The organism is Rhodococcus sp. NPDC058639, assembly GCF_042717545.1.
In the GTDB taxonomy this organism is placed as follows: Bacteria; Actinomycetota; Actinomycetes; order Mycobacteriales; family Mycobacteriaceae; genus Rhodococcus.
In genome coordinates this window covers 446,359-560,468 of the sequence record NZ_JBHXRF010000002.1, presented here as the reverse complement: position 1 = coordinate 560,468, position 114,110 = coordinate 446,359, and the positions used below count along the sequence as shown (strand labels likewise).

Sequence of the window (114,110 nt, the reverse complement as noted above, 5' to 3'; positions counted from 1 at the left end):
CGACTTCCTGTCCCACCTGGATGTTGTCCGAGTTGCCCAGTTCGATCGGGGTGAGATCGTTGCGGCCCTCGGTCCGGATCACCGCGACATCGGACACGGCATCGGCCCCTTCGATCGTCGCGGGAGCCGAGGTGCCGTCGGCGAAGTACACCGTGAGCTGTCCCCCGCCGCCCGCGCCCTCGACGACGTGGTTGTTCGTAAGGATCAAACCGTCCGAGGAGAGAACGACGCCCGAGCCTTCGCCGCTGCTGGTGCGACCCATCACCTCGATCCGCACCACGCTCGGCACCACTTTCTGGGCGACCGCCTGCACACTGCCCTCGGGGGCCTCGACGACCGTGACGTTCTCGTCCGCGGGCGTATCGAGCGAGTTGACCACCGCGGTACCGCCGCCGGAATCCTTGACCGCCCACGCGCCTACTGCCCCACCGATGCCACCACTGACGATCGCGAGTGCGATCGCGCCGACCGCCAGCGCCGAACGGCCGGGCATACGCCCGGTGCCCCGGGTCTGCTGTGGGTACGGCCCCTGTGGATACGGACCGGTGGGCTGACCCGGGCCGTACGGCCCCGGCGACTGGCCCGGGCCGGTGGCGCCCGTCGGTTGCGCCGGTCCGTACGGACCGGTGGGCTGCCCTTGCCCATAGGGGTGCGGTTGCGGCGAACCTGCGCCGCGGGTGGGGTCATCGTTCATGGTCATCGCCTTCATCCGATTCGAGTACCAGGACGAGCGTCCGGTCGCCCGAAGCGCGGTGGCGCTTCGGCGTCCGCTTCCCAGGATGGACCGCTCATCTGAGAACCGGCTTAATATTCGGCTCCGAAATCCCTGTCAGTCCGCTCCGGCTGGTCCGCTACGTCCGGTCGCTCCCGGTGTCGTCACCGAGATCGGGGGTTCCCGGCAGCACGATGCGGATCAATGCCCCGCCTCGCTCCGAACGGTCGACGGCGATGGTGCCGCCGTGCTTCATGACGATTTGCCGGACGATGGCCAGGCCGAGGCCCGAGCCCGGCATCGAGCGAGCGCTCGTCGCGCGGTAGAAACGCTCGAAAACCAGTTCGCGTTCTTCTTCCGGGATGCCCGGGCCGGCGTCATCCACCGTGATTTCCATCAGGCCGGGACCGATCTGCCGCATCCGCACGAACACCTCTGCTCCGGCGGGGCTCCATTTCGCCGCGTTGTCGAGGACGTTGACCATCGCCCGGGTGAGCGCGGCGTGGTCGCTGAACACGTACCACGGCTCTGTGACCGCGACGAAGACCACGTCGGTCCGTCGTCGTCGTGCCCGCTCGAGACTCCGGTCGACCACCTCGGCGATGTCCACGGCCTCGAACACCGCCTCGGGAGCATCCTCGCGCGCGAGATCCACCAGGTCGCCGACCAGCGTGGACAGTTCTTCGATCTGCCCGACGACGTCCTCGCGAAGCTCCGCCATGTCCTCGGGGGGCAGACTCGGCGCACCGGGTCTACTGGCCGCGATGAGCAGTTCCATGTTGGTGCGCAGGGAGGTCAGCGGCGTTTTCAGCTCGTGCCCCGCATCCGCGACCAGCCTGCTCTGCCGTTCGCGCGACTCTGCGAGCGCCCGCAACATCATGTTGAAACTCTCGGTGAGCCTCGCCAGCTCGTCGTGTCCGCTCACCCGGATCGGTCTCAGGTCGTCGGTGCGCGCCACTCGCTCGGCGGCGGCCGTCAGCCGCGCGACCGGTCTCAGCCCCGTCCGGCCGACGGTCGCCCCCACGGCCGCGGCCAGCACGACGCCACACCCGCCGACGACGAAGAGCACGCTCGCCATCCGGTTCAGCACTTCCACGGTGGGCCGCAGCCGCTGTGCGATGACCACCGTGCTGCCGCCGGGCATGCGCTGCGCAAGGACGCGTTGCTGATCGACGGTCCGTAGCGACGACTCGCGCTCACCCTCCGCCACGGCCAGCTCCGGTTCGCCGATCGGTACCGACGATCCGGGCGGGACGTACCGGCTCAGGTCGCTGTAGATCAACGCGACACTGATGTCGGAACTGTAGAGCTGGGCACCCCCGATGTATCGGGGGTCGTAGGTGATGAGGGTGCTCGACTCGACCAGCGCCTCGGCGCGGGCACGAAGTTGCTGATCGACGTCGGAATACAGCGCACGGGCCACGACGGCATACGCGGCGATCGAGGTGACCGCCACGGCGAGGGCGACGGCGCCGGCCGCGAGCAGAGTGACGCGGGTGCGCAGCGGCACCGACCGCGTCAGCAGCATCGGCGGGCGCATCTTCGACTTCACGGTGCGGTCTCGCGCAACACGTACCCGACACCGCGCACGGTGTGGATCAGGCGGGGTTCACCCCCGGCCTCGGTCTTCCGGCGCAGGTAGCCGACGTAGACCTCGAGAGCATTACCCGAGGTGGGAAAGTCGTACCCCCACACCTCCTCGAGAATCCGGCTGCGCGACAACACTCGTCGCGGGTTCGCCATCAGCATTTCCATCAGGGCGAACTCCGTGCGGGTGAGACTGATCCGGCGGTCGCCCCGGGTGACCTCGCGGGTCGCAGCGTTGAGTGTGAGGTCCTCGAACCGCATCGTCTCCTCGGCGGACGCGTCGGGGTCCGGGGTGGCGCGGCGGAGCAGTGCCCGCAGGCGGGCGAGCAGTTCCTCGAGTGCGAACGGCTTGGGGAGGTAGTCGTCTGCTCCGGCGTCGAGTCCCGCCACCCGCTCGGAGACGGAATCGCGGGCGGTGAGGACGAGGATCGGCAGGTCGTCGCCGGTGCTGCGCAGGCGCCTGCACACCTCCAGGCCGTCGACGCGCGGCATCATCACGTCCAGCACCATGGCGTCGGGCCGTGACGCCACGACGTGTTCGAGCGCCTCCTGCCCGTCCGACGCGAGGTCGACGGTGTATCCGTTGAAGCTGAGAGAGCGGCGCAGCGATTCCCGCACTGCCCGGTCGTCGTCGACCACCAAGATGCGCATGGTTCTCAGTGTGGACCGAACCGCTGAGAATTGACTGAGGGGCGTGCCGTGCGGCCGGAATCGTACTGCGGTCTGCCCTGCTCGTTGCGTCCGGTAAGATTGCTCAATCGAGACGCTGCGGACGGCCGCCCGCGCGGCCACCTGCGGAAGTTCGGGCTCTCACGAGGGCGTACGTGAAGTCACCCACCGCGGGGAAATACCCGGCGTCCACAAAGTCGAGCTGGTGAGGAGCGAGATATGGCAGTCAAGCGAGGACCGTCCAAGAAGTCGCGTGCCGTAGAGGGACGCAAGCCCAAGAAGAATCCCCTCTTCGCGGCAAAGATCGATTATGTCGACTACAAGGATGTGAACCTGCTCCGCACGTTCATCTCCGACCGCGGCAAGATCCGCAGCCGTCGCGTGACCGGCCTGACCCCGCAGCAGCAGCGCCAGGTGGCCATCGCGGTGAAGAACGCGCGCGAGATGGCTCTGCTTCCCTACATCAGCAGCAAGTAGGCGCACGCCGCAGATTCCGACGACCGCCCCTTCCGTATTCACGGGAGGGGCGGTCGTCGTATGCGCGGATGTGTTCGGCTCACGGAAGGCATGTCCGACCTGCGAATCGGGCAAACTGGGCATTATCATCGCCGCACGAGTAAATCGCCTGCATTTCGCCCAAAATTCGGGAACTCCTGTTGGCACCTGCTCCGATTTCCGGATAGGTTTTTGTTCGCTGAAACGAATCGCACTGCCGGGGAGGACAGAGATCGTTTCAGCGGAGTGCCCCCTATAGCGCGACGGCTCACCAGTCCCCACCGACACCGAGCCTTTCCGCGCATGACGACCGGGGGCATTCACCCCGTCCGCTGCCCCACGGGGCAGGCTGTCGGGGACACCCCGCCGGGGGGGGGCTCGCGCCCGCCGCCGGCGGCATCACGTCACGCCCCCTACCCCTGGAGTCGTGGCCGCAGAACCGGACCGAACCGTTACCGGTGGTAACCTTTTTCGCCGGGCGTGACGCGCCCGGTGGAGAGCTTCGTACGAGTGGGTGAATCGGTGTCGGGCGTGGTCGCGGGGTTCACCGTCATCTTCGTCATCATCGCGATCGGATTCGTGCTGGGACGCCGGGGAACGCTCGGCGCCGAAGCGCAGACCGTACTCAGCCGGCTCGTGTTCTTCGTGGCGACTCCCGCACTGCTGTTCGACGCGCTCGCCACGTCCGACCTGGCGATCATCTTCTCCCCGAACCTGTACGTCGCCGCGGCCACCGCGTTCGTCGTCGCCATCGCGTACTTCGTCATCGCAGCCCTGTGGCTGAAACGTCCCGTGCCCGAACTCACCATCGGCGCACTCTGCGCCGGGTACGTCAATTCCGCGAACCTCGGAATCCCCATCGCGGTGTTCGTTCTCGGCGACGCCTCGTTCGTCGCGCCCCTGCTGCTCTTCCAGATCGTGGTGCTCTCCCCCATCGCACTGACGATGCTGGACCTGTCGACCATGCGTGCCGGGGCGTCCAGACTCGACACACTCACGGCCCCGTTCAAGAACCCCATCGTTCTCGCGGGTGCCGCCGGACTCGCCGTCGCAGTGAGCGGCTGGACGGTGCCCGCGGCGATCCTGCAACCGTTCCACCTGCTCGGAGGAGCCTCGGTGCCCGGCGCGCTGCTCGCGTTCGGACTGTCGCTGCAGGGCGTACGAGTGCTCGAGAAGGGTACGAGCCCGCGACGGGACATCGCACTGGCGTCGGTGCTCAAGATCGTCGTGCAACCGTTGCTCGCGTACGCGATGGGCCGCTACCTGCTCGGACTCGACGGGCACGCGCTGTTCGCCGTCGTCGTGGTCGCAGCCCTGCCCACCGCCCAGAACGTCTTCGTCTACGCGAGCGCGTACGGGCGCGGAATGGTCCTCTCGCGCGACGCCGCGCTCGTCACCACCCTCGCCTCGATACCCGCGATCGGCATCGTCGCGAGCCTGCTGACCTGAGTAGCGGCCGGGCATCGTGGAACTGTCCGAAAGCGGCGCAGTGCTTGCGGGTCTCCAGCCGTCCCTGGGGAATGTCCCCTTCGGTCTCGGGGCGTGCTCACGCTTCGTCGTAGGCAAGGCTGCACGAAAGCGACCGATGGGCGTGTGCTTGTGCGATAAGTCTCCACATGGGACCTCGTCCCAGAGGGGAGCTGACAACCGGTTTCCGCCGTCGCCGCAGGGCATCGCTCGCCTGCGAGTGCGGGCTTAGGGTGACCGCATGCGTTTGATCGTCTTGCTCGCTTGTAGCGTTCTCGCCGTCGCCTGCGGATCCGGCAACCATGACATCGAGCCACTGCCGGAAATTGCTGTGCCGCAAGGGGCGACGAAGTTCGCTGCGCGACCCGACATCGTCGACCCACATCCGGTGCAGGTCCAGGGGTGGTCACGTGCCGGAGACGACCGCATCGCGCTGCACTTCGAGACGGGAACGCCGGAATGCTACGGCGTGCACGCCGCGGTCACCGAGACCACCGATGCAGTGGGTGTCACCGTGCTCGGCGGCACCCTGCCCGAGGCTCAGGACCGCATGTGCATCATGATCGCCGTGACCGGGACGGTCGAGGTTGCGCTGCAGTCGCCGCTCGGGGATCGGGTCGTCACGGCAGGTGAGCCGCACTGACCACGTATCTTCACGGCGTAATGCACACTCCTCGAACACCTTCCGGACGGCAGTATCAACCGGGCCGAGCCGTATACGGGGCTCGGAGCCGGGCCGCATACGGTAGTGGCATGGCCTTGTCGCTCACTCCGTCTCCCGCCGCGGCAGGCATCTGACCGATGTCCCACGCTCCACAGATCGGCGTGCCTCGCCATTGGTTGCTGTACCTGTGCACCGCGACTGCGCTGCTGCACGCGGCCTTCCAATCGGTTCGTGTGCTGGTGTCGTATCGGATCCTCGCGCTCGGCGGCGACGCGACGACGATCGGCCTGGTCACCGCCCTGTACGCGATCGTGCCGTTGATCGCGGCGGTCCGGATGGGTCGTGCCGTCGACCGCGGTCACGCCACGATGATCCTGCGGATCGGGATCGTGGTGTCCACGCTCGGTGTCGGGCTCATCGCGGCCAGTTCGGGTCTGCTGGTGCTCGGTGCCGGCAACATCGTCCTCGGCCTGGGGCAGTTGCTCGTCACGGTATCCGGCCAGGCATTCGTCTCGATCCTGTCGCCTCCCGACCGCCTCGACCGAGGATTCGCGGGGATCACACTCGGAGTGTCGGTCGGCCAGGCCGTCGGTGTACCGGTCGCGGGAATCATCGCCGCCAACCACAGCGCGGACGACGGTTATGTGGAGACCACGGGCGCGCTGCTGGTGATGACGGTGATCTGCGCGGTGGCGCTGCCGTTCGTGCTGGGACTGCGGGAGCCACCCGGTTCCGGGCGCACGGCCGACGACGGCGCACCCCAGTCGGTGCGTTCGATGCTCTCCACTCCCGGCATGAAACCGGCGATGCTGTCGAGCCTGATCGTGCTCGCCGCCGTCGACCTCGTGGTGGTGTACCTGCCCCTCCTCGGAGAGCAATTCGGGTTCGGGGTGCTGCTCGTATCGGCGCTGCTCACCGCGCGGACGCTCACGTCGATCCTGTCCCGCGCGCTGTTGCCGTGGGCGTTGCGGCACGTCGGCCGGCGTCGGTTGCTCATTTCCGCCACTGCAGGCACCGTCGTGCCGGTCGCGCTCATTCCGTTCCTGCCGAACCCGTGGCTCATCGCCGCGATGCTCGCGGTCTGCGGCGCGTTCTGGGGAGTCGGTCAACCACTGACGATGACGTGGGTCGTCGAACTGGTCGCCCCGTCCGATCGAGCCTCGGCGCTGGCGGTCCGGCTCACCGGCAACCGCCTCGGCCAGGTGCTCGTCCCCGTCGCCGCCGGCGGGATAGCCGGAATCGCAGGTGTGGCCTCGGTGTTCTGGGTGACCGCAGCGCTGCTCTCCGCGGCGGCCACGTCGACGTGGCGGGCCCTGCGGACCTGATCCCGCCACACCACGTCAGCGGCGGCGCATCCGCACGTAGTCGCCCACCACCGCCGCGCCGAGGCCGTCGAGGTCGGGTGCCACGACCCGTCCCCCCACCCGGCGGGCCATCCGGTCGACGATCCGGGCCAGCCCGGGATCGTCGCCGAGCCGGAAGATCGTCACCTGGGCGCCGATCTTGCCGAGATGGTCGAGTTCGCGCACAGTCAGGCCGAGGGTCCTGGCACTCGGCGGATAATCGAACGCCGCATATCCCTCGGGTTCGAGGTGGGCGGTGGGCTCGCCGTCGGTCACGACCAGCACGACGGGCTGCGCGTTGGGATGACGACGCAGGTGCCGGCCCGCGAGCATCAGCGCGTGATGAAGGTTGGTCCCCTGCTCGTACACACCGTCGAGCCCCGCCAGTTCCGGTGCCGTGACCACTCGCGCGTGCCGCCCGAACGCGATCAACTGCAGCGCGTCGCCCCGGAACCGTGTGGACACCAGGTGGTTCAGTGCCAGCGCGGTGCGCTTCATCGGCACCCAGCGGCCGTCCATGACCATCGAGAACGACGTGTCCACGAGCAATGCGACCGCCGCCTGAGCCCGCTGCTCGGTATCGACCACCTCGACGTCGCTCACCGACATCCGGACCGGCACGCCGGGGCTGCGCAGCGTCGCGTTGGTGAGGGTGCGCACGACGTCCCACGGCTCGGTGTCACCGAACTCCCAGGCCTTCGTCGCCCCGGTGGGCTCCCCCATCGCCCCGGCGCGTCGCGATTCACGCTGACCCGTGCGGGACGATATCCGGTTCATCACGTCCCGCAGCGCGGTCTGCCCGAGCTGACGCATCGCCTTGGGCGAGAGCCGCCACTTGCCGTCCGCCCCGCGGTCGAAGAATCCCTGTTTTTGCAGTTCCTTCTCGAGATCGGCGAGTGTGCGCGCATCGGCAACGGCCTGCGGGCCGAGGTGGCGCTCGAGTTCGTCGAGGTCGATGTCGTCGAGAGAGGCCCCGGCGTACTGCTGGGACAACTGCTCGGCGAGCTGGTCGAGTTCCGCGATCTCCTGGAGGGCGGAGGTCGCCTCGCCCAGCCCCATGCCCTCGTCGCCCCGGGTACGTTCGGATCCGTCCCAGTCCTCACCGGGCCGCGCGGCACGGAGGTGGCCGTCGAGCCGGCCGAGCTGATTCGTCAGCGACGGCGATCCGAACGCCTGCTGCGCGAGTGCGTCGAGTTCCTCCCGCTGTTCCTGCGTCAGCGAGTTGCGTAGTCGCTGCGCGGCGGCCGCCCGCTGCGCGAGCGAATCGAGCAGTTCCTCCACGTTCTGCGGATCGTCGGGAAAGAGCTCCCCGTGCTCGGCCATGAACTGTTCGAAATCCTCGGGGATGTCCTCCCCGCGCGCATGCTTGTCGAGGAGGTTGTTGAGGTCTTCGAGCATCTCGGAAATGCGCTGCCGGTCTTCCTCGGTGGCACCTTCCAGTGCCTGCTTCATTCCGGCGAACCGCTGATCGAGCATTTCCCGGCCCAGCAGATCCCGGATCTTCTCGTAGTCCTGCCGCGCCCGCTCGCTGCGCCAGTCGTAGTCGGCGAGTTCCTGCACAGCCTGCGCTGTCGACGCCGGCAGTTCTTCGATCCGCATCTCGGCGAACCGCGCGTCGTCGTCGAGGGCGCGCGCGAGTTCCTTCCGTTCCTCGAGCACCGCCCGGTCGAGGAGTTCGCGCACCTCTCTCAAAGTGCCGTCGAGATCGGTGCGGTCGAGCAGTTCCCGCTTACGCCGGTTGGCCTGCGCGGCAAGCTTGTCGAGTCCGCGCATGCTGTTGCTGCCGCGGCGCAGCAGTTCGCGCAGCGCGCGTTGCGGCGACGCCCCACCGAGGACGTCGTCGCCGATCGCGGAGAGCGCGTCGCGCAGATCCACGGGCGGCGCGAGCGGGTCACCCCCGTGGTACGGGCCGTACCTCGCGGAACGGTCCATCAGGAGTACACCGCCGCACCGCGCGGGCCGGCGTCCTTCGCGATGCGCCGCGCCAGATACAGGCCTTCGAGTGCGAGTTCGATTGCGGCGGCGCGAGAGCCGCTGTCGGAAGCCCCGAGTCGTTCGGCGACCGTATCGAGAACCGGCAGTTCGGGCAGGGCGTCGAGCAACGATTTCGCAGTGACCCGCTCGCCGGTGATCACCGGCTCGCCCTGCTCGACCGCGGCGACGAGTGGTGCGAGATCGATCCCGGCCAGCCGCGTGCGCGCCGTGTCCGCCGTCGCACGACGCAACAGGTGGTCGAGGATTTCGAATTCCCTTCCTTCCTCGCCGGATTCGAACTCCACCTTCCCGCGCAGCACCTCGACCACGGTCCCCAGATCGACGGGCCGTGCGACGGGGTCGTCCTCTCCGAGCACCGCGCCGCGGTGCATGGCAGCGGCCGCGACTGTTTCGGTGCCCGCCACGGCGAATCGCGCGGAGACACCGGAACGCTGGTCGACCGACGTCGACTCGCGCAGCAACCGGGTGAAGCGCGCGAGGATCTCGACAAGGAAGTCGGGAACGCGGGCCTGCAGGTCGGCTTCCTGCTCGATCACCGCGACCTCGTCGTCCAGTTCCATGGGGTAATGGGTGCGGATCTCGGCACCGAACCGGTCCTTGAGCGGGGTGATGATCCGGCCGCGGTTGGTGTAGTCCTCCGGGTTCGCGCTCGCGACGAGCAGCACGTCGAGCGGGAGCCGGAGCGTGTAGCCACGCACCTGGATGTCGCGCTCCTCCATGACGTTGAGCAACGACACCTGGATGCGTTCGGCGAGGTCGGGAAGCTCGTTGATCGCGACGATGCCGCGGTGGGCGCGCGGGACCAGCCCGAAATGAATCGTCTCGGGATCGCCGAGGCTGCGTCCTTCCGCCACCTTCACCGGGTCCACGTCCCCGACGAGGTCGGCGACGGAGGTATCGGGAGTTGCCAGCTTCTCGGCGTAGCGCTCGCTGCGGTGCCGCCACGCCACCGGCAGATCGTCGCCGAGTTCGGCCGCGCGGCGGATCGAGACGGGCGTAATGGGTTCGTAGGGGTGCTCGCCGAGTTCGGATCCCGCGATCACGGGCGTCCACTCGTCGAGCAGTAACGCGAGGGTGCGCAGCAGGCGCGTCTTTCCCTGGCCTCGTTCGCCGAGAAGAACCACATCGTGGCCTGCGAGCAGTGCCCGCTCGAGTTGCGGGACCACGGTCTCGTCGAAACCGACGATGCCGGGCCAGGGATCGGTGCCGTCGCGTAGCGCGGCGACGAGATTCTGCCTCATCTCGTCCTTGACGGGACGATGCACATGGCCGGAGGCGCGCAGCTCTCCGAGGGTGGACGGGCGCGGTGTGGGAGACGTCACCTCATCCAAGGTACGACCGTGCGACGGTTTCGGCACCTGCAACCCGGGGAACCTCCCCCTCCTGCACAACCTCGGCCACCCTGATCCGGCGGATCGTCGAGGACCCTGCCCCGTGCATCGCCGACAGGCCGATTCCCCTAGGACGGTCGCGGTCTGCCAGGTGTGCGCCCATGAGGTGCCTGAATACGGAACGTCGGGGGCTCTTCTGATAGACACGGTGTATGTCGGACACCGAGATCACCTTTTCCAGCGGCGACGTGACCCTGCACGGCAGCGTCCGGGTACCCGTGTCGATGAGGAGGGGTGCGGTGCCCGGAGTGCTTCTGCTCGCCGGCAGCGGTCCTACCGACCGCAACGGTGACAGCGCCCTGCTTCCGGGGCCGATCGGTACGCTGCGCCACCTCGCCGACGTCCTCGAACGACACGGCTTCGCGAGCCTGCGCTACGACAAGCTCGGCAGCGGCGTCACGGGCCTCGGACCGTACGACGTCGAAGACGTCGCCGATCTCGGGTTCTCCACCTTCATCGACGCCGCGTCCGCGGGTCTCGATTTCCTCGCCGGTCAGCGCGGCGTCAACGCGGACCACCTCTACGTCGTCGGGCACAGCGAAGGCGCGCTCATCGCCCTGGCGCTCGCGCAGGACAACCCGCGGATCAGGGGCATCGGCCTGCTCGAGCCTCTCGCGGTGCGCCTGCTCGACCTGCTGACCGCCCAGATCGACGCCCAGCTCGACGCGGTGGTCATCGCCCAGAAGCTTCCCGTGCAGATCGCCGACGAACTCCGGCTCGCGCTGACCGGAGCGGTCGAATCCCTGCGCGCGGACGGCACTCTCAGTGACAACCTGCCCGAGCCGCTCCGCAACGCAGGTCTCGTCCCCGCGAACGCCAAGGCTCTCGCGGAGGAGGACGCGCTCGATCCGCGGATGCTCGCCGCCCAGGTCGACGGCGACCTGCCGGTGCTCTCGAGCGCATCGACGAAGGACATCCAGGTGCGCATCGAGGACGTCGACGCGCTCGACGATGCTCTCGTCCACACCCGGCTCACCTCGCTGCGGATGACGCACACGAACCATGTCCTCAAGGACATCGGCGACCAGCAGTCGACCGGCGCCGACTACATCGCCGACCTGCCCTTCTCGGAGGAGTTCACGTCCGGATTCGAGGCGTGGCTGAAGACCCTGTGACCGCGCCCGCGGAATAACAAATGTCGCTTTCGCGTCATTGGTGTATGGTTTTCCGTTAACCCGCTGGTACGCCCGAGAAAGGTACGGTTCGATGCGATTCAAGCACATGCATGTCATCGGCTGCCCCGTACCTTTTGCGCACCTTCATTCCCACTTCGCCGCAGGGCCACCCCGAGAATAGAAGTCACACGACGACTCCCTTCTCGGGCACCCGGGCACATCGCCCCGGGTGCCCTTTCTTATCCCCACAGCTTCATTTTTTCGACAGGAGAAACAACACCATGAAACTTCGCATCGAACCCGGCGGATCCGTCCCGTCGGACCTGCCCGGCGACCTGACCGGTCACGCCATCACGATCGATCTCAGTCGCGTCGGCGGAACCGAAAGCGGCGCCGCCGCAGCAGATCTGATCCGCGAACTGCTCGAACGGGGTGCTGCGCGCCTCGTCATCTCCGAGGGACGCAGGCCCCGCGGGAGCGAGTCCGCACACGACGACGCCGCCCACTCGCACGCTGCCTGACCTGCAGGCACGTGCGCCGTGGACGGCGCCGTCCGGTATCTGTCAGTGGGCGAAGTGGCGGGCACCCGTCAGGTACAGGGTGATCCCGGCTTCACGCGCTGCTTCGATGACCTCGTTGTCGCGCACCGATCCGCCGGGCTGAACGACGGCCTTCACTCCGGCCTCCGTGAGCACCTGCAAACCGTCTGCGAACGGGAAGAACGCGTCCGAGGCGGCGACGGAACCGACGACCCGGTCGCCCGCACGAGTCACGGCCAGACGCGACGAATCGACGCGGTTGACCTGCCCCATGCCGACTCCGACGGTCGCGCCACCCGAGACCAGCAGAATCGCGTTGGACTTGACGGCGCGCACCGTCCGCCATGCGAACTCGAGATCGCGCAGAGTGGCCGCGTCGGCGGCTTCGCCGCACGCGAGTTGCCAGTTGGCCGGTGCATCGCCCTCGGCATCGAGCGCGTCGCGTTCCTGAAGCAGGAGCCCGCCCGAAATCTGACGCATCTCGATCTGCGAGGACGACGGCGAGTCGGCCCGCAGGATGCGGATGTTCTTCTTGCGGGAGAGCACCTCTACCGCGCCGTCCGCATACGACGGCGCGATGACGACCTCGGTGAAGATCTCGGCGACCTGCTCGGCCATCTTCACGCTCACCTCACGGTTCGCGGCGATCACACCACCGAATGCCGACACCGGGTCGCATTCGTGGGCGTTGCGGTGAGCGGTCGCGATGTCATCGGCGATCGCGATCCCACAGGGGTTGGCGTGCTTGATGATCGCGACGCACGGCTCGCGGTGATCGTGCGCGGCACGCCATGCGGCGTCGGCGTCCTGATAGTTGTTGTAGGACATTTCCTTTCCGTGGAACTGCTCGGCCTGAGCGAGCCCCGGCTCACCCGACCCGTCCACGTAGAGGGCAGCCGCCTGGTGCGGGTTCTCCCCGTAGCGCAGCACATTCGCACGAGTCCACGTGGCGCCGGTCCAGGCGGGGAACTTCGCATCGTCGTCCGCGGACGCGTAGCCACTGTTCATCCAGGACGCCACCGCAACGTCGTAGGCCGCGGTGTGCTGGAACGCTTGCGCGGCAAGGCGCTTGCGCTGCTCGAGCGTAAAACCGCCGGCCGCGACGGACTCGAGGACATCGCCGTACGCGGCGGGATCCACGACCACAGCCACCGACGGGTGGTTCTTCGCAGCGGCACGCACCATGGACGGTCCACCGATGTCGATCTGCTCGACGCACTCGTCGGGGCCGGCGCCGGAAGCAACCGTCTCCGTGAACGGGTAGAGGTTGACCACGACCAGTTCGAACGCCTCGATGCCCAGATCGGCGATCTGGTCGAGGTGGTCCTGCTTGCGGGTGTCCGCGAGAATGCCGGCGTGGACACGCGGGTGCAGCGTCTTCACGCGACCTTCGAGGCACTCCGGGAAGCCGGTGAGTTCCTCCACCTTCGTCACGGGCAGGCCCGCTCCGGCGATCGTCGCCGCAGTGGAGCCGGTCGAGACCAACTCGACTCCCGCTTCGTGGAGTCCTGTCGCCAGTTCGACGAGTCCGCTCTTGTCGTACACGCTGACCAGCGCGCGGCGCACAGTCTTACGTTCGGTCACCGGGGATCACGGCCTTTCGTCCATCGGAAACAACTCCACGGGTCGCGACGGCGGCGACCACCTCTGCCAACAGCCGTCGCTCCACAACTTTGATTCGTTCGTGCAGGCTCGCGACGTCGTCGTCCTCGAGGACGGGCACCGCCTCCTGCGCGAGCACCGGGCCGGTGTCGACTCCGCCGTCGACGAGGTGCACGGTCGAACCGGTGACCTTCACGCCGTACGCGAGCGCATCGGGCACTGCGTGTGCGCCGGGGAACGACGGCAGCAATGCCGGATGGGTATTGATGATGCGTCCACCGAAACGGTCGAGGAACGCCGGACCCAGGATCTTCATGAATCCTGCGGTGACCACGAGATCGGGCTCGAATTCGGCGACGGCGTCGGTGAGTGCGCGATCCCAGGCGGCCCTGTCCGGGTGCTCGCGCAGGGACACCCGGAACACAGGGATTCCGGCTGCCGCCGAGTGCTCTTCGGCCGGGCACTCGCGGTCGACACCGACAGCGACGATGCTCGCGGGGTAGTTGTCGTTACGAGCCTGCTCGAGCAGTGACGTCAACAGGCTTCCCGTCCCGGATGCGAGGACGACGAGCCGCGCCGGTGCGGTGGGAGGAAGCTGGTCACGCGAGGCAGTCAGGGCACTACTCCTGGAACTCGAGGGGTCGGCCGACGAACCGGCCGTGTGAAAGCCTAGTCGGCGTCCTACTTGCCCTTGCCCTTGCCCTCGACCTCCGTGTCCGACTCCGGGTCCGACTCGGTGCCAACCCCGGCTTCCCGGGTCTCGTCCTCCCCAGACTCGTCCTCGGCAGAGTCGTCCTCGGCAGACTCGTCCTTCACGGCGTCGCCCTTCGCGGGGTCGTCCTCCGACGTCTCGTCGGTGCGGGGGTCGGAGCCCGGGTCCTCTTCGTGATCCGAATCCTCTGCCGTGTCGCTTTGGTCCGCTGCCTCGTGGTCGTCCGCCGGCTTGTCGCCTGTCGGCTCAGGATGGTCCTCGCGCAGGACTGCGGCAGCCAGGCGACCCTCGCGCCACATGAGCAGCTGGGCGACGATGAGCCCGAGCAGTCCGGCCCACGCGAACAGCAGCACGCCGGCGAGCCACCATGTGGCCCCGACGATTCCGAAGATTCCCAGTGGGCCACCTGCGGCCCAGGTGACGCCGGCGGTGACCAGTCCTGCGAACCCCGCCGCGGCCAGAACCGTCCGAGCAGCGTCGAGGCTTCCCACAGGTGCCCCGTCGGCCTGCGCCTGGAGCGTGCGTTGCGCGGCAAACCGGCCGAGCAGAGCACCGACTGTTGCCGGCACAGCGAGCAGTACCGGCCACAGTGCGTGCGCCGGCCCCGCCGGGATCGCCGCGAGGATCGGGAGAGCAGGCAGATCGCCGCCCGACGCCTCGAACAAACTCAACCGGACCTGTCCGAACTGTGCGGTGCTTCCGGCCAGCACCGCGGACGCACCGATCACCAGATTCGGCAGGTACAGGATCGACAGGACGGTGAGTCCGAGGACGCCTGCCCAGCTTTCACCGCGTGCCAGCAGGCCGCCCAGCGTGGTCCACGACCACAGCAGTCCCACGACGACGAGGACACCGCCCACCGCGAACATGCCGAGCACCGCCCTCGCCGCGGGGCGGACCGACAGCACGAGCCATTCCGGCACCGCGTACCGGAGGACGAGCGGCCGCCACAGACGTGAGCCGATTCCGAGCAACGCGGCGAGCAGGTACAGGCCCGTCACCCACGCCAGAGCCGCAGCGGGGTTCGGCGACGCGACAGGGAGGACACCCGCCGCGTCCTGCATCACGACGAGCGCGACGACCGTGACGGTCAGCGGGCCGGCCAGTGTTGCCGCGGTGATGCGTGCGGCATCGTGGCCTTCGAGTTGGTACCCGGTGTAGTCCATGACGGCGTCTGCCGCCGAGGCGGACCCTCGCGCCGACAACCACACCAGGACCGCCGTGGGCAGCAGGGGAAGTACACCGAGCGAGGTGCCGTCGATCGTGAGGGTCACCTGGTGCAGCGCGAGCCAGGTACCCGCGACGGCGGCGTAGATCCCCGTCAGGTCGCTGTTCGCGAGCACCATGGTGGTCACCACGACGGTGGCGACCACCGCGAGCGTCACCGAGGGAAGACGTGCCGCGGTACCGACCAGGATGCGGAACCGCTCCGGATCGAGGTGGCCGTCCTCGGGTGGAGTGTGCCGGGTCGACCGGCCGAGCGTCGAAGTCATCGAGTCGAGGGTGTCACCGACGTGTCGCGGAGGGTGTCAGGCGCGCCGATCACCGTTGGTCACCCGGTGAACGGAACACCTGGGTAGGGGCGGACTCGCCGGGAGCGGAACCCTCGTTCTCTTCGGCGAGGTTCTCTGCGGCGCGGTTCTCTGCGGCGCGCTCGGCATCGGACTCGGGTGTCGACGACGCACCCTCCTGCTCCGGGCGGCCCGGCGCCTGCTGCGCGTCGGCCGACGGCTGCGCGTCCGTGTGCTCCGACTCGGACCGGTCGTACTCGCCACCGGTGTTCGCCCCGGAATGCGACTGGGCGGCCTGGTCGGGCCGGCCGTACGGAGCGCCAGTGAACCGCTGGGTGCGTTCCTGGTCGGCGACCCCGTGTTCGCCCGAGTGCTGCTGGCCGAACTGCCCACCGTGCTGCTGCGCGCCCGCAAAAGGCTGGTCGCCCGCAAAAGGCTGGTCGCCCGGCTGCTGCCCCGCGGGGTACTGCGACTCCGGCGAGGGCGACGCGGAGGAAGACGACCCACCGGGGTACTGCTGAGCACCGGACTGCTCGGACTGTCGGCCGGAGGCGGGCTGGCCCGGGTACTGCTGCGCCCCGCCGTACTGCTGGGCACCATACTGCTGGGCACCGTACTGCTGACCCGGGAACTGCTGAGCGCCGAACTGCTGACCCGGATACTGCTGGGCTCCGGCGGCCTGCCCGCCGTACTGCTGGCCCCCGTACTGGCCGCCGTACTGCTGCTGACCGGTGTACTGCTGCCCGCCGTACTGCTGGGCACCGAATTGCTGTCCCGGGTACTGCTGGGCACCGAACTGTCCGAGACCCTGCTGCGGCGAACCCTGCTGTGCCGCACCCGGCTGTCCCGAACCCTGCGGATAGCCTTGTGCGCCACTGTTCTGCGGTGCCGAGCGTCCGGGCACCAGAATGCCGAGTCCGAACAGCAGAGTGACCACGGCGAGCGCGGCCTGCACGAAGCCGAAGACGAGGATCGTGACTCCGCCCCAGGCGATTCCCGTGTCTTCCGGCAGGTGGAACAACTGGAAGAGCGAGGTCACGAAGCCGACTCCCGACGCGACCACTGCCACTGCCCGCAGATCCTGGCCGGGCAGCAGCGAGAGCGCTGCGCTGACACCACCGAGCAGCAGGAAAGCGAGGGGCACGACGGCGAATCCGAAATCGAACGACGACAGTGCGACGCGGGAACCGAACGTGATGCTCACATACGGCGCGAGACCGAGTAGAAAGTTCACGACACCGAGCGCGGCGACCACAAGTGGCAGCAGCAGCGGCACCACCTTGCTCGGGGTGGATTGCCCTGCGGGGAAATTCATCGGTCCTCCTGCTGTCGGTTCGGCTGTCGTCCGTCTCTGCGTACCAGCCTAGGCACGACCCGCGAGAATGGGGCTATGCCGCACACTTTTGCCCCGGGCCCGGATGTCGTCGTGGAAACCGAGGTCAAACGTTCACGGTTTCTCGCCGCGCTCCGGCGCGTCGAATCGCCGGAGTCTGCGCTGGCCTTCGTCGAGGAACAACGGAGACTGTATCCCGATGCACGCCACCACTGCTGGGCGTTCGTCGTCGGCGACGAGCATGCGACGCGGGCCGAGCGGTCGAGCGACGACGGCGAACCGGGCGGAACCGCGGGCGTCCCCATGTTGCAGGTCCTGCATCACCGCGATCTCGTGAACGTCGCTGTGGTGGTGACGCGGTGGTTCGGTGGCATCAAGCTGGGTGCGGGCGGACTCGTGCGCGCCTACTCCGGAGCGGTCACGACCGCGCTCGACTCGGCGCGCGTGGTCACGCGGGTCCGCCGGGAGTTGTTCGAACTCGGGGTCGATCATGCCGACGCAGGTCGCGTGGAAGCCGAGCTACGGCAGCGCGGGGTCAGCGTGCTCGGCGTCGCGTACGGCGAGCGTGCGGTGCTGACCGTCGCGACGTCCGACCCGGCCGTTCTCACGGCGACGGTCGCATCGGTCACGTCCGGTTCGGGTGACCCGACGCCCGTGGGACACCAGTGGATCGACGAGTAGGCACCGAAAGCACACTGCCCGTGTGTGTTCCGTCAGGAACACACACGGGCAGAGGTCGGACGGTGCGAAATTACAGCGACTGCAGAATTTCGCGCGCGAGAGCGGCTGTCTCGGACGGCGTCTTGCCGACCTTCACGCCGGCAGCCTCGAGGGCGTCCTTCTTGGCCTGGGCGGTGCCCGAGGAACCGGAGACGATGGCGCCGGCGTGGCCCATGGTCTTGCCCTCGGGTGCGGTGAAGCCCGCGACGTAGCCGACGACCGGCTTGGTCACGTTGGCCTTGATGTAATCGGCTGCGCGCTCCTCGGCGTCGCCGCCGATCTCGCCGATCATCACGATGACCTTGGTCTCGGGATCCTTCTCGAACGCAGCGATCGCGTCGATGTGGGTGGTGCCGATGACCGGGTCGCCGCCGATGCCGATGGCGGTCGAGAAACCGTACTCACGGAGTTCGAACATCATCTGGTAGGTCAGGGTGCCCGACTTCGACACGAGACCGACCGGGCCCTTGCCTGCGATGTTCGCCGGGGTGATGCCGACCAGCGCCTCACCCGGGGTGATGATGCCGGGGCAGTTGGGGCCGATGATCCGGGTCTTCTCGCCCTTGTCGACGTTGTAGGCCCACGCGTACGCGGAGTCCTGCACCGGGATGCCCTCGGTGATGACGACCAGCAGCGGGATCTCCGCGTCGATGGCCTCGACGATGGCGTCCTTCGCGAAGGCCGGCGGAACGAACGCGATGGAGACGTCCGCGCCGGTCTCCTTCATGGCCTCGGCGACGGTGCCGTAGACCGGCAGTTCGACGGCGTTGCCGTCCTTGTCGGTGTGCGAGACCGTGGTGCCGGCCTTGCGGGCGTTGACGCCGCCGACAACCTGGGTGCCGGCCTTGAGCATGAGGGCGGTGTGCTTGGTGCCCTCGCCGCCGGTGATGCCCTGGACGATGACCTTGGAATCCTTGGTAAGGAAGATTGCCATTGTTCTGTGTGTCCCTTTACTTCGCTGCGAAGGCGAGCTCGGCAGCCTTGTCGGCAGCCTCGTCCATGGTGGCGACGACCGTGACCAGCGGGTGGTTGGCCTCGGAGAGGATGCGGCGACCCTCCTCGACGTTGTTGCCGTCGAGGCGGACGACCAGCGGCTTGTTGGCCTCGTCGCCCAGCGTCTCGAGCGCGCCGACGATGCCGTTTGCCACGGCGTCACATGCGGTGATGCCACCGAAGACGTTGACGAACACGCTCTTGACCTGCTCGTCGTTCAGGATCACGTCCAGACCGGCGGCCATGACGGCAGCCGAAGCGCCGCCACCGATATCGAGGAAGTTGGCGGGCTTGACTCCGCCGTGCTTCTCACCCGCGTAGGCGACGACGTCCAGGGTGGACATCACGAGTCCTGCGCCGTTACCGATGATGCCGACCTCGCCGTCGAGCTTGACGTAGTTGAGGTCGTTCTCCTTGGCCTTCAGCTCGAGCGGGTCGGTCGCGTCCCGATCCTCGAATGCCTCGTGGCCGGGCTGACGGAAGGCAGCGTTCTCGTCCAGCGTCACCTTGCCGTCGAGAGCCAGGATCTGGTCGTCCGGGGTGCGGACGAGGGGGTTCACCTCGACGAGGAGCGCGTCCTCCTTGATGAACACCTCCCACAGCTTCTGGATGGTGTTGGCGGCGGCATCGAGCACCTCTGCGGGCAGCTTGCCGGCCTCGGCGATTTCGCGTGCGAAGGCCAGGTCGACGCCCTTGACTGCGTCCACCGGGATCTTCGCGAGGGCGTCCGGGTTCTCCTCGGCGGTGACCTCGATCTCGACGCCACCCTCCACGGAGCACATCGCCAGGTAGGTGCGGTTGGTGCGGTCGAGCAGGAAGGAGATGTAGTACTCCTCGGCGATGTCACTCGCCTCTGCGACCAGCAGCTTCTTCACGACGTGGCCCTTGATGTCGAGACCCAGGATGGCCTCGGCGTTGGCTACGGCGGCATCGACGTCGGCGGAGTACTTCACGCCGCCGGCCTTGCCACGGCCGCCGACCTTGACCTGCGCCTTGACCATCACGGGCTTGCCGATTTCCTCGGCGATCTCGCGGGCTCCGGCGACCGTGTCGGTAACACGTCCAGCCGACGTCGGCACGTCATGCTTGGCGAAAAGTTCCTTCGCCTGGTATTCGAAGAGATCCATCTGCTCACCGTCTCGTCTGCGTTCACGCCCGCTCGGGGGTATTGAGCGGGCCGGTTCGGACTCTAGTTACATGGACGCCCTGCGAAACGTCCGCGCTCCGGGCATGTGGCGCATGTCACGGATCCTGGACGCTGAGGGTTAGCTCACGGGTTTCCTCCCGGAATGTGAGAACGCCGCAACCAAGAGGAGCACCATCCCCAGGATGACAGGCGCCGCTCACGGGGCCGCGACCGGCTCCCCTCGAGGCCGCCCGGCAATCGACCCCGATCGCTCCGAGACTCTTTCGCAATGCAAAAGTCATTGGATGTTTCGATGCGTGACCTTCGGCCCAATCCCCACTTTTCCCAGCACGTAACTGTGATGCCGCTCACATAAGGGCTTTGGTTTGCGTTATAGGTTGCCCTGCCTGCGATCATTTCGTTACCGTCCCTCTGGTCAAGTAACGATGAGGTCACGAAACGGAGGATGGCGATGCGCCCAGGCAGCCCGATTGCCGAAAGCCACGCCCGCCGGCCCGAAACGGCACCGGACGACTGGAACGCTTGGACCACAGCGACCATAGATTTTCGCACGACGGGCCTCGCCTCCGAGCCGACCTATTACGTCGAAGAGGCTCGCACCTCGCATTCCGCCGATTCTTCCGACACCGTCTCTCCCGCTCGTCGTAGCGGAGCGCACCGGGTGCCCACTCCCCCGACCGCGCTCAAGGGCCGTGCCGCCGTGTTCGCCGTTGCCGCCGGCGCAGTCGTCGCAGCGGGTCAGGCAGCGACCAACGGTTCACCCGGCCAGAACGCCGACCACAGCCAGGTCGCACTCGCCGCAGATACCAGCGACTCCTCGGTCATCACGGCCACCGCGGTGCCGCAGGCAGCGCAGTTCACCTCCGACAGCGCCGGCGCGGCACCCTCGCAAGCGCCCCAGGTGCTCAACATCGCCGACCCCAACGACCTGTCGCAGTTCTCCAACCTCCTCGCCAAGGGCGAACGCTTCAGCGAGGAGCGCGCGGCACGCGAGGCAGCGGCACGCCGGCCCCTGTTCGTTCTTCCCGCCGCAGGTTCGTTCACGTCGAACTTCGGTGCCCGTTGGGGCACTCTTCACGCCGGCATCGACATCGCCGGCCCGATCGGCACCCCGATCCTCGCGGTCGCCGACGGCGAAGTCATCGATTCCGGTCCCGCATCGGGCTTCGGCATGTGGATCCGGTTGCTGCACGCCGACGGCACGGTCACCGTGTACGGACACATCGATCAGTCGATGGTCACCGTGGGCCAGCAGGTCCTGGCCGGCGACCAGATCGCCACCATGGGCAACCGCGGCTTTTCCACCGGTCCGCACCTGCACTTCGAGGTGCACCTCAACGGCGTCGACAAGATCGACCCGGTGCCGTGGCTCGCCACCCGGGGCATCGCCCCCGGCAGCAACCGCGTCTGACGAAACCCCCCGCGTCTGACGAAGCCCCGGATCGCGCGCCCGTCCGCCGCGATACCGGTCGTTTCACGACAGCACGCGAGGGCAACCGCGGTGCGGCCGCCTAGAGCTTGATCATCGGCACGCCGCCGACCAGCATCAGCCGGACCTTACCGGCACTTCCGAAGTCGATGACGACGGTCGCGGTGGGTCCACTGCCCTTCGTCTCCAGAACCGTGCCCAGCCCGTACTTGTCGTGGCTGACACGGTCGCCGACGGCGAGCACGAGGTGATTGTTGCGCCCGCGCGGCGCCCCGAAACTCGGCGAGGACGAACGCTCCTCCCTGGCACCGAACCGCGATCCCGTGCCCGAGCCGATGGCATGTCCGCGACCCGGCCCCGGATCCGTCCGCTTCCATTCGACGAGGTGCTGCGGAATCTCTTGCAGGAAACGAGATTCCGGATTCGTGACGGGCTGTCCCCACGACGAGCGCAGCACAGCGCGGCTGACGTACAGACGACGGCGCGCACGCGTGATGCCGACGTAGGCCAGACGCCGCTCTTCGGACAACTCGGCAGGATCACCGAGCGCTCGCATGTGCGGGAACTGCCCGTCTTCCCAGCCCGTCACGAACACGACGGGGAACTCGAGTCCCTTGGCGGTGTGCAGCGTCATCAACGTGACGACACCGTCCTGGTTTTCGGGGATCTGGTCGGCGTCGGCGACGAGTGAGACCTTCTCCAGGAACGCCGCCAGCGAACCTGGATCCGGGTCGCCGTCCTCACGTCCCACATCTTCGATACCCGCCGCATTACGCACGTCTGCGCTGAATTCCCGTGCGACACTGACGAGTTCGTTGAGGTTGTCGAGCCGGGCGCCGTCCTGCGGATCGTCGCTGGCGGCGAGTTCGGAGCTGTAGCCGGTGCGGTCGAGTATCGCCTCGACCACGTCGCCGATGTCGACCGTGTCGTTGCCGTCGGCATCGGAGACCACCAGCATCGCCCGCAGTTCGTCGAGAATCTCCACGAAACCGGCGATCGCCTTCTGCGCACGGGTGTTCAGCAGGGCCACCTTGCCCTCGGCCGCATCCCGCAGCGCCTGACCGAACCCGATGCCGAGACGCTCGGCATGCACCGCCACGCAGGCCTCGGCCCGGTCGCCGATGCCGCGTCGGGGCGTGTTGAGGATCCGGCGCAGGCTCACGGTGTCCTCGGGATTCTCGAGGACCTTGAGGTACGCAACGATGTCGCGCACTTCCTTGCGCTCGTAGAACCGGACCCCGCCGACGACCTTGTACGGCACGCCGTGGCGGATGAACACATCCTCGAAGGGCCGGGACGCGTTGTTGGTGCGATAGAACACCGCGATATCGGAGAACTTGATTCCCTCGTCGACGAGACGGTCGATCTCCGCCGCGACGAACCGCGCCTCGTCGTGCTCGTTGTCGGCCACGTACCCGACGACGAGATCGCCCTCACCGGAATCGGTCCACAGCCGCTTATCGCGACGACCGGTGTTGCGGGAGATCACCGCGTTCGCCGCGGACAGGATGTTCTGGGTGGACCGGTAGTTCTGCTCGAGCAGGATCGTGCGCGCCTGGGGATAGTCGCGTTCGAATTCCTCGATGTTGCGGATGGTCGCGCCGCGGAATGCGTAGATCGACTGGTCGGCGTCGCCGACCACGCACAGTTCGCTCGGCTCGACGGTGGACTCGTCGTCGGGGTCGCCCACCAGGGTGCGGACCAGCACGTACTGGGCGTGGTTCGTGTCCTGGTACTCGTCGACCAGCACGTGCCGGAAGCGTCGGCGGTAGTACTCGGCGACGTCCGGGTGAGCCTGCAGCAACGCGACGGTCTCGCCGATCAGGTCGTCGAAGTCGAAGGCGTTCGCAGCGCGGAGACGTTGCTGATACAGCGCGTACACCCGCGCGACGATCCGTTCCAGGTCGCCGGCGTCGGCACCGACGGCGGCCGCCGCCTCTTCCGGACCGATCAGCTCGTTCTTCAGATTGGAGATCTGGGTGGAGAGCAACCGCGGAGAGTACTTCTTGATGTCGAGTTCGAGGTCTTTCGCGATCATCGTCAGCAGCCGGCGCGAATCGTCGGCGTCGTAGATCGTGAAGTTGGAGTTCATACCGGGCAGGAGACTCGCCTGGGCCCGCAGAATCCGGACACAGCTCGAGTGGAAGGTCGAGACCCACATCGACAGGGCACGTGGCCCGACCAGAGCGGCGACGCGCTCGCGCATCTCGGCGGCTGCTTTGTTGGTGAACGTGATGGCGAGCACCTGACCGGGTGCGACGCCTCGCTCGCCCAGCAGGTAGGCGATCCGCCGCGTGAGCACTGCCGTCTTACCCGAGCCCGCACCCGCCACGATGAGCAGCGGCCCACCTTCGTGCGTGACCGCTTCCCGCTGTTGTGGATTGAGTCCCTCGAGGAGAGCGTCCGAATCGGGGGTGGTGTGGGCGGGAGCAACGGGAGTGTTCATCGTTCTACCAAACTACCGGACGCGTACGACAGCGAATCCCCGAGTTGGCCGCCGAATAGCAGGGTGGCAAACTGGATGGTATGTCATGCGCCCTTCCCCGGTCCGGCGGCGACCGGGTGGCCGATTCGAACGCTCGGCCACCGACGTTTCCGATGCCGGGTACCCGCCGCCCGACCCGGGGCGATTCCAGCGCTGACGCGAGGAGATGACATTGAACACCAACATCGACGCCGCCCTTTCCGGCGACGCCGCCGACGCGGTGCCCACCACCGAGGCCGAGATCGACGAACTCCGCAAGGAGATCGATCGCCTCGACGCCGAGATCCTCGCGGCCGTCAAGCGCCGCACCGAGGTCTCCCGCATCATCGGCCGAACCCGGATGGCGTCCGGCGGCACGAGGCTCGTGCACAGCCGCGAGATGAAAGTACTCGAGCGTTTCAGCGAACTGGGCCAGGAAGGCCACACCCTCGCGATGCTGCTGCTGCGTCTCGGCCGCGGTCGCCTCGGCCACTAGCCCACGGGCAGTGCCGGCCTGAACACTGCCGGCCCGTGGGCGTAGCGGCCGGGCCCCTCGCATTACCGAAGCGCGATGTATTTGGTCTCGAGGTATTCCTCGATCCCTTCGGTTCCGCCTTCGCGGCCGATGCCGGACGCCTTGATCCCGCCGAACGGTGCGGCGACATCCGACACCACTCCCCGGTTCACGCCGACGATGCCCGATTCCAGGGCATCCGACACCCGGAGCGCCCGATCCAGATCGCGCGTGAAGATGTACGCCGCCAGCCCGTACTCGGTGTCGTTGGCGGCGGCGACGGCCTCGTCCTCCGTGTCGAAGCCGGTGACGGCGGCGACCGGTCCGAAGACCTCTTCCCGCAGGATGCGAGCGGTACGCGGTACGTCGTCGAGCACCGTGGCCGGATAGAACCAGCCCGGGCCCTCGGGGGTCTCGCCGCCCAGTCGCACCGTCGCGCCTCCCGCCACTGCGTCTTCGACCAGTTCGATCACCGTCTTCTTCTGGTTCTCGTTGATCAGCGGCCCGAGGGTCGCGTCGGGATCGGTCCCCGGCCCGAGCTTGTACGACGCCATGCGCTCGGTGAGCTTGGTGACGAATTCCTCCCGGACGGAGTTCGCGACGTGGAACCGATTCGCGGCGGTGCACGCCTCACCGCCGTTACGCAGTTTGGCCGCAACCGCACCCTCGACCGCCTCGTCGAGGTCGGCGTCGTCGAACACGACGAACGGTGCATTTCCGCCGAGTTCCAGGGAGGTGCGCAGGAGCGACCGGCCGGCGGTCTGCGCGAGCGACCGGCCTACCGCCGTCGATCCGGTGAAGGTGAGTTTGCGGAGCCGCGGATCGTCGAGCAGGGGGCCGGTCACATCACCGGCGTGCGAGGTCGGCAGCACCGACAACACGCCCGCGGGCAGACCGGCGTCGGCGAAGAACTGCGCGAGCAGCAGCAGAGTCAGCGGCGTCTCCGACGCAGGTTTGACGAGCATCGTGCACCCCGCGGCCAGAGCGGGCGCGATCTTGCGGGTGCCCATCGCGAGGGGGAAATTCCACGGCGTGATCGCAAGACACGGACCGACCGGTTGCTTGGTGACGAGAATGCGGCCGTTGCCTGCCGGGGCCGGGGTGTAGCGGCCGGCGATCCGCACTGCTTCCTCGGAGAACCATCGTAGGAACTCGGTGCCGTACGCGACTTCGGACCGGCTCTCGGGCAATGCTTTACCCATTTCGAGGGTCATGAGCAGCGCGACGTCGTCGGCGCGTTCGCTGATCTTCGCCCACACCGCGCGAAGAAGTTCTGCTCGCTCACGCGGGGGCGTCGCGGCCCAGTCGCGGCCCGCGGTCACCGCAGCATCCAGTGCGCGCATGGCGTCGTCGGGAGTGGCGTCGGCCACCTCGGCCAGAACGTCGCCCGTGGCGGGGTTGTGGACGGGAAAGGTCGCTCGATTTCCGGCAGGCACCCACTCGCCACCGAGAAAGAGGTCGGTGGGCACGGACCGGATCAGTTCTGATGTGTCCATGAACCCCATCATGCGCGTCCTGCGGCGCGGAGGGCGCAAACCCGGCGGTTCAGGGAGGTGGACACTACTGTCGGTCGCATGAGCGACGTGACCCGATCCACCCAGTGGCAGCAGTTGGTCGACCATCGCGCGGAGGTCGAGGGGATGCATCTGCGGGAGATGTTCGCCGCCGATCCCGGCCGCGCCGACGCGATGACCGCCGTCGCCGGGGATCTGGTCGTCGACTACAGCAAACACCGGGTCACCGCCCACACCATGGACCTACTGCTCGATCTCGCCCGGGCGGTCGGGATCGAGGCGGCCCGCGATGCGATGTTCACCGGCGAGCACATCAACGTCACCGAAGACCGGGCGGTGCTGCACACCGCGTTGCGGTTGCCGCGGTCGGCGCAGTTGGTCGTCGACGGGCAGGACGTGGTCGCCGATGTGCACGAAGTACTCGATGCGATGGGCGAATTCACCGATCGGGTGCGTGACGGGCGGTGGCGCGGGGCGACCGGGGAGAAGATCACCACGGTGGTCAACATCGGGATCGGGGGGTCGGATCTGGGGCCGGTGATGGTGACGCGGGCGTTGCGGCACTATCACGACGGTCCGCAGGTGCGGTTCGTCTCGAACGTCGATCCGGCGGATCTGACGGGGGTGCTGACGGGGCTGGATCCGGCGTCGACGTTGTTCGTGGTGGCGTCGAAGACGTTCTCCACGCTCGAGACGTTGTGCAATGCCACGGCGGCGCGGCGGTGGCTGGTGGCGGCGCTCGGTGAGGAGGCGGTGGCGTCGCATTTCGTGGCGGTGTCGACGCATACGCAGCGGGTGGCGGAGTTCGGGATCGATCCGGTGAACATGTTCGGGTTCTGGGAGTGGGTGGGGGGCCGGTATTCGGTGGATTCGGCGATCGGGTTGGCGGTGATGTGCGGGATCGGGCGGGAGCGGTTCGGCGAGTTGCTGGCCGGGTTCCGGGTGATGGACGAGCATTTTCTGTCGGCGCCGCTCGAGCGCAATGTTCCGGTGCTGTTGGGGTTGCTGGGGGTGTGGTACACGTCGGTGCTGGGGGCGCAGTCGCGGGTGGTGTTGCCGTATGCGAATGATCTGGTGCGGTTTCCGGCGTATTTGCAGCAGTTGGCGATGGAGTCGAACGGCAAGTCGGTGCGGGTGGACGGGTCGCCGGTGTCGTATCGGACGGGGGAGATTTTTTGGGGCGAGCCGGGGACGAACGGGCAGCATGCGTTTTTCCAGTTGTTGCATCAGGGGACGCATCTGGTGCCGGCGGATTTCATCGGGTTCGGTCGGTCGACCGATGATCTGCCGGTGGCCGAGGGGTCGGGGTCGATGCATGAGGTGTTGATGGCGAACATGTTTGCGCAGGCGAAGGTGTTGGCGTTCGGGAAGTCGGCGGCGGAGATTCGGGGGGAGGGGGTGGCGGAGGAGTTGGTGGCGCACAAGGTGATGCCGGGTGATCGGCCGTCGACGACGGTGTTGGCGCCGGTGTTGTCGCCGTCGACGTTGGGGCAGTTGATTGCGTTGTACGAGCATGAGGTGTTTGTGGAGGGTGTGGTGTGGGGGATCGATTCGTTCGATCAGTGGGGTGTGGAGTTGGGGAAGGCGCAGGCGTCGGTGTTGTCGCCGGTGTTGGGGGGTGTGGGTGAGCCGGAGTCGGGTGATGCGTCCACGGACAACCTGATCCGCACATACCGCCGTATGCGCGACGCGGACTGACGTCCCTCCCCGGCGCGACGCCCGAAACCGTTACGCAGCGCGAGAATCCGGCCACGCGGCGGTGGTGTGTACCTGCCCCCGGCGGTCGACGAGCCGCCCCGCGAGTGCGTACTGCTCGAGCCACGCGATCGCACCGACCTCGCAGTGCAGAGCCGTCTGCGCCGCAGCGTCGGCCCAGACCGCATCGGGCGCGACCACCGTGACGACGTGCCACCGGTCGTCGGCCCGGTCCCCGGCCCTACGGGAGGCGACCGCGGTGCCGGCAGGTAATTCGATGTCGTTCCGGCCTGGCAACGCCACCTGCCATCCGCCGTCCGGTCGCGTGCCGGCGGTGGCCGCCGTGTCGCCGATACGCACCAGGACGCCGCACTCGAGCCCCTCCGCGGCGAGTGCCGCCCCGTAGCCGGCGGTATCGGCGCGCGCAGTCTCCTCGATGTCGAGACCCGCGCCCCACGGCGCGTGAACGGTGTCGCCCTCGATCCGGACGTCGAGGTAGCTCGGCACCGGGTGGACGGGGGGAACCGATTCGGCGTCGAGGCGGTTGTCGACCGGCGTGACGGCACCGTCGGTCATCCGGGCAGCCCGCAGGGCGGATCTGAGCAGCGTGGACAGGCGCGGGCTCACCCGCACGGGCACCCCTTGCCCGAGATTGACGGCGTGAAGTTCTGCGTCACCACGCCGGAGATCACACGCCGCCTCGGACACGTCGATCGTCGAGCGCACGATCTCCTCGGCCTGCCCGAGCGCACCGGGTTCGGTGACCGCGAGCACGACGTCCCGCCCCCACCCCCGCCACCGGCTCGTGTCGATCATGGTGGTCTCCCCTCGTGTGCGGGATTCACCGACCCTTTCCAGTATGCCCGGGGCTCCTCGCGGCAGCCCGTCTCAGATGCGGGACAAGATCGCCTCGGTGTCCACCCCGGTGGGCAACGTGCCCATCACGATCCCCCAGTCGTCGTCGAGCCTGCTCGCGCAGAACGCGTCGGCAACGGCGTGGTGGCCGTGCCGCACGAGTTGAGCGCCCTGCAGAACGAGGGCCATCAGTTCCACGATCCGCCGGGCGCGGTATTCGATGTTCTCCAGGTCTGCGAGTTCCTTGCCCACGCGGGTGATGGCGTGGTCCAATCGCGAATCCGCGCCCTGCGCGAGCCGTACCTCGGTGAAGAACGCGTCGACGGTGTCGGGTTGTTTGACCATGGCGCGCAGCGCGTCGAGAGCAGCGACGTTCCCGGATCCCTCCCAGATCGACATCAGCGGCGCTTCGCGGTACAGCCTCGGCATCCCGGACTCTTCGGCGTAACCGTTGCCACCGAGGCATTCGAGCGCTTCCGCGGCGTGGGCGGGCGCCCGCTTGCACACCCAGTACTTGGTGACCGCCAGTGCAATCCGCCGCAACGCCGCTTCCTGCGGGTCGCCCTGCGCGCGGTCGGTCGCGCCGGCGAGCCGCATCATCATGGTGGTCGACGCCTCGGACTCGATGACGAGATCGGCGAGAACGTTGCGCATGAGCGGTTGGTCGACGAGAAGCGCACCGAATGCTGCGCGGTGCCGCGCGTGGTGCACCGCGCGGAGCGTCGCCATCCGTATCCCCGTCGCGGACCCGATCACGCAGTCGAGCCGGGTCATGTTGACCATCTCGATGATCGTGGAGACACCGCGTCCCTCGGGTCCGACGACCCATCCGACGGCGCCCTCGTACTCGATCTCCGACGATGCATTGGATTTGTTCCCCAATTTGTCCTTCAGCCGCTGGATCCGGATGCGGTTGCGGTTGCCGTCGGGCAGGACGCGCGGCAAGAGGAAACAGGTGGGTCCGGCGCCGGTGTTCGCGAGGGTCAGGAACACGTCGGACATCGGAGCGGACGTGAACCATTTGTGCCCGACGATCGTGTACGTGCCGTCGGCGTTCGGTGTCGCGGTGGTGGTGTTGGCGCGGACGTCGGAGCCGCCCTGTTTCTCGGTCATCGACATCCCGGCGATGAGACCGCGTTTGCTCGTGGGTGTCCGCAGGCCGAAGTCGTAGTGCGGCGCCGCCAGTAGTGGTTCGTATTCCGCAGCGAGGGCCGGATTGTGGCGCAGCGCCGGAATCGCCGCGTAGGTCATCGAAATGGGGCACATATGGCCGGCGTCGGCCTGACCCCACACGTAGAACTTGGCGGCCCGGGCCACGTGTGCTCCTGGGCGCGGGTCGCGCCACGGCGCGCCGTGCAGACCGTGTTCGACCGCGACCGTCATCAGGTCGTGCCAATGCGGGTGGAACTCCACCTCGTCGATGCGGTTGCCGTACCGGTCGTGGGTGTGCAGGACGGGCGGATACTCGTTGGCGAGCCGGCCCCAGTCCTGTGCCCGCACCCCTCCTGCGAGCGCCCCGAGTTCGTGTACCTCGTCCTCTGCCCAGCTTCCGCCTTCCCGGTGCAGTCCTTCGATCAACGCGCGATCGTCGGCAGCGCTGTAGGGCACGAGATCGGGCACCTGGTTGGACACGATGTGTGTCGCGGGGAATGTCATGAGTGCGCTCCTAACGCGCGAAGGGACAGTGCCACGAGGGCCGGTACCGTGTCTGCCGAAGCCGCACCGGCCTGCAAGGGCCCGGTGAGTACTTCCCCGACCGCTCCGACGAGAGCGGCGGCAGCGAGATCCGGGTCTTGGTCCGGGAATTCGCCGGTGGTGATGCCGTACCGGATCGCGCCGGAGAATGCGGCGGCGAACGCTCTGCGCAGCACCAGTCGCTCTGCGTCGACAGCCGCGTCGACGGGTTCCGCGAGCAGGGCGTAGGCCAGCACGGGATTGTGCAGTGCCCGGAACGCGAAGGTTTCCACGATGGCCGAGATGCGCACGACCGCCGATCCCGTCGCGGCTGCGGACGCGACAGCCTCGACTTCTCGGCCGCACAGGTCCCGGAAGATCTGCACCATCAGATCCGACTTGTCGGCAAAATGCCGGTAGACGCTGCCGGTCGCGACGCCGGCGCGTTCGGCGACGGCGGCGATCGACATTTCCCGGTATCCACGTTCGGCGACGAGCGCCACCGCTGCGGCCGCGATCGCGTCGCGCTGGTCGTCGAGACGTTGTTGGACCGCCGGGGTCCGCCGGTACGGCATACCAAGGATTGAACCCCGGTTCAAACCTTTGGTCAACAGGGTTTCCGCCTGCGGTCCGGGCTACGGTCTAACGCATGAGTCGATTGAGCGTGGTGGACGAAATGTTCCTGCACCGACACCGCGGTTCCGGGCTTCCGTCGGTGATGCAGGGCCTGTGGCGCACCGACGACACCGTGCACGCTCCCCTCCTCATCTCCCTGCACGACGCGTTGTCACAAGGCCCCCTCGGCCGCCGGGTGGTTCGGCCCCGCATACCCGGAGCCCGTCCCCGATTCGTCGCGAGCACGCATTCGTACCCGCTGCGCTATCCCGCAGAGAAAGTGGCGGACAACGCGATCCTCGAGTGGGCCGATGCCCAGACCGAGGTCGACCTCGATCCCGAACACGGACCCGGGTGGTCACTGGTCGCAGCACATCTCGCAGGCGGTGGCACTCTCGTCTCCCTCGTCTGCTCCCACGTGCTGACCGACGCGCGGGGACTGATCGATGCTGTGGCCGAGGCTCTCGCCGGTCACGCCGAGCGACCCGACGAGTCCCACACCTCCGACGTCCGCGACGCGCTGCATGTCGTCCGCACGGTCGCGCGCGGTCTCCGGGGCGTGCGCCGGTCCGGTCCGCGGGAAAAACCGCCGGTCCCGCAGCCGGTGCGGTTGCGTCCCCGTACCGCCCTGATCGACGTGCCGAGCGACGAGTGGGACGCCGCTGCCGGCATCGGCGAAGGCACGGCGAATTCGCTGATGCTGGCGATCGCGACCGGAATCGCCCGGCGCGCAGGCATCCCGTTCCCGCTGAGGATCTCCATTCCTGTGGACGACCGCGGCTCCGGCACCACCTCCAACGGGGTATCGATGACGGGTATCACCGTCGACGCGGACGACACCGTGGCGACGATCAGAGCCAAAGCCACGCACGCGTACCGGCAGCCTCGCGAGGGCGCGCCGCACGGTATCCCCGCGGAGATCGTGCAACTCGTTCCCGACCGTGTCGCGGCCCGCCTCGCCAGAGGTGCCGGCGAGCGAGACATGCTGTGTTCCAATATCGGTCGCGTCCCGGCCGTGCTCGATGCATTCGGCCCGCACCGCACCGCCGGGGTGGCGATGCGCGCCATGCATCCCGGCCTCGGCACGAGGGACGCCACGACTACGACACGCCTGTCGACCTACCTGTGCAGCCGGAACGATCGATACACGCTCGCCCTCGTCGCCCTCGACGAAGAGCGCGTCCCCGACACCCGGACGCTGCGCGCGTTCATCGACGCAGAACTCGCCGAGAGAGGTCTGCACGCCACCTACTGGTGACCCGGGTCCTGGTGGCCCGCGTCCTGGTGCCTCGAGTCCCGGCCTCTTCCGAAGTCGGTGTCGAACCAGCGACCGAGCGACTCGCCGGGCAGGTCGCGCCGACGATACGTGCCGGGGATACGTTCCACGGAGCCGATCCGGTCCATGCGGTAGGTGCGCCACTCGTCTCTGTCGAGATCGAACCCGACGAGATACCAGTGGCCGGCCCGATATACATGGCGATACGGATCCGCCGTCCGGACGGACGTTGCATCGTTGCGGTCGCGGTAGCCGAAGCGGACCCGTCCGGACTCCGCGACCGCATCGGCCAGCGCACCGACCACCTGCACGCTGACGCCGTGCGCGTCGTCGAGCACTTCGGTGGCGAGGTCCATCGCGTGGGCACGTTGCCGCAGCGCCGGCGAGAGTACGTTCTCGACTTTCGCCAGCGCACTGTCCGCATCGTCCGCCCTGTCCGCGCCGCCCGCCCTGTCCGCGCTCGCGAGACGAGGCGCGATCAGTCGCACTCCGGCGACCAGGATCGCGACCTCGTCGGCGGTGAAGAGCAGCGGCGGGACGGACCGGCCCGCCCTCAGCCGGTACGCACTCGACGGGCCGGGCCGGCTGTCCACCCGATACCCCAGACGACGCAGCCGCTCGACATCGCGGCGGACCGTACGTGTGCTGACCTCCAGGCGGGCGGCGAGCACGGCTGCCGTCCACTCCCCTCCCCGCTGGAGAACCGACAGGAGTTCGAGCGCACGTGTCGTCGGGTCGCTCACCATGAACCCATGGTGACCGAAATGGCGGACAGGATCGGGCCGTATCTCTCGATACGGTGACGCCGGAGCACTCGATGAGAGGAGATCCCTACATGCGTATCGCCGTCACCACTCCCACCGGACACGTCGGCCGCCATCTCGTTCCCATCCTGGTCCGTGCCGGGGTGCGCCCCCTGGTCCTCGCGCGCCGTCCCGAGAAACTGCCTGCTCGGCTGCGCGCGGAGGTCGATACCGTCGCAGTCGACCAGTTCGATACGGATGCGGTCGTCCAGGCAACTGCCGGCGTCGACACGATCTACTGGGTGGACCCGCCACCTGCCGGCGACGACCCCCTCGCCGAGTACCGCCGCGCAGCCACGAGTATCGCCCGAGCTGTCACGGAGAACGGCATCGGACGGGTGGTCTTCCAGAGCAGCGTCGGCGCCGAGAAGCGCCGCGGCGCAGGCGAGATCGACGGCCTGGCCGCGACCGAACTCGCACTGGACGACACGGATGCCGACGTCACGCACCTGCGGTGCGGGTACTTCTTCAGCAACCTGGAGTACCAACTCGACATGATCGCCTCCGGCAGCGTGCAGGTGATCGTGCCGGTCGACCATCCGATGCCGTGGGTCGCGCCCCGCGACATCGCCGAGGTCGCGGCCACACGACTGCTCTCGAGCGAGTGGAGCGGCCGTCACGTGCAGGCCGTCCACGGGCCGTCCGATCTCACGTGGAAACAGGTCGCGGAGATCGTCTCCGCTGCGACGGGCCTGCCGCTGCGCGCCGAACAGATCGCCGACGACGAGATGCGCCGGGGGTTACACGCCGCCGGCCTCTCCGACGCTCAGGTCGACGCGATGACGGGCATGTCCACGGGCCTCCGCGAGGGATTCGTTCCCGAGCAACCACGCTCGATACGGTCCACGACGCCGACGACGCTGGCGGCATGGACGTACGACGTACTGCGCCCGCAACTGTGAAGCCCTCGGGCGGGACCCGTCGATCCTGGTGCCTCGTCCCGTACAGTGCCAAGAATGACGTCCGAGACCCTCGTCACATATGAGGACGGCGCTGTTCGCGGTGTCCGAACCGGCGACCTACTCGCGTGGCGCGGCATTCCGTATGCGGCACCGCCCGTGGGCGCGCTGCGCCTGCGCGCTCCCCAGCCCGTCGAACCGTGGGCGGGTGAGCGGGACGCCACGCAGTTCGGCAATGCGGCATCTCAGCACCCCCGAGGAGTCGCCACGGCACGCCGCGGCGTCCGGGTGCGGCCCGACGAGGACTGCCTCACGCTCAACGTCCTTGCGCCCGCGGGCCGGGTGCACAGTCCGCGGCCGGTGATGGTGTTCATCCACGGCGGCGCATTCACTCTCGGCACCACTGCCCTCTCCCTGTACGGGGGCGAGTCGCTCGTACGCCGCGGCGATGTGGTGTACGTGTCGGTCAACTACCGGCTCGGCGCGCTCGGATACCTCGATTTCCGCGAGTTCTCCGACGGCACCACACAATTCGACTCCAATCTTGGTCTCCGAGATCAGGTCGCGGCCCTCGAGTGGGTGCAGCGCAATATCGCTGCCTTCGGCGGCGATCCGGGCAACGTGACGATCTTCGGTGAATCGGCCGGGGGCACCTCGGTCACGACACTGCTCGCGACACCCGCGGCGCGCGGACTGTTCTCCGGGGCGATCGCGCAGAGTCCCGCCCCGAACCTGGTGAACACCGCCGACAACTCCGCCCGGTGGAGTCGCGTGTTCCTCGAACTGCTCGGCGCCGACTCGGAATCGGCTGTCGCGGCACTCACCGGCGGCTCTCCCGCGGACCTGGGACGCGCAGGTGCACGTCTGGGCGCCCACACTCTGAGGGACACTCCCGGCCTCCACCCGTTCGGGCCGATTGTCGACGGCGACGTCGTCCCGATCCCCCCGCTCGACGCCTTCGAGACCGGAGCGGCTCATCCGGTCCCCCTCGTCATCGGCACCAACGACCGGGAAGGCGCTCTGTTCCCGAAGTTCCTCGACGGCCTGCCTACGAGTCCCGACCGCATCGACCGCATGTTCGCTGCGACCGATCCGGATGCGAAGAGCCGCGTGACCGCGGCGTACCCCGGATATCCGGACGAGAAGGCCGCCATCGATCTCGGCGGCGACTTCACGTTCTGGTATCCCGCACTCCAGATCGCACAGGCGCACGCACGCTTCGCACCGACGTACATGTACCGGTTCGACTACGCGCCGCGTCTCCTCAAGTGGACCGGGTTCGACGCGACGCACGCGGTGGATCTGCTGGCAGTGTTCGATCAGGCCGACGAGCCGATCGGCCGGATCCTCACCACCGCGGGCGGACGGCGCGGGCTGCGCACCGTCGCGGCATCGGTACAGCGGCAGTGGACACATTTCGCGCGGCACGGCGAACCACTGCCCTCGTGGCCCGAATATGACGAAATAGACCGCGCAACAATGATTTTCGATGTTCCGCAGCGAGTGGAGGATGATCCGCGCCGAGAGCGGCGCATCGCGTGGGAGGGCTACCGCGGCTACACGAGCGACGCGCCCGCTACTTCGCGACCGTGAGGAGAAACGCGACGTCCTCGATGGCGCGGACGCTGTGCCGCGCCGGTGGAATGACGATCAGATCCCCCGCCGACCCTTTCCACAGGTCGTCGCCGGCGACCAACTGGAGTTGCCCCTGAAGGATCTGCAGTGTGGCCTCGCCGGGACTGTCGTGCTCACCGAGTTCGTGCCCCGCCAGCAGCGCCACCATGGTCTGCCGCAGATGCTTGGTGTGCCCGCCGATAACCGTCTGCGAGCTACGGCCACTGCTCGACGTCGCGGCCAGTTTCAGCTGCTGCCGGGCCAGCGCGGTCAGGGAAAGCTTGTCCATGTAGCGCAGTATGGCGCACTCGCCGACACCAGACTCAGCTTCGCGAATACCGGACCCATCGAAACCTGATCCCCTTCGCCGACGACTGCCACTCTCCGGTCTCGGTCGCCGACCATTCGGGCCCGATCTCCGGGGCCGTCGCGTCCCCGTCGATGTCGAGATCCACCTCGGTGACCAGCAGACAGGTTGCGCGCGGCATCGCCTGCGCGTAGATCTGGCCGCCGCCGATGACCACGACATCACCCTCGCCCGCGAGTCGGAACGCCTCGTCGAGATCGGACGCGGCGTGAGCACCTTCGGCCGACCAATCCGGGTCGCGGGTGACGACGACGTTGCGGCGGCCCGGGAGCGGCCGGAACTTCGGCGGCAGCGAATCCCACGTGAGACGCCCCATGACCACCGGCTTGCCCATCGTGGCGTCCTTGAAGAACGCCAGGTCTTCCGGGATGTGCCAGGGAATCGTGTTGTCGCGGCCGATGACGCCGTTGCGTGCCTGTGCCCAGATCAGGCTGATCTCACCCATCAGACGGCCACGGGCGCCTTGATCGCCGGATGGTGCCGGTAGCCGACGATCTTCACGTCGTCGAAGGTGTAGTCGAAGAGCGAGTCCCGGCGCTGTAACTGCAAGGTCGGGTACGGGTACGGCTCGCGCGTGAGCTGCTCGGTGACCTGCTCGATGTGATTGGAGTAGATGTGGCAGTCGCCGCCGGTCCAGATGAACTCGCCGGGCTCGAGCCCGGTCTGCTGCGCCACCATGTGGGTGAGCAGCGCGTAGCTGGCGATGTTGAACGGCACCCCGAGGAAGAGGTCGGCGCTGCGCTGGTACAGCTGGCAGCTGAGCTTGCCGTCGGCGACGTAGAACTGGAAGAACGCGTGGCACGGCATCAGCGCCATCTTGTCCAGGTCGGCGACGTTCCACGCGGAGACGATCATCCGGCGCGAGTCGGGATTGCTGCGCAGCGTCTCGAGCACCTGGGAGATCTGGTCGATGTGCCGCCCGTCGGGAGTCGGCCACGAACGCCACTGGACGCCGTATACGGGACCGAGATCGCCGTCCGGTTGCGCCCACTCGTCCCAGATCGTCACGCCGTGGTCGCGGAGCCACTGGACGTTGGAGTCGCCGCGCAGGAACCACAGCAACTCGTAGACGATGGACTTCAGATGCACCTTCTTGGTGGTGATGAGCGGAAAGCCCTCGGAGAGATCGAAGCGCATCTGGTGACCGAACAGGCTCCGCGTGCCCGTCCCGGTACGGTCGTTCTTCTCGGCACCGGTCTCGAGGACGAGTCGCAAGAGGTCTTCGTAGGGGGTCGGCACAGTCACGAGGGCAGTCTACGGCGTCCTCCCGACACCGGTTCGTCCGCCGAGCCTCGGTGATCGCGCCCGAGTCGTAGCCTGGGAGCCATGCCCGAGCTGCCCGAAGTGGAAGCACTCGCCGTATTCCTGCGTGAGCACGCGGCCGGATCCGTGGTGGGCCGGATCGACGTTGCCGCCTTGAGCGTGCTGCAGACGGCAGACCCGCCGATCACCGCATTGCAGGGGCGGGACATCACGGGCGCTGCCCGGTACGGCAAGTTCCTCGCCATCGAGTGTTCGGACCTGCAGATGGTCACGCACCTCTCCCGCGCCGGGTGGCTGCGGTGGCTCGACGAACCGTCGCAGTCTCCGCCGAAACTGGGGAAGGGACCGCTGGCCCTGCGGGTCCACCTGTTCGCGCCCGATGCGACGACGCCGGCGTTCGATCTCACGGAAGCGGGCACCAAGAAACGGCTCGCGGTCTGGGTCGTCGACGACCCGAAGAAGATCCCCGGTGTCGCACGCCTCGGACCGGACGCCCTCGAGCTCACCGCCGACGAGTTCGCGGCACTGGTCGCCGGGAGTACCGCCCGGCTGAAGACGTTCCTCACCGACCAGTCCGTGCTCGCAGGTATCGGCAATGCCTACTCGGACGAAATCCTCCACGTGGCGCGACTGTCACCGTTCGCCACGGCCGGACGACTCGACGACGCCGCGGTCGCGGCGCTGTACGGCGCGATGCGCTCCGTGCTCGAGGACGCCGTCGCGCGGTCCGTCGGTCAGGACGCAGCCCGGCTCAAGGGCGAGAAGCGCTCCGGCATGCGGGTGCACGCCCGCACCGGTCAGCCGTGCCCGGTGTGCGGAGACACCGTCCGCGAGGTCTCCTACGCGGAGCGTTCGTTCCAGTACTGCCCGACGTGCCAGACCGGCGGGAAGGTGCTCGCCGACCGCCGGCTGTCCAGGTTGCTCAAGTAACCGTAGGCCGACTCCAGCCGCGTGCCACCGAGTCGCGGCACCGCATGATCTCGTCGCCCAGGCCGAACAGGGCTATCTCAACGTCGCCACCGCCCTGGCCGCCCTCGCGGGTGACGGACTGCTTCTCGAAGTCGAGGCCACCGCAGTCGTCGACCGACCTCCCGGGCCGCATCTCCGAGGGCCGCCTCGGAGCATGCGGCTACCGTATCCGTGTGACGCCCGCACCCGAAGACGCCGAACACGTGGACACCGAGGCCCTGTCCGGCTATCTGCACTCCCCTTCGGGCTCCCCGCGCGGCGTCGTCGCCCTCACACACGGAGCCGGAGGCAACTGCACCGCGAAGATCCTCCAGCTCATGTGCGCCCGCTTCGCCGCGCACGGTTTCGTGGCGTTGCGGTACGACCTGCCGTTCCGCCGGCGGCGCCCCAAGGGGCCGCCGCAGCCGTCGCGTGCCGGAGAGGACCGCGAGGGCGTCGCCGCCGTCGCAGCCGCCACCAGGAAATACTCCGACGGTCCGCTGATCCTCGGCGGGGTGTCGTACGGCGGGCGCCAGGTGACCATGCTCGCCGCCGAACAACCGGGGATCGCGGACGGATTGCTGCTCATGTCGTACCCGCTGCACCCGCCGGGAAAGCCCGACAAGCCGCGTACCGAACATCTGCCCGCCCTCACCGCGCCGTCGGTGTTCGTGCACGGAGACCGGGACCCCTTCGGGACGCTCGACGAACTGCAGCACGCCCTCGCGCTCGTCCCGGCTCCGACGACGCTGGTACCCGTGGAGGGCGCCGCCCACGACCTGGGTCGTGCGAAAGCAGACCCGTCCGAGATCGCAGTCCGCGCGGTCCTGGCATTTGCGGACGGTGAGACCCGATGAGCGAGCTCACCGACGGTGTCATCGACACGTTGCTGTCTGAGATGCGTGAGCGCCTGGACGAGACGGTCACCCCCGCGACGCTCCGTGGACTGCTCGAGGCCGTGCTCGTCGTGGGATCCGGCCTCGAACTGGATTCGATGCTGCAGCGCATCGTGTCGGCCGCGACGTCGCTGCTCGGCGCCCGGTACGGAGCTCTCGGTGTGCGTGCCTCGGACGGCGGACTCTCGGAATTCGTCTACGTCGGCATCGAACCCGGGCAACGGGAGGCCATGGGACACCTCCCCGAAGGTCGCGGCCTTCTCGGTCTGCTCGTCAACGACCCCCGGCCGGTGCGTCTCGCCGACCTGTCCGAGCACCCCGGGTCGATCGGCTTCCCTGCCAACCATCCCCCGATGGGCAGTTTCCTCGGGACTCCGATCATGGTGCGCGGCAAGGTGTTCGGCAGCATCTACCTCACCGAGAAAATCGGCGCACCCGAGTTCACCGAGGAAGACGAGATCCTCCTGAAAGTCCTCGCGACCTCTGCCGGCATGGCCGTCGAGAACGCATGGCTGTTCGAGGGTTCCCTCACCCGTGAGCGGTGGCTCACCGCAATGGCATCGATCAACGCCCGCTTGCTCGTCGGCGGCTCGGTCGACGACACCCTCTCGCTGCTCGTCGGCCAGGTTCGGGAACTCGCCGTGTGTTCCGAGGTCTACGTCGTCCTCGCCGATGGCGTACAGGGTTCGGTCCGGGCTGCGGCCCACGCAGAGCCCGCCGTGACCGCGACGCGCGTCGACCTCACCGGGTCACCGATCATGCGGGCCCTCAGAACCCGGAAGCCGGTACACACGCATACGACTCGGCTTCTCCCGTCGAAGGATTCGAGCGGGCCGGGTCACGCGGTGGTACTCCCGCTCTCCGCCACCTCCGCGATCACCGGTGCCCTCGTCGCGACACGGGAAGCGGGTAGCGACCCGTGGGGCGACGAAGACGTCCTCCGTCTCGAATCGATGGCCAACCTCGCGGCTGTCGCCCTCGAGTTCGCGGAGCAGCAACGCAAGCAGCGACTGCTCGATGTGCTCGCCGACCGCGACCGCATCGCACAGGACTTGCACGACAACGTCATTCAGCGATTGTTTGCCACCGGTATGAGCTTGCAGAGCACCATGGCCTCGGGCGTCGGCAACGACCGGATGGCGGAGGTGGTGCAACACGCGGTCGAACAACTCGACCGGACCGTCCGCGAGATCCGCACGACCATCTTCGACCTGCACACCACCGGTGCCGCAGCCTCGACGAGCCTGCGGAGGCGGCTGCTCGATGTGGTCGGGGATCTGAGCGTCCACTCGGCCGTGTCGCCGAACATCCAGTTCCGGGGCCCGATCGACACCCTCGTGCCCGCCCGCATCCATCCACAAGCGGAAGCGGTGTTGCGGGAAGGGTTGAGCAACGCGCTCCGGCACTCGCAGTCCGAGAACATCTCCGTCTCGGTATCGGCACTCGAGGACTTCCGGATCGAGATCGTCGACGACGGAACCGGGCTGCCCGCCACCGTGCGGCGCAGCGGTCTGATCAACCTGGAACGACGCGCCGAGCAGTGCGGCGGGTCGTTCCGCATCGAATCCGACGAGAACAAGGGCACGCGGCTGGTCTGGTGCGCCCCACTCTGACTCCGCCGGGCACCCGTCAAGTGTTGTCGTGCCCGCGTTCCTTGCGGAGTTCGGTGGCGAGCACAGCGGCCTGGGTGCGTCGCTGCATCCCGAGCTTCGACAGCAGGCGCGAGACGTAGTTCTTGACGGTCTTCTCCGCGAGGAACAGCCGCTCGGCGATCTCCCGGTTGGTCAAGCCCTCACCGATCAGCTCGAACACCGCGCGCTCCTGCTCGGACAGTTCAGCGAGCGGGTCTGCGTTGCGCGATGCCCGGATACGCTCCATCAGCGCCGCGGTCGCACGGCTGTCGAGCAGCGAACCGCCCTCTCCCACCGTGCGGATCGCGGAGACCAGGTCGGTGCCGAGGATCTGCTTGAGCACGAATCCGGACGCGCCCGCCATGATGGCGTCGAAGAGCGCTTCGTCGTCGGCGTACGACGTGAGCATCAGCGCCCGGAGTTCGGGCATGCGGTTGCGCAGTTCACGGCACAGCTCCACCCCGTTCCCGTCGGGGAGTCGCACGTCGAGCACGACGACGTCGGCGTCGCTGCCGGGTACCCGGGCGAGCGCCTCCCCCACCGATGCGGCCTCCCCGACCACGGTGAAGTCGGCGACGCTGCTCAGCAGGTCGACCAGGCCGCGTCTGACGATCTCGTGGTCGTCGACGAGAAATACGCGGGGCATGTCACGCACCTTTCGTTGGGCATTCGTCCCCATTGTCCCAGCCGTCACCCTCGTGACCCGGCTCCGGGCCGTTCGACGGCAGGTCCGGGACCTTCGCCCCACGCGCGACAGGTGTCTCGTGAGCGACGCTACCTGTGCGGGCGTGTGTGCCTACACCGCGTCCGGAAACGGTGACCGTGAGCGAGGAGGCGACCGTGTCTGTCGATTTCGAAACCTGGAACGCCGGGGGCACGGACATCATCGCACGGGCCGTGGTCGCGGCCCCGAGCGTTCACGACACCCAGCCGTGGAACCTGTACCTCCCCGGACAGTCGGCCGAACTCGAGGAACGCACCGAATTCGCCGAGCCCGGCCGCGATCCGCTCCGCCCCGACCGGACGATCTCATGCGGCACAGCCGTCGCGAACCTGGAACTGGCCGTGCGCGTGCTGGGGTACCGGACCCGGACCGCCCTGTTCCCCGATCCCGAGCGCTCTGCGCTGGTCGCACGGGTCGATGCGGTCGAGGCGGCCGCACCGTCGAATTGGGACCTCCGGCTCTACGCCGCAATATCCCACCGGCGCAGTCACCGCGAATCCTTCGCCGGCATCCCGGTGCCTGCCGAGACCATCGCCGACGTGATCTCCGCGGCTGCCGAAGTGCCCGGAATCCACGTCATGCTGCTCGCCTCCGACGAGGCAAGCGCCCTGGCCGACACGCTCACCTGTGCGGCCGAAGCAAAGCGCCGTCACCAGCACTACCAGCGGGAGATGTTCTCGTGGACGTCGCACTGGCAACCCGACGGAAACGCCGAGGTGGTCACGACGTGGAACACCGGTCTCGATGAGCGAGGTGCCGCGGGCGCAGCACTGGTCACCACAGGCGTCCCGGACCCGTCCGCGCTCTCGGAATCCATCGCGCGAGACACCGTCCTGCTGTTCGTGCCCGCCTCCTCCGAACCCGAAGATCTGGTGCGTGTGGGAATGGCGGCCCAGCGAGCGTGGCTCGCGGCGGTCGACGCGCGACTGTCGGCGTCGGTGCTCACGCATCCGCTGCGCATCGGGGACTCGGCGTCCCGGCTCGCCGAACTACTCGACCTGCCGGCGCCACCCCAGCTCATCATGCGGATCGGCTTTTAACATGTGCGACAGGCAATTACAGTGCTATCCGATAGAGCGTGATCCATCCCGGCACCACGACGCAGACAGGAGGAGGCAGTGAGCGCACCGACAGGCGACCCGGTTCAGGCCCCCACGACGGAACTTTTCCACGCAGCGCTGGACATGGCACAGGCAGCGAAAGCGGGAAACGTCTCCGGCTGGCTCGCGTCCCGGTACAGCTGTGGCAGGTTCGACGACGTCGCGTTCCTCATGTCTCAGATGCTCGGCGTCCTCATCGAGAACGGCGCCATCGCCCGCGGCGTCCATCCCGCCGACGCCTGGAACGAACTACGCGAGCAGGGCGTCGACGAATTCGGCTGACACCCTGCTCGCGTAATCGCTGTTCTGCGCCGCGCGCTCAGTCCTCGACGTCGGACCGGACGACCATGATCGGGCAGTCCGCGGTCTGAATCAATGCGTTGCTCGTGGAACCGAGCAACAGCCCCTTGAAGCCGCCCCGGCCACGAGTTCCCACCACGAGCAACTGTGCCTGTTCGGCGTACTCGCTGAGCACACGCACCGGCCGGTCGCGTGCGACCACGCGTTCCACCACGACGTCCGGATAGCGTTCCCGATATCCCGCGAGCCGTTCCGCCAGGACGATTTCCTCACCGGTCTGGATGCGACTCCAGTGCGGGTCCTCGGGTACCGCCCCGAGCGACGGCTGCACACTCACGTCGCTCCACACGTTGACCGCCACGAGGGTCGCGCCACGTGAGGCAGCTTCGGCGAACGCCGCCTCGACTGCGGCCCGGCACGACTCCGATCCGTCGACGCCCACCACGACGGGGCCCTCGGCCGGCGGAGCGCCGTCGAGGGTGCGACCGCGGACCACGACCACCGGGGCCACGGCATGGGACGCCACCGCGGTGGACACCGAACCTGCGAGCAGCCCCTTGACCTCCCCGAGTCCGCGGGAGCCCACCACGAGGCGATCGGCCTTCGCCGACACCGCGACCAGGGTGGACGCCACCTTGCCCTCGAGTTGCTCGGTGGTGACCTCTACCCGTCCGGAGTCGTCGACGATCTGCCGGGCCATCATGGCGGCGCTGTCGAGCCGATCGCGCGCCGTCGCCTTCATCTCCTCGTGGAAGCTCTGCGCGAGGTACGGCTCCGAGTAGTAGAACGCGGGGATGTGGACGACGGTGACGATGTGCAACGGCAGCGCTCGCGCCGCCGCGGATCGTGCCGCCCAGATCACCGCGTTGGTGGATGCCTCGGATCCGTCGACGGCGACGACGATCGGGTTGGGTTCGCTCATCGGTGGCGGGAACCTTTCTCGGGTTGTGTCAGCCGCAGATCTGCCGCAGCTGTTCGATCAATCGCACGCGACCCGCGGTGTCGGGCGCGAACGGTGTGACGTTGAGGGTCGTGACGCCCGACTCGGCGAATGCGGCCACCCGTTCGCGCACGAAGCCCTCCGACCCGATCAGCGACACAGCGCGGATCAGTTCGACGGGTACAGCGGCCGCAGCTTCTTCCTTCTTGCCGGACAGGTACAGGTCCTGGATGTTTTCGGCTTCCTTCTCGTACCCGTAGCGAACCGCGAGGTCGTTGTAGAAGTTCTTGCCCTTGGCGCCCATGCCGCCGACGTAGAGCGCGACCATCGGCCGGACCCAGTCGAGCATGTGCTCCACATCGTCGCCGATGGCGAGTGGAACCTGGGCGTAGATCTGAAGATCTCCGAGGGCCGGGTCGCGCTTGGCCTTGCCCTTGGCGATGGAGTCTCCCCACACTCCCGCGGCTTTCTCGGGGAAGTAGAAGAGCGGCTGCCAACCCTCTGCGATCTCCGCGGTCATCTCGACGTTCTTGGGTCCGAGCGACGCGATGATGATCGGGATCCGTTCGCGCACAGGCTCATTGATGAGCTTGAGCGGCTTACCGAGGCCGGTGCCCTGATCCGCGGGCAGCGGAATCTGGTAGTACTTGCCCTGGTGCTCGACCTTCTCGCGGCGCCACACCTGGCGGCAGATGTCGACGATCTCGCGGGTGCGGCCGAGCGGCGCGTTGTAGGGGACGCCGTGGAACCCCTCCATCACCTGCGGACCCGACGCGCCGATCCCGAGGACGAAACGGCCGTCGGAGACGTAGTCGAGGCCCGCCGCCGTCATCGCCGTGAGCGTGGGGGTACGGGTGAACAACTGCAGGATGCCGGACGCGAGTTCCACACGGCTGGTCTTGGCCGCCAGGTAACCGATCTGGCTCACCGCATCGAACGAATAGGCCTCGGGTACGAACACGATGTCGAGCCCGGCCTGTTCGAGGTCCGCGACCTCGGCGGCGGTCTCGGCGAATCCGCCGCTGTAGTTCAGTCCCATTCCGATGCGCATGCGCCACCCTCACTCCTGCCGCGCACCCGCGCGGACGTGGTCGTCGATAGTGCAACGCACACTACCGCCGTCACGATGCTCCGGGTCGCACGACCATCACGGGGCAGGCCGCCTCCCGCAGGAGTGTGTTGCTCGTCGAGCCCATCAGGAGCCCGGCGAATCCTCCACGACCACGGCTACCGACCACCACGAGCTGGGCCTTCTCGCTCCACGCCGTCAGGTGGACCCGCGGACCGTCGACATAGATCTTGCGGTGCACCGTGACGTCCGGGAATCGGTCGCCGAACCCGGCGAGACATTCGGACACGAGGGCGTGCTCGCTCTCCTCGAACGCCACCGGATCGAACCAGTGCGGCGACGCTGCGACCTCGCCCGGCCGCATGTCGCTCCAGGCGTGCACCGCGACCAGATCGACCCGGCGCCACGACGCCTCCGCGAAAGCCGCTTCGACGGCCACTTCGCTCAGTGCGCTGCCGTCGAGCCCGACCACGACCGGCCGGTCGTCCGGAATGGGAGGTGCCGCGCCGCGTGCGACAACGACCGGACATGCCGCGTGACCGACGACCGCGACGGGCGTCGATCCCAGGAGCAACTCACCGAGCCGGGTACTGCCGGTCGCACCGAGCACGACCATCGCGGACCGGTGCGACAGCTCTACCAGCCATTTCGCGCTTCCTGTCAGCGCGATCTCGGTCGTGACCCGGACGTCGGGCGCGATCACACGAGCGATCTCCTCGGCGTCGGACAACAGAGCGGTGGCATCCTCCTCGGCCCATTCGAACACCTGGGAGGGCCGGAAGAACGGAAGCTCCGCCGAGGGCGTCGGCGTGAGCAACGACGCCGGGGCGAAATCGACTGCGTGGACAAGATGGAGAGTGAGGCCGCGCCCCGCCGCAGTCGCCGCCGCCCAGCGAACAGCGCGTTCGGAAGGAGGGGAACCGTCGACACCCACCGTCACGCGACGGCGGTCGTGGGGTTCTGCGCTCGGAGTCGTCACAAATCGAGGGTAGCCCTTGTCGCATGCCTCCGTCGGGGACTTTGGTCCCACCGATTCGAGAAATTAGTCAGGACAACGGATTCCAGCGGCGATCCACATCACAATTTAATTGTCATTCTGGATACTTATTTATATCGTCCTGGGCATGCAACTCACCCGGTTCACCGATCTCGGACTGCGAGTTGTCACGCATCTGGCCGCCGCCCCGGCGGCAGACCTGCCGAACACCGCTTCGGTCGCCGAACAACTCGGACTGTCGTACGCACACACCGTCAAGGTCGTTGCGCGGCTCGGGGAGCTCGGCGTCGTCATCACCCGGCGCGGGCGCGGAGGTGGCCTCGCCATCACCGAACTCGGCCGAACCGCCACGATCGGGTGGCTCACGCGCCAGCTCGAGGGTGAAGGCGAGGTCGTGGACTGCGACGGAACGAAACCATGTCCCCTCCGCGGCAATTGCACTCTTCGCGTTGCCCTGCGCACAGCGCAGGAAGCGTTCTACTCCGCGCTCGACACACTCACCGTCGCCGATCTGGCGACCCGCGGGAACACTGCCGAGCTGCCTTTTCCCGTGCCCCCGCGAATCGCGCCGGCCACCCACCATGAGGAGAACCCATGCCGCTCTCGCCCGGATCCAAAGACCTGATCGCAGCGACGCTGCCCGCAGTCGGTGCGGCCATCGGCGACATCACGCCGTTGTTCTACCGCAAGATGTTCGACGCTCACCCCGAACTCGAACGGGACCTGTTCAACCGCGGCAACCAGAAGCAGGGTGAGCAGCAGAAGGCGCTCGCCGGCTCCATCGCAGCGTTCGCAACCCTTCAGCTCGATCCGGACCCGGCGCGCGTCGAGTCGATCCTCTCCCGCATCGCGCACAAGCACGCATCGCTGGGAATCAAGCCCGACGAGTACTGGATCGTCCACAAGCACCTGTTCGAGGCCATCGTGGAAGTTCTCGGAGAGGCCGTCACTCCCGAGGTCGCGGCGGCGTGGGACGAACTGTACTGGCTGATGGCGAACACCCTGATCGCCCTCGAAGCCGACCTCTATGCCGCCGCAGGCGTCGAGACGGGCGATGTGTGGCGGACCGTGCGCGTCGTCGACAGGACGCACCAGTCCGCCGACACCGTGTCCTTCACACTGGCGTCGAAGGACGGCTCCGTTCTCCCCACTTTCCGCCCGGGACAATATCTTTCGGTCGGCGTTCGACTTCCCGACGGCGCGCGTCAGATTCGCCAGTACAGCTTGTCCAACGCTCCGTCGAAGGGCGACTGGCGCATCACTGTCAAGCGCGTCCTCCCGGTCACCGGCGCCGACGGGACAACCCACCCCGCAGGTGAGGTGTCGAATTTCCTGTTCGACAACGTCTTCGAGGGCGACGACCTGGATGTCACGACCCCCTTCGGTGACCTGGTGCTCCCCGAGGACGACAAGCCGATCTTCCTTGCTTCGGCGGGGATCGGATGCACACCCATGATCGGCATGCTCGACCACCTCGCGGAATCCGGTGACGCACGGCGCATCTCGATTCTCCACGCGGACCGATCTCCCGCCAACCACGCGCACCGCCGCGAACTCGAGACCCTCGTCGAGCGGATCCCGTCGGCCGACGTGTACCGGTGGTACGAGGACCTCGGCGCGCGGAAGCCGCTGGAGACGATCAGGATCGGACGGGCCGACATCTCGGATCTCCCGCTCGATCCGACCACGCGGGCATTCTTGTGTGGCCCGTTGCCGTTCATGCTGTCGCTTCGTGAGGCGCTCATCGCTCGGAACGTGCCGGCCGAGAACATTCGCTACGAGGTGTTCGGGCCGGACAGTTGGAGCCCTGTGTCCTGACGACACCTGCGGCACAGCGTCGCTCACCCACCGGCATCGCGTGCCGAGCGCCCACCGGACGACGGATTCTCCTTCCGGGCAACGAACGCCCGAAGGCTTGCGCCGGTGCTGAAATGTGCTGCGCGCCGGTGCACGCGATGCCGGCGTCCGCGCCGCCGAGACGGGAGGTGGCGCTGCGGTTCGGCGTAGAACAGGCGTTTGGCGTACTCGATCAGCACCAGATAGCCGACGATCAGCACGACGAGCATCAGGAAGAACCCGAGCGGCAGTCTCGTGAAGCCGAGGTCGTCGGCCGGCGGGGAGAAGGTCACGCCGATGCCCAGGGCGAGGACCACGCCCACGGTCGCGATCAGGGCGCGGCTCGGCCGGCTACGGATGAACGGGGTGCGTCGAGTGCGGATGGCGAACACGATCAGAACCTGAGTGGCGAGCGATTCGACGAACCATCCGGTACGGAACAACTCGGGTCCGGCATGGAACACGCCCAGCATGAGCCCGAACGTCACGAAGTCGAACAGTGAGCTGAGCGGGCCGAAGAAGAGCATGAACCTGCGGATGAACGCAATGTCCCAGTGTGAGGGGGCGCGCAGTTCCTCCGGGTCGACCCTGTCGCCCGGGAGGGCGAGCTGACTCGAGTCGTAGAGCAGGTTGTTGAGCAGGATCTGGCTCGGCAACATCGGCAGGAAGGTGAGCACAGCCGACGCGGCAGCGGCGCTGAACATGTTGCCGAAGTTGCTCGAGGTGCTCATCAAGACGTACTTGATGGTGTTGGCGAAAGTCCGTCGGCCCTCGGCGACGCCGTCGGCCAGCACGCCGAGGTCCTTCTCGAGAAGCACCACGTCCGCGGCATCCTTGGCCACATCCGTGCCGGAATCTACGGAGATCCCCACATCTGCGGCGTGGAGCGCCAGAGCGTCGTTGACACCGTCCCCCAGGAACCCGACAGCGCGACCCTGACCGCGCAGTACGCGCACCAGCCGGGCTTTCTGCTCGGGCGACACCCGGGCGAAGACCGTTGCGCGCCGGGCAACTTCGGCGAACTGGGCGTCATCCAACCGTCCGAGTTCAGCGCCCGTCACGCTGCCCCCGGAGTCGAGGCCCAACTCGGTGCACACCCGCTCCGCCACCTGAGAATTGTCGCCGGTGGCAACCTTGACCGTGATGCCGAGTTCCGCAAGCCGGTCCAACGAGTGTCGTGCCGACTCCTTCGGCTCGTCCGAGAAGACGAGGAATCCCGTCAGGTGGAGATCGCACTCGTCCTCGGCCGTGATCCGGGTCCGAGCCGGATCCAGAGTCTTCGTGGCCACCGCGACGACACGACTGCCCCTCGCGAACAGTTCCGTCAAGGTTTCGCGTGCGGTGGCGCTCGCCTCCACACACCGCGCGAGCACTGATTCGGGTGCGCCTTTGACGACCATAAGCCTCGTGTCGTCGTGGGGTGTGCTTGTCAGCGCGGATGCCATGCGGCGACTGTGATCGAACGGTACGCCGTCGACACGTCGGTACTCCTCGGCCCGCCGCCCGGTCTCCCCCGCGGATTCCCACAATGCCGTGTCCATCGCGTTGGTGGCGATCCGGGCGCCGGACTCGCTTCTTTCCGTCTCGGTGGCGAGCAGGCCGTGCAGCAGCGTGTGTTCGGCGCTGTTGCCGTCGAGCGGCACCGCCTCGACGAATGCAATCCGTCCGGTGGTGAGCGTGCCGGTCTTGTCCGTGATCAGGATGTCGACGTCACCGAGGTCTTCGATGCACACGAGTCGTTTGACCAGAACCTTGCGGGCCGCGAGACGGCGTGACCCGGACGCCAGCGCGGTACTGACCACCGCGGGAAGCAACTGCGGTGTGATCCCCACGGCGATCGCGAGCGCGAACAGCAGCGACTCGATCAGGGGACGATCCAGAAGCAGATTGATCACCACGATCATCGACGTCAGAACCACCGCGACCTGCAGCAGCAGCACCGAGAAGCTTCGCAGTCCGCGCTGGAAGTCCGTTTCCGGCTCCCTGTCTCCGAGTCCGCGCGCGATCCGGCCGAATTCGGCGTTCGCTCCTGTGGAGACCACGACACCCATTCCGGTCCCCGTATGGACGACCGTGCCCATGAAGGCGCAGTCCGTCAGGTCCGCCGTGGCCGTCCCTTCCGGAACGACCTCGGTTGTCTTGACCGCGGGTTCGGATTCACCGGTGAGCACGCTCTCCTCACACTCGAGTTCGAGAACCTCGAACAGGCGCAGATCCGCCGGGACGACGTCCCCGAGAACCAGTCGCACGACGTCGCCGGGTACGAGTTCGGCGACATCGAGCCGGGTGGGCGCCCCGTCCCGCAGAACGACGGTGGTGTGCCGCACCTGCGAATGCAGTGCTGCGGTCGCACGCTCGGCTCGATATTCGTTGACGAAACCGAGGCCGACACTGGCGACGAGGATGATGCCGATGACGACGGCATCGGTCCGGTTCCCGAGAAAGAACGACGCGACCGCGGTGACCGCGAGCAGAAGCAGGAGCGCGCTCCGCAACTGCCGCGCGAGGACCGTCCACGCCCGCACCCGATAGCTCCGCAGGGCGTTCGGTCCGACACTCTCGAGCCGTTCCGCAGCGGCTGCCGCGCTCAATCCGGCTGCCGAAGACCCGAGTCGGGCCAGCACCTCGGCCACAGGCAGCGCGCCGGCCGTGTCGATGGCCAGGGAGGGCGAACCGCCCGTTTCCCGTGCCGTCTGCCCGCGTTCGCCGGTCATGTTGCCCTACGGGCAGATCCTGAGTGCTGTGGTCATATCCGATGAGGTTGCCACGATCTCCTTGGTCTCGAAGCGGAATGTTCGTTCTCTCCGTGCCCCGGACGGTCGGGGATGATGGGGCGGTCATCGTCGTGGTTGCGCTGATCGTGCTGGTGCTCGTCGCCGCAATCGTGCGACCGAACGGGCCGGAGGTGGCCGTAGCCGGACCCGGGGTGATCTGCTGACGGTCATCGGGGCGCTGAGGCCGGCACAGGCGCTGGACCAGGCGCGGGCACTGGTGCTTCATGCCGTGGACGGGCTCGCCGGGAGAGTGCCCGACTCCACGTTCCCCCGGCTAGGCTCGCGCCATGGACACGGGCGTCGACCGAGCACCGAGCCTGCCCCGAGGCACGAGTCTGCTCGCGCTGGTGAGCATCTTGCTCGCCGGCCTTGCCGCCGCGGTACTCCCGCCATCCCCCACGCCGGTCGACTCCGCCGCACCGGCCGACGTCTTCAGCGCCGGACGCGCCGCCGCCCACATCGACGCGGCCGCCTCGACACCCCGCGTGCCGGGCACGCCGGAACACACCGCCGCCCGCGACTACCTCGTCTCCACCCTCGAGGAACTCGGCTGGCGCACATCGGTTCAGTCCGGTGTCGGATGGACGACGGGCGGCGATCCCCCCGTACAGCGCGGCACCCGGGTAGAAAACGTCATCGCGATGATTCCCGGTTCCGATCCCACGGGAACCGTCGTGCTAGCCGCCCATTACGACACGGTGCTCGGTTCCCCCGGTGCGGGCGACGACGGTATCGGTCTGGGTGCCGCACTCGAAACCGCGCGAGCGCTCGGTGCCGGACCCCGGCCGCGCAACGACATCATGGTGCTGCTCACCGACGGTGAGGAGAACGGCCTGCTCGGGTCGCAGGTGTTCAGCCGGTCGCGTTCGCCCGCACTCGGCCCCACCGTCGTCCTCAACCACGAAGCTCGCGGCAATGCCGGTACGGCCACGACATTCCGGATGACGTCCCCGAACAGCCTGCTGATCGATGCACTCACCCGGTCGCCGTGGGCCGACGCGGATTCGCTCACCCAGTTGCTGTTCGAGGCGCTCCCCAACGACACCGATTTCCGGAACTTCACCGAAGCGGGCTTCTCCGGGTTCGACACGGCGATCGCGGCAGGTGCCGCGTACTATCACAGCCCGCTCGACACCCCGGACCGGCTGAGCCGGGAATCGCTCCAGCAGATGGGCGATACTTCCCTGTCCACCGCCCGGATCCTGGCGGGCACCGACTTGATGACACTGGACGACGGCGGAGACGAGGTCGTCTCGCTGGTGCCGTGGGGTCTGCTGCATTATCCGCGGCGGGTGGAAATCGCCGGTGCCGTCCTCCTCCTCGTGGCGGTGGCCGTGCTGGCGGTTGTCCGTGTCCGGCGCAGAGACGCTACGCCTCTCCAGATCCTGGCAACCGGCGCCCTCGCGGCCGTCGCGGGTGCGGTCGCGGCTGCCCTCGCCTGGCTCCCGTGGTGGCTCGCGCAACAGGTGTCGCCGGGGATGGCAGCACCGGTCGCCGAGGAGCCCTACCGCCCGGGGCCGTTCCAGATCGCGGCGGTCGTTGCCGCACTGGGCCTCCTGTTGGTCGTCGCCGCGGCGCTCCGCCGGCGCGTGCCCGGCCCCGCGCTCACCTGCGGTGCCTTTCTCGCCGTCGCACTGCTCGCGCTGCTGGGCACTCCCTTTCCAGGGGCCGCATCGACGCTCGTGCTGCCCGTCCTCCCCGCGGTGGTAGCCGTTCTCGTCACGCTGCTGCTACCCGCCGACGCCGTCAACCTGCGACTCGCCGTACTCACACTCGGCGCACTGCCCGGGGCGGTGCTCGGGGTGCGCGCGATACTTGTGTCGTTCGACGCGGGATTGGTCGCGGGCGCACCGGGCGCCGGCCTGTTCGTCGCCCTCACGTTCACCGCGACGCTCCCGCTCTGGGAGCCGATCCTGCGCGCGACGAGCATCCGCTGGTCCGCACTCGCCGCGCTGGTCCTCGTCGCGGTGTGCACGGTCGCGGCCGGCGTCGTCAATCGTGACGGGGCGACGGACCCACGTCAGGAATACCTCTGGTACGCACTCGACACCGACAACGGCACCGCGACGTGGGCGTCTCCGGACCCACCGCGTTCCGCATGGAGCGAAACCCTTCTGTCCGCATCGGCGGCCCCACTCCCGGAACTGTTTCCGTGGCGGGCGGACGAGTCGCTGTCCCATGGTGCGGCACCCGTGGCCGACCTTGTTCCACCCGACGTGGAGGTCCTCGAGGACACGAGTGCCGGTGGTGCCCGGGAATTGCGGCTCCGTTTGTCTTCGCCCAGAGGCGCTCCCGCGGTGGGGTTGTGGGTCGACAACGCGACAGCCACCGTCCACGGTGCGACGGTCGACGGGCAGCGAGCCGAGCCGTCCTCGGACTTCGGATTCATGTTCTGGGCGCCGGGACCGAACGGCATCGAGGTGACACTGACGCTGAGTGTGCTCAGCGATCGGCTCGGTGTCCGGGTGAGCGATCTTTCGGGCGACCTGTCGGTGGTGCCCGGATACGAGCCGCCCACGGATCGGGTGATCGTGCAGCCCAGCGTGGTGGTCACGCGTGCACTGGAGATCTGAGCGCGGTGAAACTGGGCGCGGGGGACTGCCTACCGGATCAATCCCACTGATGAACTGGGTTGCCCTCGAGCATGTTCGCCACGTACTCGCCCATCATCCCCCTGAGCGCGGTCCGCCGGTCTTCGCCCGACGCTTCCCGCTTGGCGACGTGCTCGCGCTGCCACGCCGCACCGGTCCTCCGGTTGCCGCAGCGCCCCTCGATGATGCCGAGGTACCGATCGCGGGCTTTCGCCGAGAGGCCGAACGCCTCGAGCCCCTTGTCGGCCAAGGGCAGCAGACACCGCAGCACGAGTTCGTCGGCACCCACCCAGCCGATCTTCGGCCAGTACAGTCTGGCGTCGAGACCGAACTTCGCGCCGAGGACCAGATTCTTCTCGGCCGCATCGAAACTCATCTGACGCCACAGCGGTTCTTCGGCGTCGACCAGCGCGCGAAGGGCGCCGTAGTAGAACGCCGCGTTCGCCATCGTGTCGAGCACCGTCGGCCCGGCGGGCAGCACACGGTTTTCGACGCGCAGGTGCGCTTGCCCGTCGCTGATGTCGTACACCGGGCGGTTCCAGCGGTAGATGGTGCCGTTGTGCATCTGCAGTTCCCGCAGTTCCGGGATGAGTCCGGCATCGAGGTCGGCCATCGGATCCGATTCGCTCACCTCGGGGAGAAGCGCCGTGAAATAGCGGGAGTTCTCCTCGAACAGGTCGAGAGGCGAGTCGATCCAGCGCTCACCGAACCACACCCGGGGGCGAACACCCTGGTTCTTCAATTCGTACGGACGGGTGTCGGTGGCCTGCGCGAACAGCGGGATCCGGCTCTCGTGCCACAACGACTTGCCGGCGAAAAAAGGCGAGTTGGCTCCGATCGCAACCTGGACGCCGGCGAGACACTGAGCGGCGTTCCAGTGGGGCGCGAAGTCTTCGGGCGCCACCCGCAGATGCAACTGCAACGACGTGCATGCGGCTTCGGGGACCACCGAATTCATGTCTTCCCGAAGGGATTCCACCTCGTCGGTTCCGGGGAGGGGTACCCCGTCCAGGTCCAGTTCGAGGTCTTCACCGCGGGCTGCGAAGATCTGCTCGTTGAGCGCCTCGTAGCGCGGGTTGGCGGTGATGCGGTCCCGTCCGAGATGGTCGAGTTCGAGGGTGGGGAGCATCCCGATCATCACGAGTTGGGCATTGTGCCGGTGCATCCGGTCGGCGGCGCGCCGCAACGACGAACGGAGCGATTCTTCGAGTTCGAGGGTCGCGTCTCCGGTCAGAGGACCGGGTTCGACATTCATCTCGACGTTGAACTGCCCGAGTTCGGTCTGGAAGACGGCGTGGTCGTCGATCGCCTGCAGCACCTCGAGGTTCGACATCGCAGGTGCCATGTCGTCCTGAACGAGGTTGAACTCGATCTCCATGCCGAGTTTCGGTTCCGGCGAGGAGTGCACGTCCACGAACATGTCCTCGCGCAGCATCCGCTCGAGTGCGCCGATGCAGTCGCGCACCTTACGGCGAAATGCCCGCCGGTCAGCGCCGGTGAACGAACGTGCCGAAATCTCGGTGCCCATGGAACCCCCGGTCGCGCCGACTTCTGTCTCGAAACAAGCCTAACGCTCGGCCGGACACCCGCAGGTGATCAGACCGCGCGGGAGTGGCCCCAATCGGCGACGACACCGCGGTTGCTGAGCCACGCGTTGGGATCGGTCTTCGTGCCGTCCTGGTCCCAGACCTCGAAGTGGAGGTGCGGGCCGGTGGACCAGCCGAGGTTGCCCACGGTTGCGATCTGCTGCCCTGCGGAGACACGCTCGCCGGCTGCGACCTGGTAGGTGTCGACGTGACCGTAGACCGCCGTGGTGCCGTCGTCGTTGAGCACGCGGACCCACTGTCCGTATCCGGATGCCGCACCCGCGTCGAGCACGGTGCCGTCGGAGGCGGACATGATCGGGGTGCCGATCGGGGCGGCGATATCGATGCCGCCGTGGTGCGCGCCCCAGCGAGCACCGAAGTCGGAAGTGAGCGTGCCGGAAACAGGCTGCACCGTGCTCGGCTTGACCGGGTTGAGGGCGTTGAGCCAGTCGCTGCCACCGGCGAACTGGTCGACGAGCTGCGTGATCTCGACGGGAAGCTGCGGGGCTTCCTGCGCGGCCTGCGTGGTGACACCGGGGATTGCCGGAACCTCGACACCCGCGGGCAGCAGGCCCTCGGGCAGAGCGAGCGGGAGCGTTCCGGTCGTGGGCGCTTCGGTGTGGGCCGGCGCTTCGTGACCGGGATGCGCGGCGGCGGTACCGGCGGTGAACTGCGCGCCGACGGCGAAGAAGGCACCGGTGGCTGCGGCGACGGTCGCAGCCTTCACCGGCGCGGACGTTCCGGTGGGCTCGACGCGGTGACGGCCCTTATTGGACGGGGAAAAGGAAAAATCGATATCGAAAACATTTTCTTCACGTGCGAGCTGGTGCCGTCCCACAGTCATTTCCCGTTCGTCGTCCCGATTTCGAGCTGGGCCTCCGGTGGCCCGTCGTTCCTGGCGCCCCAAGGTAACAAAACGATATAGGGATGCGCCAGCGTGACCATCCCTTAATCTCAGGGGGCGGGACAACCGCCGATTCGACCCCCCGGGCCGGAAGCCCCCAGCCGTTCGCTTCGCCCTCGGCACCTGCCGCCCGCTACACTCACAGCGCGCCATGATCCGGTCCGCCGCCTCACGCGCGCGCCCTCGTAGCTCAGGGGATAGAGCACCGCTCTCCTAAAGCGGGTGTCGCAGGTTCGAATCCTGCCGGGGGCACAGAAAACGATCCGCCGCCGGGCCCGCACTCTCCTTCACGCAGAGTTCCGACCGGCGACGGATCGCTTCGTACGGTGTCCGCCTACTTGAGCGTGCTGCCTGCGTCGACGGTCAACGTCAGGCCCGTGACATACCGGGATTCGTCCGACGCCAGGAACAGCACTGCGTTGCTGATGTCTTCGGGTTCCACCCAGCCGATCGGCAGCACGTGCATGAACTGTGCCGCCACCTTCAGGTCGTCCGGTCCCGGATTCTCGAGGTCGGGACGGAACATCTTCATCGCGCCCTCGTTCATGAACATCGGGGTGTTCACGTTGGTGGGGTGCACTGTATTGACGCGGATGAAGTGTTCACCCAGCTCGACTGCGAACGAGCGCATCAAACCGACGACACCGTGCTTGGCCGCGATGTACGGGCCCGTATTCGGATAGGCCTTGAGCCCGCCCACCGAACTCGTCAGGATGATCGATCCGCCTTGCCCGCCCTCGATGATGTGGGGCACGGCGGCCTTCACCGTCTTCCAGACCCCGGACAGGTTGATGTCCTGCATTTCCTGCCAGTCGAACTCGTCGGTCTGGTGAAGCGGGGTTCCGCCCGTTCCGATCCCGGCGTTGGCGACGATGATGTCGAGCCGTCCCAATTGTGCGACGCCGTCGTCGACTGCGGCCTTCACCGCGTCGAAATCGCGGACGTCGGCCTGCACCGTCACGATCCGCCGGTTCAGGCCCTTGACCGCCTCGACGGTCTCGGCCATGTCCTCCGGAGTGGCCGGTTCGATCAGTGCGTTGTCCCTGATCGGGCCGCAGATGTCCAGGGCGATGATGTCCGCGCCCTCTTGTGCCAATCGCACCGCGTGACTACGTCCCTGACCGCGCGCGGCACCGGTGACGAACGCGACCTTGCCTTCAACTCTTCCCGCCATGAACTACCTCTCTCATTGCGCCCCGGGCGATGACCCGACGCGGTAACCATGGGACTGCTTCAGTCGGATTGTGTTCGGGTATCAGGGATTTCTCGTGTACTCAATGTTCAGCTCGACGAGACCGCGGAGCAGGAAGGTGGGCTCGTAGAGGAACTTCCGGTCGTCTTCCGGGCCGTGTGCGCGGTCGTTGATGCGGATGTCGCTCATCCGGTCGAGCAACTTGTTGAGCGTGACGTGTCCTTCGATGCGGGCGAGGGGCGCGCCTGCGCACGTGTGCAGACCCCGGCCGAACGCGATGTGATCGTGCGCGTTCTTGCGGTCGAGCCGGAATTCGTTCGGGTTCTGGAACTTTCGCGGGTCGCGGTTGGCCGCCGCAAGGCTCAGCATGACCACGGTCCCCGCGGGGACCTCGACGTCGCCGATGGTGGTGTTCTTCTTCACCAGGCGGAAGTCGACCTTGGTCGGACTGTCGAAGCGCAGCGACTCTTCCATGAAGGGTTTTACGAGGCTGCGGTCCTCACGCAAGATCTTCTGGTATTCCGGTCGTTCGCAGAGCACGCGCAGCGCAGAACTGAGTAGCTTCGTCACCGTTTCCTGGCCCGCCGCGAACAGGAAGGTCGCCGGCCGGACGACCTCGAGGAGTTCCGGCGTGGTCCCGTCCGGATACGTTGCCGCTGCCAGACCACTGAGAATGTCCCCGCGGGGTTCACGTCGCCGCTCGGCGAGATAACCGGAGAAGCGGTCGTCGAGGTACTCGAGCGGATTGACCGCGACCGTTCTGTGGTCGAGTGCCCCCACCGGGATACCGGATCGTTCGGCGGCACCGAGCGCGAAACGGAACTCTTCGCGATCCTCCTCCGGAACCCCCAGAAGGTCGGTGATCGCTAGAGTGGCAAATGGTTTGGCGTACTGCCCGAGGAACTCGCAGTGCTCGTCGTCGAAGAATTCGTCGAGCACCTGGTCCGCGAGGGACCACAGGTACTCCTCATTCTCCTTCAGCCGCTTCGGCGTGAGAAGCCGGCCCAGCAGCGAGCGTGCACGCGTGTGGTCGGGAGGATCCATCACGACCATGTGCTCGGAGATCGGAAACAGATGACGGTGCGCCGCGATCTGGTCGGTGATGTCGTCGCCCTCGGGTTCGAACGGCAACGGTGGAAACGGCCCGCCGATCGCGTTGACCGCGGAGAGTGCCTCGGAGTTCTTGAAACCCTCGACGACCTCCTGATAGCCGGTGACCACCACGACGCCGTAGTTCGGTTCGCGGAACACGGGATTCCGGCTTCGGAGGTGGTCGAAATAGTCGAAGGGGTTTTGCGCCAGGTCGCCGTCGGAGAAGTAGTCGGCTGAGGCGAGATCGGTCATCGATTCACTGACCTTTCGGTGAACGAGTTGAGGTGGCGGAGGAGTCCTCGCGGATACCGATGGCCTGGCGCGGGCATGCACTCACGGCCGAATGCGCCTTGGGCCACAAAGCTTCCGGTGGTGTCTCGTTGCACGTCGCGATGTCGTCGTCGGCGAGGTCGAATATCTCGGGGGCGATCTCGACACACAACGCGTGGGCCTCACACATATCGCGATCGATGTGCAGGCGCTTCGGTGGTCCCGTCATCGGGCGCTCCAAAGGGTGACGTCGGGTCCGGACGGCGAGAGCACGCATTCGGCGTGAATGCCGTCCGATGTACGGTGAGTAACGGTGTTACCGGCGTCACGGTAACGCTGTTATCCGACAACGGCAAGGGAATTCGTAGAAATGGAGAACACCGTTTTGCGCGACGGCGAGGACAGACTTCTCGACAGCGTCGTGGAACTGCTCGACGAGGGAGGATTCGAGGCGGTCCAGCTACGCGAGGTAGCCCGCCGCGCACGCATCTCGCTGTCGACCGTCTACAAGCACTACGCCACCCGCGACGTCCTCATTCTTGCCGCGATCGAGCGCTGGATGGAGAGCAACCACTCGGCCCTCGTTCCGCAGACCCGTCACGCGGACGAGCCGTTGCACCCGGCCTTGATGAGGGTCCTGCGCGCGATCTTCGAGCCGTGGGAGAAGCACCCGCACATGCTGCTCGCCTACTTCCAGGTGAGAGCCGCACCCGGCGGCGAAGGACTGCACATGCGGGGCTTCGATCCCGTCGTCCCTGTCGGCATGGCGGTCCTGTCCGACGTAGACCCCGGCTTCGTCGCCGAACTGAAATCCATCCTGTCGAGTGTTGTCTACGGCCTTGTCGGACGCTGCCGCGACGGTGACATCGCCATCCACGACATCGTGCCCACCATCGACCGGACGGTCTTCTGGCTCACCGCCGGCTACGAAGCGACGCTCAGGGGCAGCGAGTCATGAGAGCGGCCCGGCGTCGAGAACGTCAGGACGGGCCGGCCAGCAGTGCCTGCTCCACCGCAGAGTCCACCCCGTCGAACCAGGGTTCACCGTGGCCCGGCAAAACGGTGCCGGCAGCGGTCTCCGCGAGAGCGGACAGCGACGCCAGAGCCTGAGCGCTGTCGGTCGTCGCGGCGCCCGCGACCACGTGCGGTCCTGTCTTACAGGTGTACGGGTCGAGGGTGACGAGGGCATCGCCCGAGATCACGGTGTTCCGGTCCGGGAGGTGGAGGGCGCAATGCCCGAACGTGTGACCGGGCGTGAACACCGCTCGAGGCCCCCCGGGAACATCGAGCCGAGCACCGGTCTCGAACGGGGTCGTATCCGACAGGCCCCGAACCCCCAACGCCCCCGCTGCCGTCATCCGACCGAGGATCAGGAGCGATTTCGGGTACCGGAAGGGATAGAGCAGGCGCGCACGCTCCGGCTTGTACCGGTACGGATGTGCGGCGAGATACTGCTCCCGCCGATGTGCCCACACCGGAACCTGCCACACGCGGTGCGCACGACGTGCCGAACCGACGTGGTCGAAGTGCGCATGCGTCAGCACGATCGCCCGCACGTCCCGCGGAGAGCGTCCTATCTCTCGCAGCGCAGATTCGATGTGGCTGAACGTCGCGGGGAAACCCGTGTCCACCAAAGTGACACCGTCGTCGTCCTCGACGAGATACACATTGACGTGAGCGTGCTCGATCCGGTGCACGCCGTCGGCGACATTACGTTCGAACATCGGTCCTCCTCCGTCGGACGGGCGTGTGTCGTACGCGTTCGGGATTCAGCCCGCCGGGTTCTCCTGGTCCCGCTGTACGCTCAGGTGTCGCGCGGCGTCGCGTGCGCCTTCCTGCTCGAGCGCGTCGAACATCTTGTCCACCTTGGCACTCGGAGCCCGCGGCGGCAGCAACGGTGTCGCGGGATCGGTCACTGCCTGGATCACCACGGGACGATCGGCGGCGAGCGCTGTGCGCCACGCGTCGTCGATGTCCTCGGGCCGCTCGATGCGGATGCCTTCCAGACCGAGCAACCGGGCATAGTCGGCATACGGGAACGCCGGTACGTCCTGTGAGGCCGGGATGCGGGCGTCTCCTTCCATTTCTCGTTGCTCCCACGACACCTCGGCAAGGTCTCCGTTGTCGAGCACCAGGACGACGAACCTCGGGTCGGCCCAGTTACGCCAGTGGTGGGCCACCGTCACGAGTTCGGAGTTGCCGCTCATCTGCATCGCACCGTCGCCCGCGAGCGCGATCACAGGTCGATCCGGTCGGGCACACTTCGCAGCGAGCCCGTAGGGAAGCGCGGACCCCATCGACGCCAGCGTGCTGGACAGGTGCGCCGGCACGCCCCGGGGCAGCCGCAGCATCCGCGCATACCAGTACACGACCGAACCGACGTCGACAGCGACCTGCGCGTCCGACGGCAGGTGGTCGGACAGCGCGGCGACGACCGCCTGCGGATTGAGCCGAGCCGGCCTCTCGGCGCAGCGCGCCGCCGCGATCTGCCGCCAGTCCTGCACCATGTTCGCGACTTGGTCGCGCCACGGCCGTTCCGTCTGCCGCAACAGCGGGAGCAATGCCCGCATCGTCTCGGCCGAATCTCCCGGAAGCGCAACTTCCACCGGGTATTTCGCGCCGAGGTTGCGGGGCTCGATATCGATCTGAACAGCTCGTGCCTGGCCGGGCGCGGGGTAGTACTCGGTCCACGGGTCGTTGCTGCCGACGATGAGCAAGGTGTCGCACTCGGCCATCAGGTCGGCGGATGCAGTGGTACCGAGGTGACCCATGACCCCGCACGCCCACGGCTCGGTTTCGTCCACCACCGGCTTACCGAGCAGCGAGGTGGTGACGCCGGCCCCGAGTCGCTCTGCCAACTCGGCAATTTCGGCGGCGGCACCGTACGCGCCCTGACCGACGAGCAGGGCCACCTTCTCACCGGCGTTGAGTACCTCCGCGGCCCTGTCGAGATCGGCCTCGGCGGGAATCACCCGCGGCACCGCGTACGTGGCTGTGCTGGGAACGAACCCGTGCTCGTGCTCGGGTTCGGGAGCGTCCGCCTGCTGGATGTCGTGCGGCACGATCACACAGGTGGGGCTCGAGGTGGCTCGCGCGGTGCGGAACGCATTGTCGAGCGCAGGACCGAGTTGCTCGGCACTGTTGATGCTCTGCACATACTGCGCGCAGACATCCTTGAACAGCGTGGCGAGTTCCACTTCCTGCTGGTAGCCGCTGCCCTGCGCGGAGGTGACCACCTGGCCGACGATGGCGACGACCGGTTTGCTGTCGAGCTTCGCGTCGTAGAGGCCGGTGAGGAGGTGAATTGCCCCCGGACCCTGTGTGGCGAGACAGACCCCCACCTCGCCGGTGTATTTGGCATGTCCGGTGGCCATGAATGCGGCCATCTCCTCGTGGCGTGCCGTCACCAGTTCGATGTGCTCGGATGCCCGATCCAGCGCGGCCAGTACAGGGTCTATCCCGTCCCCCGCGTAGCCGAACACCCGGCGCACTCCCCAGTCCCTCAGCCGGTCCACGATTCCGTCGGCCACGTTGGACATACGCGTCTCCTGTTCTGCGGTCGGGCGAGCGGGTTGCGGTTCGGGTTCCCGATGGAACCGCACCGAAACCTCACCACCCGTTCGTCCGAGGAGGCGGGGGACGCAGACGCGCCGCGGTTCTATCTCGGGCTGTACATGATCATCGCAACGCCCACGAGACACACGAGCGCGCCGGACACATCCCACCGGTCGGGACGGAATCCGTCCACGACCATGCCCCAGGCCAGGGAACCTGCGACGAACACACCGCCGTAGGCCGCGAGGATGCGTCCGAAGTTCGCGTCCGGCTGCAGGGTCGCCACGAAACCGTATGCACCCAGCGCGATCACACCCGCGCCGACCCAGATCCATCCCCGGTGCTCACGAACTCCTTGCCACACGAGCCAGGCGCCCCCGATTTCGAACAGCGCGGCAACAGCGAAAAGCAGAAGGGACTTCAGGATCGTCACGGCGACACCCTAGTGCTCGCCCGTACCCGGGGGGAGCCTCCCGCCGTACCGGAATCAGGGTGCGTCGGTCACAGTTCGTCGATGGAGACCACGCCGTCCTGCAGCGCGCGGGCCAGGAGCGAGGTCTTCGTGGGCGCGGCGCGGCCCACGCGTGCGTACTTCTCGCGAATGCGCACGATGTGAGTGCTCACGGTGGCGGCGGTGACGTACAGCCGCGCGGCCGCCTCGGACTTGGATTCACACACCAGCCATTCACGAAGAATCTCGATCTCACGGGCCGTGAGGGCAGGCTGCCGGTAGGTCGGGGTCTTGTCGAGCATGCTGGTCATGGCGAATCCCTCTGTAGGCAACGATCGACCGAGCACGATCCCCCGACCATGCGTCCCGGTCGGGAAAACGCTACCGCCGCGCCCCCAAAACCCCCAGACCCATGTTCTCCTGCCCATGAAACCGGGGGCATCGTTACCTCGGCTAAGCAAATGCCGAGACGGTGGCGGGCAGGGGTTTGTCGAGAACCGAGCCGTCGCGGTCGAGTTCTATGCGACGCACCTCATCGTGGTCGCGCAACAGCATGGTCAGCAGCGCATGACGCCCCGGCGGGAGAACGCGAACGGTCACCGCGCCGCTCGCCACCGCATTCAGCCGGTCCACGACCGCCCGGTGGATTCGACGGCGCACCTCTGCCGGCACGTCGTCCATCCCGTTGTCGTCGAGCATGACCACTTCCACACCTCGAAGTCGCGCCGCCTGTGCGGCTTCCACGACCGCAACGTCCTGCAGAGCGGGCGCCCGCAGCATGTCGCGAAGGCGTGCCTCGAGGAGGGCACACCTGGTGCGGTCCTCGTCCCCCAGCGGCTCCCCGGAGGCGATGAGGGAAAGCATCGGCCGGGCGAGGGCGTCGAGCCGGGCGAGTTGGGCATCGCGTTCCTCGAGAAGGGCGGCGGTCGCGGATTCCCGTGCGATCCGCTGGGTAGTGCGCGCCCGCAATCGATAGATGGACCCGGCCAACGGGCGGATCGTGTACGCGAACACCGTGCCCATGAGAACCGGGCCGGCGTTGATCAGCGACACACCGAGGCCGGACCCGGCTCCGGCTCCTGTGGCCTCCGCCCACACGGCCGAGGTGGCGAACATGAGTATCAAACCGATCCACGCCAGCAGAGTGCGGCCCCGCACGCACATGAAGACGAGGACGGTGGCGGACATCCCGAAGGTCCACAGCTGGACGGGTCGGTCGGTGGGCTCGGTCGGAACCACAGTGAACAGGGCACCGCACGACACGGCCCCGGTGCACATCAGCGCCAGAGCCGGACCGAGCGGCAGCGGATCGCCCTCGACCGCGACGAGCACGAAGGCCGCTGCAATACAGACCACGACGGACACGAACATCGGCCAGACACTGTCGACCCGGTCGACGTTGTATGCGGCGAGCAGCACACACGTCGCCGCATACAGACCCGCGAAGGCGCGCGCCGGTTTGCTGTGCATCCGCAGAAGGTCTGAGATCGTCGCATTCGCAGAAGTCACGTCCGCTGCTCCCTCCACGAGAGGTACACGGCGGTTCCGGCCCCGGGCACCGAGCGCACTTCCGCGGCTCCGCCGGGCAACTGGTTCATCCGCGCGCAGATACTGACGCTGACACCCAACCGGTCCTCGCCCACGTCATCCGGATCGAAGCCGCACCCGTCGTCGACGACGCGGACATCCAGCCTGCCGCGCCGCACCTCGGCCCTCACCGACCTCATCGCGTCGGACCCGGCGTGCTTCACACTGTTGCGGACGGCCTCCGCGAGAGCGGCGGCGACGACACGGACAGGTTCCGGCGGAAAAGTCGCCGTTTCCGCCTCGCGCGAGATGCTCGGGCAGAAGGTGATCTCCTCGTTCGCTTCGGTCGCGGCGGAGCGCAATCGGGAAACCACCGTGTCGGCGTCCATCGGCGAGTCTTCGTCGTCACGCCGTCGGAGGTCGTCGAGTTCGGCCAGCGCGCGTGCGGCCTGAGGAACGACGGAGTCGTCGGGTGCACGGCGTGCGACGGCAAGGAACGTCGACATCACCCGGTCGTGGACGAGAGCATCGAAGCGTTCACGTTCGACATTGCGGGCTTCCAGAGCAGCGGACGCCGCGGCCGCCTCGTGTGTCGCGGCGACGGTCTCGTCGAGCATGCGGCCGGTACCCAGGCCCACCACGGCAGCGGCGAGAAAGAGCGTGCAGAAGACGAGTCCGAACGCGACGTCCGGAACCAGACTCTGGGTGAACGGTGCATCCCTGACCATGTGGTCGGCGGCCTGCGCGAGCAGCACCGCGCTCACCATGTGGAGGAACGCCCACGGCGGCCGCCACGCCACCGCCGCGGCGAACGAGGCCACCCCCGGAAACGAACTGAACCACAGTGTCTCGTCCTGCGCCACGACCGACCCGTTCCATGCCGGAAACCACAGGGCCACGGCTGCGAGATACAGGAGCGCGTTCGCCGCCGCGACCCGTTTCATCCGCCGCTTGTCGTAGAACGACGCCGACAGGCCGAGGACCACACACGATCCGAAGATCATGGCCACGGCAGTCGGCGTCCACCACGAAGCGGTCAGGCCGGCCTGCCCGACGATCGCCGGAGCCACAAGAAGCAGGTAGCACACGTATCCGATTGCGATGAACCACGCGAACATTCGCAGAAGACGGTCTGCCGCTGCGGTCGCACCGCCGGACGTCCGGTCAGCCACGCCGACGGGCACCGTCGCGCTCCGGAATCGGCAACCACCCGTCCTCGATCGCACGCTTGTACAGGTCGGTCTTGGTCGGGGCGGGCCGGCCCGCTTCCGCGTACTTGGCCCGGATCCGCTGCAGGTAGTCGTTGACGGTCTGAGGAGCGAGGCCGGTCAACCGCGCGACGCGATCGAGTTTCTCCCCCGAGGCATACAGTTCGAGCACCTCGAGTTGCCGGGGGCTCAGACCGACGTCTCCGAGTTCGGGATCTCCGTCGATCGCCGCAGCCCACTCGGTGCTCGCGACCTGCCCGCCCGACGCGGCGATCCGGATCGCCTCGACCACCACCGCAGCGGGTTCCGACTTGCGGACCACACCCAGGACCCCGGCGCGTGCGGCGGAGCGCACCAGAAAGGCGTTCTCGGCACCGGTGAACACGAGCGTTTCGAGTCCTGCGGCCCGCAGTTGCTCGACGTTGCTCTTCGGCGCAGATCCGTCGGAGAGCCGCAGGTCCAGCACCGCGAGGTCGAGATCGTCGTGCTGCGCGAGCAGTGCGTCCACCGTCGGAACAGCACAGACGAGTTCGAGATCCGGTTGGTCGGCGAGCATCGCCGCCAGCCCCAGAGCCACCGATTCGTGGTCTTCGACGAGCCCGATCCGGCGGACGGGAGCAAAATCCTCGGCCATGACAGCCCTCCCGATTGCCTGATGTCGTATGCGGAACGAACGGTATCAGTCCGCTTCAGTGCAAGCCTTCTCTGCGGACCGACGCCGGGTCGAGATCATCGCGCAGACCCTGCCAACTGGTATGCCGCAGCCGGCCGCCGTCGGTCCATCCCTGAAACCGCACTTCGCCCACCAGTTCCGGGTCCAGCCACACCGCATCTCGCCTCTCCGCCCGAGGTACCTCGTCGGAGAACGGGCTCGTCGATCGCTCGAGGCCTTCCATTGCGCGCGCCAACGCGGTGAGGGTCCGCTCGTCGAATCCCGTACCGACCTTTCCGACGTACAGCAGGCCGCCCTCGTCGTCGTACACCCCGAGCAACAGAGACCCGAAAGTCGCGGAGCGATTTCCTTTTCCCGGCTGGTAGCCGCCGACGAGGACCGACTGGGTGAGCCAGTTCTTCTCTTTGATCCAGGCGCTCCCCCGCTTTCCCGGCAGGTACACGGAGTCGCGACGCTTGGCGATCACGCCTTCCCAGCGCGCGTCCCTGCTGCGACGGAGCGCTTCTGCCCCGTCACCGGGCAACTGGTCGGGGACGAGCAGCCCGTCGGTCGCGGCGGCGAGAGCGCCGAGCACCCGTCGCCGGTCGTCGTACGTCTTGCGCAGCAACGACACCCCGTCCAGATAGAGGATGTCGAACACCCGGTACTCGGCCTTCACCCCTTGCTGCAGGCGCGAGAAACTGGGGACCCCTTCGGGATCGACCGCGACGATCTCCCCGTCGAGCACCACGTCGTGTCCTTCGAGAATTCCCGTGAGGGCGGCGAGCGGAGGGTATTCCCGCGTGATGTCGCGCCCCGACCTGCTGTGCAGACGCAACTCGCCTTCGCATACCTCGGCGAGCGCACGATAGCCGTCCCACTTCCCTTCGAAGGCCCAGTGTTCGGCGTCCAACCGGGATACCTCTCCGGGGGTCGCGAGCATCGGTGCGATGTCGCGCGGGAACGCGGATGCGTGGGCACCCGACGATTGTTCCTTCATCCGGTGCGCCAGCCACTGGTCCTTCTCGGTCCGAATCAGCGCGTACCGTCCGTCGATTCGCTTTCCGTGCAGGCGCACGATGACCTCGTCGTCCCGCCATTTCTCGGTCTCGTACGTGCCCGTGTCCCAGATGGTCATCGTCCCGCCGCCGTATTCACCCTTCGGGATGGTGCCGTGGAAGGTGAGGTATTCGATCGGGTGGTCCTCGGTGTGGACGGCGAGATGGTTGCGGCCGGGACTGTCGGGCAGATTCTTCGGGACCGCCCACGACGCAAGCACTCCGTCGCGCTCGAGCCGGAGGTCGAAGTGCAGTCGGCGGGCATGGTGTTCCTGGATGACGAACCGGTCGCCGGAACCGTCGCGCGGGACACCGCGCGGCACCGGTTCGGGAGTGCGCGACGCGTCGCGTTTGCTTCGATACGTCTCGAGGGCGTCGGAGGCGGGACGGATGTCGAGTGGCGGATCGAGGCCTTCGAGCAGGTCGCCGTATTCGCCGAGGCGGTCGAGGACTTCCTCGAATCGCAGGTGCCGCAGGTCCGGATCGTCCAACTCGTCCCATGCGCGGGGCGCCGCGACCCACGGCTCCTCGCGTCCGCGCAGCGAATACGGCGCGACCGTGGTCTTCGCCCCGTTGTTCTGGCTCCAGTCGACGAACACCTTTCCGGGCCGCACCGACTTCGACATCGTCGCGGTGACGAGATCGGGGTACGCGGTTGCCAGGTTGGTCGCGACCTGCTTGGCCACCGTCGACGCCCCAGAGGTACTCAGTATCCGGTCGAGCGGCACATACAGGTGGATCCCTTTGCTCCCACTGGTGACCGGGTAGGCCGTCCAGCCCAGTTCGGCCACCATGTCGCGGACGTACCGGGCCACGACCGCACATTCGGGCAGGCCGGCACCGGGCCCCGGGTCGAGGTCGAACACGATCCGGGTGGCGGGACCGGCGTGGTCGTCGTCGAACCGCCATTGCGGAACGTGCAATTCGAGCGCGGCCTGCTGCCCGAGCCAGACGAGGCTCGCGGCCGAATCGAAGAGCGGGTACGTGACGCGGCGCTGCTTGTGGTGCAGCGTGCGCCGATCCAGCCACGACGGGGCGTGCTCGGCGAGGTTCTTCTCGAAGAACGCCGGTTCGTCGACGCCGTTGGGCCAGCGTTTCCGGGTGCCGGCCCTACCCACCACGTGCGGAAGCATCGCGTCGGCGACGGCCTCGTAGTAGGCAATGACGTCGCCCTTCGTCGTGCCGGTCCGCGGATACAGCACCTTGTCGATGTTCGTGAGCGTGATGCGGTGACCGTCGACCGTGCGTGTCGGCATCACCTCATAATGCCGTGCCGAGCTCGCCGCATCACCCTGACGCGGTGAACCTGCGCAATTCGGTCACAAGCGCTTCGAGGGCCGGCGCGGCGGCTACCAGCCGGTCACGATCTTCCGCGGCAAGCCGATCGAGCACGTCGGTGATGTGCTGTGCCCACGCCGCCCAGATGAGGTTCTGGTGCTCGAGCGACTTGGCTGTGGGGTGCAGTTGGATGATTCGCTTGTCCTCCGGGGCTGGTGTGCGCCTCACCAGACCCTCCTCCACGAGATTCCTGACGGAGGCACTCACGTTGTTCGGGTGCATCGCCAATTCGGCGGCGGTGTCGGAGACGCTCCTGCCGGGACGTTCGTGGATGGTTTTGAGGACAGCCAGGTCCGGAGCCGGGAGCATCTTCAAGCCCACCGTCTCCGCCGGCTCCATCCGCTGAATCGACCAGCTCAGGTCGTGCAGGGTCGAAGCAAGCTCCCGGGTCGGCTCGCTCGCTCGCTCGGGGTTTGACATGCCCACATATTACCTAAGATTCTATAGGCTATATTCTCATAGATACTTGTGGCGTTCCCGCACTCGGGTGCGCCCCCTCCCACCCGATCGGATCCTGCACACCCCATGGTCACCCCTCCCACCGAACGACCGTCCCCGATACCGCCGTCGACTGTCCTGATCGGCGTCCTCGCGCTGCTGACAGCCGTGCCCCCGTTGGCAACCGACATGTACTTGCCCGGCTTTCCCGCGATGGCCCGGGAACTCGGCACTACCGCCAGCAGTATCCAGCTGACCCTGACCGCTTTTCTCATCGGAATGGCCTTGGGGCAATTGGTGATCGGCCCACTTTCCGACCAGTGGGGTCGGCGAATGCCGATGATCGCAGGGTCGGCTGTCTGCCTTGCCGCAGGCGTCGGCGCTGCTCTGGCACCTTCGATCGAGCTGCTCGTCGGCGCGCGCTTTTTGCAGGGCTTCGCAGGCGCGGCCGGCGTGGTCCTCGCCCGGGCGATCGTCGCCGACCGGACCCGCGGACCGCGGGCCGCTCAACTTTTCGGCATCCTGATGATCATCGGTGGGATCGCGCCCGTGGTGGCACCACTCCTGGGCGGACTCGCGGTCGACACCGTCGGGTGGCGTGGCATCTTCTGGATCCTCGCCGGCCTGACCGCGCTCATGCTCGCCGCTGCGATCTTCTTCGTCCCCGAATCCCTTCCGCCCGAGAACCGTCATGCCGGTGGACTGCGCAGCCTGCTCGCCAGCATCGGCAGCGTCGCTCGCAACCGCACGTACATGGGCTACACGCTCACCTTCGGCTTCGCTTTCACCGCATTCTTCGCGTACATTTCGGCGTCGCCGTTCGTGCTTCAGAACATGTTCGGGCTGTCGGCCGCGTCGTATTCGGTGGTCTTCGCGGTGAACTCCCTCGGCCTGATGGTCACCAGCGCCCTCGCCGCGAAGCTTGCACACCGATTCACCCTGCGTGGAATGCTCGCCGTCGGCGTCGGCGCACTCACCGCGAGCACTGCGTTCCTGCTGTTTTCGGTGCTCGTGGGGGCCGGCCTGTGGCCGACTCTCGTTCTGCTCTTCCTCACGGTGCTGAGCCTGGGCTTCATCTTCGCCAACGCTGCAACCCTCGCCACCACACAGGTGCCGCAGAGCGCAGGGACCGCCTCGGCACTACTCGGTGCGATCCAGTTCGGTCTGGCCGCCGTCATCTCTCCGATCGTCGGACTCGGTGGCGAAGACACCGCACTACCGATGGCGATCGCCATGTTCGTCGCCGCGCTCGTCGCTGCCGTCACGATGTACGCGATGACGACCAGAGATTCGGACCTTACCGGCACCCGCTCGACCGGTGCAGCAACACCGGACACAGTCCACTGACGTCGAACTCGCCTCGGCATGGTTCGGGCGTGGCCCGCGTCCTCACCGAGGGCGCAGATCGACGGGCTGGCCGTCGGAGGGGAACGGCAGGGACGTGAAGTTCAGCGGCGCGACGTAGCCGGGGTCCACGTCCCAGTCGAAGCGCAGCAGCAGGTGATGCATGATCGCTTTGATCTCGGCGCCGGCGAAGTGCATTCCCAGACACTTGTGCACACCGCCGCCGAACGGCTCCCAGGCATACCGATGCACCTTGTCTTCGCGCCGGTGCTCCGCGAAGCGTTCGGGATCGAAACGTTCGGGATCCGGCCAGTACTGCGGCATGTGGTGGGTGAAGTGCGGTGCCACCGCGGCGTACGTTCCCGCGGGCACGAAGTGCCCCTGCACCTCGGTATCGCGCACCGCCCGGCGCGCCATGACCGGCACGGGGGCAACGATGCGGAGGCACTCCTTCATGACCAGATCGAGACTGACCAGGCCGTCGAGGTCCGCGTAACCGGGCGTCGATGTACCCAGTGCGAGCGACTCCGCCCGGCACTTCTCCCGCCACTGCGGGTGCTGACCGAGGTACTGCATCATCGTGGAGAGGGTGATCGTGGAGGTGTCGTGCGCGGCCATGAGCAGGAAGATCATGTGGTCGACGACCTCGTCGTCGCTGAAGCGTTGTCCTGCCTCGGATTCGATGTGGCAGAGCACGGAGAACAGGTCGTCGGTCTCGTTCGTCCGGCGCGCCGGGAGATACCGGCGGAAGAACTCTTCCAGGACACGTCGGCCGTCGAGTCCCCGCTTCCATCGGGTACCCGGAACTCGATAGCGGATCACCGAGGTCGCCGCTTGGACGCAGTCGACGAAAGCCTTTTTCACCGCCTCGATCTCGCGTTCGGTGCTGCCTTCCGCACCGCCCATGAAGATGTCCGTGGCGAGATCGAGCGTGAGTGTTTTCAGCGCGGTGTAGGCCCGGAATCCGTCGATGGGTGCCCACGTGTCGAGTGCGGCATCGATCGCCGGGTGGAGCGCGTCGACCGTCTTCTCGAGGCGTGAGCGAGTGAACGCCTGCTGCATGATCCGCCGGTGCCTCAGGTGTTCGTCCGAGTCGAGCAGCATCAGGCCGCCGTGGAAGAAGGGGCCGATCAACGCCGACCAGCCGTCGCTGTTCACGAAGGCCCGATCCTTGTTCTGCAGCACTTCCTGGCACGCGTCGGGACCCAGGACGGCGACCCAGCGTCGGCCGATCATGGTGAACCAGGAGACCTCGCCGTAGGTGTCCCACCGCTTCTGCATCATCGTCAGCGGGTCGCGGATGTACTCGAGCGCATGTCCGACGAGTGGTGGTCCCGATCGGCCCGAGATCGCCCGCAACCGGGAGTCTGCGGGTGGTTCGGCCAGGATCTTCGTCACGATGAACCTCTTCCCGTTCTATCTGACAGTACGTCCTGTCAGATAGGTTGTAGTGTGCGTCACACCGGTCGCGTCTGTCAAGATCGCCGTATGACTTCTCCTACGCCCCGCCGGTATGCGGGCCTGACCGGCGAGCAGCGCGCGGCATCACGGCGCGAGAGCCTGCTCGAGGCAGGGCTGGAGGTGTTTGCGGCCGCCGGGCAGAGCGGTGCCACCATGACCGCCATCTGCGCTCAGGCCAAATTGACCGAGCGATACTTCTACGAAAGCTTCACCAGCAGAGACGAACTGCTACAGCAGGTGCTGGACCGGATTGCCGACGAGATCCGCGATGCCGGGCTGAGCGCACTGCGGACCAGCACCGGAACGCTCGAGCAGCGCGTACGCAATGCGATCACGGCCTTCGTCACCATCCTCACCGATGATCCGCGCAAGGGGCGGGTCGCAATGATCCAGTCCGCCGCGTTCGAGCCCCTGCGCTCGCACCGCCGCGCGGCGCTACGAGGATTCGCGCAGATGGTCGCGAACGAAGCGACGATCATGTACGGGGACCGGGCGTGGCCCCCGCATCAGGGCGAGATCAACGGGTTGCTGTTCGTCGGCGGCCTGGCCGAGTTGGTGACCGCGTGGCTGAACGACGAAATCACGATTACTCCTGAGGAAATCGTCGATGCGGCGACTCACCAGTTCACCTCGACCGCACATCGCTGAAATCGCGAACCGGGAGCGAGGGCAGAGATTTCAGCCGTAGAGTCGCGCGAATGTGTCGAGCGACGCCTGCAGGTCACCCTGAAGCGCGCGAGCGACGCCCGAACCGATGGGTCCGAACAGCGGCGCTCCCCCGAGCTCGATCTTCATCGTCAGACGAGACCCTTCGCCGGCGGTCGTGACGGCGAGTCTCATCGAGAACTTCGTCCCGGCCTTGCCCGTCCCGCGGAGCACCACGTGGTGCGGCGCATCGAGTTCCACGACCGTCCACGTGACGCGATTGCGCATGCCCTTGACCGACACCACCGACTGAAGGGTCGTGCCCGCGGTGAGGGTGTCCGGCAGTTCGCTGCGCCAGCCGTCGTGGATGGTCAGCCACTCGTCGAAGGTCTGCAGCCGGGATGCCTTCTCCCACGCGCGGTGCGGATCCATGGGGAGTTCCGTCGAGACCTCGAGTTTCGCCATGAGCGGCAGCCTAGACGACAGATGTCGTCGCGCCACCCCACGGCGAAGGCCCACCCCGTTCGGGATGGGCCTTCGGTTCCGGCCGGGCGGGTAACGCAGAGTCAGTGGGAGACAACCTTCTCCACGCCGACACCGGTGAGCGAACGAACTTCCATCTCGGCCTGCTTGTACGGATCTTCCGGCTTGCCGCGGCCCAGGTACGTGCCGACGATGCCGAGCAGGAAGGCGAGCGGGATGGACACGATGCCGGGGTTCGACAGCGGGAACCAGGAGAAGTCGGCGTCGGGGAACATCGCGGACGGGCTGCCGGACACGGCGGGCGAGAACATGATCAGCACGAGGCAGCTGATCAGACCGCCGTAGATGCTGAACAGCGCACCCGTCGTGTTGAACTTCTTCCAGAACAGCGAGTACAGCAGCGTCGGCAGGTTCGCCGAGGCAGCGACCGCGAAGGCGAGTGCGACCAGGAACGCGATGTTCTGTCCCATCGCGAGGATGCCGAGAACGATCGAGACCAGGCCGATCACCACAACGGTGATCCGGGAGACGCGCACCTGCTCGTCCTCGGTGGCGTTGCCGCGCTTGATGACGCTGGCGTAGATGTCGTGAGCGAACGACGCCGACGCGGTGATGGCCAACCCCGCGACCACCGCGAGAATCGTGGCGAACGCGACTGCCGAGATCACGGCCAGGAACACCGTGCCGCCGAGTTCGAAGGCGAGCAGCGGGGCTGCGGCGTTCTCCTTGCCCGGTGCGTTGAGAATGACGTCCGGCCCGACGAGGGCGGCAGCGCCGTAACCGAGAACCAGCGTGAACAGGTAGAAGCCACCGATGAGCGCGATGGCCCACGTCACGGAGCGACGAGCTTCCTTCGCGGTGGGCACCGTGTAGAAGCGCATCAGCACGTGCGGCAGGCCGGCGGTACCGAGCACCAGAGCGAGGCCGAGCGAGATGAAGTCGATGCGAGACATGTCACTGATGCCGTACTTCGCGCCCGGGGCGAGAACGTCACGCTGGGCGACAGCCTCACTCGCGGAACCCGACACCATGGCCTGTGCGTCGGCGAGGAGCTGAGAGAAGTTGCCCCGCACCGCGACCAGCACGAGCACGAACATCACACCTGCACCGGCGATGAGGAGCACCGCCTTGACCATCTGCACGTAGGTCGTGCCCTTCATGCCGCCGATCAGCACGTACACGATCATGAGCACACCGACGACGGCGACGACGACCGCCTGTCCCGTCTTGCCTTCGATGTCGAGCAGGAGCGCAACGAGACCACCCGCGCCGGCCATCTGGGCCAGCAGGTAGAACAACGACACTGCGAGGGTGGACAGCGCCGCGGCCATGCGCACGGGCCGTTGTTTGAGCCGGAAGCTCAGCACGTCGGCCATCGTGAAACGCCCGGTGTTGCGCAGGAGTTCGGCGACGAGCAGCAACGCGACGAGCCACGCGACCAGGAAGCCGATCGAGTAGAGGAAGCCGTCGTAGCCGTAGACGGCGATGGCTCCCGCGATACCCAGGAAGGACGCTGCCGACAGGTAGTCACCTGCGATGGCGAACCCGTTCTGCGGGCCGGAGAACTGTCCGCCACCGGTGTAGAAGTCGGACGCCGTCTTCGTGGTCCGGCTGGCACGGATGACCAGGCCCATCGTGACGACGACGAACGCGAGGAAGATCGCGATATTGAGGAGCGGGTTACCGATGTCGGTGGTGCCCTGTGCGAGAACGCTCACTGCTGCGGTCCTTCCAGCTCGGTACGGATCGCAGCGGCACGGCCGTCGAGCTGACGACCGGCGAACTTCACGTACACCCCGGTGATGATGAAGGTGGTCAGGAACTGGGCCAGTCCCAGCAGGAGCCCGACGTTGACGTTACCGATGACCTTGGTGGCCATGAAGTCGGTCGCGTAGGTCGCGAGCAGGACATACAAGGCGTACCAGGCCAGGAAGAACACCGTCACGGGAAACACGAACCGGCGCAGGCGACTGCGCAGCTCCTGGAACTCCGGGCTTTCCTGCATATCGACGAACTCTTGCGGCGTCGGAACACGCCGGTGGGGTACGTCGCTCTCGCTGGGAGGTGCTGTGGTCACTGCCGACTCCTTGGTCGTACGTGTGAGGTGTAGTGCTCACACACGTTAATGAGACGGCGATCACACAAATAGAGGGGTGCGCCGACTGCACGCCGAACTGCCGAGCGATGCGCCGAACGGTCGACTCACTGCGACGAGCGGCGCTCGTCGAACGCTCCCAGCTCCCGATCCCGGCCCATGCCCAATCGCTCGGGCACATGCATCCGCGAGAACGTGCGGCCTACGTCGGCCGGAATCCTTGTCCGCGTAGCAAGACTCACGGTGATCATGGTCAGGAACGCGAGCGGCACGCTCGCCGCGGCCGGATATTCCGACAGCACCGCCGGCCATCCCTCCGCGGTCGCCGGATCGAACCGCACCACGATCGACATCAGGGCGGCACCACCCGCGATAGCGCCGCCCACCACCATGCCCGCGGCGGCACCGATTGCCGTCAGCCCCCGCCACCAGATCCCCAGTACGAGCAACGGACACAACGTGGACGCGGCGATCGCGAAGACCTGACCCACCGACCGCGACAAGTCCAGGGACGTCACCGACAACGCCAGCACCAGCGGCACGACACCCGCAAGCACCGCCGCGAGCCGGAAGTCACGGACCCGCCCACGCAACACGTCGGTGGACAGCACCCCCGCGACGCTCACCAGCAGACCCGACGACGTGGACAGAAACGCCGCGATCGCACCCGAGGCCACGAGCGCCGCGACCAGTTGCCCGCCCCACCCGGACAGCACCGACCCGGGCAGCAGCAGTACCGCGGCGTCGGAGCGACCGGTGATGAGCAGTTGCGGGACGTACAGCCGGGCGAAGACCCCGAGAACGGTAGGAAACAGATAGAACAGGCCGAGGAGCCCGATCACCGCGAGCGAGGTCATGCGGGCGGCACGCCCGTCGGGGTTGGTGTAGAAGCGGACGAGTACGTGCGGCAACCCCATGGTGCCGAGGAACGTCGCGAGCATCAGTGAGTACACCTGGAACAACGGGTGCGCGCCACCCGCACCGATCCCGGCGCCGGGTGCGGCCCAGGTGTCGTTGTCCGTCGGAGCGCCCGCCACCACTGGGACCGGTGACCCCGCCTCGAGCACCAGTTGGGTTCCGGCCCCGAATTCGTGTTCGCCCGGTGCCAGCTCGATCACGCCGGAGACGGGCACACCGTCCACGTCACCTCGGACCGTCACGTCGAGCGGGTCGGCGACCTGCACGATGACGTCGACGGTGATGTCGACGGTGGTGGTTTCGGTGACGGTCGGGGGAACAGGCGCATCCACCGCGCGATGATCACCGACGAAATGCAGGATCAGGACGAGGGCGGGGATGGCGACCGCGGTGAGTTTGAGCCAGTACTGGAACGCCTGCACGAACGTGATCGACCGCATCCCGCCACCGACCACGTTCGCGACGACGATGACGCCGACGACTGCGACCCCCACCCAGTCCGGGACGCCGAGAAGAATATTCAGCGTGAGTCCCGCGCCCTGGAACTGCGGCACGAGATAAAGCACGCAGATGATCGCGACCACCATCATCGACAGGGTGCGCAGCCATCGTTCGCCGAGACGGAACTCCGCGAAATCGGGCACCGTGTAGGCACCGGATCGCCTCAGCGGTGCCGCGACGAACAACAAGAGCCCGAGATACCCGGCGGTGAACCCGACCGGATACCAGAGTGCGTCGGCCCCGAACTTCGCGACCAGCCCGGCGACGCCGAGGAAGGACGCGGCAGACAGGTACTCCCCGGAAATGGCGGCGGCGTTCCACCGCGGCCCGACGCTGCGGGACGCGACGAGGAAATCGGAGGTCGTGCGGGCCATACGGACGCCGTAGACACCGATCGCGACGGTGGCGACAGCCGCCGCGACGAGGCCGACGACGGTCGCGACAGGAATCGACTCGGTCACGGCGCGTCAGTCGTCGGTCAGGTCGGTGAAGTCCTGCTCGTTTCGTTCGGCGAGGCGCACATAGACCCACGCGATCCCGAGCAGGACCGGATAGCCGACGATGCCGAGCAGAATCCAGGGAAGCCGGACCCCCATCATCGTCACCTCCGACAGTCGCGGCACGAAGTGCAACAGCACGGGAATCGCCCCGAGCAGGCACACCGTTGCCAGGGCGACCCGGATGGCGAGGCCGAGTTGGGCGCGCACCAGACCGCGCACCATCGCATCGCCGACCTCGGTCTGCTGCTGCACCTCGACTCGGGTGCGGACGATGCGCGCACCCCGTCGCTGCGCGAGAACCACGCGCTGCCGCGGCGGGGGTGACCCACCTGCCTGGGTGCTCACCGCGACGTCCATGTCTGCATCGGGCCGCGAATGAGGCGATCCTTGAGTTCACGGGTGTGGCGGCGACTGACCGGCAACTCGACCGGTGGCGCGTCGCCGTTCCCCTTCACACACACCACGAGTCCGGAGCCGACGCTGCGAATACCGGTGACCAGGGGCAGCGCGACGAGGAACGACCGATGCACGCGCAGGAAGCCGGCGTCGGCCCATCGGCTCTCGAGGGTGGAGATCGGGATGCGCACGAGATGCGAACCGGTCGCGGTGTGCAACCGGGCATAGTCACCGTCGGCTTCCACCCACTGCACCGACGACCGGGGAACGAGGGTGGTGACCCCGCCCAGCTCGACAGGGATCACTTCGTCGCCCGACGGCGGTTCCGGTGCCCGGCCCGCCGCGGACCGGCGGCGCTCGACGATTCGTTGCACCGCTTGAGCGAGGCGCTCTTCCCGAAGGGGCTTGAGCACATAGTCCACGGCACCGAGGTCGAAGGCCGAGACCGCGCGGTCGTCGTGTGCGGTCACGAACACCACAGCCGGCGGGGCCGCGAAGTTGCGAAGGATGCCGGCGATCTCCAGACCGTCCAGTCCGGGCATGTTGATGTCGAGGAACACCGCATCGATCCCACCGTCGCGCAACAACCGCAGCGCCGTCGTCGCGTCGCTCGCGGTATGGACCTGGGCGATCTCGTCCTGAGCGCGCAACAGGTACGCAAGCTCGTCGAGAGCGGGCGGTTCGTCGTCGACGGCCAGTACGGTGAGTGTCTTCTCTGCTTTGTCGTTCACGGCGGACCTATCGTGCCATGTCGGGCACCCGTCAAGGCCGGATACCCGCACGGAACTTGGGTACCCGCATGCTCACTTTCGTACCGGCCCCCGGGGCCGTCTCCACCACCAGCCCATAGTCGTTGCCGAAAGCGGCCCGGAGCCGGTCGTCGACGTTGGCGAGCCCGACGTGCGCGGACTCCTTGACCCCGCTGCCGTGCTCACTCTCGGCGATCGAGTCCAGCGTTCCGGAACGCAGCAGTTCCGGGTCCATTCCGACCCCGTCGTCCTCGACACTGATGACGCAGTCGGTGCCCTCGTCGGCTGCGGTGATCGTGATGGTGCCGGTGCGGGTGGGTGTCCCGGCGATACCGTGCCGGACCGCGTTCTCGACGAGTGGTTGCAGCGCGAGAAACGGGAGCGTGACGTTGAGAACCTCGGGTGCGACCTGCAACCGCACCTCGAGCGCATTGCCGAAACGAGCCCGCTCGAGCGTGAGGTAGCGATCGATGTTCCGCAGTTCTTCGGCGAGCAGCGTGTACTCCCCCGTCGCGCGGAAGGAGTAACGCGTGAAATCTGCGAAATCGAGCAGCAGTTCTCGTGCCCGGTCCGGGTCGGTGCGAACGAACGAGGCGACGGTGTTGAGCGCGTTGTAGATGAAATGCGGGCTGATCTGCGCGCGCAGAGCGCGCAGCTCGGCCCGGTCGAGCCGGGCCCTGGAGGCATCGAGTTCAGCCAGTTCGAGCTGGCTGCACGCATACCGCGCCACCTCGGTGATCGCGCCGAGCAACGCGGGACCGGGGGTGGTCGTCGTCACGACGCCCAGCACGCCTGCCACCCCCACCCCCTCGATCACGAGGGGCTGCGCGATCAGTGCGCGCGCGGCGAGGTCCCGGGGGCCGGGGGCGAGATCACGGTGTCCGACCAGTACCCGCCGCCCCTCCGCGACGGCGCGAGCAGCGGCGCCGTGCATCCGGTGCGCGAGGCTCTCGAACGGGCCGTCCCACGCGAGCAGGGTGCCGTCCACGTCCACCAGGGCGACGGCCTGCGCTTCGGCCAGCAACATACGCAAGTGCGGGGCGGCTTCCGTTGCCGAGGATGCGTCGAGGCCGCGGCGCAGCGGCCGGGCGGCGAGCGATGCCGTGTGCAAGGTGGCGTGCACGGCGCGCTCGGCAGGTGTGGTGACCACACGACGGGTCCGCGCCCACACCGCAGCGAGTGCGGCCACCACCAGCGTGGTCACGACGGCGAACGCGAGGAGGACTGTTCCGTTCACGTCTCGTCCACGCGCTGTGCGATCACGGAGTCCGGCGATTCGATCATGGGCCTACGCTACGGCGAGCACTGTCGTCGGGCAGGTCGATCCTCGGGCGCGCGGGGCCGGCGGGCGCCGTCAGTTTCTGCCACGGCGCTCGACGCGCTCTTCGGCGGCGGCTTCCTCGATGTCCAGGCTCTCGAGTTCGACGCGCAGGCTCTCGTCGTCGAGCGTGCCATCGTCGCGCGCCGCGATCAGAGCGGTGCGCTGAGCGCGCAGCACGGCGCGGCGGAACTCGTCGAACAGGGCACCGGCGTCGACACTTTTGTCGGTGTCGTCCTCGGACTCGACCTGTCTTGCGTCGACGCGCGCCTGGACGGATCGCCGGACGCGTTCGAGGATGCGGCGCACGGCGTCCGGATCGAACCCGCCGGGCGGATCCTTCTCCAGACGGCCGATTTCTTCTTTCGCGGCACCGGCCGTGATGGTCCGGCCGAGTTGACGTTGTTCCTCTGCGCGGAGTCGTTCGTACGGGTCGACGACGTCGAGTCGCCGGATCAGCATCGGCATGGTGGCGCCCTGGATGAGCAACGTGCCCACCGCGACGACCAGCGCGACCAGGTGGATGATCTCCCGTCCCGGGAACGGCTCCCCCGAACCGAGGACCACCGGCACACCACCGGCGGCGGCGAGAGTGACGACGCCGCGCATCCCGGCCCACGACACCACGATGTGCTCGCGGTAGGTCAGTGGGTCGCGGCCGAGGCGGGGCAGACCGGCGGTACGCACCACCCGGCGGCGGCCCCAGTTCAAGAAGCCCCAGATCGGGCGGACGAGCATGACGACCACCAGCACCGCAACGGAGTAGAGCACCACCCGCACCACGTCCAGACCGGTGTCGGCCACCTCGTCGAGGACGAACTTCAATTGCAGGCCCATGTAGGCGAAGACGAACATCTCGAGCAGGATGTCGACGCTCTCCCACACGAACCGTTCCTGCAACCGGGTAGTGACCGCGGTGTCGGTGGCCCGGTGTCCCATGTACAGGCCCGCGGCGACCACGGCGAGCACCCCGGACGCGTGGATCTCCTCGGCGACGAGGTACGCCGCGAACGGAAGGACCAGTCCGAGAGCGGTTTCCAGAGGCGAATCGAACATGCGGCCGCGGACCCGGTGCACCACCACCGCGAGGACGAGACCCACCGCGACGCCGCCGACCACTCCGTACCCGAAAAACAGCACCGGCGAATCGGCGAACACCCGGGTGCCGGCAACCGTCGCGATCGCCACGGTGAACAGGGTCAGGGCGGTCGCATCGTTGACGAGTCCTTCGCCGGTGAGGATCGAGATGACGCGTTTGGGCAGTCCCAGTTTCTGCCCCACCGCGACCGCGCTGACCGCGTCGGTGGGCGCAACCACTGCCCCCAGGACCAGGGCCGCCCCGAACGTGAGTTCGGGAATCAGCCAGTTGGCGAAGAACGCCACCGCGAACGCCGTCGCGAGCACCGTGACGATCCCGAGTCTGAGGATCGGAGGCAGAAAACGCCGGAACGTGGGAACGGAGAACTTCAGAGCCGCCGAATACAGCAACGGGGGCAGGACGACACCGAGAAGCACGTCCGGTGCCAGTTCGAGACGCGGCAGGCCGGGAAGGAACGACGCGATCGCACCGATGGTGACGAGAACCAGTGGGCCCTGGAGGTTTCCCCGGTTCGCCAGTCCGGTCACGGCGATGGCAGCAATGACGACGAGGAGGATCATGGTCCCGTTCACGGCACCGATTCTCCCCCTGGTTCGCCCGAGCACGCGCCGGTCACATCGTCAGTCGGTGCCGAGTGCCTTCTTCACCGCACCCTGCGCGGAATCGACCTGTCCGGCGAACTTGCCGCCGGTCTTGTTGTCGGCGACGTCACCGATCTTGTCGACGACCTGATTGACCTTGTCCGGGTTCTCGGCCGCGAACTGCCGGCCCTTGTCGACGATGCCCTTGACGTTGTCCATGAATCCCACGCGCAAACCCCTGTTGTCCGATGATCGAGTGTTCCCGATCGAGCGAACAAAAGGGTGTCACAGCGCCGCTCGGTGGAGAGCGGGCGGTCCTTATTGTGTGGGCCCCGACGGCGTGGCCGGCCCGGGACCACCCTCCGGGCGGGGTCCGGGACCGGGACCGGGACCGGGGTCGTGGCCGGGACCGGGACCGGACTCGGGGTCGGGCCGGACGACAGGGTCAGGGTTCGGCGGCGGTGTGCCGGGCGGCGCGTCGCCGGTACCGAGACGCTTCCGTGCCGCGTCCTGCGCCTTGTCGATGTGCTGGGAGTACTTCCCGCCGGTCTTGGAGTCGGCGACATCGCCGGCTTTCCGGATGTACCCGTCGATCTTGTCGGAGTTTTCCGCGGCGTACCCCTTGCCCTTGCCGAGGAGTCCCTTCACGGTGTCCATGAATCCCATGGCATGTCCTTCCCTTGGACTACGAACAGCGTGCCACAGGTCACGGCGCTCCGGGCAGGTCCTCCCGAGATGCGAACAGGCGCCGGCGCTCACCGTGGATCCGACCCGTGATCCACCAGCAGGCCTCGACGAGAAGCACACCTATCGCACCGCAGGTGAACGCGATGGTGGAGTACGCGACGTTCGACGGGTCGAGCGCGAAGAACTCCCTGCAGAACGGCACCGAGAACAACACGACGTAGCCGAGCACCGCTCCCGCGATCAGTGCGATCTTCCACCATTGGTACGGCCGTGCCACCACGGCCAGCACCCACAGGGCGATCATGATCAGTGTGATGAGCGCGGACGTTCCGGCCTGCACCTTCTGCGCCTCGGTCTGGTCCGGTCCCGCGTAGACGAGGAGATAGCAGACGAAGGTCGCAACACCGACGATCACGCCCGACGGGATGGCCAGGCGCATAACCCGTGACACGAAACCCGGTCGTGCGCGCTCGTTGTTGGGAGCGAGCGACAGCAGGAACGCCGGGATGCCGATGGTGAACCACGCGGCGATCGTCACGTGCCGCGGCAGGAACGGGTAGGGCAGCGGATCGAAGTCGAAGATCGGCGCCAGCACCCCCGACGCACCGATGAAGAATGCGAGCAGCACCGAGTACACGGTTTTGGTGAGGAACAGATTCGAGACGCGTTCGATGTTGCCGATGACGCGGCGGCCTTCACCAACGACATAAGGCAACGTCGCAAACTTGTTGTCGAGCAAGACGATCTGCGCGACCGACCGCGCTGCGGGGCTGCCCGAGCCCATGGCGACTCCGATGTCCGCGTCCTTGAGCGCGAGGACGTCGTTGACTCCGTCACCGGTCATCGCGACGGTGTGGCCGCGCGACTGCAGCGCACCGACCATGGCGCGTTTCTGGTCGGGCCGCACGCGCCCGAAGGTCGTCGACGCTTCGGCGATGTCGGCGAGTTGCTCGCGATCGTCGGGCAGTGTGCGCGCGTCGATCGGGCTGTCGCCGTGCAGCAGGCCGAGCGACGACGCGACCGCTCCCACAGACACGGCGTTGTCGCCGGAGATGACCTTGACGTCGACGTGTTGTTCCGCGAAGTACTCGAGCGTGGCCTTCGCATCGGTCCGCACCCGCTGTTCGAGCACGACGAGGGCGACGGGGGCGACGGTTCCGGGTGCGAGCGCGTCGTCGACGGGACGGTCGCTGCGGGCGAGCAACAGCACGCGCAACCCCTGGGCTCCGAGTTCTTCCGCGCGCCGCGCCGTCGGTGTTTCCGAATCGAGGAGCACGTCGCACGCGCCGAGCAGCCAGTTGCCGTGTTCCCCGTACGACTGGCCGCTCCATTTCTTCGCCGAGGAGAACGGTGCGATCGCCGTGGGCTTGCCCCAGTCGGGACCCTCGGGAAACGCCTCGGCGATCGCGAGAACGCTCGCGTTCGGGCGGGGGTCGTCGCAGGCGAGGGCAGCCAACGCGGTCCGGGCAGCGTCGAGGTCGGTTCCGTCGGGGCCCTCGACGAGTTCGACGTCGGCGAGCCGCATGCCGTTCTCGGTGAGAGTTCCGGTCTTGTCCGCACACACGATGTCGACCCGTGCCAGTCCTTCGATTGCGGGAAGCTCCTGCACGAGGCACTGGCGACGCCCCAGCCGGACGACGCCGACCGCGAACGCGATGGAGGTCATGAGGACCAGGCCTTCGGGCACCATCGGCACCAGCGCCGCGACCATGCCGCTCAGCGAGGGGCCGAGGGCTTCACCGCTGGAGAACAGCTGGTTGAAGATGATGAGCAGGCCCGCGGGAATCATCAGGTACGTGATGAGCTTCAGGATCTTGTTGATGCCTGCGTTCAGCTCCGAGTGCACCAGCGTGAACTTGCTGGCCTCCTCCGCGAGCCGCGCCGCATACGCGTCACGTCCGACCTTCGTCGCACGGTAGGCGCCGGTCCCCGAGGACACGAAGCTGCCCGACATCACCGACGTCCCCGGGTCCTTGTGCACGGCTTCGGATTCACCGGTGAGCAAGGACTCGTCGAGTTCGAGCCCGGCCGACTCCACGACGGTGCCGTCGACGACGAGCTGATCGCCGGGACCGAGTTCGATGATGTCGTCGAGCACCACCTCGCGCGGGGGCAGCTCGCCACTGCTGCCGTTGCGGCGCACCACCGGCCTGGTCTGGCTGACGATCGCGAGTTTGTCCAGGGTTCGCTTGGCGCGGACTTCCTGGATGATGCCGATGGAACTGTTCGCCACGATGAGCAGGCCGAACATGCCGTCGACGATCGAGCCGGTCGCGAGCACGATCAGCAGCAGGATGCCCAGAATCGCGTTGATCCGAGTGAAGACGTTGGCGCGGACGATGTCCTTGACAGAGCGGGACGCGCGGTCGGGGACATCGTTGGTCTGCCCGCGGGCGACCCGTTCGGCGACCTGTTCGGTGGCCAGCCCGTGCTCGAGATACTCGGGGTCTTCGGTGAGCGTGTCACTCGTCTCGACCACCGCGGTGGGCTCTTCTCCTGCCATAGCCATTGAGCGTATTCCACCGGGCGGCGCCCCTGTTCCCCCGGAGGCGGCGTCAGCCGAGTGGGATCCACCACGGGTCGTGCGTGACGGGGCGGAGAGCGTCGATCCGCTGCCCTGGCATCGGCACGGCAGTGGCGACACCGACCTCCCGCGCAGCCGGGACCAACCGCGCGATCGGCTCGGACCACGAGTGCAGGGCGAGGTTGAACGTCCCCCAGTGCACCGGGACGAGAAGGCTGTCGCGACGCTCTGTGCCACCGAGATCGAGGTGCGTGCGCACGGCTTCTTCGGGGTCCATGTGGACGTCGGGCCAGCGCCGGTCGTACGCGCCGACGGGCAGCAACGTCAGGTCGAACGGCCCGTACTTTTCGCCGAGGTCCGCGAAGCGCCGCGTGTACCCGGTGTCGCCGCCGAAGAACGCGCGGCGGGTCGGGCCCGCGATCACCCACGACGACCACAGCGTGATGTCGCGCTGCAGACCGCGACCGGAGAAGTGCCGGGCCTCGGTGCACGTGATGCGGAGACCGTCGATCTCGACGTGCTGATCCCAATCGAGTTCGACGATCCGGCCCTCGGCGATCTTCCACCGTCGCAGGTGGGCACCGATGCCCAGAGGCACGACGAACCGGGCCTCGGGCTGCAGGGCGGCGAGGGCTTCGACCGTGACCCGATCGAGGTGGTCGTAGTGGTCGTGCGAGATGACGATCGCGTCGGCGGCGGGCAGCACCTGCAGTTCGATCGGTACGGGATGCATCCGCTTCGGGCCGACGGTCGGCGACGGAGAGACCCGGTCGCTCCACACCGGATCGCAGAGCACCCGATAGCCGTCGATCTCGAGGAGGGCACTGGAATGCCCGAACCACGTGACGGCGAGTTCGGCAGCGTCGACCGGCGCAAGCGACGGTGCGAGGGGAACGTCGCTGCGCGGTGTTCCACGAGAGCCGCGGGTGAGCATGTCCTTCAGGAGTCCGCCGCTGTCGTCGGGATGGAGCACGGACGCGGGATCGGTGTTGTGGAACCGCCCGTTGCGATAGTGCGGCGATCCTGCGGCGTAAGGCCGGATGTCGGAGACCGCAGCCCCGATCGAACTCGGCAGGCCCCGTGCAGCACGAGCGAACCAGAGCGCGCCGGCGCCGGCGAGCGCGGACGACGCGGCCTGCCGGGCCCTCATCGGCCGCGGAAGATCGGGTCGCGGCCGCCCGCGCGGGCCAGCCTGGCTTCCTGGGCGTCCTCGCTGAGCCACGCAGCAGCCAGCGCTGCCGTCTGCTCGGGTGTGCTGTCGTCGCGGGTGCCGTCGTCGTTGAGGAACAGCTTCTGTGCTTGCAGCGACAGCGGCGCGAGCTTCGCGATCTCCTGCGCCCACGCCTGCGCTGCGGCGAGGTCACCGATCCTGTTGGCGAGGCCGCGAGCGAGCGCTTCCTCGGCTTCGATGGGCTCGGCGGCGAGAAGGACGGTCCGGGCGGGGCCACCTCCGACGAGGGATGCCAGCCGTCGCACCGTCCATCGGTCCACCGAGATCCCGAGGCGCGCCGCGGGCACCGCGAACCTCGCGCCCGGGGCCACCACTCGCAGGTCCGAGGCCAGCGCGAGCTGGGTGCCCGCTCCGATGGCGGGTCCGTTGATCGCCGCGATCACGGGAACCGGTGCGCTTTCGATCGTCTGCAGCATGTCGCCGAGGCTGTCGAGGAACCCGGCGACGTAGACGTCGCCGGACAGGTCTGCGCCGGCGCAGAAGCTCGATCCGCGGCCCGTGATCACGACAACCCGGGCATCGTCGGCGACTGCTTGTTCGACCGCATCGCGGATCTCGATGCACAACTGAGAATTGAGCGCGTTCCGGCGCTCTTCGCGCTGCAATTCCAACGTGACGACGTCACCGTCGCGGTTGATCCCGATCATGTATCTGGCACCCTTCCGTCACTGCCCAACGATCATTCCATTGTGTCGCCCGCGCCGCGCGACTCCTGAGTGCGGGGTCGTCCGGGACCACGCATCCTGTCCGCGTCGCGCGGTGTCCGCCCGGCCTCGGCCAGCGCGCGGCGCAGGAGGAATTCGATCTGGGCGTTGGTGCTGCGCAACTCGTCGGCGGCCCAGCGCGCGAGCGCATCGTGGACCGCCGGGTCGAGCCGCAACAAGACCTTCTTGCGTTCGGGCATGCCGAATTCCCTACTGGTACAGCGATCCCGTGTTGAGAACGGGCTGGGCGCTCTGATCGCCACACAGTACGACGAGCAGGTTGGAGACCATCGCAGCCTTGCGGTCCTCGTCGAGCGTGACGGTGTGCTCGGCCTCGAGGCGCTCGAGGGCGGTACCGACCATGGACACGGCGCCTTGCACAATCTGTTCCCGGGCGGCGATCACGGCGCCGGCCTGCTGACGGCGCAGCATCGCCTGCGCGATCTCGGGCGCGTAGGCAAGCTGGTTGATGCGGGTCTCGATCACGCGCACGCCGGCCGACTGGACGCGAGCATGCACCTCGGCCGACAGCTTCGTAGTGATCTCGTCGGCGTTCTGTCGCAGCGACATCGCCTCGGGCGCACCGTCGTACGGGTAACTCCCGGCGATGTGACGCACCGCGGCCTCGGTTTGGACGGCGACGAACTCTTCGAAGTCGTCCACATCGAAGACCGCCCGCGCGGTGTCCTCGACCTGCCACACGATCACCGCCGAGATGTCGATGGGGTTGCCATCCGCATCGTTGACCTTCGCCCTGGCCGTCTCGTGGTTGCGGATACGCGTGGAGATCTTGCGACGGGAGTTGAGGGGGTTCATCCACCGCAAGCCCGGTTCGCGGAGAGTGCCTGCGTACGAGCCGCCGAGCAACTGGAGCACGCGGGCCTCGTTGGGCTCGACGAGAACCAGGCCGGCGAGCGCGACGAGGGCGATGACGGCGACGACAGATCCCGCCACGATCAGCGGAACGTTGATCTCGACCGCGGCCCACGCGATCAGCGCGGATGCGAGTGCGGCGACGACGAGTGCTGCGCCGAGTACGGGCCAGCCGTTGGACGAGCGTCCCGGGCGTTCCGACGAGGTGGTGGACTCTGCTGTTTCCATGGGGATCCTTCCAGGCACGAATGCGATGTCAAAGTGATATCACATTTTTCGATCATCGCCGGTGCCGGGTTCACAGGGCACGTCTCCCGATGGCACGGCATGATGGAGGGCAACCATCTGCGGGGAGGCCGGTGATGACGCCCGAAGGCACAGCGGAGAACACGACGCCCGTGGACGTCGCCGTGATCGGTGCCGGGCAGGCAGGGCTGTCGGCCGCGTACTACCTGCGGCGGTTCGGGCTCGAACCCGAAACGGGGTTCGTGGTGTTCGACCGGTCGTTCGGCCCCGGCGGCGCGTGGCAGCACCGCTGGCCCTCCCTCACGCTCAACACCGTCAACGGCCTGCACGACCTGCCCGGGTCCGCATTCTCCGACGCGGTCGACACCGGTTCGGGCGAGGTGCCCGCGTCGTCCGCGGTTCCCGCGTACTACGGCGCGTACGAAAAGGAATTCGACCTTCCAGTACACCGCCCCGTTCAGGTCACGGTGGTGTGCAACCGGGGCGAACGCCTACGGGTGGAGACCGACGCCGGCGTGTACTCGGCGCGGGGACTCATCAACGCGACCGGCACCTGGGAACACCCGTTCGTCCCGTGGTATCCGGGTGCGGCACGGTTCCGCGGGCAGCAACTCCACACGAAGGACTACCGCGACGCGGAGCAGTTCCGTGGACGGCACGTGCTGGTCGTGGGCGGAGGAATCTCCGCGGTGCAGTTGCTCGACGAGATCTCGCTCGTCACCACGACCACGTGGGTGACGCGACGCGAACCCGTCTGGCGCGACGAGGAATTCACGCCCGAATTCGGCCGGGCGGTAGTCGCGGCAGTGGAAGACCGGGTGCGCCACGGATTGCCTCCCGGCTCGGTCGTCTCCGTGACCGGACTTCCCGTCACCCCCATGATCCGGGCGGCACGCGAGCGCGGAGTGCTCGACCGGTTACCGATGTTCTCCGAGATCACCGAGACCGGGGTCCGCTGGCCCGATGGAACAACCCTCGATGTCGACGTAATCCTCTGGTGCACCGGTTTTCGGAGCTCACTCGACCATCTGGCACCGCTCGACCTGCGCAATCCCGGCGGGGGCATCACGATGACGGGACGACTCGCAACGCAGGTCGCGGCCGACCCACGAATCCATCTCGTCGGCTACGGCCCGTCCGCGTCCACCATCGGCGCCAACCGCGCCGGACGGGCCGCGGCACGTGAACTCGTCGACCATCTGACCACCGGAGCTGCGGCGTTGTGAGACGGCGCGGGGGGTCGGTCCTGGTGGTCGCGTTTGCAGCCGCGACCAGCCTTCTCGCCTCCGCGCCGGAAGCCATCGAGGTCGCACTCCCTCCCCCGCCGCCCCCGATCCCGGCGCCCCCGCCCACGCCACTGGCCCCCGACGAACTCGCCGCGCGCACCGTGCCGGTCGTCGTGACCATCGACGCGAGCCGCGGATGGACGGGAACATCCGGCACCGGAATCGTCCTCACACCCGACGGCACCGTGCTGACCAATCATCACGTGGTCAGCGGTGCGACCGACATCACCGCGGTGAGCGCGGCGACAGGACTGATCTACGACGTGGACGTCATCGGGTACGACAGTGCGCGCGACATCGCCGTACTCCAGCTCGGCACCGCGAGCGGTCTCCCCGCAGCACCGGTCGCCGACGCTCTGCCACCGGCAGGGACTCCCGTCACCGCATTCGGGAACGCGGACGGCGGCGGTGTCGTGGTCGCAGCGCCGGGCACGGTCATCGGGGCCGATCGCAGCGTGATGGTCCGCGACTCCACCGAGGGCTCCCGCAAGCGGCTCACCGGAATGCTGCAGACCGACACCCCGATCCGCCCCGGGGACTCGGGCGGTCCGCTCGTCGACCATTACGGCGTGGTGGTCGGAGTCAACACCGCCGGCGCGATCGAGCGTGAGCAACAGGAACCGGCAGGGTCGGCACCGGAGGCGTATGCCGTCCCGATCGCGGAGGCTCTCGCCGTGGTCGAACAGGTTCGGACCGGGGTCGGCACCGACACCGTGCACGTCGGCCCCACACCACGACTCGGGCTCGGCGTCACCACCGCCCGGGCAGACGGCGCCGACCGCGGGGCCGAAGTGCTGTGGGTGTCGTTCGATACCCCCGCATATCGAGCCGGGCTCGAAGCCGGTGACGTGGTGGTCTCCTTCGGAGGAGACACGGTGTCGTCGACAACCGACCTCGAGCGACGGCTACGAACCCGGAAACCGGGTGACACCGTCCGGATCGAATGGCTCGACGGGGACGGGCGTTCTCGTACGGCTGACGTAGTTCTCGAAGACGGCCCCGCCCGCTGATCCGCAGAACGCCGTAGCGTGGGGCGATACCGCACCGGAACCGGGAGGGCACATGCCTCGACTTCTGCATCTCGACTCGTCCGCCGACCTCGACGCCTCGGTCTCGCGCGAACTGACACGCTTGTTCGTCGACACCTGGCGCGCAACCGGTTCCGGTCACACGGTGATCGAGCGGGATTTGCACCGATCGCCGCTCCCCCACCTCCCGGACGCCGCGTTGCACTACGCGGCACGGCTGCGCACCGGTACGGAGCGGCCCGATCCGGCGGCAGAGGGCCTACAGGCCGAATTGATCGCTGAACTGATGGGCGCGGACGCGGTGGTGATCGGTGCGCCGATGTACAACTGGTCGATGCCGTCCTCGCTCAAAGCCTGGCTCGACTACGTCCACGTACTCGGCACCACGGTGCCGTTCGATAATTCGGACGCACCTCTGGCAGGCAAGCCGGTGGTGATCGTGTCGAGCCGGGGCAACACGTACGCTCCCGGAAGTCCCGGCGAGGGAACCGATTTCGTCATACCTCCCCTCATGCAGGTTCTCGGCACCTCGCTCGGCATGTCGGTGTCGGTGGTGACAGCGGAACTCACGCTCGCCGATCGCCTGGCACCGCTGGCCCCGTTCGCCGACCTCGCCGCGGAAAGCCTGGCCGCCGCCCGGGACGCCGTGCGGATTCTCGCGACGAGCCTGGCCTAGTGAACGTCAAGGCTGCGAGAGCTTGACCTTCAACCCCCGCGGCTCGAGCGTGATGGCCTCGTGGACATCGAGTTCGTAGCCGGGTTCGGGAGCGAAGTCGTATCGCCGGATCAGCGACGCGAGTGTGAGCACAGCTTCGTGGAGCGCGAACTGCCGGCCGATGCACGCGCGGATACCGGTACCCCACGGCTTGAAGATGTGCGCCGGACGTCGCCGCACCGCGTCGGGTGCGAACCGGTCCGGGTCGAACCGCTCCGGGTCGTCGCCCCACAGTGGATCGCGGTGCAACTGCGGCAACAGCACGAACACCCACGATCCCGGAGGAAGGGTGCGGCCGCCGAGGGTCGTCTCCCCTCGCACCTTGCGGAAGTATCCCGGTGCAGCCGGCCACAGCCGCAGAGTTTCGTCCACGATCCGCCGCACGTACCGCAGCTTGGCGACCTGTTCGTAGCCGATCTGTCCGTCGGCTCCGACCACCTCTGCGATCTCGGCGCGTGCCTTCGCCACCACCTCGGGGTGCCGGCTCAGAAAGTGAACCGCGAAGCCCAAGGTGGCGGCGGTCGTTTCGTTGCCCGCGACCAGGAAGGTCAGAACCTGGTTGCGGATCGATTCACGACCGAGTTGTTCACCGGTGTCCGGGTCGGCGGTGCGCATCATCAGCTCGAGCAGATCGGCCTGCGTGTCCTCCGAGCGCATCCGTTCGTCGACGATGCGATCGACTGTGTCCTGCATCAACGCGATGTCGCGGGTGTGCTGCTCACGGGCTGCCCGACCGAACACGGCGCGGAGAATCGGGATGTCGTTCGAGGAACGGTTGATGTACTCGAGGGCGCGGCTCATCGCCTCGATGAACGGATCGGGCTCGGCGCGGCCGAAGGAGTCGAAGTCGTAGCTGAGCCCGCACCGCCCGATGACGTCGAAGGTCAGCGACGTCATGCTCTGCGGCACGTCGATGTACTCGCCGCCGTCTGCTGCGACGTCCCAGCTGTGCAACAGTCGGTCGATCACCGCGAGCATCGAGTCGTGATAGCCGCGCATCGCGGCCTGGCTGAACCCCGGACCGAGGATGTTGTGGGCCTTGCGCCAGTTCGGCTCGGAATTGAACGCAGTGAACAGCCCGTCTCCGGCGATGACGCGGAGCTTACGCAGCGGCTTTCCGAGGAACTTGGCCCATTTCTCCTCGTCGTTCACCTCACGCACCAAGTCCGCCCCGGACACCACGATCAGTCGGTGCCGGAAGATCTTGCGTTCGAAGATCCCGCCGAGTTCCTGTGCCATCCGCATCTCGCGCTGCACGGGCTTGGCGACGTCGATGCTGAGCAGATCCCCCAGAATCGGCAGCCTCCACCGGGGTTGGGGAATCTTTTGTGAATCGGTGCGGGTCGCAGGGCTGCTCGTCGAAAGCTGCGGTGACGCCATTCCTGAGAGTGTGCACCACTCGCCGTGGTGGTGTGTGCGGGCTCGGTCACGGCCACTTCCGGTCCGGTACCGGACCCGTGGCGACAGGCGGACTCGTCGCAGCGGGATAATCGACAAGTGAGCGCAACACTACGTATCAGCGGCCTGTCCACGTCGAGAGGCGAACGCACGCTGTTCGAAGGCCTCGACCTCACGGTCGCACCGGGTGACGTGATCGGGCTGGTGGGCGCGAACGGCGCCGGCAAATCGACGCTGCTCACGACACTGGCCGGGCTGGGGAACGCGGATGTCACCGGATCGATTGTTCTCAGCCCGCCCGACGCGACCGTCGGGTACCTCGCGCAGGAACCCGAGCGCGTCCCCGGTGAGACGATCCTCGATTTCCTCGGCCGGCGCACCGGCGTGACGGACGCCGAGAACACCATGAACGCGGCTGCTGCGGCGCTCGGCGATTCGGATGTCGACGACTACACCCCGGCACTCGAGCGGTGGCTCGCGCTGGGTGGCGCCGACCTCGCAGAACGTGCCGAGAAGGTCGTGTCGGATCTGGGACTCGGGGTCGGGCTCGATGCGCCGATGACCGGCCTGTCCGGCGGGCAGGCGGCGCGCGTCGGACTCGCGGCGCTCCTTCTGTCGCGCTACGACGTGCTGCTTCTCGACGAACCCACCAACGATCTCGACCTCGCGGGGCTGGAGCAACTCGAGCGTTTCGTCGCGGAGACCCGCACCGCGCTGGTGGTGGTGAGCCACGACCGCGAATTCCTCGCGCGCACCGTGACCGGCATCGTCGAACTCGATCCCGTCCAGCAGCAGATCTCGGTGTACGACGGCGGGTACGAGGCGTACCTCGTCGAGCGCGAGGTGGCACGGCGACATGCCCGTGAGGAGTACGACGAGTTCGCCGACACCAAGTCGCAACTCGAGGACCGCGCGCAGATGCAGCGCAACTGGCTCGAACACGGAACGCGCAATGCTCGTCGGAAGTCCAAGGACAACGACAAGATCGGGAAGAAGTTCCGCGCGGAGGCCACCGAGAAGCAGGCGGCGAAAGCGCGTCAGACGCAGCGGCGCATCGAACGTCTCGACATCGTCGAGGAGCCCCGCAAGGAATGGGAACTGCGCATGGAGATCGCTGCGGCACCGCGCAGCGGCACGGTGGTCGCCACGCTCGACGATGCGATGGTGCGCCGCGGCGATTTCACCTTCGGTCCGGTGACCACCCAGGTGCAGTGGGGCGACCGGATCATCGTCACCGGTCCCAACGGTGCTGGAAAGACCACCCTGCTCCGGTTGCTCCTCGGCACCCTCACACCGGATTCGGGACGGGCGACGCTCGGCTCGGGAGTGCAGGTCGGTGAAATCGATCAGGCTCGCCGCCTGTTCGAGGGCGATGAGCCCCTGGTCGAAGCCTTCGGCCGGCAGGTTCCGGAGTGGCCGGACGCCGACGTGCGCACCCTGCTCGCCAAATTCGCGCTCAAGGGCCATCACGTTCTGCGTCCCGCGGCGTCGTTGTCACCGGGCGAGCGGACCCGAGCGGGCCTGGCACTGCTGCAGGCCCGCGGCGTGAACCTGCTCGTGCTCGACGAGCCCACCAACCACCTCGATCTCCCGGCGATCGAGCAGCTCGAGCAGGCAGTGGAAAGCTTCGAGGGCACTTTGCTGCTGGTGACGCACGACCGCAGAATGCTGGAGACGACGCGCAGCACACGGCGGTGGCGGCTCGAGGACGGACGGCTGAGCGAGGAGTTGCTGTAGATGAGCGGAAGCGTTCGGGTGGACAGTTGGACGTGGTCGGTGCGGCTGTTCAAGACCCGTTCGGCGGCAGCGTCGGCGTGCCGCGCCGGGCACGTCAAGGTCGACGGCGTGACAGCGAAGCCCTCGACCCCGGTGACCATCGGCACCGAGGTGAGGGTCCGGGCGCACGGCGTCGAAAAGATCGTCGAGGTAACGCAACTGGTCAACAAGCGGGTGGGCGCGCCCATAGCCGCGACTGCGTACATTGATCACAGCCCACCGCCGCCGCCGAAGGAGATCCTCGCGGCGATCCCGATCCGCGATCGCGGTGCGGGTCGGCCCACGAAGAAAGATCGCCGCGAACTCGACCGGATCCGTGGTTTCCAGGACGACTGACGGGTCGCCTCCGAATGCGGACGCAGTGGGCTTCGTGCCGGTCGTGTGAACAGTCGGTCGGCGGCCCAGGAAAACCTCGCCACGTCGTGCCTCGGCTCGCTACGATCACGGGCAATTCGGCTGCCGGGGGCCGGCGAATCTCGGGTGGCCTCCCCGACAGCCCACGAGGGGGAGGCGGTTCATCATGGCGTGTCGAATCAGCGAGTTGGTGCTCGACTGCAGGGAACCCGAGGTGCTGGCGCGGTTCTGGTGCGAGGTCCTGGACTTCGTCGTGCTCGATCGTGACGAAGACGGACTGGAGATCGGACCACGCGAAGGATTCGGCGGCGCGCAACCGACCATCATCCTGAGTCGGACGGATAAACCCGAGCCCGCAAAACCGCGCCTGCACATCGATCTCAACGCCACCGACCGTGATCAGGACGCGGAACTCGAGCGTCTGTTGAGCCTCGGTGCACGCCCGGCCGACATCGGACAGACGGGCGACGAGACGTGGCACGTGCTGGCCGATCCCGAAGGCAACGAGTTCTGCCTTCTGAAGACTCGTCTCGAACCACTCTGATGCCTCCCTTGAACGCCACGGCCATCGGATCGCGGTGGGAAGGTAAGTTCCCGGTATTGACAAATCGTTGGGTTTTTACAACACTTTGTTCCATGAGTCCGGTACGCCGTGGGGAAACGCTCCCCATCTTCAACCGCATCCGTGTTCTCCGTGCGGAACGCGGCATGAGCCGCGCGCAACTTGCCGAGCTCATCGACGTGAACCCCCAAACGGTGGGCGCACTCGAGCGCGGAGATCACTATCCGAGCCTGGATCTCGCGTTCCGGATCTGCGACGTTTTCGGTCTTCCGGTCGAAGCGGTCTTCTCGCGCACCGAGTTCACCCCCTTGTCGACCGAGCTCTACAGACCCCACACCAAGGAGGCCTGACATGTCCACCGCGTCGCTCATCGACCGGTACGAGGACTACCGCACCCGCCGGTTCCTCACGCACGAGGCCACATTCGCGAAATGGCTACCGGCATGGCGCACCCGGCACCGTCGCCGCATCCTCGCCGGTGTCGTCGTCGCCCTGATCGCGGCGATGTTCCCGATCGCCGTGGCCACCTACTTCTTCCCGGTGATCGCAGTCGTGTGGCTACCGGTCGCGCTCGTATTCCTGCCCACGTGGACGTGCCTCCAGATCGTGTCCGGACGGCAATCCGACGCACCCCGGCACGCCCTGGACGAACGCGAGATCGCCGAACGCAACAGTGCCCGGTCGATCGGGCTCTCGGTGGCTCAGAGCCTGCTCCTGATCCCGATCTTCGCGCTCATGTGGAGCCCGCCGTTCGACTTCATCGATCACAAAGCGCTGTGCTACTCGGCGGGCGGATTCGCTCTCGCCGCAATACTTTTCAGTGGATGCCTCCCGGCAGTGCTGCTGGCGTGGACCCGACCCGACGACGACCCGGAGGACCAGCTATGACCCTCACGATCGATAATCTCTCCAAACGCTACGGCAACACCGTCGCACTCGACGGAGTGAGTTTCGAGGTGCAGCCCGGCGAACTGTTCGGGTTCGTCGGTAGCAACGGCGCCGGCAAGACCACCACCATGCGCATCGCGCTGGGAGTGCTCGCCGCAGACGGCGGGGAGGTGCGACTTTCGGGCAAGCCCGTCGATCTCGACGTCCGCCGCACCATCGGGTACATGCCCGAGGAACGCGGACTGTATCCAAAGATGAAGGTCGGCAAGCAGTTGACATATCTTGCACAGCTGCACGGACTTTCGACGCCCGAAGCGACTGCGGCGATGCATCGGTGGACCGAACGGCTGGGCATCGCCGAGCGGATCGGCGACACGGTCGATTCACTGTCTCTCGGCAATCAGCAGCGGGTCCAGCTCGCCGCAGCACTCATCCACGACCCGGCGGTTCTCGTCCTCGACGAACCGTTCTCCGGACTCGACCCCGTTGCCGTGGACGTGATGAGCGACGTTCTCGTCGAGAAGGCGAACACTGGCGTGCCGGTGATTTTTTCGAGTCACCAGCTCGACCTGGTGCAGCGGCTGTGCGAGCGCGTCGGCATCATCGTCCATGGACGCATGCGCGTCGTCGGTGCCGTCGACGACCTGCGCGCCGGCGGTACTTCCCTTCTGGTCGTGCACGCTCCCGACGCCCCCGCCGGATGGGCCGACGGCTTGCCGGGCGTCTCCGGTTCGGAATACAAAGACGGCCGGACCGTGCTCACAGTCGAGCCGGGCGCCGACGACCAGCAGATCCTCAAGACCGCGTTGTCCACCGGACCGGTGCACGAGTTCTCCCTGAGCCGGCCGTCCCTGACCGACCTGTTCCGAGAGGTGGTAGCCGCATGAGCGCCCCACTGAGCAACTCGCGTGCGATCAGCCTTGTGGCCCGCCGCGAATTCGTCACCCAGGTCCAGAAGAAGAGCTTCGTCATCAGCAACGCGATCGTGCTCGCTGCGATCGTCATCGGCATCGTCGCGATGTCTATCTTTTCAGGGGGCGAGGACGAGCGCCCCACGGTGGGAGTCGTCTCCGGCTACGCCCTCGGCACGACGCTCGGTTCCATCGGCGACGCCGTGGGCATGCCGATCGAAGTCTCCACCGTGCCCGATGCCGACGCCGGTCGCGAGCAGGTCGGTGCGGGCAACCTCGACGTCGCCCTCGTTCCGAGCGGTGACGGTACCGTCACCGCGATCACCGAGTCCGATATCGACGCCGATCTCAAGGCGCTCATCGATACCGCGGTCGTGCAGGAAGCCCAATCCGCGGCGTTGTCCACCCGCGGAGTCGACCCTGCGGAGATCGCTGCGGATGCTGCTCGCGCAACCGTGGTCGTCGAGGCCATCGAACCTCCCGACCCCGAACAGGGACAGCGGATCATCCTCGCGACCGTTTCGGTACTCCTGCTGTACTTGCAGATCCTGCTGTTCGGAACGTATGTCGCGATGGGCGTGGTCGAGGAGAAGTCCTCGCGTGTCGTCGAACTTCTGCTCTCCACCCTCCGGCCGCTGCAACTGCTGTGGGGCAAGATTCTCGGCATCGGTGCCGTCGGCCTGCTCCAGCTCACCGCGTACGGCGTCGTGGGTGTCGGCGCGTCTGTCGCCACCGGGACGCTCACCATCACCGGCACCGCGATCGGTGTGCTGGCCGGCACGCTCGGCTGGTTCATCCTCGGCTTCGCGTTCTTCGCCGTGCTCTATGCCGCAGCGGGGTCGATGGTCTCGCGGCAGGAAGATGTGAACTCCACGTCCGGGCCGTTGATGATCGTCATCATCGCGATGTTCTTCGCGGCGTTCTCCTCGATCGACGACCCGGAGGCGTCGTGGAGCACAACCCTGAGCTGGATCCCGCCGTTCTCGGCAATCCTCATGCCACTGCGCATCGCGGCAGGTGTCGCGACTCCGGTACAGATCGTCGGCACCGTACTGCTCATGGTCGCCGCAACGGCACTGCTCAGCCTCGTCGCGGCGAAGATCTACCAGCGTTCGATCCTGCGGATCGGCCGCACGGTGACCTGGAAGGAAGCACTCGGCCGGTAACCGCCACGGCGGTACACCGAACCTGGACGAGTGCCCGCCTCGTATAGGTTTGTTCCACAGCATGATCGACAGGTGGAGGCGACGTGGCGGGCACCAAGATCTCGGCGCAGGAGTTCATCGACAATGTTGTCGACCCGGGAAGTTTCACCTCGTGGGACACCACCCCGGTGAAGGTCCACGCCGACGAGAAACATCAGGCGGACCTCCGGCGTGCCGCCGAGAAGTCCGGCACCGACGAATCGGTTCTCACCGGAGCAGGCACCGTGCACGGTCGCCGCGTGGCGCTGATCGCATGCGAGTTCTCCTTCCTCGCAGGCTCGATCGGCGTCGCAGCGGCCGAGCGGATCGTGACCGCGATCGAACGCGCGACCGCCGAGCGTCTCCCCCTGCTCGCCTCCCCCACCTCGGGGGGCACCCGAATGCAGGAGGGGACGCTCGCGTTCGTACAGATGGTGAAGATCGCCGCTGCCGTCGCCGAGCACAAGGCATCTCACCTGGGTTACCTTGTCTACCTGCGCAATCCGACCACCGGCGGAGTTTTCGCGTCGTGGGGGTCGCTCGGGCACGTCACCGTGGCCGAACCCGGGGCGCTCGTCGGTTTTCTCGGACCCCGCGTCTACCAAGCGCTCTACAACGAACCGTTCCCGGAAGGCGTGCAGACGGCGGAAAACCTTTACCGCAAGGGTGTGATCGACGGAGTCGTTCCGCTCCGAGGCGTCCGGCAACTCGTGCACCGGCTTCTGCGCGTGCTCGTCGAACCGGATCACCCCGACACCAGCACTTCTCGCGCCGTCACCACCGTCGATGACGTACCCGACATCCCGGCCTGGCAGTCGGTCATGCTCAGCCGCAGGATCGAACGGCCCGGCATCCGGCAACTGCTCCGGCACGCCGCGTCGGCGCAGGTGCGACTGTCCGGCACCGGAGAGGGAGAATCCGACAGTACGGTGCTGGTGTCGCTGGCTCGTTTTCGCGGGGTGTCGTGTGTGATGTTCGGTCAGGACCGTGCCGGGCAGTCCGCATCGAACACGATGGGTCCCGGCGCCCTACGGGAGGCGCGACGCGCGATGCGACTCGCCGAGGAACTGCAACTCCCCCTCGTTCTCGTCATCGACACCCTCGGCGCCTCGCTGTCGAAGGAAGCCGAGGAGCGAGGACTCGCGCCTGAAATCGCCCGCTGCATATCAGATCTCGTGACCCTGTCGACTCCCACCGTGTCGGTGCTGCTCGGCCAGGGCACAGGCGGGGGTGCGCTCGCATTGCTGCCCGCCGACCGTGTGCTGTGCGCGCAGCACGGCTGGCTCGCCCCGCTGCCGCCCGAGGGAGCCAGCGCCATCGTGCACCGCGACACCACCCATGCCCCGCGCATGGCGGAAGCGCAGGGAATCCGCGCGCGGGACCTGCTGCGCGACGGGATCGTGGACGGGATGATTCCCGAACGACCCGACGCGAGCGAGGAACCGGTGGAATTCGTGAAGCGAGTCGGTGCCGCCGTCGCACGGGAACTCACCGAACTTGCCGGGGAACCCGCCGACAAGCGGTACAGCCGCCGAATCAACCGGTATCGCCGGTTGGGTCTCCCGGCGGAGTAAGCCTCGCCGGGCGGATCAGGGACGCACACCCACCCCGGTCGCGACCTCCTCGACACGGCCGCGCAGGCTGTCGGCCACCAGAGGCGGGGTCGGCGCTCCGGCACCTTCCCGCAGTCCCGAGACGAACTCCGCGAGCACATCCAGCGGCTCGGCCGACGGCGACCAGCCGAGTTCGGTCCGAGCGCGCGTGCAATCCATCAGCGGTAGCCGGAGCACGGTGTCGAGAAGCCCCGGATCGGCCGGCGCGAGATGGGTATGCCAGGCCGCGGCGACGGCCGAACGAATGATCCCGCGCTTCACCGGCACGACCCGCGCGCCCAGCACTTCCGCGATCGAGTGGGCGTCGATCGGTGGATCCGCCGCGATGTTGAACGCACCCCGGACGGGCCGCACGACGGCACGCACGTACGCATCCGCCGCGTCGTCGGAATGCAGGATCTGCATCCGCAGCCCCGGCATGTCCGGAACGACCGGAATCGCAGGCAACAGCGAGCCCGGAACGAACGGTCCCGCAAAGATCCGGCGCTGCGCTGTTGCAGAGCGTCGCTGGAAGATGAACCCGGGCCGCATACGGACGAGGCGGATCTCCGGATGCTCGAGTTCGAAGGCGTCGTACCACCGCTCGAGATAGGCCTTCTCCCGCGGATACGCCGCGCCGGGCCATCCGTGGGTGGGCCACGTTTCGTCGACGCGCGGTTCCTCGACTCCGGGCTCGGAGGTCGGGCCGGGTGAATAGGCGCCGACAGACGACGCCACCACGATCACCGGCACGTCCGCCTCCGCAGCAGCAGTCACCGTCCGGATCGTGCCCAGGACGTTGTTCTCCCACGTCGTCTCGGGTTTGTGGGTGGGTTGGAACAGCCAGGCGAGGTGGACCAGCGCGTCGGCTCCGCGCAACGTCTCCACCAGGTCGTCCGACGCAACATCGACCGCAGCGAACGTCGATTTGGGGACCGTCCAATCGGTACCTCGGCGGGCCAGTCCGAGTACAGACGTCACGGCCGGCTCCGCGCCGAGTGCGCGCACGACTGCGGTACCCACATTGCCGGTCGCGCCGGTGACCACCACGTGCATGCCGGAAGAGCTAGCTTTCGAGTGTTCGGTCATGGTTGCGAGTACCCGGCGGGTGCGACGTAAACCTGCGGCTACCACGCACCGGTTGTCACGATTCCGGAACACCGAGCCGCGCCGAAGTGCCGATAAGGCACTCTTGCGTCAGGCCGACGAGGTGTTGTTGCACGCCGCATCGAACCAGGCCGAGTGGTACCGACGCGCCGACCTTTCGGTTGGGCACTCCGAGGCGAATGCTCGGACGCATCGCGGAACGGTTCAGCGGTGGCTGCGCCGTAGTTCTTTCAGTCGGCCCCGGACCGGCGTACTGGCCATCCCCCGGAGATTGAGCGGCGGATCGATGGTTGCCAGGACCTCGCCCTCCAGTTGTCCGAGGGTGTCCGGATCTTCCGAGATGATCGCCACGACCCTCAAATGGCGCGTCATCCATTCGGTCAACGCGTGTTCGTCGATGGCATCCCTTCCCTGCGCGTGGGCGAGGATCGAGCCGAGGGTGCGCCGGAACGTTGAGAATTCGTGGTTTCCACCGAGGTGCATGCCGACGATGCGAAGCCACAGGGTGTTGGTGGACCGCCTACCGCTCGGCCATCGCGTCGCACCCGCCAGCCCTGCATAGATCAACCCCGGCGCGAGAGGCATGCCGAGGCCGGCGGTGAGGTCTTCGGCCCCTGACCCGTCGACCCACCAGCTGTACAAGCCGGGACTCCTCCATCGCTTCGGATCCTCCTCGGCCAGAAAGTCGACCGGGCTCATGGCCCGAGAGGAATCGAGCAACCCGGTGACAAACGTGGCGGTCTCCGCATGACCATGATCGGGATCCGCGGCCGTCGGGACAGCCTCGGCCGTATCGATCTCGTCCGAGCGGCGGGCGTACCAGCTCAGGCGCCGGCCCATACTCAGCCCCTCCAGCGGGGTGCGCACGGTGACGCCTTTGGCAAGCAGATGCGGTGAAAGTGCTTCGACGTAGGCCGCTCCGGCGTGAATTTCGATGACCCGATTCTGCAGCGGGCCAGCCAGGAGCTCGAGCCGTTCTATCACCCACCTGCCCCACGCGGAGCGATAGGCCGAAGGCGTGTCAGGGAGGTAGCGCTCATACGGCGACAGCCATTCGTCAGGTGTGACCAGTCCGTGCTCGGCCGAAAGTATGAACCACGGTAGGCCCGTCCCTTCCGCATACGACCGCTGGCGAGAGAACAACGGCGAGACGTACAGATCCTTCGCTGCGGACGGCACCTTCTGTTTGGATTTCACACAGGTGACGAGCACCAGGTCCGCCTCGACGGCATTCCGCGGGCTGCCCATCGTCTCGAGGTCGGGAGACAGGTGTGCGTCGGTGGCCCGCACGAAAGTGAGCGCTTCGCCGAGCCGTAGGTCTTCGAGCGTGAAACCAGCCGTCTTCCAGGCATTTACGTGTGGACGGTCGCCCGACCACCACGTCCGGTGTTTCGATGCCGAGGCCGGCAGCTCGCCGACCAGCGAGACGAGTTCGTCCCAACTCAACCGGATCGGCGAGTCGGCAACAGACAACTTCTCGATCAATACATCCCAATGCGCCACGCCTGATATCTATCACCACCCGGTGACGGTGGTCGTTGCGGGACGCGTGGCGGAATTCGCCGCACAATCGCGCCGTCCCCTTCATAGCGCCCGACGCACCTGCGAACTCTCCACCACAAACGCTTTCACCGTGAACTCGTCGTCGCAACAGTGCCGGCATGAGGGTGGAAGTGTCGGTTTGCGTGTGTAGAGCGTCCATCGTCACCACCGCACCGTCGACGACGAGCCGGGCCGGCAAAGTTCTCGTGGCAGGGATCTCGTCGCTCTTTGCCTCCACGCAGAACCTCTTGAGGACCGCGCTGGCGCCGTGGTCGAATGCGCCACCAGGTACGGGGCGGCGGTGCCGTGCGCCGCGGACCGGTTTGCCGTCCACTGCGATCGCCCACCGCTGACCTGTGACGAAGGTGTGTCCGCCTCCACATAGCGAGTGCGGTGTCGAGAGCGTCGCCATCGATGCAGGCGAACAGTTTCCGCACCGTCGATTCGTCCCGGGGCGGTGGTCTCACCAAGTCCCAACTAGGCGAGATGCTCGGCGGTCGCTGCTGCCGCCCACTGGCCGATCGCGGTGAACGACCGGGTCCTGGTGAGTGTCGTGGACGACGCCAGGGCGAGGACCCCTGCCACTGGGTACCGCACCCTGGGCCGATCCCGAGGGTCCGGCACGGTGTCGAGCACCGACAACAGGTGCTGATGGCGACCCGAATTCGTGGCCGCGCATTGTGTCGGGAAGGGTTGTATGCGGGTCCGGTCCTCGGGTTTCGGGTGGGTGGGGTCGCTACCTCCATCAAGCCCGTGATTCACTCCCTCACCTCAGCCCCATGCTTGTCATCCGCAGGTCAGAGCCCTCCTATTCAACCTTTCCGGGTCCCGACGGGAGGGTAGAGAGTGAATGCGCTATTTGATTAGCCCATCGATAAGATCTTCGTGGCCAAGATAAGTATCGGCTGCTGCATATAGCTCCCTGGAATGGGTATTAATTTCATCCTCAATCTTTTTGAGATTTGCAAGATCGGGGATATGCGGGTACATCATTTCCGCATTAGAATTCCAGGACCTCAGATCGAAGTAGTCGCTTCGCAATAGCGATACTTTCTCACGGACACGCGAATCTCGTATCACAAGAATTGCAGGAATTAGGGCGAGGCGCATACTTTCGAGCACCGGTTCTATGTCAGAAAACCAATTTAGCAGGGCGTTTCGGGATTCCACTCGAGCAGACTCGTACGAATCCTCGTCATCACAGCCAATCTTGCCGTTCGCCTCCGCCTCAGCGTCTACCCATTCCTCCCACCGCTTGCGGTATTCTTGAATATCAGAGAAGCGCTCCTTGAGTTCAAACCACAACGTAAGCACCGCCTCACGTTGCTTTTGGCGAACATCCGATTCGAGCTGTGCTCTAAAGAGCCTGATTTGAGCTTTCCTCGACTGGACTGCTACCCAAACAGCAGTCAGCACCGATCCCGCCGTCGCTATACCAGCAAACCATGTGCCCGCATTTCCCCATCGGTTATAGTCCCACCCCTGATCCCTGCCGATAACAATCACTGCAAATATCGCCATGCCACATAGGAGCGAACACAGGACGACAGCGATCCAGGTAAGCTCCCTAGTCCGATCGCAGTGGTAATGGACGTGCCCTCTGCGGCGCTCGCAAATCCAGCAGGGGGTTTCAGTCGGGGCACCTGGCACTGCGCCATAGTAGACAACAGCACTTCCTTCTCCCTGCGCAGGCTGGCACGAATTTTTTTGGAGAACCGCCAGTTCAGAATGAACGGCACGGTGTCCGGGCCTAGTGACGCAACGATGAAGCGAGCCGCCGGGCCGGGGCGCAGTCGTAGAGTGCGCGGTTCGTCCGGGGTGGTGTCGATCCATCATTGCAACATGAACCTGCGAATCTGGATGCCGTATTGTCATCGACTCGACGTGTCAAGGAGAGCCCCGGGCGGCGTCCACTGTCCGACAAGCGCCCGACACTTTATGGAGTTGCGAGCCTGCAGACGGGGCGTCCGCTCCGCCGCTCGGGAGGCTGAGTTCACCGGCCGTCGGACACAACCGGACCAGCGGCTACACGGCCCACCGCGGCGCCAAAGCCATCAAGACCGTCGCACTCGCCCGCCTCGCCGTCCGCGAAATCAGTTCCCGCTATCTGTCCGAAGACGAGCGGATCCAGGTTGCCGCCGGGCGGGCGTCAGCGTCGCGAACATCGCGAACACCTGAACCGCCCGCGTCGACGATCGAAGCGCTCGCCGCGCACTCGCTTGCCCTCGACACCGCCAGCAGCGATAGATTTGCGTCAATCTCCTTTGTTCCTAGCTCTCGACCGCCCGCGACGAAAACGGCATCCTGTGCATCCTTGAGGAGCACGACGACGTCGACGAATACGAACTGCGGTCCGAATGGGAGTCCGCCCCCCGATGGTTGGGGGCGGTTCCGGCTCCCGATGCCGAACAAAGCTCCGGTCGCGGAGCCACTTTGGTTCAGGCTCCATGAAAAAGTTCGCGACAAAGCCGAGGAACAACGCGTACGGAATCCGCGAAGCCGGTAGTGTCGCTAGTTCACCCAGGTCACAACCGCCCTGGAGCACAAAACGCTGTCGATGACCCGACAACGAGGCCTGACACGTCAGAGCCAGGGCAAGTGGGAATGTCACGGCGAGTGGTACACCGAGAAAATCAACAGCGAGCGCCTTTTCAAACCAGGATGGCCAGTCAACACTCCGCTTCTCACCCAGCGTGTATCCCACGGACATCGCGGATGACACCACGATGAGCGGCATCAACCACCATGGAGTCGGAAGATGCCGAATTGCGGCCAGCCGCAGAGCCGATCGGCTGTTGTCCGCCTCAAGCACCCGACGCACCGCTGGTTCAACGCCTCGGTCGAGCACCTTGCCCTGCCGCTCAATCCGCGCCGCCAGTCGCCGTTCGCGTGACCAATACTCCCACCCCGCCCCCAGAGACCATAGGGTCGCCAACACCGAGGTCGTGGCCATCACATACGGCGCCCAGTTGCTCATGAGCGCGATGATAAGGCCCGCATGCGACTCATCCCCTGCAACCGATTGATACCCGCCAGCAGTCATCGGCACCGCTCCGTGCCTGCCCGCCGTAGGAATCGATGCCCGGCTTCAACAGCAATTGGCCAAGCGATGCTTCACCCGCACCAGCATGCCCGCGGCAGTCCTCTCGGACCCGGACGAGGTTCCGCGCCCCTTCCTGCTCGAGGTCAGGATCGGCACTCAAGCGACCTTGTCCAGACGCAGTAACCGGGCCAAATGCAGGGCATCAAAGGCATCAGTCTTGCCCCGGCCTCCGGCCGGTTTCGAAAACTCGACAAGCTCGCGACCTGCGCCTGCCATGATTTCCTCGGTACCGACCAGGTACCGCTCCGCCGGGACTGTCGGAATACGTCTCACTTGGCGAGGTTGTGGGTCGCGGGGTGGCGGGTTATGCGGTAGGCAGATAGGCGCAGCGCCTCTTTGCGAATGCTGGAGTTCTACATGAATTGACCTTTCCATAATGTTGTAACCGGTCCGGAACTACACCGACGCCGTTCTCACGAGGACACCCGAGTCGGTGCAGGTCGCCGAGACATCTGGGGTGTAACCTGGCCGATGCGGTGAAATAGACCGTGATCCGACATAGATAAGCCCTTTCTATGCCGGCGGCGCTACCCGACGACACCGAGAAAATCAACAACAACGCAGTCATCACCGAGGCGATTGGTGGTCCGGGCCCGCGCCTGGCATGCCGTACACGAGTTGTACGCTCAAGGAATGCCCATCTCGGAGATCCCTAGTCAGGTGAATCTCGATCGCAGGGCGGTGCGTTGGGTTTGCACGCGCCACTGACACGGTCAAGCATTCCCACCGTTTTAAGCGGGGCCGGAAGAGCATCTCCATTCACCGCCCAGTAGGCAATCGCATATGCCGCAGTGCGACGCGCGAGTGCATCAAAGTCGCGCGGCAGACCAGTGGGCACACCGAAATCCTTACTTCCCGGCGTGCTCGGATGATCCGTACAGGATTCTTCGAGGCGGATGCCGTAATTAAGCGGGTGCAGGAAACAGCGTCGGCGCGTGACCGCCCCAGTCGATCAGCGGGGAACTCGCCGGTGCGCTGGTCGGATTGAACAACGCGTCGTGGGCGTGCACGGAGCTTCCCGCAACACGCAAGGGTGACACGCTAGTACGGGATCTATCACTGCGAGTATCGAATAGCTGCCCCTCTGATAAGCGATCGAGGCACCCACATAGGATCTGCGGTCATGACAGCGTCGCTGAAGGCACCGCGCAGGCCTACTGTCGTGCGGCTCTTTGCCGTTTCGATGAACCGGTGCGCCTTTCCCGGTTGTGACACAGCCTTAATCAGCCCGACCGGTGTCGTGGTAGGGCAGGTGGCTCACATCAAGGCGCAGAACTCGGGCGGTCCACGATACGACGACCTCCAAACTGACGAACAACGACACGGCTTCGGCAATCTGATCCTGCTGTGTGCTGTCCACCACCTTGAGATCGATGCTCGCAGCAACCTCGACATTTACACAGTCGAGCGGCTTTCAGAAATCAAGCAGCAGCATGAGGATGCAGCCGTCGCATCGGGTCACCCCGTTGTTGAACTTTCGGATGCTGCGGTCAATGGTTTCATCATCCAGGGCATCGTCAATGAGCCCAGCGTGCACATGGATTTCCGGCACGCTGTGTTCAAAGTCGGCGGTGAGGGCGGTCAACCACTTGGCAGCGGTGGAAACGGTGGCGTGCTGACGATCGTCGGCGTAGCAAGCCTTCCTCCTGAGGCCGAAGTTGATCTGGACGGGAAGCCAGGCCAGTTCCCTGGAGGTGGTGGCGGCGGAGGCGGCGCGCTGAGGTTCGAGGGAAGACCCATCACCGCCGCGGAGGTGACCGGCGGCGTGTGCGTTTCCAGCTTCTTCACCGCGAATGCGACAACCTGGCGGGACGGCTTATTCAATGCGCTTGACGGAGGATGCACATGGCATCCGATGCCAGCGCCGCAACAGCCGCTGTCGACTCCAATGGTTATCGTCCTGGAAGTCGGGTCCCTTCTGCCGAACGAGTTATTGCGTCTGGACATCCTCGTGGAATTGCCTTCGGGCATTGACGAGGTTTTGCGTCCGGTGGACATCCGGGTAGCGGACGATAAAAACGACATCGTCAGGCGAGCTTGTATTACGTCACTCGCTTCATTCGCAGCTGGGGAGGTCGGGAAGTACACTCTACGGGCTGAGTCCGGAGGAATCGTGCTGGCATCTTACTCGATCGAGGTTCGCTAAACGGATCGAGTCCCGGCGGTGTCTGCTTGTCCAAGGACGATCAGGAACTTTTGAACTCGTCGGCGCGGTGACGCCCATGCATAGAACCGATCACCACTCCGAGGTCACATTGAAGGCTGATCGCGGTCATCGACTCGGGGCGACGCGGACTCGGGTACACATATCGGCCGCCACCTGTGCGGTGCGTCGATAAGGACAGGGCGCCGAGCTGGTTGACGCGCGGGTTGTCGGGTGTGCAGTCGGTGAGGTAGACATCGCGGCGCAGCTCGAACAGCACTGCTCACGCGTTCATCGCGTCTAGGGTCCAGTGCGCTTTCGCAAGGTTGCGCAACAACGAGGTAGTCACCCAGTTCAGTTCGGCGTCGACCCCGACGCGGGAGACAGGAGCGCCGAAAACAGCTCTCAAAACGCGAAGTGCGACTGTGCCATCAGCCAATTCGGGTGCGCGGGAAACACATCCGGAAGCATCCGGTGACAACGGGCGGAGAACGCCTGGGTACACGAGCCTGGCGCCCCTGTGGCGGTCGGCGAAACCGTCCCGGTAGAACACCTACCAGCATTGACGTTCGGTGTAGAGGCGTAAGTTCTTCACCACCGCACCGAAGGGATACTCTCGGCACAGAATTTGGCGACCCCGTTCGAGGTCATCTGCGTCGATCGCAGCCACAGTGCGAGCGAGTATCTCAGCTTTGTTTTCGGCACTCGAGGCCTCACTCGAAACTGGGGCAGAGTGCCGGCGTGGGGTGGACACCCATGTGATCGTAGAGCGATTCACCGCGAGCCTGCCTCAGGTCGACGCACCGTCCGTCCGCCGCAGGTCGGTGCATGACGGATCAGATTGCGCCGACGGAGACCCAACCCGCAGGCGGGCGATAGACCTTGGCTTCTCACGTGAGGGCGCGTAGTGCACGTGGAAGTGTCAGTATGCGGCGTTGGCTCCGTATCCAGCCTCAGCCCTGGTGTACCCCTCGTATTCCAGTTGTTCGATCAGTCCAGAGAGAGAAAACGACGTCATCTCGAGGTACTGTTCGGCACTTCGTGCAGCCTGCCGGTTCCAGTCCACGCCCAAGCGGTCCACCGCGTACGTCGCATCTTCGGTGGAGAAGCCCTCGTACTCCAGGTGGTAGATCAGGCCACTGCGCGAGAAGCCCGTCATCTCGATGTACTGCTGGGCGGACGTTGTACGGCATTGCGCTGGCTGGAGATGATCTGCGGGGTAGTTGCAGTAGGTGCGACTGGAGTAGTACGTGTCGGCGGCGGCGTTCGTTCTGCGCTGGACGGCTGGACCTTCCCTGTGGTCAGGGATTCGGTTGGCATACTTATGGTTGATGTGACGGTTGTGGCAGACGGCTTGGAAGCCTCGGCAGGCACGGTCACCGTTTAAGTGACCACGGTCGTTGTACTGGTGTCGCCACCGGAGCAACCTACGAGGAGCAAAGCGAAGGCGGGGACAGCAGCAAGGGCGCGGAGAGTCATACCCAGAACATCCGGTTTGTGCCACCTTTCGTTGCGGAGAGCAAAGACCTCCCCTCAGTGCACGCGTGTGAGCGGACCGACCCGCATCTCGGGGGCGTGCGAAAGGAGACGGCCAACCGGTGCTTGTCGATGGGAACCGACCGGATTCCCCAGCGACAATGGCCCCCGAGACATTTACCGAGGTGCGGGGTTTGGTGACGCTGTGGGTCGGTACGTCGGTGTGTTTCAACGCCCCGCTCGTCGCCAGATCACCGCCGCCCGTCGCACATTGTCGTCCGCGCACAAGGCGGTCGCATAAGGTGACGCGGTCACCACTGTCAGTGCGAGGGAAGGACACCAGGCGATGAGCTCGTACGAGGAGGCGTTCCGCCAGAGCGTCGAGGATCCGGAGTCGTTTTGGCTCGAGGCCGCGAACGCCGTCGACTGGGACACGGCGCCCACCCGCGCACTGGACGACACGCAGGCGCCCTCGTACCGCTGGTTCCCGGACGGTGCTCTCAACACCAGCGTCAACGCTCTCGACCGTCACGTCGCGGCGGGGGCAGGTGACCGGACCGCGCTGATCTGGGATTCGGCGATGGTGCCGGCGAAGAAAACCTACACGTACGCCGAACTGCTCGACGAGGTCGCCACGTTCGCCGGAGTTCTGCGCGACCAAGGCGTCGTGGCAGGCGACCGCGTCATCATCTACATGCCGATGATCCCGGAGGCGGCGATCGCGATGCTCGCGTGCGCCCGCATCGGCGCCGTGCACTCGGTGGTGTTCGGCGGGTTCGCGGCGAAGGAACTCGCGACCCGCATCGACGACGCCCGTCCGGTCGTGCTCGTCACCGCGTCAGGCGGCCTCGAGCCCGGCCGCACCGTCGAATATCTCCCCATGGTCGAGACGGCTCTCGGGCTGTCGAAGACTCCCCCGCACACCGTGATTGTGAAGGATCGGGAACAGATCCCCGGTTCCGCTGCCGACTACAAGACGTCGTCCGCCGCGTGGTTCGACTGGGACGAACTCGTCGCCGACTCGTCGCCGGCCGAACCGGTCTCGGTCGCCGCCACCGATCCGCTGTACATCCTCTACACCTCCGGGACCACCGGGAAGCCCAAGGGCGTCGTCCGCGACAACGGCGGGCACGCGGTCGCGCTGACGTGGTCCATGCGCAACATCTACGACATCGGTGCAGGCGACGTGTGGTGGACCGCGTCCGACGTCGGTTGGGTGGTCGGCCACTCGTACATCGTCTACGGCCCGTTGCTCGCCGGCGCCACCACCGTGCTGTACGAGGGCAAGCCGGTGGGCACCCCCGACGCCGGCGCGTTCTGGCGCATCATCGCGGAGAACAACGTCAAAGCGCTGTTCACGGCACCCACTGCGATCCGCGCGGTCCGCAAGGCGGATCCCGACGCCCAGGAACTCACGAAATACTCGATCGACTCGCTGGAGACGCTCTTCGCCGCCGGGGAACGCCTCGACCCCGATACCTACGCGTGGGCGACCCGGGTACTCGAGCGCCCGGTCGTCGACCACTGGTGGCAGACCGAGACGGGCTGGGCCATCGCCGCGAACCTGCGGGGCCTGGATCCGATGCCACCCAAGGCCGGTTCTCCGACGGTCCCGGTTCCGGGTTACCGCGTCGAAATAGTCGATGCGCACGGCGAACTCGTGAAGGCGAACACCGAAGGCAACATCGTGGTCCGGCTCCCACTTCCGCCGGGCACCTTGACGGGTTTGTGGCAGGACGAGGACCGGTACCGCAGGTCGTACCTGGACACGTTCCCGGGGTACTACCTCACCGGCGACTCGGGCTTCGTGGACGAGGACGGCTACGTGTTCGTACTCGGACGCTCCGACGACGTGATCAACGTTGCCGGACACCGCCTTTCGACGGGCACGATGGAAGCGGTCGTGGCGTCGCACCCGGCAGTGGCCGAGTGCGCCGTCGTGGGGATTCACGACGAGATCAAGGGCCAACGCCCGTCGGGATACGTGGTGCTCAAGGCCGGGGTGGAGATCGACCCCGAGACCCTACGACAAGAACTCGTCGCGATGGTGCGTGACCAGATCGGTGCGGTCGCGACCTTCCGCGACGTGACCGTCGTGCAGGCGCTGCCGAAGACCCGATCGGGCAAGATCCTCCGAAAGACCATGCGCCAGATCGCCGACCACGAGCAATACACGGTCCCGTCCACCATCGAGGACCCCGCCGTGCTCGAGGCCCTCCGGGAACAACTCGGCGGCTGACCGTCCTCTGCGGAGCTTCTACCGGCGACGGCGGCGCCACACCGCGACTATCACGACCACAGCGAGGAACGCCCCGGCCGCGGCGATGAGGTCGGGGCGGTTCCGTACCGCTTCGACTTTTTCGTCGGCCGCGTGTTTGACGCGAGTGGGAACGTCGAGCCGGTCGCTCAGTTCGCCCACCGTCGCAGCGAGTTCGGCGCGCTGCTGCGCAATATCGGCTTCCGGTCCGCTGTTCGATCCGTTGGGTGTGGACTCGACGGGCCGGGGATCACCCTGGGATTCCGGTCGGCTCATTACATTGCTCCCTTCGCGGCGGCCACGTCGGCCCGAACGCTGTCGACCGTGTGCGCCGGCATCGGCGGCGCGGCCTTCTTGGCCTTCGAGGCGCCGACCGCCGCGAGGATGCCGCCGATCACGAGGACCACGACGGCGACGATCAGTGCTGCCAGCCACGGGTCCAATGCCGTCGCGAGCCCCAGCACACCCGCCGCGATGAGAGTGGCGAGCCCGAGGTAGAGCAGAAGCGCACCGGCGCCGGAGATGCCCGCACCGATGCCGATCCTGGTGCCCTTGGCCTTCACTTCGTCGAGGGCATGGGTGACCTCGGTGCGCACGAGTGTGGAGACCTGCGCGGTCAGCCGTTCCGTGAGTTCGACTGTGGACAGTTCGGAGGGCTGGGCCGCCACGTGACGCGCACCCCCTCCGGTCGGTTCCGTCATGTTCGTTCCCCTTCCTCGTTGTCGCCGGTCGCGCCACGCAGGCGACGCCCGCGTTCGATGATTTCTTGGTGTTTCGCCGCGTTCTTCTCGCTCACTCGGGTGTCTCGCGGGGGCAGTTTGAGGGTCTTCTCCGCCTCGATTCCACCCTGCAACTGCCGGCCACGTTCGAGTTCTGCGTCGAATTCGGCCCCGAACAGCAGTGCCAGATTGGTGATCCACAGCCACAGCAGGAAGATCACCGCGCCGGCGAGCGAACCGTACGTCTTGTTGTAGCTTCCGAAATTGGTGACGTACACGGCGAACAGCACCGACGCGAGGATCCAGACCACGATCGCGATCACCGAACCGACGCTCACCCAACGGAATTTGGGCTGCTTGACGTTGGGCGTCGTGTAGTACAGCACTGCCACGATGATGATGACCAGAATCAGCATCACGGGCCACTTCGCGATGTTCCAGACCGTTACTGCCGTCTCTCCCAGCCCCACGACGTCACCGATGGTGCGGGCGATCGGTCCGCTCACCACGAGCATCAGCCCTGTCGCGCCCGCAAAGACGAGTACAAGGGCGGTGACCAGCAGCATCTGCGGGCGCAGCTTCCAGATCGGGCGTCCCTCTTCGATCTCGTAGATACGGTTCATAGCCCGACCGAAGGCCCCGACGTAGCCGGACGCCGACCAGAGCGCACCCAGAACACCGATGATGAGGGCGAGGCCGGCGGTCGGTGCCTGCACCAACTGCTCGATGGGGCCTCGCAAGGTGTCGACCGCGGAGGCCGGTCCCAATTCCTCGACCATCTGGAGCACTGCATCCACGGTGGCCTGGCCCTGCCCGAAAACCCCGAGCAGCGAGACCACCACCAGCAACGCAGGAAACAGCGACAGGATGGCGTAGTACGTCAGCGACGCTGCCAGGTCGGTGCACTGATCCCGGCTGAACTCGCGGACCGTCCTTTTGATCACGTATTTCCACGACGGCTTCTCGATGTCCGTCGGAGAGTCCGGCTTGCGCGAATCGTCCGGTGCCACGGTCGCGCCCGCAGCACCGTCCCCGCCCTGTTGGTCTGTCATGGCACCCGAGTACCGCGCCTCCGCCCAAACCAAACCGGAACCGCGTGAGGTTGTCCGTACGATCGGAGCATGTCCGACACCGATGCAGTCCGCGGCTCCTCCGAGGGGTTCGCCGACATCACGTCCCAGCTCGACTACCCGATGTACATCGTCACGACGCGCGCCGGGGAAGAACGCAGCGGATGCCTCGTCGGGTTCACCACTCAGACCGGCATCGATCCGGCGCGCTTCCTCGTCGCCATCTCGAACAAGAACCACACCTTCCGTGTCGCCCAGGAAGCCGAGTACCTCGCCGTGCATGTCCTCTCGCCGGAGAACCGCGCGATATCGGAGCTTTTCGGAGAGCAAACCGGAGACGAGATCGACAAGTTCGCCCAGTGCGCGTGGAGCGAGGGTCCGCACGGCCTGCCGATCCTCGACGGCGCGGCCGGATGGTTCGTCGGGCGCGTGCTGGACAGGCTCGATCTCGGTGACCACATGGGGTTCCTGCTCGATCCCGATGAGGGTGAACTTCGCGAGAAGCTGGACAAGCTCCTGACCTTCCGCGATGTGAGCGACATGGAGGCCGGCCACGGCGCATGACGTGGCGGGGAACGAACCGGCGTGATCTGATCGGGTGCATGCACCAACTCGACGACCCCGCCTCCCCCACCGACGTCGACGACGATCGGCTCCGGCAGCTGTACGCGTATCCGGAAGGGCTCGAGCGCCCGTGGATGCGCGTCAACTTCGTGTCCTCCCTCGACGGTGCGGTCGCCGTGGAAGGCCGGTCGGGAGCGCTCGGCACCCCGTCGGACAAGAAGGTCTTCGGGCTGCTCAGGGAACTCGCAGACGTGATTCTCGTCGGCGCGGGCACTGTGCGGACCGAGAACTACGGGGGTGCGCGCACCAGCGAGACGCTTCGTGCGCGTCGTGAGGCGGACGGCCTCGAAGCCGTGCCTCCCATCGCGGTCGTGACGACGTCCTGCTACTTCCCGTCGGATCTGCGGCTGTTCACCGACACGACAGTGCCTCCGGTCGTGTTCACCAGTGCGAGTGCCCCTGTCGCCAACCGTCGCTCGGCGGAGGACGCCGGTGCCGACGTTCGGGTGATCGCCGACGACACCATCGACGGCGCAGCCCTGCTCGCCGCCGTCACGAAGGCCGGATGGACGCGCGTACTGTGCGAAGGAGGTCCGCAACTGTTCGGAAGCATGATCGAAGCCGACATCGTCGACGACCTGTGCTTGACCTGGGCCCCGGTTCTCGCAGCCGGCGCCGCGGGGCGCATCGCCTCGACGCCTGCCCCCGCGCTCACGCCCATGCGACGGACCCACCTGGTCGCCGATGACGACGGCACCCTGCTCACCCGCTGGATTCGAGACGACAGAGAAGGAGCTTCCCATGGCTGATGACGACATTGTCGAAGGAACCGATCGTTCCGACGACCTGCTCGAACGACTCGCCGACCTCGCGTCCGAGCGCAGCCTCACCGTGGGATGCGCGGAGTCGCTCACCGCGGGCACGCTGGCCGCCAGGCTCGGTGCCGCGCAGGGCAGTTCGGAGTGGTTTCGCGGCGGCATCGTCGCCTACTCACGCGAGGTGAAGCACGGGCTTCTCGCAGTGCCGGAAGGCCCGGTGGTGAGCGAAACCGCGGTGCGGGCCATGGCCGAATCGACTTCGCGTCTGCTCGGCGCCGAGATCGTGGTCGCGGTGAGTGGGGCGGGTGGACCCGACCCGCAGGACGGCCGTCCTGCCGGAACCGTGTGCTTCGCGACGACAGGTCCGGGTGGGACACGCAGCGAGGAACATCATTTCGACGGCGACCCCCAAAAAGTGCTCGCCCGGACAGTGCGTCATGCCCTAACGTTGCTCGTCGATCGGGCACAGGCCTGACTGTCGAGGCAGGAGCATTCTTGCGCACACTCACCTACTTCGTGGCCACCACGCTCGACGGGTTCATCGCCGACCCGTCGGGCGGGTTCGGTTTCTTTCCGGTCCCCGACGAACTGGTGTCGGTCCTCGTCGAGGAGTTCCCGGAAACCATCCCCACCCAGGCGCGTGCACATCTCGGGATCGACCCGCCGAACAAGAACTTCGACGCGGTGGTCATGGGCAGACGCACGTGGGAGCCGTCTCTCGATGACGGAGTCACGAGCTCGTATCAACATCTGAAGCAGTACGTCTTCTCGACCACGATGAGCGAAGCACCGGACGACACCGTCACACTCGTCGACAGCGATCCGCTCGCGTACGTGCGCGAGCTGAAGCAACAGGACGGCGGAGGAATCTGGTTGTGCGGGGGCGGTTCTCTCGCGGGCGCACTGTTACCCGAGATCGACGAACTCGTCCTGAAGGTGAATCCGATCGTAGCGGGCAACGGAATACCGTTGTTCCGCGCGGACTTCGAACCGCATTTCTTCGATCCGATCGACAGTCGCCCGATCGCCGGCGTCACGATCACTCGTCTGGCTGCCCGTCGTTGACCGTGTCGGGGGGGGAGGGCGGCTGTGACCCCGGCCCCGCGTGCAAAAAAGGCGGGGTGGACGGCCCGCCGGGGGGGGGGGGGGGGGGCGGGCCGGTCGAACTTGGGGCCCCGCGTCGGGAGGTGGGGAAGGGGGTAATGACG

At 66.9% G+C, this 114,110-nt stretch carries 104 protein-coding genes, 1 tRNA gene and 2 pseudogenes (1 of these 107 running past the window's edge); 44 read left to right on the top strand and 63 right to left on the bottom strand.

Annotated elements, in window-relative coordinates:
• The 3 genes from ACFWU2_RS05615 to ACFWU2_RS05605 all read right to left on the bottom strand — a co-directional run.
• Positions 1-694, bottom strand: partial view of a trypsin-like peptidase domain-containing protein gene (locus ACFWU2_RS05615; RefSeq protein ID WP_378602375.1) — the 5' portion only. Its footprint begins 578 nt before the window's first position; the window shows 694 of its 1,272 coding nt (coding positions 1-694); its start codon is at positions 692-694; its stop codon lies beyond the left edge, outside the window.
• Between the two features lie 157 nt (positions 695-851).
• Positions 852-2,252, bottom strand: a complete 1,401-nt coding sequence (locus tag ACFWU2_RS05610; protein WP_378602372.1) for an ATP-binding protein — start codon at positions 2,250-2,252, stop codon at positions 852-854.
• An 8-nt stretch (positions 2,253-2,260) separates the two neighbouring features.
• Positions 2,261-2,950, bottom strand: a complete 690-nt coding sequence (locus ACFWU2_RS05605) for a response regulator transcription factor (protein WP_169621450.1) — start codon at positions 2,948-2,950, stop codon at positions 2,261-2,263.
• Positions 2,951-3,022: 72 nt separating this feature from the next.
• Between ACFWU2_RS05605 and ACFWU2_RS05600 the strand changes: the two are divergent.
• From ACFWU2_RS05600 to ACFWU2_RS05580, 5 genes and pseudogenes are all read left to right on the top strand, one after another.
• Positions 3,023-3,230 (top strand): annotated as a pseudogene (locus tag ACFWU2_RS05600) (hypothetical protein); the annotation flags it as partial.
• Positions 3,188-3,445, top strand: a complete 258-nt coding sequence (gene rpsR, locus ACFWU2_RS05595) for a 30S ribosomal protein S18 (protein WP_072699716.1) — start codon at positions 3,188-3,190, stop codon at positions 3,443-3,445. The pseudogene ACFWU2_RS05600 and the gene rpsR, both read left to right, overlap by 43 nt.
• Positions 3,446-3,985: 540 nt before the next feature.
• Positions 3,986-4,912 (top strand): AEC family transporter, encoded by a 927-nt coding sequence (locus ACFWU2_RS05590; RefSeq protein ID WP_378602369.1) that lies wholly within the window; start codon positions 3,986-3,988, stop codon positions 4,910-4,912.
• 259 nt (positions 4,913-5,171) lie between these two features.
• The gene (locus ACFWU2_RS05585) at positions 5,172-5,573 is read left to right on the top strand and encodes a hypothetical protein (RefSeq protein WP_378602141.1); all 402 of its coding nucleotides are present in this window, start codon (positions 5,172-5,174) and stop codon (positions 5,571-5,573) included.
• 158 nt (positions 5,574-5,731) lie between these two features.
• Positions 5,732-6,919, top strand: coding sequence for an MFS transporter (locus ACFWU2_RS05580; RefSeq protein WP_378602138.1), 1,188 nt, complete (start codon positions 5,732-5,734; stop codon positions 6,917-6,919).
• 15 nt (positions 6,920-6,934) lie between these two features.
• Here the strand turns inward: ACFWU2_RS05580 and ACFWU2_RS05575 are convergent, their stop codons facing one another.
• Both ACFWU2_RS05575 and ACFWU2_RS05570 read right to left on the bottom strand, forming a co-directional pair.
• Entirely contained in the window at positions 6,935-8,869 is a 1,935-nt protein-coding gene (locus tag ACFWU2_RS05575; RefSeq protein ID WP_378602135.1) for a VWA domain-containing protein, read from the bottom strand.
• Complete coding sequence (locus ACFWU2_RS05570) at positions 8,869-10,254, bottom strand: ATP-binding protein (RefSeq protein WP_378602131.1); 1,386 nt, start codon at positions 10,252-10,254, stop codon at positions 8,869-8,871. Before ACFWU2_RS05570 ends, ACFWU2_RS05575 begins: the two co-directional genes overlap by 1 nt.
• Positions 10,255-10,475: 221 nt before the next feature.
• Between ACFWU2_RS05570 and ACFWU2_RS05565 the strand changes: the two genes are divergently transcribed.
• Together ACFWU2_RS05565 and ACFWU2_RS05560 are read left to right on the top strand one after the other, a co-directional pair.
• A complete protein-coding gene (locus ACFWU2_RS05565) occupies positions 10,476-11,438 on the top strand; it encodes an alpha/beta hydrolase (protein WP_378602128.1) in 963 nt (320 codons plus the stop codon).
• Positions 11,439-11,719: 281 nt separating this feature from the next.
• Complete coding sequence (locus tag ACFWU2_RS05560; protein WP_378602125.1) at positions 11,720-11,959, top strand: hypothetical protein; 240 nt, start codon at positions 11,720-11,722, stop codon at positions 11,957-11,959.
• A gap of 42 nt (positions 11,960-12,001) precedes the next feature.
• On the opposite strand, the gene purH is transcribed toward ACFWU2_RS05560, so the two are convergent.
• The 4 genes from purH to ACFWU2_RS05540 all read right to left on the bottom strand — a co-directional run bounded on the left by purH (position 12,002) and on the right by ACFWU2_RS05540 (position 17,117).
• Positions 12,002-13,561 carry a bifunctional phosphoribosylaminoimidazolecarboxamide formyltransferase/IMP cyclohydrolase gene (gene purH, locus ACFWU2_RS05555; protein WP_378602123.1) on the bottom strand — a complete coding sequence of 520 codons (1,560 nt, stop codon included), beginning with the start codon at positions 13,559-13,561 and terminating at the stop codon, positions 12,002-12,004.
• On the bottom strand, positions 13,548-14,195 hold the full coding sequence (gene purN / locus ACFWU2_RS05550; RefSeq protein ID WP_378602366.1) for a phosphoribosylglycinamide formyltransferase: 648 nt from the start codon (positions 14,193-14,195) through the stop codon (positions 13,548-13,550). Before purN ends, purH begins: the two co-directional genes overlap by 14 nt.
• A 65-nt stretch (positions 14,196-14,260) precedes the next feature.
• On the bottom strand, positions 14,261-15,784 hold the full coding sequence (locus ACFWU2_RS05545; protein ID WP_378602120.1) for a DUF6350 family protein: 1,524 nt from the start codon (positions 15,782-15,784) through the stop codon (positions 14,261-14,263).
• Between the two features lie 49 nt (positions 15,785-15,833).
• Positions 15,834-17,117, bottom strand: a complete 1,284-nt coding sequence (locus ACFWU2_RS05540; protein WP_378602117.1) for a DUF5336 domain-containing protein — start codon at positions 17,115-17,117, stop codon at positions 15,834-15,836.
• A 75-nt stretch (positions 17,118-17,192) separates the two neighbouring features.
• Between ACFWU2_RS05540 and ACFWU2_RS05535 the strand changes: the two genes are divergently transcribed.
• On the top strand, positions 17,193-17,816 hold the full coding sequence (locus tag ACFWU2_RS05535; protein ID WP_378602114.1) for an IMPACT family protein: 624 nt from the start codon (positions 17,193-17,195) through the stop codon (positions 17,814-17,816).
• A gap of 70 nt (positions 17,817-17,886) precedes the next feature.
• Here ACFWU2_RS05535 and sucD read toward each other — a convergent pair whose 3' ends face one another.
• Positions 17,887-18,789, bottom strand: coding sequence for a succinate--CoA ligase subunit alpha (sucD, locus tag ACFWU2_RS05530; protein ID WP_169621435.1), 903 nt, complete (start codon positions 18,787-18,789; stop codon positions 17,887-17,889).
• Between the two features lie 16 nt (positions 18,790-18,805).
• Positions 18,806-19,975 carry an ADP-forming succinate--CoA ligase subunit beta gene (gene sucC / locus ACFWU2_RS05525; RefSeq protein ID WP_296549575.1) on the bottom strand — a complete coding sequence of 390 codons (1,170 nt, stop codon included), beginning with the start codon at positions 19,973-19,975 and terminating at the stop codon, positions 18,806-18,808.
• Positions 19,976-20,440: 465 nt separating this feature from the next.
• Here sucC and ACFWU2_RS05520 point away from each other — a divergent pair, with 465 nt between their 5' ends.
• On the top strand, positions 20,441-21,406 hold the full coding sequence (locus ACFWU2_RS05520) for a M23 family metallopeptidase (RefSeq protein WP_378602109.1): 966 nt from the start codon (positions 20,441-20,443) through the stop codon (positions 21,404-21,406).
• A 100-nt stretch (positions 21,407-21,506) separates the two neighbouring features.
• On the opposite strand, the gene pcrA is transcribed toward ACFWU2_RS05520, so the two are convergent.
• On the bottom strand, positions 21,507-23,870 hold the full coding sequence (gene pcrA, locus ACFWU2_RS05515) for a DNA helicase PcrA (protein ID WP_378602106.1): 2,364 nt from the start codon (positions 23,868-23,870) through the stop codon (positions 21,507-21,509).
• A 205-nt stretch (positions 23,871-24,075) separates the two neighbouring features.
• Between pcrA and ACFWU2_RS05510 the strand changes: the two genes are divergently transcribed.
• Positions 24,076-24,384 (top strand): chorismate mutase, encoded by a 309-nt coding sequence (locus ACFWU2_RS05510; protein ID WP_378602103.1) that lies wholly within the window; start codon positions 24,076-24,078, stop codon positions 24,382-24,384.
• Positions 24,385-24,446: 62 nt separating this feature from the next.
• Here ACFWU2_RS05510 and ACFWU2_RS05505 read toward each other — a convergent pair whose 3' ends face one another.
• A complete protein-coding gene (locus tag ACFWU2_RS05505; RefSeq protein WP_378602100.1) occupies positions 24,447-25,898 on the bottom strand; it encodes an NAD-dependent succinate-semialdehyde dehydrogenase in 1,452 nt (483 codons plus the stop codon).
• A gap of 78 nt (positions 25,899-25,976) precedes the next feature.
• Between ACFWU2_RS05505 and pgi the strand changes: the two genes are divergently transcribed.
• Positions 25,977-27,614: a glucose-6-phosphate isomerase gene (gene pgi, locus ACFWU2_RS05500; protein ID WP_378602097.1), complete on the top strand. Its 1,638-nt coding sequence runs from the start codon at positions 25,977-25,979 to the stop codon at positions 27,612-27,614.
• Between the two features lie 30 nt (positions 27,615-27,644).
• Here pgi and ACFWU2_RS05495 read toward each other — a convergent pair whose 3' ends face one another.
• From ACFWU2_RS05495 to ACFWU2_RS05485, 3 genes are all read right to left on the bottom strand, one after another.
• Positions 27,645-28,427 carry a hypothetical protein gene (locus tag ACFWU2_RS05495; protein WP_378602094.1) on the bottom strand — a complete coding sequence of 261 codons (783 nt, stop codon included), beginning with the start codon at positions 28,425-28,427 and terminating at the stop codon, positions 27,645-27,647.
• A gap of 72 nt (positions 28,428-28,499) precedes the next feature.
• Positions 28,500-30,122 carry an acyl-CoA dehydrogenase family protein gene (locus ACFWU2_RS05490; RefSeq protein WP_378602091.1) on the bottom strand — a complete coding sequence of 541 codons (1,623 nt, stop codon included), beginning with the start codon at positions 30,120-30,122 and terminating at the stop codon, positions 28,500-28,502.
• The gene (locus tag ACFWU2_RS05485) at positions 30,119-30,715 is read right to left on the bottom strand and encodes a TetR/AcrR family transcriptional regulator (RefSeq protein ID WP_378602089.1); all 597 of its coding nucleotides are present in this window, start codon (positions 30,713-30,715) and stop codon (positions 30,119-30,121) included. Before ACFWU2_RS05485 ends, ACFWU2_RS05490 begins: the two co-directional genes overlap by 4 nt.
• Positions 30,716-30,789: 74 nt before the next feature.
• Here ACFWU2_RS05485 and ACFWU2_RS05480 point away from each other — a divergent pair, with 74 nt between their 5' ends.
• The gene (locus ACFWU2_RS05480; protein ID WP_378602087.1) at positions 30,790-32,013 is read left to right on the top strand and encodes a hypothetical protein; all 1,224 of its coding nucleotides are present in this window, start codon (positions 30,790-30,792) and stop codon (positions 32,011-32,013) included.
• On the opposite strand, the gene ACFWU2_RS05475 is transcribed toward ACFWU2_RS05480, so the two are convergent.
• Positions 32,004-32,777 carry a helix-turn-helix transcriptional regulator gene (locus ACFWU2_RS05475; RefSeq protein ID WP_378602084.1) on the bottom strand — a complete coding sequence of 258 codons (774 nt, stop codon included), beginning with the start codon at positions 32,775-32,777 and terminating at the stop codon, positions 32,004-32,006. The two genes, ACFWU2_RS05480 and ACFWU2_RS05475, sit on opposite strands and share 10 nt — an antisense overlap.
• 89 nt (positions 32,778-32,866) lie before the next feature.
• Between ACFWU2_RS05475 and ACFWU2_RS05470 the strand changes: the two genes are divergently transcribed.
• On the top strand, positions 32,867-33,736 hold the full coding sequence (locus tag ACFWU2_RS05470) for an NAD(P)H-binding protein (RefSeq protein ID WP_378602081.1): 870 nt from the start codon (positions 32,867-32,869) through the stop codon (positions 33,734-33,736).
• A 54-nt stretch (positions 33,737-33,790) separates the two neighbouring features.
• Positions 33,791-35,326: a carboxylesterase/lipase family protein gene (locus tag ACFWU2_RS05465; protein WP_378602078.1), complete on the top strand. Its 1,536-nt coding sequence runs from the start codon at positions 33,791-33,793 to the stop codon at positions 35,324-35,326.
• Here the strand turns inward: ACFWU2_RS05465 and ACFWU2_RS05460 are convergent.
• The 3 genes from ACFWU2_RS05460 to ACFWU2_RS05450 are packed head-to-tail and all read right to left on the bottom strand — an operon-like array spanning position 35,310 to position 36,959.
• Positions 35,310-35,636, bottom strand: a complete 327-nt coding sequence (locus tag ACFWU2_RS05460; RefSeq protein WP_378602075.1) for a LuxR family transcriptional regulator — start codon at positions 35,634-35,636, stop codon at positions 35,310-35,312. The two genes, ACFWU2_RS05465 and ACFWU2_RS05460, sit on opposite strands and share 17 nt — an antisense overlap.
• A 34-nt stretch (positions 35,637-35,670) precedes the next feature.
• On the bottom strand, positions 35,671-36,159 hold the full coding sequence (locus ACFWU2_RS05455) for a dihydrofolate reductase (RefSeq protein WP_378602072.1): 489 nt from the start codon (positions 36,157-36,159) through the stop codon (positions 35,671-35,673).
• Positions 36,159-36,959 (bottom strand): thymidylate synthase, encoded by an 801-nt coding sequence (locus ACFWU2_RS05450; RefSeq protein ID WP_378602069.1) that lies wholly within the window; start codon positions 36,957-36,959, stop codon positions 36,159-36,161. The genes ACFWU2_RS05455 and ACFWU2_RS05450 overlap by 1 nt, the downstream gene beginning before the upstream one ends.
• An 81-nt stretch (positions 36,960-37,040) precedes the next feature.
• On the opposite strand from ACFWU2_RS05450, the gene ACFWU2_RS05445 reads away from it, so the two are divergent.
• The 3 genes from ACFWU2_RS05445 to ACFWU2_RS05435 all read left to right on the top strand — a co-directional run bounded on the left by ACFWU2_RS05445 (position 37,041) and on the right by ACFWU2_RS05435 (position 40,434).
• Complete coding sequence (locus ACFWU2_RS05445; RefSeq protein WP_378602066.1) at positions 37,041-37,907, top strand: Fpg/Nei family DNA glycosylase; 867 nt, start codon at positions 37,041-37,043, stop codon at positions 37,905-37,907.
• A 212-nt stretch (positions 37,908-38,119) separates the two neighbouring features.
• The gene (locus ACFWU2_RS05440) at positions 38,120-38,782 is read left to right on the top strand and encodes an alpha/beta family hydrolase (RefSeq protein ID WP_378602063.1); all 663 of its coding nucleotides are present in this window, start codon (positions 38,120-38,122) and stop codon (positions 38,780-38,782) included.
• Positions 38,779-40,434, top strand: a complete 1,656-nt coding sequence (locus tag ACFWU2_RS05435; RefSeq protein ID WP_378602060.1) for a GAF domain-containing sensor histidine kinase — start codon at positions 38,779-38,781, stop codon at positions 40,432-40,434. Before ACFWU2_RS05440 ends, ACFWU2_RS05435 begins: the two co-directional genes overlap by 4 nt.
• A gap of 16 nt (positions 40,435-40,450) precedes the next feature.
• On the opposite strand, the gene ACFWU2_RS05430 is transcribed toward ACFWU2_RS05435, so the two are convergent.
• Entirely contained in the window at positions 40,451-41,098 is a 648-nt protein-coding gene (locus tag ACFWU2_RS05430; protein ID WP_378602057.1) for a response regulator, read from the bottom strand.
• 194 nt (positions 41,099-41,292) lie between these two features.
• Here ACFWU2_RS05430 and ACFWU2_RS05425 point away from each other — a divergent pair, with 194 nt between their 5' ends.
• Together ACFWU2_RS05425 and ACFWU2_RS05420 are read left to right on the top strand one after the other, a co-directional pair.
• Positions 41,293-42,216 carry a nitroreductase family protein gene (locus tag ACFWU2_RS05425; protein WP_378602055.1) on the top strand — a complete coding sequence of 308 codons (924 nt, stop codon included), beginning with the start codon at positions 41,293-41,295 and terminating at the stop codon, positions 42,214-42,216.
• Between the two features lie 78 nt (positions 42,217-42,294).
• The gene (locus ACFWU2_RS05420) at positions 42,295-42,558 is read left to right on the top strand and encodes a hypothetical protein (protein ID WP_072701578.1); all 264 of its coding nucleotides are present in this window, start codon (positions 42,295-42,297) and stop codon (positions 42,556-42,558) included.
• Between the two features lie 37 nt (positions 42,559-42,595).
• Here the strand turns inward: ACFWU2_RS05420 and ACFWU2_RS05415 are convergent, their stop codons facing one another.
• The 3 genes from ACFWU2_RS05415 to ACFWU2_RS05405 form a co-directional block, all read right to left on the bottom strand.
• Complete coding sequence (locus tag ACFWU2_RS05415) at positions 42,596-43,498, bottom strand: universal stress protein (protein ID WP_378602051.1); 903 nt, start codon at positions 43,496-43,498, stop codon at positions 42,596-42,598.
• Positions 43,499-43,526: 28 nt separating this feature from the next.
• Positions 43,527-44,567 carry an LLM class F420-dependent oxidoreductase gene (locus ACFWU2_RS05410; RefSeq protein ID WP_378602048.1) on the bottom strand — a complete coding sequence of 347 codons (1,041 nt, stop codon included), beginning with the start codon at positions 44,565-44,567 and terminating at the stop codon, positions 43,527-43,529.
• A 70-nt stretch (positions 44,568-44,637) separates the two neighbouring features.
• A complete protein-coding gene (locus ACFWU2_RS05405; RefSeq protein WP_378602045.1) occupies positions 44,638-45,564 on the bottom strand; it encodes a universal stress protein in 927 nt (308 codons plus the stop codon).
• 145 nt (positions 45,565-45,709) lie between these two features.
• Between ACFWU2_RS05405 and ACFWU2_RS05400 the strand changes: the two genes are divergently transcribed.
• Together ACFWU2_RS05400 and ACFWU2_RS05395 are read left to right on the top strand one after the other, a co-directional pair.
• The gene (locus ACFWU2_RS05400) at positions 45,710-46,207 is read left to right on the top strand and encodes an RrF2 family transcriptional regulator (protein WP_378602042.1); all 498 of its coding nucleotides are present in this window, start codon (positions 45,710-45,712) and stop codon (positions 46,205-46,207) included.
• On the top strand, positions 46,177-47,400 hold the full coding sequence (locus ACFWU2_RS05395) for a globin domain-containing protein (RefSeq protein WP_378602039.1): 1,224 nt from the start codon (positions 46,177-46,179) through the stop codon (positions 47,398-47,400). The genes ACFWU2_RS05400 and ACFWU2_RS05395 overlap by 31 nt, the downstream gene beginning before the upstream one ends.
• 23 nt (positions 47,401-47,423) lie before the next feature.
• Here ACFWU2_RS05395 and mgtA read toward each other — a convergent pair whose 3' ends face one another.
• Positions 47,424-50,132 carry a magnesium-translocating P-type ATPase gene (gene mgtA / locus ACFWU2_RS05390; RefSeq protein WP_378602036.1) on the bottom strand — a complete coding sequence of 903 codons (2,709 nt, stop codon included), beginning with the start codon at positions 50,130-50,132 and terminating at the stop codon, positions 47,424-47,426.
• Positions 50,133-50,209: 77 nt separating this feature from the next.
• On the opposite strand from mgtA, the gene ACFWU2_RS05385 reads away from it, so the two are divergent.
• Positions 50,210-50,356 carry a hypothetical protein gene (locus ACFWU2_RS05385; RefSeq protein WP_378602033.1) on the top strand — a complete coding sequence of 49 codons (147 nt, stop codon included), beginning with the start codon at positions 50,210-50,212 and terminating at the stop codon, positions 50,354-50,356.
• A gap of 123 nt (positions 50,357-50,479) precedes the next feature.
• Positions 50,480-52,765, top strand: a complete 2,286-nt coding sequence (locus tag ACFWU2_RS05380) for a M28 family peptidase (RefSeq protein WP_378602030.1) — start codon at positions 50,480-50,482, stop codon at positions 52,763-52,765.
• Positions 52,766-52,802: 37 nt separating this feature from the next.
• On the opposite strand, the gene ACFWU2_RS05375 is transcribed toward ACFWU2_RS05380, so the two are convergent.
• Complete coding sequence (locus tag ACFWU2_RS05375) at positions 52,803-54,311, bottom strand: glutamate--cysteine ligase (protein ID WP_378602027.1); 1,509 nt, start codon at positions 54,309-54,311, stop codon at positions 52,803-52,805.
• A gap of 68 nt (positions 54,312-54,379) precedes the next feature.
• Positions 54,380-55,207: a M23 family metallopeptidase gene (locus tag ACFWU2_RS05370; RefSeq protein WP_378602363.1), complete on the bottom strand. Its 828-nt coding sequence runs from the start codon at positions 55,205-55,207 to the stop codon at positions 54,380-54,382.
• Between the two features lie 245 nt (positions 55,208-55,452).
• On the opposite strand from ACFWU2_RS05370, the gene ACFWU2_RS05365 reads away from it, so the two are divergent.
• Positions 55,453-55,525: transfer RNA gene (locus tag ACFWU2_RS05365), tRNA-Arg, on the top strand.
• Between the two features lie 82 nt (positions 55,526-55,607).
• On the opposite strand, the gene ACFWU2_RS05360 is transcribed toward ACFWU2_RS05365, so the two are convergent.
• The 3 genes from ACFWU2_RS05360 to ACFWU2_RS05350 form a co-directional block, all read right to left on the bottom strand.
• Positions 55,608-56,447 carry a mycofactocin-coupled SDR family oxidoreductase gene (locus ACFWU2_RS05360; protein WP_169621116.1) on the bottom strand — a complete coding sequence of 280 codons (840 nt, stop codon included), beginning with the start codon at positions 56,445-56,447 and terminating at the stop codon, positions 55,608-55,610.
• 81 nt (positions 56,448-56,528) lie between these two features.
• Positions 56,529-57,809, bottom strand: a complete 1,281-nt coding sequence (locus ACFWU2_RS05355) for a cytochrome P450 (protein ID WP_378602024.1) — start codon at positions 57,807-57,809, stop codon at positions 56,529-56,531.
• Between the two features lie 4 nt (positions 57,810-57,813).
• The gene (locus ACFWU2_RS05350; protein WP_378602020.1) at positions 57,814-58,056 is read right to left on the bottom strand and encodes a ferredoxin; all 243 of its coding nucleotides are present in this window, start codon (positions 58,054-58,056) and stop codon (positions 57,814-57,816) included.
• Positions 58,057-58,197: 141 nt separating this feature from the next.
• Here ACFWU2_RS05350 and ACFWU2_RS05345 point away from each other — a divergent pair, with 141 nt between their 5' ends.
• Complete coding sequence (locus tag ACFWU2_RS05345) at positions 58,198-58,785, top strand: TetR family transcriptional regulator (protein WP_378602018.1); 588 nt, start codon at positions 58,198-58,200, stop codon at positions 58,783-58,785.
• Positions 58,786-58,807: 22 nt separating this feature from the next.
• Here the strand turns inward: ACFWU2_RS05345 and ACFWU2_RS05340 are convergent, their stop codons facing one another.
• The 9 genes from ACFWU2_RS05340 to ACFWU2_RS05300 form a co-directional block, all read right to left on the bottom strand.
• Positions 58,808-59,551 carry an MBL fold metallo-hydrolase gene (locus ACFWU2_RS05340; RefSeq protein WP_378602015.1) on the bottom strand — a complete coding sequence of 248 codons (744 nt, stop codon included), beginning with the start codon at positions 59,549-59,551 and terminating at the stop codon, positions 58,808-58,810.
• 45 nt (positions 59,552-59,596) lie between these two features.
• The gene (locus tag ACFWU2_RS05335; protein ID WP_378602012.1) at positions 59,597-61,366 is read right to left on the bottom strand and encodes a thiamine pyrophosphate-requiring protein; all 1,770 of its coding nucleotides are present in this window, start codon (positions 61,364-61,366) and stop codon (positions 59,597-59,599) included.
• Between the two features lie 119 nt (positions 61,367-61,485).
• Positions 61,486-61,815 (bottom strand): YnfA family protein, encoded by a 330-nt coding sequence (locus ACFWU2_RS05330; protein ID WP_072701618.1) that lies wholly within the window; start codon positions 61,813-61,815, stop codon positions 61,486-61,488.
• A gap of 68 nt (positions 61,816-61,883) precedes the next feature.
• On the bottom strand, positions 61,884-62,144 hold the full coding sequence (locus tag ACFWU2_RS05325) for a LuxR C-terminal-related transcriptional regulator (protein ID WP_378602009.1): 261 nt from the start codon (positions 62,142-62,144) through the stop codon (positions 61,884-61,886).
• 142 nt (positions 62,145-62,286) lie between these two features.
• Positions 62,287-63,342, bottom strand: a complete 1,056-nt coding sequence (locus ACFWU2_RS05320) for a hypothetical protein (protein ID WP_378602006.1) — start codon at positions 63,340-63,342, stop codon at positions 62,287-62,289.
• Positions 63,339-64,532 (bottom strand): ATP-binding protein, encoded by a 1,194-nt coding sequence (locus ACFWU2_RS05315; RefSeq protein WP_378602003.1) that lies wholly within the window; start codon positions 64,530-64,532, stop codon positions 63,339-63,341. The genes ACFWU2_RS05320 and ACFWU2_RS05315 overlap by 4 nt, the downstream gene beginning before the upstream one ends.
• Positions 64,525-65,202, bottom strand: coding sequence for a response regulator transcription factor (locus tag ACFWU2_RS05310; protein WP_378602000.1), 678 nt, complete (start codon positions 65,200-65,202; stop codon positions 64,525-64,527). The genes ACFWU2_RS05315 and ACFWU2_RS05310 overlap by 8 nt, the downstream gene beginning before the upstream one ends.
• A 55-nt stretch (positions 65,203-65,257) precedes the next feature.
• Entirely contained in the window at positions 65,258-67,534 is a 2,277-nt protein-coding gene (locus ACFWU2_RS05305; RefSeq protein ID WP_378601997.1) for an ATP-dependent DNA ligase, read from the bottom strand.
• A gap of 31 nt (positions 67,535-67,565) precedes the next feature.
• Entirely contained in the window at positions 67,566-68,036 is a 471-nt protein-coding gene (locus ACFWU2_RS05300) for a MarR family winged helix-turn-helix transcriptional regulator (RefSeq protein ID WP_378601994.1), read from the bottom strand.
• A 105-nt stretch (positions 68,037-68,141) separates the two neighbouring features.
• Here ACFWU2_RS05300 and ACFWU2_RS05295 point away from each other — a divergent pair, with 105 nt between their 5' ends.
• A complete protein-coding gene (locus ACFWU2_RS05295; protein ID WP_378601991.1) occupies positions 68,142-69,401 on the top strand; it encodes a multidrug effflux MFS transporter in 1,260 nt (419 codons plus the stop codon).
• A 42-nt stretch (positions 69,402-69,443) separates the two neighbouring features.
• Here the strand turns inward: ACFWU2_RS05295 and ACFWU2_RS05290 are convergent, their stop codons facing one another.
• Positions 69,444-70,796: a cytochrome P450 gene (locus ACFWU2_RS05290; protein WP_378601988.1), complete on the bottom strand. Its 1,353-nt coding sequence runs from the start codon at positions 70,794-70,796 to the stop codon at positions 69,444-69,446.
• Positions 70,797-70,886: 90 nt separating this feature from the next.
• Between ACFWU2_RS05290 and ACFWU2_RS05285 the strand changes: the two genes are divergently transcribed.
• Positions 70,887-71,507: a TetR/AcrR family transcriptional regulator gene (locus tag ACFWU2_RS05285; protein ID WP_378601985.1), complete on the top strand. Its 621-nt coding sequence runs from the start codon at positions 70,887-70,889 to the stop codon at positions 71,505-71,507.
• Between the two features lie 30 nt (positions 71,508-71,537).
• On the opposite strand, the gene ACFWU2_RS05280 is transcribed toward ACFWU2_RS05285, so the two are convergent.
• The 15 genes from ACFWU2_RS05280 to ACFWU2_RS05210 all read right to left on the bottom strand — a co-directional run bounded on the left by ACFWU2_RS05280 (position 71,538) and on the right by ACFWU2_RS05210 (position 86,391).
• Positions 71,538-71,969 (bottom strand): SRPBCC family protein, encoded by a 432-nt coding sequence (locus tag ACFWU2_RS05280; protein ID WP_378601982.1) that lies wholly within the window; start codon positions 71,967-71,969, stop codon positions 71,538-71,540.
• A gap of 101 nt (positions 71,970-72,070) precedes the next feature.
• On the bottom strand, positions 72,071-73,705 hold the full coding sequence (locus ACFWU2_RS05275; RefSeq protein ID WP_378601979.1) for a cation acetate symporter: 1,635 nt from the start codon (positions 73,703-73,705) through the stop codon (positions 72,071-72,073).
• Positions 73,702-74,064, bottom strand: coding sequence for a DUF485 domain-containing protein (locus ACFWU2_RS05270; protein WP_378601976.1), 363 nt, complete (start codon positions 74,062-74,064; stop codon positions 73,702-73,704). Before ACFWU2_RS05270 ends, ACFWU2_RS05275 begins: the two co-directional genes overlap by 4 nt.
• A 125-nt stretch (positions 74,065-74,189) precedes the next feature.
• Complete coding sequence (locus ACFWU2_RS05265; protein ID WP_378601973.1) at positions 74,190-75,962, bottom strand: cation acetate symporter; 1,773 nt, start codon at positions 75,960-75,962, stop codon at positions 74,190-74,192.
• A gap of 6 nt (positions 75,963-75,968) precedes the next feature.
• Complete coding sequence (locus tag ACFWU2_RS05260; protein ID WP_378601970.1) at positions 75,969-76,358, bottom strand: hypothetical protein; 390 nt, start codon at positions 76,356-76,358, stop codon at positions 75,969-75,971.
• The gene (locus ACFWU2_RS05255; RefSeq protein WP_378601967.1) at positions 76,343-77,128 is read right to left on the bottom strand and encodes a LytR/AlgR family response regulator transcription factor; all 786 of its coding nucleotides are present in this window, start codon (positions 77,126-77,128) and stop codon (positions 76,343-76,345) included. Before ACFWU2_RS05255 ends, ACFWU2_RS05260 begins: the two co-directional genes overlap by 16 nt.
• 31 nt (positions 77,129-77,159) lie before the next feature.
• Positions 77,160-78,383: a sensor histidine kinase gene (locus ACFWU2_RS05250; RefSeq protein WP_378601964.1), complete on the bottom strand. Its 1,224-nt coding sequence runs from the start codon at positions 78,381-78,383 to the stop codon at positions 77,160-77,162.
• Positions 78,384-78,500: 117 nt separating this feature from the next.
• The gene (locus ACFWU2_RS05245; RefSeq protein WP_378601961.1) at positions 78,501-80,135 is read right to left on the bottom strand and encodes a Na+/H+ antiporter; all 1,635 of its coding nucleotides are present in this window, start codon (positions 80,133-80,135) and stop codon (positions 78,501-78,503) included.
• A 48-nt stretch (positions 80,136-80,183) separates the two neighbouring features.
• Positions 80,184-80,363: an antitoxin gene (locus ACFWU2_RS05240; RefSeq protein ID WP_378602360.1), complete on the bottom strand. Its 180-nt coding sequence runs from the start codon at positions 80,361-80,363 to the stop codon at positions 80,184-80,186.
• A 99-nt stretch (positions 80,364-80,462) separates the two neighbouring features.
• The gene (locus ACFWU2_RS05235; protein WP_378601958.1) at positions 80,463-80,810 is read right to left on the bottom strand and encodes an antitoxin; all 348 of its coding nucleotides are present in this window, start codon (positions 80,808-80,810) and stop codon (positions 80,463-80,465) included.
• Positions 80,811-80,850: 40 nt separating this feature from the next.
• The gene (locus ACFWU2_RS05230) at positions 80,851-83,334 is read right to left on the bottom strand and encodes an HAD-IC family P-type ATPase (protein ID WP_378601955.1); all 2,484 of its coding nucleotides are present in this window, start codon (positions 83,332-83,334) and stop codon (positions 80,851-80,853) included.
• Positions 83,335-83,386: 52 nt separating this feature from the next.
• On the bottom strand, positions 83,387-84,505 hold the full coding sequence (locus ACFWU2_RS05225; RefSeq protein WP_378601952.1) for an MBL fold metallo-hydrolase: 1,119 nt from the start codon (positions 84,503-84,505) through the stop codon (positions 83,387-83,389).
• Positions 84,502-85,233 carry an enoyl-CoA hydratase gene (locus ACFWU2_RS05220; protein WP_378601949.1) on the bottom strand — a complete coding sequence of 244 codons (732 nt, stop codon included), beginning with the start codon at positions 85,231-85,233 and terminating at the stop codon, positions 84,502-84,504. The genes ACFWU2_RS05225 and ACFWU2_RS05220 overlap by 4 nt, the downstream gene beginning before the upstream one ends.
• Before the next feature lie 32 nt (positions 85,234-85,265).
• Positions 85,266-85,490, bottom strand: coding sequence for a hypothetical protein (locus tag ACFWU2_RS05215; protein WP_378601946.1), 225 nt, complete (start codon positions 85,488-85,490; stop codon positions 85,266-85,268).
• Positions 85,491-85,500: 10 nt separating this feature from the next.
• Complete coding sequence (locus ACFWU2_RS05210) at positions 85,501-86,391, bottom strand: SPFH domain-containing protein (RefSeq protein WP_378601944.1); 891 nt, start codon at positions 86,389-86,391, stop codon at positions 85,501-85,503.
• Between the two features lie 134 nt (positions 86,392-86,525).
• Between ACFWU2_RS05210 and ACFWU2_RS05205 the strand changes: the two genes are divergently transcribed.
• Genes ACFWU2_RS05205 through ACFWU2_RS05195 form a run of 3 tightly spaced genes read left to right on the top strand, consistent with a single transcriptional unit; the run spans position 86,526 to position 89,399 of the window.
• Positions 86,526-87,635, top strand: a complete 1,110-nt coding sequence (locus ACFWU2_RS05205; protein ID WP_378601941.1) for an NAD(P)-binding domain-containing protein — start codon at positions 86,526-86,528, stop codon at positions 87,633-87,635.
• Complete coding sequence (locus ACFWU2_RS05200; RefSeq protein WP_378601938.1) at positions 87,632-88,705, top strand: S1C family serine protease; 1,074 nt, start codon at positions 87,632-87,634, stop codon at positions 88,703-88,705. The genes ACFWU2_RS05205 and ACFWU2_RS05200 overlap by 4 nt, the downstream gene beginning before the upstream one ends.
• Before the next feature lie 52 nt (positions 88,706-88,757).
• On the top strand, positions 88,758-89,399 hold the full coding sequence (locus tag ACFWU2_RS05195) for an FMN-dependent NADH-azoreductase (protein WP_378601935.1): 642 nt from the start codon (positions 88,758-88,760) through the stop codon (positions 89,397-89,399).
• 6 nt (positions 89,400-89,405) lie between these two features.
• Here the strand turns inward: ACFWU2_RS05195 and ACFWU2_RS05190 are convergent, their stop codons facing one another.
• On the bottom strand, positions 89,406-90,818 hold the full coding sequence (locus tag ACFWU2_RS05190; RefSeq protein ID WP_378601932.1) for a cytochrome P450: 1,413 nt from the start codon (positions 90,816-90,818) through the stop codon (positions 89,406-89,408).
• A gap of 117 nt (positions 90,819-90,935) precedes the next feature.
• Between ACFWU2_RS05190 and ACFWU2_RS05185 the strand changes: the two genes are divergently transcribed.
• The 8 genes from ACFWU2_RS05185 (at position 90,936) to ACFWU2_RS05150 (ending at position 98,085) form a co-directional block, all read left to right on the top strand.
• A complete protein-coding gene (locus tag ACFWU2_RS05185) occupies positions 90,936-92,573 on the top strand; it encodes an ABC-F family ATP-binding cassette domain-containing protein (RefSeq protein ID WP_378601929.1) in 1,638 nt (545 codons plus the stop codon).
• Positions 92,574-92,948 carry an RNA-binding S4 domain-containing protein gene (locus ACFWU2_RS05180; protein ID WP_169621148.1) on the top strand — a complete coding sequence of 125 codons (375 nt, stop codon included), beginning with the start codon at positions 92,574-92,576 and terminating at the stop codon, positions 92,946-92,948.
• A 184-nt stretch (positions 92,949-93,132) separates the two neighbouring features.
• The gene (locus tag ACFWU2_RS05175; RefSeq protein WP_378601926.1) at positions 93,133-93,510 is read left to right on the top strand and encodes a VOC family protein; all 378 of its coding nucleotides are present in this window, start codon (positions 93,133-93,135) and stop codon (positions 93,508-93,510) included.
• 92 nt (positions 93,511-93,602) lie between these two features.
• A complete protein-coding gene (locus ACFWU2_RS05170) occupies positions 93,603-93,878 on the top strand; it encodes a helix-turn-helix transcriptional regulator (RefSeq protein ID WP_378601923.1) in 276 nt (91 codons plus the stop codon).
• 1 nt (position 93,879) lies between these two features.
• Entirely contained in the window at positions 93,880-94,416 is a 537-nt protein-coding gene (locus ACFWU2_RS05165) for a hypothetical protein (RefSeq protein WP_378601920.1), read from the top strand.
• Positions 94,413-95,303 (top strand): ABC transporter ATP-binding protein, encoded by an 891-nt coding sequence (locus ACFWU2_RS05160; protein WP_378601917.1) that lies wholly within the window; start codon positions 94,413-94,415, stop codon positions 95,301-95,303. Before ACFWU2_RS05165 ends, ACFWU2_RS05160 begins: the two co-directional genes overlap by 4 nt.
• Entirely contained in the window at positions 95,300-96,493 is a 1,194-nt protein-coding gene (locus ACFWU2_RS05155; protein ID WP_378601914.1) for an ABC transporter permease, read from the top strand. Before ACFWU2_RS05160 ends, ACFWU2_RS05155 begins: the two co-directional genes overlap by 4 nt.
• An 83-nt stretch (positions 96,494-96,576) precedes the next feature.
• On the top strand, positions 96,577-98,085 hold the full coding sequence (locus ACFWU2_RS05150) for a carboxyl transferase domain-containing protein (RefSeq protein WP_378601911.1): 1,509 nt from the start codon (positions 96,577-96,579) through the stop codon (positions 98,083-98,085).
• 15 nt (positions 98,086-98,100) lie between these two features.
• On the opposite strand, the gene ACFWU2_RS05145 is transcribed toward ACFWU2_RS05150, so the two are convergent.
• From ACFWU2_RS05145 to ACFWU2_RS05135, 3 genes are all read right to left on the bottom strand, one after another.
• Complete coding sequence (locus tag ACFWU2_RS05145) at positions 98,101-99,192, bottom strand: NAD-dependent epimerase/dehydratase family protein (RefSeq protein WP_378601908.1); 1,092 nt, start codon at positions 99,190-99,192, stop codon at positions 98,101-98,103.
• A gap of 222 nt (positions 99,193-99,414) precedes the next feature.
• Positions 99,415-100,713 (bottom strand): DUF6884 domain-containing protein, encoded by a 1,299-nt coding sequence (locus tag ACFWU2_RS05140; RefSeq protein WP_378601905.1) that lies wholly within the window; start codon positions 100,711-100,713, stop codon positions 99,415-99,417.
• Between the two features lie 894 nt (positions 100,714-101,607).
• Positions 101,608-102,273, bottom strand: a complete 666-nt coding sequence (locus tag ACFWU2_RS05135; protein ID WP_378601902.1) for a hypothetical protein — start codon at positions 102,271-102,273, stop codon at positions 101,608-101,610.
• A gap of 2,705 nt (positions 102,274-104,978) precedes the next feature.
• On the opposite strand from ACFWU2_RS05135, the gene ACFWU2_RS05130 reads away from it, so the two are divergent.
• A complete protein-coding gene (locus ACFWU2_RS05130; RefSeq protein WP_378601899.1) occupies positions 104,979-106,001 on the top strand; it encodes a hypothetical protein in 1,023 nt (340 codons plus the stop codon).
• A 919-nt stretch (positions 106,002-106,920) separates the two neighbouring features.
• On the opposite strand, the gene ACFWU2_RS05125 is transcribed toward ACFWU2_RS05130, so the two are convergent.
• Entirely contained in the window at positions 106,921-107,157 is a 237-nt protein-coding gene (locus tag ACFWU2_RS05125) for an Ltp family lipoprotein (protein WP_378601896.1), read from the bottom strand.
• 660 nt (positions 107,158-107,817) lie between these two features.
• Between ACFWU2_RS05125 and ACFWU2_RS05120 the strand changes: the two are divergent.
• A pseudogene (locus ACFWU2_RS05120) lies at positions 107,818-109,713 on the top strand (propionyl-CoA synthetase); the annotation flags it as partial.
• A gap of 18 nt (positions 109,714-109,731) precedes the next feature.
• Here the strand turns inward: ACFWU2_RS05120 and ACFWU2_RS05115 are convergent.
• From ACFWU2_RS05115 to ACFWU2_RS05105, 3 genes are read right to left on the bottom strand one after another with little or no spacing between them, the layout of a single operon-like run.
• Positions 109,732-110,007, bottom strand: coding sequence for a DUF3618 domain-containing protein (locus ACFWU2_RS05115; protein ID WP_378601893.1), 276 nt, complete (start codon positions 110,005-110,007; stop codon positions 109,732-109,734).
• Positions 110,007-110,432 (bottom strand): phage holin family protein, encoded by a 426-nt coding sequence (locus tag ACFWU2_RS05110; protein WP_378601890.1) that lies wholly within the window; start codon positions 110,430-110,432, stop codon positions 110,007-110,009. Before ACFWU2_RS05110 ends, ACFWU2_RS05115 begins: the two co-directional genes overlap by 1 nt.
• Positions 110,429-111,502, bottom strand: coding sequence for a YihY/virulence factor BrkB family protein (locus ACFWU2_RS05105; protein ID WP_378601887.1), 1,074 nt, complete (start codon positions 111,500-111,502; stop codon positions 110,429-110,431). The genes ACFWU2_RS05110 and ACFWU2_RS05105 overlap by 4 nt, the downstream gene beginning before the upstream one ends.
• A 69-nt stretch (positions 111,503-111,571) precedes the next feature.
• Between ACFWU2_RS05105 and ACFWU2_RS05100 the strand changes: the two genes are divergently transcribed.
• Genes ACFWU2_RS05100 through ACFWU2_RS05085 form a run of 4 tightly spaced genes read left to right on the top strand, consistent with a single transcriptional unit; the run spans position 111,572 to position 113,967 of the window.
• Positions 111,572-112,084, top strand: coding sequence for a flavin reductase family protein (locus tag ACFWU2_RS05100; protein WP_378601884.1), 513 nt, complete (start codon positions 111,572-111,574; stop codon positions 112,082-112,084).
• A 38-nt stretch (positions 112,085-112,122) separates the two neighbouring features.
• Positions 112,123-112,893: a pyrimidine reductase family protein gene (locus ACFWU2_RS05095; protein ID WP_378602357.1), complete on the top strand. Its 771-nt coding sequence runs from the start codon at positions 112,123-112,125 to the stop codon at positions 112,891-112,893.
• Positions 112,886-113,377 (top strand): CinA family protein, encoded by a 492-nt coding sequence (locus ACFWU2_RS05090; RefSeq protein ID WP_378601881.1) that lies wholly within the window; start codon positions 112,886-112,888, stop codon positions 113,375-113,377. Before ACFWU2_RS05095 ends, ACFWU2_RS05090 begins: the two co-directional genes overlap by 8 nt.
• A 20-nt stretch (positions 113,378-113,397) precedes the next feature.
• Complete coding sequence (locus ACFWU2_RS05085; RefSeq protein WP_378601878.1) at positions 113,398-113,967, top strand: dihydrofolate reductase family protein; 570 nt, start codon at positions 113,398-113,400, stop codon at positions 113,965-113,967.
• Positions 113,968-114,110: the final 143 nt, after the last annotated feature.

Coding starts and splice junctions, on each gene's coding strand:
- pgi (WP_378602097.1), top strand. CDS start 25,977: ATGAGCGACGTGACCCGATCCACCCAGTGGCAGCAGTTGGTCGACCAT.
- ACFWU2_RS05335 (WP_378602012.1), bottom strand. CDS start 61,366: ATGTCCAACGTGGCCGACGGAATCGTGGACCGGCTGAGGGACTGGGGA.
- ACFWU2_RS05400 (WP_378602042.1), top strand. CDS start 45,710: ATGCAACTCACCCGGTTCACCGATCTCGGACTGCGAGTTGTCACGCAT.
- ACFWU2_RS05285 (WP_378601985.1), top strand. CDS start 70,887: ATGACTTCTCCTACGCCCCGCCGGTATGCGGGCCTGACCGGCGAGCAG.
- ACFWU2_RS05165 (WP_378601920.1), top strand. CDS start 93,880: ATGTCCACCGCGTCGCTCATCGACCGGTACGAGGACTACCGCACCCGC.
- ACFWU2_RS05240 (WP_378602360.1), bottom strand. CDS start 80,363: ATGGACAACGTCAAGGGCATCGTCGACAAGGGCCGGCAGTTCGCGGCC.
- ACFWU2_RS05105 (WP_378601887.1), bottom strand. CDS start 111,502: ATGACAGACCAACAGGGCGGGGACGGTGCTGCGGGCGCGACCGTGGCA.
- ACFWU2_RS05385 (WP_378602033.1), top strand. CDS start 50,210: ATGTTCGTTCTCTCCGTGCCCCGGACGGTCGGGGATGATGGGGCGGTC.
- ACFWU2_RS05575 (WP_378602135.1), bottom strand. CDS start 8,869: ATGGACCGTTCCGCGAGGTACGGCCCGTACCACGGGGGTGACCCGCTC.
- ACFWU2_RS05540 (WP_378602117.1), bottom strand. CDS start 17,117: ATGAATTTCCCCGCAGGGCAATCCACCCCGAGCAAGGTGGTGCCGCTG.
- ACFWU2_RS05180 (WP_169621148.1), top strand. CDS start 92,574: ATGAGCGGAAGCGTTCGGGTGGACAGTTGGACGTGGTCGGTGCGGCTG.
- ACFWU2_RS05375 (WP_378602027.1), bottom strand. CDS start 54,311: ATGGGCACCGAGATTTCGGCACGTTCGTTCACCGGCGCTGACCGGCGG.
- ACFWU2_RS05545 (WP_378602120.1), bottom strand. CDS start 15,784: ATGACTTCGACGCTCGGCCGGTCGACCCGGCACACTCCACCCGAGGAC.
- ACFWU2_RS05605 (WP_169621450.1), bottom strand. CDS start 2,950: ATGCGCATCTTGGTGGTCGACGACGACCGGGCAGTGCGGGAATCGCTG.
- ACFWU2_RS05295 (WP_378601991.1), top strand. CDS start 68,142: ATGGTCACCCCTCCCACCGAACGACCGTCCCCGATACCGCCGTCGACT.
- ACFWU2_RS05535 (WP_378602114.1), top strand. CDS start 17,193: ATGCCGCACACTTTTGCCCCGGGCCCGGATGTCGTCGTGGAAACCGAG.
- ACFWU2_RS05205 (WP_378601941.1), top strand. CDS start 86,526: ATGACGCCCGAAGGCACAGCGGAGAACACGACGCCCGTGGACGTCGCC.
- ACFWU2_RS05380 (WP_378602030.1), top strand. CDS start 50,480: ATGGACACGGGCGTCGACCGAGCACCGAGCCTGCCCCGAGGCACGAGT.
- ACFWU2_RS05215 (WP_378601946.1), bottom strand. CDS start 85,490: ATGCCCGAACGCAAGAAGGTCTTGTTGCGGCTCGACCCGGCGGTCCAC.
- ACFWU2_RS05345 (WP_378602018.1), top strand. CDS start 58,198: ATGGAGAACACCGTTTTGCGCGACGGCGAGGACAGACTTCTCGACAGC.
- ACFWU2_RS05465 (WP_378602078.1), top strand. CDS start 33,791: ATGACGTCCGAGACCCTCGTCACATATGAGGACGGCGCTGTTCGCGGT.
- ACFWU2_RS05480 (WP_378602087.1), top strand. CDS start 30,790: ATGAGTCGATTGAGCGTGGTGGACGAAATGTTCCTGCACCGACACCGC.
- ACFWU2_RS05090 (WP_378601881.1), top strand. CDS start 112,886: ATGGCTGATGACGACATTGTCGAAGGAACCGATCGTTCCGACGACCTG.
- ACFWU2_RS05445 (WP_378602066.1), top strand. CDS start 37,041: ATGCCCGAGCTGCCCGAAGTGGAAGCACTCGCCGTATTCCTGCGTGAG.
- ACFWU2_RS05145 (WP_378601908.1), bottom strand. CDS start 99,192: ATGACCGAACACTCGAAAGCTAGCTCTTCCGGCATGCACGTGGTGGTC.
- ACFWU2_RS05395 (WP_378602039.1), top strand. CDS start 46,177: ATGCCGCTCTCGCCCGGATCCAAAGACCTGATCGCAGCGACGCTGCCC.
- sucC (WP_296549575.1), bottom strand. CDS start 19,975: ATGGATCTCTTCGAATACCAGGCGAAGGAACTTTTCGCCAAGCATGAC.
- ACFWU2_RS05135 (WP_378601902.1), bottom strand. CDS start 102,273: ATGGCGATATTTGCAGTGATTGTTATCGGCAGGGATCAGGGGTGGGAC.
- ACFWU2_RS05495 (WP_378602094.1), bottom strand. CDS start 28,427: ATGATCGACACGAGCCGGTGGCGGGGGTGGGGGCGGGACGTCGTGCTC.
- ACFWU2_RS05520 (WP_378602109.1), top strand. CDS start 20,441: ATGGCGATGCGCCCAGGCAGCCCGATTGCCGAAAGCCACGCCCGCCGG.
- ACFWU2_RS05190 (WP_378601932.1), bottom strand. CDS start 90,818: ATGGCGTCACCGCAGCTTTCGACGAGCAGCCCTGCGACCCGCACCGAT.
- ACFWU2_RS05305 (WP_378601997.1), bottom strand. CDS start 67,534: ATGCCGACACGCACGGTCGACGGTCACCGCATCACGCTCACGAACATC.
- ACFWU2_RS05435 (WP_378602060.1), top strand. CDS start 38,779: ATGAGCGAGCTCACCGACGGTGTCATCGACACGTTGCTGTCTGAGATG.
- ACFWU2_RS05260 (WP_378601970.1), bottom strand. CDS start 76,358: ATGGACGTCGCGGTGAGCACCCAGGCAGGTGGGTCACCCCCGCCGCGG.
- ACFWU2_RS05360 (WP_169621116.1), bottom strand. CDS start 56,447: ATGGCGGGAAGAGTTGAAGGCAAGGTCGCGTTCGTCACCGGTGCCGCG.
- ACFWU2_RS05470 (WP_378602081.1), top strand. CDS start 32,867: ATGCGTATCGCCGTCACCACTCCCACCGGACACGTCGGCCGCCATCTC.
- ACFWU2_RS05325 (WP_378602009.1), bottom strand. CDS start 62,144: ATGACCAGCATGCTCGACAAGACCCCGACCTACCGGCAGCCTGCCCTC.
- ACFWU2_RS05460 (WP_378602075.1), bottom strand. CDS start 35,636: ATGGACAAGCTTTCCCTGACCGCGCTGGCCCGGCAGCAGCTGAAACTG.
- ACFWU2_RS05210 (WP_378601944.1), bottom strand. CDS start 86,391: ATGGAAACAGCAGAGTCCACCACCTCGTCGGAACGCCCGGGACGCTCG.
- ACFWU2_RS05115 (WP_378601893.1), bottom strand. CDS start 110,007: ATGAGCCGACCGGAATCCCAGGGTGATCCCCGGCCCGTCGAGTCCACA.
- pcrA (WP_378602106.1), bottom strand. CDS start 23,870: ATGAACACTCCCGTTGCTCCCGCCCACACCACCCCCGATTCGGACGCT.
- ACFWU2_RS05355 (WP_378602024.1), bottom strand. CDS start 57,809: ATGACCGATCTCGCCTCAGCCGACTACTTCTCCGACGGCGACCTGGCG.
- ACFWU2_RS05300 (WP_378601994.1), bottom strand. CDS start 68,036: ATGTCAAACCCCGAGCGAGCGAGCGAGCCGACCCGGGAGCTTGCTTCG.
- ACFWU2_RS05560 (WP_378602125.1), top strand. CDS start 11,720: ATGAAACTTCGCATCGAACCCGGCGGATCCGTCCCGTCGGACCTGCCC.
- ACFWU2_RS05130 (WP_378601899.1), top strand. CDS start 104,979: ATGACAGCGTCGCTGAAGGCACCGCGCAGGCCTACTGTCGTGCGGCTC.
- ACFWU2_RS05410 (WP_378602048.1), bottom strand. CDS start 44,567: ATGCGCATCGGAATGGGACTGAACTACAGCGGCGGATTCGCCGAGACC.
- ACFWU2_RS05430 (WP_378602057.1), bottom strand. CDS start 41,098: ATGCCCCGCGTATTTCTCGTCGACGACCACGAGATCGTCAGACGCGGC.
- ACFWU2_RS05350 (WP_378602020.1), bottom strand. CDS start 58,056: ATGACGGGACCACCGAAGCGCCTGCACATCGATCGCGATATGTGTGAG.
- rpsR (WP_072699716.1), top strand. CDS start 3,188: ATGGCAGTCAAGCGAGGACCGTCCAAGAAGTCGCGTGCCGTAGAGGGA.
- ACFWU2_RS05565 (WP_378602128.1), top strand. CDS start 10,476: ATGTCGGACACCGAGATCACCTTTTCCAGCGGCGACGTGACCCTGCAC.
- ACFWU2_RS05475 (WP_378602084.1), bottom strand. CDS start 32,777: ATGGTGAGCGACCCGACGACACGTGCGCTCGAACTCCTGTCGGTTCTC.
- ACFWU2_RS05580 (WP_378602138.1), top strand. CDS start 5,732: ATGTCCCACGCTCCACAGATCGGCGTGCCTCGCCATTGGTTGCTGTAC.
- ACFWU2_RS05125 (WP_378601896.1), bottom strand. CDS start 107,157: ATGACGGGCTTCTCGCGCAGTGGCCTGATCTACCACCTGGAGTACGAG.
- ACFWU2_RS05155 (WP_378601914.1), top strand. CDS start 95,300: ATGAGCGCCCCACTGAGCAACTCGCGTGCGATCAGCCTTGTGGCCCGC.
- ACFWU2_RS05235 (WP_378601958.1), bottom strand. CDS start 80,810: ATGGGATTCATGGACACCGTGAAGGGACTCCTCGGCAAGGGCAAGGGG.
- ACFWU2_RS05175 (WP_378601926.1), top strand. CDS start 93,133: ATGGCGTGTCGAATCAGCGAGTTGGTGCTCGACTGCAGGGAACCCGAG.
- ACFWU2_RS05490 (WP_378602091.1), bottom strand. CDS start 30,122: ATGACATTCCCCGCGACACACATCGTGTCCAACCAGGTGCCCGATCTC.
- ACFWU2_RS05485 (WP_378602089.1), bottom strand. CDS start 30,715: ATGCCGTACCGGCGGACCCCGGCGGTCCAACAACGTCTCGACGACCAG.
- ACFWU2_RS05340 (WP_378602015.1), bottom strand. CDS start 59,551: ATGTTCGAACGTAATGTCGCCGACGGCGTGCACCGGATCGAGCACGCT.
- ACFWU2_RS05415 (WP_378602051.1), bottom strand. CDS start 43,498: ATGAGCGAACCCAACCCGATCGTCGTCGCCGTCGACGGATCCGAGGCA.
- ACFWU2_RS05230 (WP_378601955.1), bottom strand. CDS start 83,334: ATGGCAGGAGAAGAGCCCACCGCGGTGGTCGAGACGAGTGACACGCTC.
- ACFWU2_RS05110 (WP_378601890.1), bottom strand. CDS start 110,432: ATGACGGAACCGACCGGAGGGGGTGCGCGTCACGTGGCGGCCCAGCCC.
- ACFWU2_RS05310 (WP_378602000.1), bottom strand. CDS start 65,202: ATGGCCGAGGATTTTGCTCCCGTCCGCCGGATCGGGCTCGTCGAAGAC.
- ACFWU2_RS05225 (WP_378601952.1), bottom strand. CDS start 84,505: ATGAGGGCCCGGCAGGCCGCGTCGTCCGCGCTCGCCGGCGCCGGCGCG.
- ACFWU2_RS05100 (WP_378601884.1), top strand. CDS start 111,572: ATGTCCGACACCGATGCAGTCCGCGGCTCCTCCGAGGGGTTCGCCGAC.
- ACFWU2_RS05510 (WP_378602103.1), top strand. CDS start 24,076: ATGACATTGAACACCAACATCGACGCCGCCCTTTCCGGCGACGCCGCC.
- ACFWU2_RS05585 (WP_378602141.1), top strand. CDS start 5,172: ATGCGTTTGATCGTCTTGCTCGCTTGTAGCGTTCTCGCCGTCGCCTGC.
- ACFWU2_RS05455 (WP_378602072.1), bottom strand. CDS start 36,159: ATGGGTGAGATCAGCCTGATCTGGGCACAGGCACGCAACGGCGTCATC.
- ACFWU2_RS05095 (WP_378602357.1), top strand. CDS start 112,123: ATGCACCAACTCGACGACCCCGCCTCCCCCACCGACGTCGACGACGAT.
- mgtA (WP_378602036.1), bottom strand. CDS start 50,132: ATGACCGGCGAACGCGGGCAGACGGCACGGGAAACGGGCGGTTCGCCC.
- ACFWU2_RS05505 (WP_378602100.1), bottom strand. CDS start 25,898: ATGGACACATCAGAACTGATCCGGTCCGTGCCCACCGACCTCTTTCTC.
- ACFWU2_RS05280 (WP_378601982.1), bottom strand. CDS start 71,969: ATGGCGAAACTCGAGGTCTCGACGGAACTCCCCATGGATCCGCACCGC.
- ACFWU2_RS05220 (WP_378601949.1), bottom strand. CDS start 85,233: ATGATCGGGATCAACCGCGACGGTGACGTCGTCACGTTGGAATTGCAG.
- ACFWU2_RS05610 (WP_378602372.1), bottom strand. CDS start 2,252: ATGCGCCCGCCGATGCTGCTGACGCGGTCGGTGCCGCTGCGCACCCGC.
- ACFWU2_RS05195 (WP_378601935.1), top strand. CDS start 88,758: ATGCCTCGACTTCTGCATCTCGACTCGTCCGCCGACCTCGACGCCTCG.
- sucD (WP_169621435.1), bottom strand. CDS start 18,789: ATGGCAATCTTCCTTACCAAGGATTCCAAGGTCATCGTCCAGGGCATC.
- ACFWU2_RS05170 (WP_378601923.1), top strand. CDS start 93,603: ATGAGTCCGGTACGCCGTGGGGAAACGCTCCCCATCTTCAACCGCATC.
- ACFWU2_RS05160 (WP_378601917.1), top strand. CDS start 94,413: ATGACCCTCACGATCGATAATCTCTCCAAACGCTACGGCAACACCGTC.